This window comes from Streptomyces sp. NRRL S-920, assembly GCF_000717945.1.
Lineage (GTDB): Bacteria > Actinomycetota > Actinomycetes > Streptomycetales > Streptomycetaceae > Streptomyces > Streptomyces alboniger.
The window spans coordinates 57,672-141,548 of sequence record NZ_JODF01000021.1 but is presented as its reverse complement, the minus strand read 5'-3'; the positions used below and the strand labels follow the sequence as shown (position 1 = coordinate 141,548).

The window sequence follows — 83,877 nt, the reverse complement described above, 5'->3', positions numbered from 1 at the left end:
CCTTCAAAGGCCCGTCATCGACCTCCCCCTGCCCACACCTCGCTCCGAGGAGAACGAATGATCAACACCGACTCCCAATCGAGTGAAGTGCAGAGAAGGTTCATCCTGCGGAACAGGGTGATCGCCGCGCTGACCCGAGGGACGGTGGTGGTGGAGGCCGCCTACCGCAGCGGGGCTCTGGCCACCGCCCGCTGCGCCCAGGAGCTGGGCCGCTTCGCCATGGGGGTGCCGGGGCCCGCGACCAGCGGCCTCTCCGCGGGTGTGCACGAACTGCTGCGGGGCGACGGCGTCCTGGTGACCGACGCCGCGGAAGTGGTCGAGCTGGTCGGTGACATGGGTGAGCTGGCCCCCGAGCGGCGGGGGCCCGTCGTGCCGCGTGACCTGCTCGCCCCGGGGGCGGCCCGGGTCCTGGCCGCGCTGCCCGCACGGACGCGGGCGACGGCGCGGGACATCGCCGTCGGCGCGGGGACGACCGAGGACGACGCGGTAGGGCGCCTGTACGAACTTCAGTCGTTGGGGTTCGTCGAACGACACGGCGATGGCTGGCAGTTGACACGCCAGGCGTACCGGGCGGTCTTCGCCGCTGGAGGTGAATCGTGACCGAGCGTGTTGCGCCGGACGGATGACGCCCGACAGCCTTGGGAAATCGCGCAGTTGATACGGCGGCGTCGTCACGCAGTGCGACGATCCCGACTCCGCGGGAGGCCCAGCGGAACGTATCTGCGCACGCGCGACCCCCTAGTCTTCGCACACTGCGACGCTTCAGTCACGCTACGCTCACAAGGATTCCGACGCGGACAGGCAACCAGACGGACAACCTCATTCACTTCACGCACACCCCCCACCGCATGGACGCGAGCGGCACCCGCGAAATCGCCGCATCGCGCGACCTCACCGACCCACACGACCTCACCAATTCACGGCAGAACGGCTCAAGGCGACGCATGACCCAGCACACCTCAGGGTCCGACCGGGCGGCGGTTCCCCCCGCCACCCGTAGCGGCGAGCGGGAGCGGCCTCCCGCCCCCTCGTCGCTGGACGAGTTGTGGCGGTCGTACAAGGCGACGGGCGACGGACGGCTGCGGGAGCAGCTGATCCTGCACTACTCACCCCTGGTGAAGTACGTCGCGGGCCGGGTGAGTGTGGGGCTGCCGCCCAATGTGGAGCAGGCGGACTTCGTCTCGTCCGGGGTGTTCGGGCTGATCGACGCGATCGAGAAGTTCGACATCGAGCGGGAGATCAAGTTCGAGACCTATGCCATCACGCGCATTCGCGGGGCGATGATCGACGAGCTGCGGGCGCTCGACTGGATCCCGCGCTCCGTGCGGCAGAAGGCGCGCAACGTCGAGCGCGCCTACACCACCCTGGAGGCGCAGCTGCGGCGTACTCCCTCGGAGGGCGAGGTCGCCGCCGAGATGGGGATCGCGCTGGAGGAACTGCACGCCGTTTTCAGCCAGTTGTCCCTGGCGAACGTGGTGGCGCTCGAAGAGTTGCTGCACGTCGGCGGTGACGGCGGTGACCGGCTGAGCCTCATGGACACGCTGGAGGACCACGCGGCGGACAACCCCGTGGAGGTTGCCGAGGACCGGGAGCTGCGCAGGCTGCTCGCGCGGGCGATCAACACGCTGCCCGAGCGTGAGAAGACCGTCGTGACGCTCTACTACTACGAGGGACTCACGCTCGCCGAGATCGGCAACGTACTCGGTGTGACCGAGAGCCGGGTGAGTCAGATCCACACGAAGTCGGTGTTGCAGCTGCGGGCGAAGCTGGCCAGTTTTGGCCGCTGACGCCGCGCGTCCGGCCAGCTGAATCGTCCCTGCCCGATGCATATGCGCACGCATATGCGCCCGGCAGTGACTCCCGTGCGGGGCGTCCCGTCCGTAAAGTGGAGCCGTGCCAAGGATTCGAGCGGCCTCTGTGGCCGAGCACCGGTCGATGCAGCGCGGGGCCCTGCTGGACGCCGCGCGGTCCCTGTTGTCCGAAGGCGGCACGGAGGCGTTGACCTTCCCCGCCCTCGCCGAGCGCACCGGGCTCGCCCGGTCGTCCGTGTATGAGTACTTCCGGTCGCGGGCCGCCGTGGTCGAAGAGCTGTGCGAGGTCGACTTTCCCGTCTGGGCCGCGGAGGTCGCGGCGGCGATGCGGGGGGCGCGGTCGCCCGAGGGCCAGGTCGAGGCGTACGTGCGGCGGCAGCTGGCCCTGGTGGGGGACCGGCGTCACCGCGCCGTGGTCGCCATCTCCGCCAGTGAGCTGGACGCGGGGGCCAGAGAGAAGATCCGGGCGGCGCACGGCGGGCTCATCGCGATGATCGTCGAGGCGCTCGAGGCGCTGGGGCACGAGCAGCCCCGGATGGCGGCGATGCTGCTCCAGGGGATCGTGGACGCGGCGGTGCGGCGGATCGAGCTGGGGGCCGCGGAGGATCCCGCCGCCATCACGGAGGCCGCGGTCTCGATGGCTCTGCGCGGGGTGCGCGGCTGAGGTCCGAGGGGCTTTTGGGGTGCCGCTCATGGCGTCGGTGGGGCGGTCAGTGGGAGCAGGCGGGACGGGCCGGGGCGCAGTAGCCACGGTGGCAGCAGGGTCAGGGGGTCCAGATAGGTCCCGGCTCTGCGCAGGCCCCAGTGGAGACAGGCCTCGGGGTCATCGGGGATACCGGGGGCCTCGGGGCAGTGGCCCGTCGGAGCTTCCAGGGTGCCCACCTGCTCGCCCGCGGAGACCCGGGTGCCCTTCTTGAGCGTGGCCCGCACCGGCTCGTACGTCGTGCGCAGCGGGGGGTCCCCGCTCCCGTCCAGCTCCACCGAGACCACGCCTCTGCCCGCCACCCGGCCCGCGAAGGAGACCCGGCCCGGCGCCACCGCCAGCACCGGGCTGCCCGGCGGCGCCGACAGGTCCACGCCCCGGTGGCCCGCGCCGTACGCGGTCGAGGGCGGATCCCAGGCGCGTACGACCGCGGGGCGCTCACCCGCACGGGCGCCCACCGGCCAGGTCGTGGCCACGGGGGTCGGGGGCGGGGGTGGAGCCGGGCTCGGGGGTGGGTTCAGGGCGGTCGCCAGCAGTGCGGCCAGCGTCGTCAGGAGCATTTCCAGGCGCATGGCAGAACCGTCCCGCACCCCGGCGTCCCGTGGGGATCATGGTCCGGATCCGTGGAGTACCGGCCGGTTGTGGACAACGCCGTCACTCTCAGGGGTGGTGGGGCGAGCGGCTCCGTCACCAGGTCACGGGTAGCGGCGTCATCCGGCGCCCCGCGGGTCCCGTACACTTCTTGTGGCGATCCGGGTCACCGGGTCGACTTCGCACGCCCCGACATCTGGCCCTCACAGGCCGGTGTCAGCGCCCCTCGGTCCCTAGGTCTCTAGTGGCAAGGCGCACAGCGGGCGTCAGGCGCGAGTGCCGTCCGGCACACGCGGCACAACCGAGAATCTCAAGGAGAACGGCCATGGCCGTCGTCACGATGCGGGAGCTGCTGGAAAGCGGCGTCCACTTCGGTCACCAGACCCGTCGCTGGAACCCGAAGATGAAGCGCTTCATCTTCACCGAGCGCAACGGCATCTACATCATCGACCTGCTCCAGTCGCTGTCGTACATCGACCGCGCCTACGAGTTCGTCAAGGAGACCGTCGCCCACGGCGGCACGGTCATGTTCGTCGGCACGAAGAAGCAGGCGCAGGAGGCCATCGCCGAGCAGGCGACCCGCGTCGGCATGCCCTACGTGAACCAGCGCTGGCTGGGCGGCATGCTCACCAACTTCTCGACCGTCTACAAGCGTCTCCAGCGCCTCAAGGAGCTGGAGCAGATCGACTTCGAGGACGTCGCCGCCTCCGGTCTCACCAAGAAGGAGCTTCTCGTGCTCTCGCGCGAGAAGGCCAAGCTGGAGAAGACCCTCGGTGGTATCCGCGAGATGTCCAAGGTGCCCAGCGCCGTCTGGATCGTGGACACCAAGAAGGAGCACATCGCGGTCGGTGAGGCCCGGAAGCTCAACATCCCGGTCGTCGCCATCCTCGACACCAACTGCGACCCCGACGAGGTCGACTACAAGATCCCCGGCAACGACGACGCGATCCGCTCCGTCACGCTGCTCACCCGCGTGATCGCCGACGCTGTCGCCGAGGGCCTCATCGCCCGTTCCGGCGTCGCCACCGGTGACTCGAAGCCGGGCGAGAAGGCCGCCGGCGAGCCGCTCGCCGAGTGGGAGCGCGACCTGCTCGAGGGCGACAAGAAGGCCGACGAGCCGAAGGCCGAGGAGCCGAAGGCCGCCGACGCCGAGGCCGAGGCAGAGGTCCAGAAGTCCGCCGAGACGGAGAAGGCCGCCGACGCCGAGCAGGCCGAGGCGCCCGCCGCCGCCGCGGACGCCGAGCAGGCCTGACCTCACAGGTTCGGTAGTTGACGGCGGGGGCCCGATCGGCCCCCGCCGTTCACCCGTAGACCTCCGTAGATCTTTCAGACTTCGAGAGAGAATTTCGATCATGGCGAACTACACCGCCGCTGACGTCAAGAAGCTCCGTGAGCTCACGGGCGCCGGCATGATGGACTGCAAGAAGGCGCTCGACGAGGCCGAGGGCAGCGTCGACAAGGCCGTCGAGGCGCTCCGCATCAAGGGCCAGAAGGGCGTCGCCAAGCGCGAGGGCCGCTCCGCCGAGAACGGCGCCGTGGTCTCCCTCATCGCCGACGACAACACCTCCGGTGTCATCGTCGAGCTGAAGTGCGAGACGGACTTCGTCGCCAAGGGTGAGAAGTTCCAGGCCGTGGCGAACAACCTCGCCGCCCACATCGCCAAGACCTCCCCGGCCGACATCGAGGCGCTGCTCGCCTCCGAGATCGAGGCCGGCAAGACCGTCCAGGCGTACGTCGACGAGGCCAACGCCAACCTCGGCGAGAAGATCGTCCTGGACCGCTTCGCGCAGTTCTCCGGCGCCTACGTCTCCGCGTACATGCACCGCACCATGCCCGACCTGCCCCCGCAGATCGGTGTCCTGGTCGAGCTGGACAAGGCCGACGCCGAGGTCGCCAAGGGCATCGCGCAGCACATCGCCGCCTTCGCGCCGAAGTACCTCTCCCGCGAGGACGTCCCGGCCGAGGTCGTCGAGACCGAGCGTCGCGTCGCCGAGGAGACCACCCGCGCCGAGGGCAAGCCCGAGGCCGCCCTCCCGAAGATCGTCGAGGGTCGCGTCAACGGCTTCTTCAAGGAGGCCACCCTCCTCGGCCAGCCGTACGCGCTGGACAACAAGAAGTCGGTCGAGAAGGTTCTCGCCGAGGCCGGTGTCACCCTGAAGCGCTTCTCGCGCATCAAGGTCGGCATCTGAGTCCGTACCGCGATCGACGGTAGACCCCGCTAGGGTCGACAGCGGTCGCCCGCGTGGGGAGCCCCCGACAGGGAGCCCCCGCGCGACGTACGACCGCAGGATCTGACGAGGAGGCCACTGCCGAGCATGGGATGCGAACAACACCCCACCGGCAGTGGCCTTCTTCGTATGTGTGTCAAGTAAGAGAAGCGAGAACACCATGACCACCAAGGCCGACTCGAAGAGTGACGACGGCAAAGTTGCCGGACGCTTCCTGCTGAAGCTCTCCGGCGAGGCGTTCGCCGGCGGGGGCGGCCTCGGGGTCGACCCCGACGTGGTGCACGCCATCGCGCGCGAGATCGCGGCCGTGGTCCGCGACGGCGCCCAGATCGCCGTCGTCATCGGCGGCGGCAACTTCTTCCGCGGTGCCGAACTCCAGCAGCGCGGCATGGACCGGGCCCGCTCGGACTACATGGGCATGCTCGGCACGGTCATGAACTGCCTGGCCCTCCAGGACTTCCTGGAGAAGGAGGGCATCGACTGCCGCGTCCAGACCGCCATCACCATGGGGCAGGTCGCGGAGCCGTACATCCCGCTGCGCGCCGTGCGCCACCTGGAGAAGGGCCGCGTGGTCATCTTCGGCGCCGGTATGGGCATGCCGTACTTCTCCACCGACACCACCGCCGCGCAGCGCGCCCTGGAGATCGACGCCGAGGCGCTGCTCATGGGCAAGAACGGCGTGGACGGCGTCTATGACTCCGACCCGAAGACCAACCCCGACGCGGTGAAGTTCGACGCCCTCGGCTACGGCGAGGTCATCACGCGCGACCTCAAGGTCGCCGACATGACCGCCATCACGCTGTGCCGGGACAACAAGCTGCCCATCCTCGTCTTCGAGCTGCTCTCCGAAGGCAATATCGCCCGGGCCGTCAAGGGTGAGAAGATCGGCACTCTCGTGGGCGACCAGGGAAGCCGGGCCTGACCCCGAGGACCTGGGCCGCTCTCAAGAGACGGACGCGAGACGTCACTTGAGAGGGATGGACAAAGCCCTGCCGGTCGGACACCGTGCAGGAAAGACACGCGACGCAGCCGGCCGCCCTGTGCTAGCCGGGCCTACTCAAGACACGCAGGAGCAAGTGGTGATCGAAGAGACCCTCCTCGAGGCCGAGGAGAAGATGGAGAAGGCCGTCGTGGTCGCCAAGGAGGACTTCGCCGCGATCCGCACCGGCCGTGCGCACCCGGCGATGTTCAACAAGATCGTGGCGGACTACTACGGTGCACTGACGCCGATCAACCAGCTGGCCTCGTTCTCGGTGCCCGAGCCGCGGATGGCCGTGGTGACCCCGTTCGACAAGAGCGCGCTGCGCAACATCGAACAGGCGATCCGCGACTCCGACCTCGGCGTCAACCCGAGCAACGACGGGAACATCATCCGGGTGACGTTCCCCGAGCTGACGCAGGACCGCCGCAAGGAGTACATCAAGGTCGCCAAGACCAAGGCCGAGGACTCCAAGATCTCGATCCGCTCCATCCGCCGCAAGGCCAAGGAAGCCATCGACAAGGCCGTCAAGGACGGCGACATCGGTGAGGACGAGGGCCGCCGCGCCGAGAAGGAGCTGGACGACACCACGGCGAAGTACGTCACCCAGGTGGACGAGCTGCTCAAGCACAAGGAAGCCGAGCTGCTCGAAGTCTGAGGCTCGAGTCCTAGGAATCAGGAATCCGATCCGTGAACGACTCTTCCTGGGGGGCGCCGCCCAGAGCCGGGTACTGGGGGCCTCCCGACCAGGGATCTGGTCAGGGGGCGCCCCCGGCAGGTCCCGCGTACGATGCGCAGGACGCGCTGCTTCCGCCCGAGACGCAGCCGATGCCCATCGTGCCCGACACCCCCGCGCCCCCGCAGGAGCCCATGCCCAGCGCACCACAGCCCGCCCCGGCAGCGCCGCGCCCTCCGCAGAAGAAGAGCGCGGGTCGTGATCTCGGCGCGGCCATAGGAGTCGGTGTGGGACTCGGCGCGGTCATCATCGCGTCGCTCTTCATCGTCAAGGCCGCCTTCATCGGCGTCATAGCGGTCGCCGTCGTGGTCGGCCTCTGGGAGCTGACCTCCCGGCTCGACGAGCGCAAGGACATCAAGGCCCCGCTGGTGCCGCTCGCGGTGGGCGGCACGGCGATGGTCGTCGCCGGGTACGTCCGGGGGGCCGAGGGCGCGTGGGTGGCGATGGCGCTCACCGCGCTCGCGGTCCTGGTCTGGCGTATGACCGAGCCTCCCGAGGGCTACCTGAAGGACGTCACGGCAGGCGTCTTCGCGGCCTTCTACGTCCCCTTCCTCGCGACGTTCGTGGCGCTGATGCTCACCGCGGACGACGGACCGTGGCGGGTGCTCACGTTCCTGCTGCTGACCGTGGTCAGCGACACCGGGGCGTACGCGATCGGCTGGCGCTTCGGCAAGCACAAGCTGGCGCCGCGCATCAGCCCCGGCAAGACCCGCGAGGGCCTGCTCGGCGCGGTCACGTTCGCGATGGCCGCGGGCGCGCTGTGCATGGAGTTCCTGATCGACGGCGGCACGTGGTGGCAGGGCCTGCTGATCGGTCTCGCGGTCGCGGCGAGCGCCACGCTCGGTGACCTCGGCGAGTCGATGATCAAGCGGGACCTCGGCATCAAGGACATGGGTACGCTGCTGCCGGGCCACGGCGGCATCATGGACCGGCTCGACTCCCTGCTGCCGACGGCGCCGGTGGTCTGGCTTCTGCTCGTGGTCTTCGTCGGGTCCGCCTGACCGACCGCACGGCCCGACCGCACGGCCGTCCGTATGGTCCTTGCTTAACCTTCTGACCTGCGCGTATGTGCGTAAGGGGCTCGTTGTCCACAGGGCGGCGGGCCCCTTGGCGTATGTCTGCGACACTGGAAGGACCATGCCTGTACCCGGAGAACTCACCTTCGTCGCGCCCCGCGGAGCCAAGAAGCCCCCGCGGCATCTCGCCGACCTCACGCCCGCCGAGCGCAAGGAAGCCGTCGCCGCCACCGGCGAGAAGCCGTTCCGCGCCAAGCAGCTCTCGCAGCACTACTTCGCGCGCTACGCCCACGACCCGGCGGAGTGGACCGACATCCCCGCCGGTGCGCGCGACAAGCTCCGGGAAGCGCTGCTGCCCGACCTGATGTCCGTGGTGCGGCACATCAGCTGCGACGACGACACCACGCGCAAGACGCTGTGGCGGCTCTTCGACGGCACGCTCGTCGAGTCGGTGCTCATGCGCTACCCCGACCGGGTCACCATGTGCATCAGCTCCCAGGCGGGCTGCGGCATGAACTGCCCGTTCTGCGCCACGGGCCAGGCCGGCCTCGACCGGAACCTGTCGACGGCCGAGATCGTGCACCAGATCGTCGACGGCATGCGGGCGCTCAGGGACGGCGAGATCCCCGGCGGGCCCGCGCGTCTGTCCAACATCGTCTTCATGGGCATGGGCGAGCCGCTGGCCAACTACAACCGCGTGACCGGCGCCATCCGCCGTCTCACCGACCCGGAGCCGGACGGCCTCGGGCTCTCGCAGCGCGGGATCACGGTGTCGACGGTCGGGCTCGTGCCCGCCATCCACCGGTTCTCCGACGAGGGCTTCAAGTGCCGCCTCGCGATCTCGCTGCACGCCCCGGACGACGACCTGCGCGACACCCTCGTGCCGGTCAACACCAAGTGGAAGGTGCGGGAGGTGCTTGACGCCGGCTGGGAGTACGCGGCCAAGTCCGGGCGCCGCCTCTCCATCGAGTACGCGCTGATCCGCGACATCAACGACCACGCGTGGCGCGGTGACCGCCTCGGCCGGCTGCTCAAGGGCAAGCCGGTGCACGTGAACCTCATTCCGCTGAACCCGACGCCGGGATCGAAGTGGACGGCCTCGCGGCCCGAGGACGAGAAGGCGTTCGTGGAGGCCATCGCCGCCCACGGGGTGCCGGTGACCATCCGGGACACCCGGGGCCAGGAGATCGACGGGGCGTGCGGTCAGCTCGCGGCCGCCGAGAGGTAGTCTGGCGGTCGTGCGCCTCGTACATGCGATCGCGTACTGCTCGTACACACATCTGCATATTCCGACAGGGGAGCGCCACAGCGCTGAGAGTGCGGCACCTTGGACAGGTGGGCCGCAGACCCTCTGAACCTCGCCCAGGTCATTCTGGGTAGGAAGTTCGGGCACGACTCAAGCTGTTGCGCCCTGCTCGCGGGCTTTCGCCGGCGGGCAGGGCCGCGTCTCTTCCTGGTCTCCCAGGAGGACATTCCAGTGAGCACCAAGAAGGTCACGTTCACCGCCGTCGCGGTGGGCATCGGGCTCGTCGCCGTCTCGGCGTGCGGCGGCTCCGACAGCGATTCCACGAAGGACGGCTCCAAGAGCGTCACGCTGATCAGCCACGACTCCTTCAACGTCTCCAAGGACGTACTGAAGGACTTCGAGAAGCGCTCGGGGTACAAGGTCACCGTCCTCAAGGACGGTGACGCGGGCGCCGCCGTGAACAAGGCGGTCCTCTCGAAGTACAACCCGCAGGGCGACGTCTTCTTCGGCGTCGACAACACGCTGCTCTCCCGCGCGCTCGACCACGGGCTCTTCCAGTCGTACGAGGCCAAGGGCTCGGACAGGATCAAGCCCGAGTTCCGCGTCGACGGGGGCAAGCACCGGGTGACGCCCGTGGACAGCGGCGACATCTGCGTGAACTACGACAAGAAGTACTTCGCCGACAAGAAGCTGGCGCCGCCGAAGTCCTTCGACGACCTCCTCAAGCCGCAGTACAAGAACCTGCTGGTCACCGAGAACGCCGCGACCTCGTCGCCCGGACTCGGCTTCCTGCTCGGCACCGCCGCGAAGTACGGCGACAAGGGCTGGGAGAGCTACTGGAAGAAGCTCGACGCCAACGGCGTGAAGGTCGTCGACGGCTGGGAGCAGGCCTACAACGAGGAGTTCTCCGGCTCCGCGGGCGGCAAGAAGGCCAAGGGCGACCGGCCGCTCGTCGTCTCCTACGCCTCCTCCCCGCCGGTCGAGGTGCTCTACGGCAAGCCGCAGCCGAAGCAGGCGCCGACCGGCGTCGCGACCGGCACGTGCTTCCGCCAGGTCGAGTACGCGGGTCTGCTGAGCAACGCCAGGAACCCCGAGGGCGGCAAGGCGCTCCTCGACTTCCTCGCGAGCGCGAAGTTCCAGCAGGACATGCCGCTGAACATGTTCGTGAACCCGGTGCGCGAGGGCGTCGAGCTGCCCGAGCTGTTCACGAAGCACGGGGTGAGGGTCGCCGCGCCCCAGACCATGGCCCCGAAGAAGATCGCCGACAACCGCGAGCCGTGGATCAAGTCGTGGACCTCGCTCGTACGGAAGTGACGAAGTCCCGCTCCCGCGCGGGCTTCGGTCGCGGAAGCGCGGCGCGGCTCGGTCTGATGGCCCTGCCCGTCGCGTTCTTCGCGGTCTTCTTCGCCTACCCGGTCTCGGCGATCGTCGCGCGCGGCCTGCACATCGGCGGGGTCTGGCGGTTCGGGCGGGTCGCGGAGGTGCTCGGGCAGTCCGACATCCGCCATGTCCTGTGGTTCACGACCTGGCAGGCGCTCGCCTCGACCGCGCTCACGCTGCTGATCGCGCTCCCCGGCGCGTATGTCTTCGCGCGCTTCGACTTCCCCGGCAAGCAGGTGCTGAGGGCCGTCGTGACCGTGCCGTTCGTGCTGCCGACGGTCGTCGTCGGCACGGCCTTCCTCGCGCTGATCGGGCGGGGAGGGCTCGTCGACGAGCTGTGGGGCGTGCGCCTGGACACCACCGTGTGGGCGATCCTGCTCGCGCACGTGTTCTTCAACTACGCGGTGGTCGTCCGCACGGTCGGCGGGCTCTGGTCGCAGCTCGACCCGCGGCAGGAGGAGGCCGCGCGGATGCTCGGCGCCTCGCGCTGGACGGCGTGGCGGACCGTGACGCTGCCCGCGCTCGGGCCGGCCGTGGCGGCCGCCGCGCTCATGGTCTTCCTCTTCACCTTCACCTCCTTCGGTGTCGTGCAGATCCTGGGCGGGCCCGCGTACTCGACGCTCGAAGTGGAGATCTACCGGCAGACCGCTCAGCTCCTCGACCTGCCGACGGCCGCCGTGCTGACGGTCGTGCAGTTCGCGGCGGTCGGCCTGATCCTGGCGGTCCACGCGTGGACGGTGCGGCGGCGCGAGAGCGCGCTGAAGCTGGTCGACGCCTCGGCCGTGGCACGCCGCCCGCACGGGGCGGGGCAGTGGTCGCTGCTCGGACTGGTCATGGCCACGGTCGTGCTGCTGATCCTGCTGCCGCTCGGGGTGCTGATCCAGCGTTCCTTCGACGGTCCGGACGGCTTCGGCCTCCTGTACTTCAGAGAGCTGACCTCGGCGGAGGGCGGCGCCTTCCTCGTACCGCCGATCGAGGCGGTCTGGAATTCCCTGCACTACGCGATCGTGGCGACGGCCATCGCGGTCGTCATCGGCGGGCTCGCGGCCGCCGCCCTGACCCGGAGAGCCGGTCATCTCGTACGCGGGTTCGACGCGCTGCTTATGCTGCCGCTCGGGGTGTCGGCGGTGACCGTCGGCTTCGGGTTCCTCATCACGCTGGACGAGCCGCCGCTCGATCTGCGGGCCTCCTGGATCCTGGTGCCGCTCGCCCAGGCGCTGGTCGGCGTGCCCTTCGTCGTACGCACCATGCTGCCCGTCCTGCGCGCTGTCGACGGGCGGCTGCGCGAGGCGGCGGCGGTGCTCGGCGCCTCGCCGCTGCGGGCGTGGCGGGAGGTCGACCTGCCGATGGTGCGGCGGGCGCTGCTGATCGCCGCCGGGTTCGCCTTCGCCGTCTCGCTCGGCGAGTTCGGGGCGACCGTCTTCATCGCGCGGCCCGACAACCCGACCCTGCCGGTCGCCGTGGCGCGGCTGCTCGGACGCGCCGGGGACCTCAACTACGGGCAGGCGATGGCCCTCTCGACGATCCTCATGGTGGTGTGCGCGGTGTCGCTGCTGCTTTTGGAACGCATCCGTACCGACCGCACCTCGGGAGAGTTCTGATGGGCCCGCAGCCAATTCCGGCCGCCTTGCTGCGCCTGCGTGAGGCGACCGTCCGTTTCGGGGCGCGGGCCGTGCTCGACTCCGTGGACCTGGAGGTCGCCGAGCATGAGATCGTCTGTGTGCTCGGGCCGAGCGGCAGCGGCAAGTCGACGCTGCTGCGCGCGGTCGCCGGGCTCCAGTCGCTCGACGCGGGGCGGATCGAACTCGGTGGGCGCGACCAGCGCGGGGTGCCCGCGCACAAGCGGGGCGTCGGCCTGATGTTCCAGGACCACCAGCTCTTCCCGCAGCGCGATGTGGCGGGCAATGTCGCCTTCGGGCTGCGCATGCATGGCGCCTCGCGGAGCGAACAGGCCGACCGGGTCGCCGAGTTGCTCGAACTCGTCGGGCTGCCGAAGGCGCAGCGGCGCGCGGTCGCCTCCCTCTCCGGGGGTGAGCAGCAGCGGGTGGCGCTCGCCCGGGCCCTCGCGCCCCGGCCCCGGCTGCTGATGCTGGACGAGCCGCTCGGCCAGCTCGACCGCTCGCTGCGGGAGCGGCTCGTCGTCGAACTGCGGGAACTCTTCGACGAGCTGGGTACGACCGTGCTCGCCGTCACGCACGACCAGGGCGAGGCCTTCGCGCTCGCCGACCGGGTCGTCGTGATGCGGGACGGGCGGATCGCCCAGTCCGGCACGCCGCTTGAGGTGTGGCAGCGCCCTGTGGACGAGTTCGTCGCGCGGTTCCTCGGCTTCGACAACATCGTCGGGGCGACGGTCACCGGTGAGGCGGCCGACACGGTGTGGGGCAAGATCCCCGTGCCGACGGGTACTCCCGCGGGGCGGTGCGAGGTCCTGGTGCGGCCCGCCGGGGTGCGGCTCGTCACCGCCCAAGAGGGGCTGCCGTGCACGGTGACGGCGCGCACGTTCCGCGGCACCCATGTCGCCGTGCACCTCCAGCCCGAGGACGGACCGCGGCTGGAGGCGGCGTGCGCGCTGCGCCGGGCGCCCGAGGTCGGGGAGACGGTGGGGATCGCCTTCGACGCGGGGGATGTGGTCGTCCTCGGGGAGGCGGGCGGGGCCGCGCCGGAAACGCGGGTGCGGCAGGAGCCCAAGTCGATCTAGCGTTCGGCTCATGACGACCTTGAGCCACGACCGCTACTGCGCCGAAGTCACCACGCAGATCGACCTCTTGAGAGCCACACTGCGCGGAGCGGACCTCTCCGTCACCGTGCCGACCTGCCCCGACTGGACGCTGTCGCAGCTCGCCCGGCACATGGGCGGCGCGGTGCGCTGGAGCGAGCGGCTGGTCGCCACGCGCGCCGAGCGGAACATCCCGGACGAGGACGTCCCGGACGTCCGGGGGCCCGAGAGTGACGACCCTGCCACTCTCGACAGGTGGCTCGCCGACACCGCGGCGCTCGGCGAGCGGACGTTCCGCGCGGCGGGCGCCGACGCCCGGGCGTGGTCGTGGGCGGGTGACCACACCGCCGGTTTCTGGGCCCGCCGCATGACGCACGAGCTGGCGATCCACCGCGCGGACGCCGCGATCGCCGCCGGTGTCGCGTACGAGGTGGCCCCGGACGTCGCCGCCGACGCGATCGACGAATGGCTCGACCTCGTACGGCTGATGCAGCGCACCCGCCCCGAGGACAGCGCGTCGGAACTCAAGGGCGGCGGGCGCTCCCTCCATCTGCACGCGACCGACGCGCCGACCGGGCTGAACGCCGAGTGGCTCATCGAGTTCGGCGAGGACGGCTTCACCTGGCGACGCGGGCACGCCAAGGCGACGGTCGCGCTGCGCGGCCCGCTCACCGAGGTGCTGCTCGCCTTCTACCGGCGGCGATCGCTGGACGCCGGGCGGGTGGAGGTCATGGGGGAGCGGGAGCTGCTGGACTTCTGGCTGGAGCGGGCAACCTTCGGATGACGGGGGCACTCCCGCGTTCAACGCCGAGCTGACGGGCGCACTCCCGGGTTCAACGCCGAGCTGACGCGGGCGCCCTCACGAGCCCCAGCTCGTACGCGAGGATCACCGCCTGCGCCCGGTCGCGCAGCCCCCTCTTCGTGAAGAGGCGGTTGATGTGGGTCTTCACGGTGTGGTCGCTGATCGTGAGGCGGTCGGCGATCTCCGCGTTCGACAGCCCCTGCGCGATGAGGACGAGCACTTCGGCCTCGCGGGCCGTCAGCCCTTCGACGCCGCCCGTCAAAGCGGGCGGCGCGGCGGCCCGCTGACGCGTGAACTCCGCGACGAGCCGCTTGGTGACCTCGGGCGACAGCAGCGCGTTGCCGGCCGCCACGACCCGTACCGCGTGCAGCAGCTCGGGGAACGTGGCGTCCTTGAGCAGGAACCCGGAAACCCCGGCGGTCAGCGCGTCGTACACGTACTCGTCGAGTCCGAACGTCGTCAGCATCAGCGCCTTCGTCGCGCCGCCGGACGCGGCGAGGATCTCGCGGGCCGCGTCGATGCCGTTCTTGTGCGGCATACGAATGTCGAGGAGGACCAGGTCCGGGCGGTGCTCGGCGGCGAGGCGGACGGCCTGGGCGCCGTCCTCCGCCTCGGCGACCACCTGGATGTCGTCCTGGGTGTTCAAAAGGTTCACGAATCCGGTGCGGACGACGGCCTGGTCGTCGGCCACGAGAGTTCTGATCACGCCCGATGCTTCCCTTCCCGGGAGGTCGAGTACCGCTGTGGACAGGAGAGTTCCGCTGTCACCAAGGGAGTTCCGCCTCCACGCGGAAGCCGCCGGTGCGGCCCGCGCCCGCGGTGAGGCTGCCGCCGACCAGGGACGCGCGCTCACGCATGCCGGTGAGGCCGTGGCCGCTCGCGCCGCCGCCGGACGGCGGCGGGCCGGGGCCGTCGTCGCTCACGCGGAGCGCCAACCGGTCCTCGCGGTAGTCCAGCTCGACGGTCGCACGGGCGCCGGGAGCGTGCTTGCGCGCGTTCGTCAGCGACTCCTGCACGATGCGGTACGCCGACAGCTCCCACACCGCGGCCAGCGGCACCCGCTCCCCGCTGACCCGCAGATCCACGCTGCCGCCCACCGCGCGGTGCTGGTCGAGCAGCTCGTCGAGGTGGGCGAGGGTGGGCTGCGGGGCGGTCGCCGCGGCCTCCTCGTGCTGCGGGGTGCGCAGGACGCCGAGGAGGCGGCGCAGTTCGGACATGGAGGCGCGGGCCGTCCCCGCGATCTGCTGGAAGCCCTCGCGGGCCCGCGGGGTCAGATCCGGCGTCGTGTACGTCGCGCTCTCCGCCTGCACGGCGATCATCGACACCGAGTGCGAGACGATGTCGTGCAGCTCGCGGGCGATCGCGGCACGCTCGGCCTCGGCCGCCTGTCTGCGCTCCATGGCGATCAACTGGTCCTGGGCCAGCGCCCGTTCGCGCCGCGTCTCCTCGCGGGCCCGTACCGCGTCCCCCATGCTGACGGCGCCGAGGATCACCGCGCACAGGCCGAATGCCTCGGCGAACAGACCGAGCGAGCCCGCGTTGCCGAGCGGCGGCACATCGGGCAGCCGGTCGTCGCGGGCCCAGCTGAGAATGTGCCAGAGGTTCGCCGCGAGGGCGCCGAGCGCGCCGCCCGCCACCAGCAGCGCCGGGTGCAGCACGCGATGCCGGGCGAGGACGTAACAGCCCACGAGCCCGCTGACCATCACGGCGATGGACAGGGACGTGTCGGCGCCGAAGCTCAGCAGCCCCGCCGCCACGGTCACCAGGGCCACCGGCGGAAAGGTCCGGCGCCACATCAGGGAGGCCGTGGAGACCAGGATCGCGGTCGTGTTGGTCACCGAGCCGTGGAATGCCACGAGTTCGGCGGCCGCGCCCGCGGTCAGAGCGGCACCGGTGACCCACGGGTAGGCGGGGGCGGCCGTCAGGGCGCGCAGGCGGCGGCGCAGGGTGGTCGTGCTCATGCCCCGATTGTCGCGGGCCGCGCGGGGCGGGGGCGTCGGCGTCAGGGTGGAGGCGGAAGCCGCATGTCATGCCACGGGTTGACCCGGCTTTCCGGAGCCCGGGGCGACGCGCCGCACGCCGCGGGTTCCTAGCGTCGGAGCATGCCTCGCACCCTCGTCGTCACCAATGACTTCCCGCCCCGCCAAGGCGGCATCGAGACCTTCGTGGACACCCTCGTCCGGCGCTTCCCGCCCGGCTCGGCCGTCGTGTACACCTCGGCGGAGCCGGGCGACGTGACGTACGACGGGACGTTCCCCCATCCCGTCGTACGCGACCGGGCCCGCACCCTGCTGCCGACGCGGCGCACGGGGGAGCGGGCGGTCGCCCTCGCCCGGCGGTACGGCTGCGACCGCGTCTGGTTCGGGGCCGCCGCCCCGCTCGGGCTGCTCGCCGGGCGGTTGCGGCGGGAGGCGGGCGTGCGCAGGGTCGTCGCCACGACGCACGGCCACGAGGTGTGGTGGGCCCGCACCCCGGGCGCGCGGACGCTGCTGCGCAGGATCGGCGCGGGCGCCGACTGCGTCACCTACCTCGGGCCGAGCACCCGCGACCCCGTCCGCTGGGCCATGGACCCCGGGGTGCGGTTCGCCCGCCTGGTGCCCGGCGTCGACGCCGAGGCGTTCAGGCCGGGCCTCGACGGCCGCCGGGTGCGGGAGCGGTACGGGCTCGCCGACGGCAGGCCGGTCGTCCTGTGCGCGGCGCGCCTCGTGCCGCGCAAGGGGCAGGACACCCTGATCGAGGCATGGCCGATGGTGCGCAGGGCGGTCGCCGACGCCACGCTGCTGCTGGTCGGCTCGGGGCCGCACGAGGCGCGCCTGCGGCAACTCGCCGAGGAGCGGGGCGTCCTTTCCGGCGTCGTTTTCGCGGGCGGGCGGCCGCACCCCGAGATGCCGCTGTTCTACGCCGCCGCCGACGCCTTCGCCATGCCGTGCCGCACGCGCAGGGGCGGCATGGAGGTGGAAGGGCTCGGCATCGTCTTCCTGGAGGCGGCCGCCGCCGGGCTGCCGGTCGTGGCGGGCGTCTCCGGGGGCGCGCCGGACGCCGTGCGGGACGGCGAGAGCGGCTATGTCGTCGACGGCCGCTCCCCGGCGGCCGTCGCCGACCGCCTCGTACGACTGCTGCGGGACCGCGAACTCGCCCACGCCATGGGCGAGAAGGGCCGGGCGTGGGTGCGCGCGGAGTGGGACTGGGGGCGGTCCTACGAGGTGCTCGCGGGGCTGCTGGAGACGTGACCGGGGCCCGACAGGAGGGCGTCGAGCGCCGCGGGGGCCTCCTCGACCCGGTCCACCAGGGCGATCCGCGACGCCATGGACCTGCCGCGGGCCAGTGACTGGAGCAGGGGCCAGACGGGGAGGTGCTCCGTCCAGTGCGCGCGGTCGACCAGGACCATCGGGGTGGGCTCGCCGCGCGACTCGTAGTAGTTGGGGGTGGCGTTGTCGAAGACCTCCTGGACCGTGCCCGCGGCTCCCGGCAGGAAGACGACGCCCGCGTTCGAGCGGGCCAGCAGGCCGTCCTCCCGGGTGGCGTTGGCGAAGTACTTGGCCAGGTGGGACGCGAAGGCGTTCGGCGGCTCGTGGCCGTAGAACCAGGTGGGGATGCCGACCGAGGCGCCCCCCGAGGGCCAGCGCTCGCGGACCGCGAAGGCCGCCCGCGCCCACTCGGTGACGGACGGCTCGAACGAGGGCGCCTTGGCGAGGAGTTCCAGGGCCTCGTCCAGCATGCCGTCGGCGAAGACGGAGGCGTACGCGCCGAGGTTCGCCGCCTCCATCGCGCCCGGACCTCCTCCCGTCGCGACGGTGAAACCGGCGCGGGCCAGAGCGCGGCCGAGACGCGCCGCGCCCGCGTACGCCTCGGTGCCGCGCGCCATCGCGTGGCCACCCATCACGCCCACCACGCCCGCCCCGGCGAGCAGTTCGTCCAGGGCGTCGGAGATCGAGTCGTCGTGTATCGCGCGCAGCATCGACGAGAAGACGTCGCCGTCGGCCTTGGTCCGCTGGAACCAGTCGTACGCGTGGGCGTCCGGCGTCACGTCGTACCCGCCGTCGGCGAGGCCGGCGAACAGGTCGTCGGGGGTGTAGAGCAGCCCGCGGTAGGGGTTGAACGGCAGGCCGGGGACCGGCGGGAAGACCAGCGCCCCCGAGGCCCGCACCTTCGCCGCCGCGTCCTCGCGCATGGGGCAGCCGAGGAAGACGGCGCCCGCGACATGGGCGGTCAGGAGCGCGGAACTGCGCTCGGTCAGGTCGACGGCCTGGACGCGGCAGCCGGCGAGCGCGCCGCGCCCCCAGACCTCGTCGAACTCGGCGAGGGTCTCGATCTCGCGGTCCTCACCGGTCGGACGCGGGTCGGACACGGGTTCGTCAGTCGGCTGCATGGGCCCATCCTAAGAGCCCGTCCCCCACCGGCCCCGAGCGGGAATTCCGTCCCCGGTACAGGCGCCGGGTAACCTACTGCGTATTTTTGTACAGCCGTGGGCAAACGGTGAAGGTTGTGGAAGTCGGTCGGCGGCCCCGCCAACCAGACGCGCGGGAACCGCGCGGGGCGGCCCTTGGGTGCGGTATCTGAGCGAAACGAGGTCGATCATGTCTGAGGCGGCGGTCGAGAAGGGGCGCTCGGTGCCCCGATCGCGGTCCTCTCATGAGGGCGGCGGGGTGGGTGAGCCGGAGCTGCGGCAGTTGCTGGCGGGGCTCACGGCCGTACGGGACGGCGATTTCGGCACGAGGCTGCCGGACGAGGGCGACGGACTGATCGGGGAGATCGCGTCCGTCTTCAACGGCATGGTCGATCAGCTGTCGCTGTTCACGTCCGAGGTGACCCGCGTGGCCCGCGAGGTCGGCACCGAGGGAACCCTGGGCGGGCAGGCCGTCGTACCCGGTGTCTCCGGGACCTGGGCGGACCTCACCGACAACGTGAACGCCATGGCGGGTAATCTGACGACCCAGGTCAGGGACATCGCCCAGGTGGCGACAGCGGTGGCCAAGGGCGACCTGTCGCAGAAGATCGACGTGGACGCCCGTGGTGAGATCCTGGAGTTGAAGGAGACCGTCAACACGATGGTCGACCAGCTCTCCGCGTTCGCCGACGAGGTCACCCGTGTCGCCCGCGAGGTCGGCAGCGAGGGCCGGCTGGGCGGCCAGGCCCAGGTGCCCGGCGTCGGCGGCGTCTGGCGGGACCTGACCGATTCGGTGAACCTGATGGCGGGCAACCTCACCGACCAGGTCCGCAACATCGCCCAGGTCACGACAGCCGTGGCCAAGGGCGACCTGTCGCAGAAGATCAAGGTCAACGCCCGCGGTGAGATCCTGGAGTTGAAGGAGACCATCAACACGATGGTCGACCAGCTCTCGTCCTTCGCCGACGAGGTCACCCGCATGGCGCGTGACGTGGGCACCGAGGGCATCCTGGGAGGCCAGGCCGACGTCAAGGGCGTCTCGGGCACCTGGCGGGACCTGACCGACTCGGTCAACAGCATGGCGGGCAACCTGACGGACCAGGTGCGTTCGATCGCCCAGGTGGCCACCGCGGTGGCCGGGGGCGACCTGTCGCAGAAGATCAAGGTCAATGCCCGCGGTGAGATCCTGGAGTTGAAGGAGACCATCAACACGATGGTCGACCAGCTCTCCGCGTTCGCCGACGAGGTCACCCGCGTCGCCCGCGAGGTCGGCACCGAGGGCAACCTCGGCGGCCAGGCGACCGTCCGCGGGGTCTCCGGCACCTGGAAGGACCTCACCGACAACGTCAACGTGATGGCGTCCAACCTCACGGGCCAGGTGCGCTCCATCGCCCAGGTCGCCACGGCGGTGGCGCGCGGTGACCTCTCGCAGAAGATCACCGTCGAGGCGAAGGGCGAGGTCGCCGCGCTCGCCGGCGGCATCAACACCATGGTCGACACCCTCTCGGCGTTCGCCGACGAGGTCACGCGCGTGGCGCGCGAGGTCGGCACCGAGGGCCAGCTCGGCGGCCAGGCCCGGGTCCCCAATGTGGCGGGCACCTGGAAGGACCTCACCGACAACGTCAACTCGATGGCGAACAACCTCACCAACCAGGTGCGCAACATCGCCCAGGTCACCACCGCGGTGGCCAACGGCGACCTGTCGAAGAAGATCGACGTGGACGCCCGCGGCGAGATCCTGGAGCTGAAGACGACCATCAACACGATGGTCGACCAGCTCTCGGCGTTCGCCGCCGAGGTGACGCGCGTGGCGCGCGAAGTGGGCAGCGAGGGCAGGCTGGGCGGCCAGGCCGAGGTCGAGGGAGTGTCGGGCACCTGGAAGCGCCTGACCGAGAACGTGAACGAACTGGCCGGCAACCTCACCCGGCAGGTACGCGCCATCGCCGAGGTGACGAGCGCGGTGGCCGAGGGCGACCTGACCCGCTCCATCACCGTCGACGCCTCCGGCGAGGTCGCCGAACTCAAGGACAACATCAACGCCATGGTCGAGTCGCTGCGCGAGACGACCCTGGCCAACCAGGAGCAGGACTGGCTCAAGTCCAACATCGCGCGCATCTCCGGCCTGCTCCAGGGCCACCGGGACCTCGCCGTGGTCGCGGAGCTGGTGATGGACGAGCTGACGCCCCTCGTGGGCGCGCAGTACGGAGCCTTCTACCTCGCCGAGGACGCGGACGGGTCCGCCGACCTCACGCTGGTCGGGTCCTACGGCCGCCCCGCGGACCGCGCGGAGGGCGGTCGCTTCCGGCTCGGGGAGTCCCTGGTGGGCCAGGCGGCGCGCAGTCGGCGGCCCATCACCGTCGACCGGCTCCCGGCCGACTACATCATCTCGTCCGGGCTCGGGCAGGCCGCGCCGGGCAGCCTGGTCGTGGTGCCGATCCTCGTCGAGGACCAGGTCCTCGGCGTCATCGAGCTGGCGTCGTTCGAGCAGTTCACCCCGGTCCACCGGGACTTCCTCGAACAGCTGATGGAGACGCTCGGGGTGAACGTCAACACCATCGTCGCCAACGCGCGCACCGACGAACTCCTCGACGAGTCCCAGCGGCTGACGGCCGAACTCCAGGCACGCTCCGCCGAGTTGCAGGTCCAGCAGGACGAACTCCAGCGCTCCAACGCCGAACTGGAGGAGAAGGCGGCCCTGCTGGCGGCCCAGAACCGCGACATCGAGACGAAGAACCTGGAGATCGAGCAGGCCCGCCAGGAACTGGAGGCACGGGCGCAGCAGTTGTCCCTCACCTCCAAGTACAAGTCGGAGTTCCTGGCCAACATGAGCCATGAGCTGCGCACCCCGCTGAACAGCCTGCTCATCCTCGCCCAGCTGCTGGCGCAGAACCCGACCCGCAACCTCACCGCGAAGCAGGTCGAGTACGCGGGCATCATCCACTCGGCGGGATCCGACCTGCTCCAGCTGATCAACGACATCCTCGACCTGTCCAAGGTCGAGGCCGGCAAGATGGACATCAACCCCGAGCGGGTGGCGATGCGGAAGCTCCTGGACTACGTCGAGGCGACCTTCCGGCCCATGACCACCCAGAAGCACCTCGGATTCACCATCAGCACCGCGCCCGACGTGCCGTCCGAGCTGCACACCGACGACTCGCGGCTGCGGCAGGTCCTGCGCAACCTGCTGTCCAACGCGGTCAAGTTCACCGAACGCGGCAGCGTCGAGCTGCGTATCGAGATGGCCGGGGACAGCGAGGTACCCGCGTCCGTCCGGCGCGGCGAGGCCATGCTGGCCTTCCGGGTGAAGGACACCGGCATCGGCATCGCCGAGCACCAGCTCGAAGCGATCTTCGGCGCGTTCCAGCAGGCTGACGGCACCACCAGCCGCAAGTACGGCGGCACCGGCCTCGGTCTGTCCATCAGCCGGGAGATCGCCCACCTCCTGGGCGGCGTGGTCGTCGCCGCGAGCACGCAGGGGCAGGGCAGTACGTTCACCCTCTACCTGCCCGTGGACCGCGCCGAATGGGCGACCACGGCCACCGCGGCGCCGGTCGCCCGGACCGCACCCGCCCGCCCGGTGGGCGATGGCCGGGGCGAGCGCCCGGACCCGGCTCCCCGCCGGAAACGACGGCTGCTCGTCGTGGAGGGGCGGTCGCGCGGCCTGCTCTCCCTGGTCGCGGAGAGCGCCGTCGCCGATCTGTCCGGCAGCCGGGACCTGACCGCGAAGGCGGCGGAGGAGGACATCGAGGTCATCACCGCCGTCGGCCCGGTGGAAGCGGCCGAGAGCCTGGCCGCGGGGGCCTGCCACTGCGTCGTCCTCGAACTCGACATGCCGAAGGACGAGGCGCTCCGGTTCCTCGACGCGATGGACGGCGACACCGCCGCGACCTCGGTCCCCGTCCTCGCGCACAACAGCCGCCGCCTGGACCCGGCGCACGAACAGCAGCTCCAGTCGCGTTCCCGCACGCGTCCCCTGGAGCTGATCTCCAGCCTGGACGAGCTGCGCGAACGCGTCGCGCTGCACCTGTCCGCCGAGCAGCCCGGGGACGTGGTCCCGCTGGTCCGGGGGGAGGAGGCCGGCGAGCAGCAGCTCCCGCAGGTGGTCGGCGGCAGCCTCGCCGGCCGGGTCGTGCTGGTCGTGGACGACGACGCCCGCAACCTGTACGCCATCAGCGGCATCCTGGAGATGCACGGCATCGAGGTGCTGCACGCGGAGAACGGGCGCAAGGGCATCGAGACGCTGCGCGCGCACCCCGAGGTCGATCTGGTCCTGATGGACGTGATGATGCCCGAGATGGACGGCTACGCGGCGACGACGGAGATCAGACAGGATCCGGCCTACGCGACACTGCCCATCGTCGCCGTGACGGCGAAGGCCATGCCGGGCGACCGGGAGAAGAGCCTGGCCTCCGGGGCCAGCGACTACGTCACCAAGCCTGTGGACGCCGACGACCTGATCGCATGCATCGGGCGCTGGCTCAGTGAGGAGCCGGCAGCACAGTGACCACATCGGAACCCCTTCAGGACCCCGTCGACCACGAGGCGCCGCCGCCCTCCGACGCCCCGGCCGGGCCGTCGGCGCCGGCGCTCGCGCCCTCACCGGACCACCACGTACCCGGCGCCCGGACGGAGGCCGAGACCTCCGGCGTGGGCAGGCTGGCCGCGACGGTGGAACGGCTGCGCGGCGAGATCCGCGCCGCACAGGCGGCGGCCGACGGCCGCGCGCTGATCGAACTCGCCAAGGGCGTGCTGATCGAGCGGCTGCGGTGCGGCCCCGCCACGGCCGCGCGGCAACTGGCCTCACTGGCCCAGGAAGCGGGCGTCTCGCAGCTGGAGCTGGCCGCGGACATCGTCAACCAGTCGGCGCAGGACCACCTCGCCGAGGTCGCCAGCGGTTTCGCCAGCCGGGCCATCGGCGAGCCGCCCGCCGAGCGGACCGCCCCCTCCGTCGGCGCGCGCCTGCGTACGGCGGAGAGCGGCGCCCTGGCCGGCGGTGACACCCAGGCCGCCGCCCAGTCGCTGCTGGCGCACGCCCTGGCGCCGCTGGGAGCCTGCGCGGTCGCCGTGTGGAGCGCCGGGTCCGACGCGTCACTGGCCCTCGCCGGGGACGCGGGTTTCGGCCCGGGCGAGGCCGACCGCTGGCGTTACGTGCCGCCGGGCGTGTCCACGCTGGCCCGCCGGGCGCTGACGGAGCGGCAGCCCGTACACATCACGGACATGTCCGAGGAGGGCCTGCCGTCCATCGGCCGGGCGGATCACCCCCGCGGGGGGCGCATCGCGCTCCCCGTGGGCACCGGCGGCCGTGTCAACGGCGTCCTGGAGATCTGCTGGCCGAGCCCGCTGGAACCGCAGCCGCCGCAGATCCTCCGCCAGATCGACGCGCTCGCGGAGCTGTGCGCCCACACCCTGGAGAGCCGCCCGGACCGGCCGGCCCCGCCCCCCGCGGACACCTGGGCGGCCACGCCCGGCCTCTCCGAACTGGTGGAGCTGGCGGACGGCCTGTACGACCCCGTCCTGGTCCTGGTGCCGTACATGAGCCCGGACGGACAGCTCACGGACTTCCGTGTCCACCATGTCAACAGCAGCTTCGTCGACCCCGCGGGCCGGCCGCGCAGCGCCGTGCACGGAGCGCTGCTGCTCGAGGCCTACCCCATGGCCGTCGGCGGCAGCGAGCTGTTCGAGAAGATCGAGCGGGTGTACGCGACCGGCGAGCCGTTCCGCACCCGCCGGATGACCCTCACCGCGCTGGTCGGTCAGGTCTCCCTCGCCGCGGTCGCCGATGTCAGCATCAGCCGCCAAGGCGGCTGCGTACTGCTCATCTGGCGCATCGAGGACGAGGCGGCCCGCCTGGCCCACCTCTTGCAGCACGCCCAGCGCCTGGGCAGGATCGGCGGCTTCGAGGAGAACCTCACCACGGGCGAAGTCACCTGGAACGATCAGTTGTTCGACCTGTACGGGCGTCCGCACGACGCGCCGCCCGTACCCCTGGAAGCGCTGACCTCGTACGCCCACGCCGACGACGCCGCCGCCATCCGCCGCTTCCTGCGCACCGTGCTCCATCACCGCAGGTCGTCCTCGGCCGCCTTCCGCCTCGAACGGCCCGACGGCGTCACCCGCCATATGCGGGTGATCGCCGAACCCGTCCTGGACGCCGACGGCAGGCTGCTGTCCGTGCGCGGCGCCTACCAGGACATCTCCTCCCAGCACTGGACCGAGGTGGCCCTGGCGGCGACCCGCGACCAGCTGGCGCACACCGAACAGCAGGCCGCCGAGAGCAACCGGCTGACCCTGCAACTGCAACACGCGATCATGCCTCCCGCCCAGGCCCCGCTGAGCAGCCCGGGACTCCAGATCGCCGTGCGGTACCGCCCCGCGGAATCGGAATCCATGGTCGGCGGGGACTGGTACGACGCCGTGACCCTGCCTTCGAAACAGATCATGCTGTGCGTGGGGGACGTGGCCGGACACGGCATCGAGGCCGCCACCAGCATGGTCGTCCTGCGCAACGCCATGCGCGGCCTGGCTGTCACCGGGGCCGGTCCCGCGCAACTGCTGTCGTGGCTCAACATCGTGGCCCACCACCTGACCGCCCACGTCACGGCCACCGCCGTCTGCGGCCTGTACGACCCGGAGCGGCACACCTTGCGCTGGGCGCGCGCCGGGCACCTGCCGCCGGTGCTGCTGCGCGGGCAGCAGGCGGCGCCCCTGCCCACGGTCGGCGGCATCCTCCTGGGCGCCCTGGCCGACACCGACTACGAGGAGCGGGAGCTGAGCCTGGAACCGGGCGACACCCTGCTGATGTACACCGACGGACTGGTCGAGCGGCGTGACGAATCGGTGCAGGACTCGTTGGCCCGCTTGCTGACCACGGCGGGACCCCCGGCCGCGGACCTGGAGCAGCAGCTCGACCGACTCCTGACGCACAGCGCCTCCGACACCGACGACGACACCTGCCTCATCGGGGTGCGCGTCACCTGAGCCGTGCGGTACGGGGCCGAGCTTCGTGCCACCCGCTCCTGGTCCAGGCCGGACCATGGATACTGGACGACGACGTCCTGGACGGAAGCGGGAGGACGATGTGAACGACCCGCATGAGGGGCATGCGCGGGCGGACGAGGCGACACCGCGGAATACGCGGCTGAGCATCTGCCCCCTGACGGACCGAGCCGGCGTGGAGGTGGCCGGCGAGATCTGCCTGCCCACGCACGAGGCGTGGGAGCAGGCCTTGGAGCGGGTGGCCCAGCGACAGCACGGCGCGTACTACTTCGAGCTTTCGGCACTGACGTTCATCGACATGGCGGGCGCCACGGCCCTGGCCATGACCGCTCAGGGTCTGCCCGGCGGGCAGCGGTTCGTTCTGGAGTGCCCGCCGCCAGCCCTGTGCCGTCTGCTGGAGTTGTTCTGGCCCGATCTGTCTGTAATCGAGGTGGCCGCTTCATGAGTGCCGTGACCGAGACCGAACCCTTCGTCCACCCGGCCCTGTTCTACCGGGGCGAGCGGGAGTACGTGGCGGGCACCGTACCGTTCCTCGAAGAGGGTCTGGACGCGGGCGAGGCCGTGGCGGTGGCGGTCCCGGGGCCCAACCTGGAACTGATCCGCGGCGAGCTGGGCGCACGCGCCGCGCAGGTGAAGCTCCTCGACATGACGCAGGTGGGGCGCAATCCGGGCCGGATCATCTCGCGGGTGCTCGGCGCCTTCGCCGACGCCCACCCCACCGGGCGCGTGCGGATCATCGGCGAGCCGATCTGGGCCGGGCGCACCCCGACGGAGTACCCCGCCTGCGTACAGCACGAGGCGCTGATCAACCTCGCGTTCCAGGGCCGCGCGGTAACGATTTTGTGTCCCTACGACGTGGTGAGCCTGGAGCAGACGGTCCTCACCGACGCCTACGCCACGCACCCCACGATCATCGAAGGCGGCACGGAGAGCACCAGCGCGGCCTACGCCCCCGAGGCGGTCGTCTCCCGCTACAACCAGCCCCTGACCGCGCCCGGTGACGTGCCGCAGACGCGCTATGACGCGCAGACACTCCCCGACGTACGGCACTTCGCCACCCGTCGCGCGGCCGAGCTGGGCCTGCCCGAGGAGCGCCTGCACGACTTCGCCCTCGCGGTGGCCGAGCTGACCACCAACAGCGTGGTGCACGGGCGGGGCTCCGGCGCGCTGCGGGTCTGGCTCCAGGACGGCCATGTCGTCTGCGAGGTTCGGGACGCGGGGTTCCTCACCGACCCGCTCGCCGGCCGCCGCGCGCAGCCCCCGGGCCGGCGCGGGGGGCGGGGGCTGCTGCTGGTCCACGTGGTCGCCGACCTCGTCCGTATCCACACCGCCCCGGACGAGGGCACGACCATCCACGGCTACTTCCGCTGCTGACCCTGGGAGTGGGCTCGCTCAGCCCTGGACCTCGGAGGGGTCCATCCACATGAACTCCCAGGTGTGGCCGTCCAGGTCGTCGAAGGCGCGGCCGTACATCGTGCCGTAGTCCTGGACCTTGCCGACCGTGGCACCGGCGGCGATCGCCTTGTCGACGATCTCGTCGACCTTCTCGCGGCTCTCGGCGCTCAGACACAGCAGCGCCTCACTGGTCTTCGTGGAGTCCGCGATCTCCTTCTCCGTGAAGTCCGCGTAGCGCTGCTTGCCCAGCATCATCGCGACGATGGTGTCGCTGATGACCACGCACGCGCAGTCGTCCGAAGAGAACTGCGGGTTGAGGGTGTAGCCGAGCGAGGTGAAGAACGCCTTCGTCGCGTCGACGTCGTTCACGGCGAGGTTCACGAAGATCATCTGCTGGTACATGAGTGTCTCTCCCATGGGTGCGGGTGCTGTGCGCGTCTGCCGTACGTGTCTGCTGTACGCGTCTGCCGTTCGGGAGGTTAGACGTGCGTTCGACTCCGAACTCATCGCTCGTCGCGAAGCTTTCTCGTACGAGTTCTCAGCGGCCCAGCGGCAACGCGGCCAGTTCCGCGACGACCCAGGTCAGGGGGGCGAACACGGCGGTGAGCGCGCCCGCCCGCAGCGCCGCGGAGCCGCGCAGCATCGTCGCGGGCGCCCCGAGCCGCAGCAGCGCCGCGGTCGTGTCCGCGCGGGACTGCCTGGCCTCGACGGCGGCCGTAGCGAGCGTCAGCACGGCGCAGCCCGCGACGAGCAGCGCGCCGAGGGCGGTGAGCGGGCCGATGCCGGTACGGGGGCCCGCGTACAGGACGACCGAGGCGTACGCGCCCGACGCCACCGCGCACAGCACGCCGAGCGGCCGTCCGATGCGCCGCGCCTCTTCCTGGAGCACACGCCCCGCGAGCAGCCGCACGGCGCCGGGCCGGGCGGCCTGGAGGAGGCGGCCGCAGAGGTAGGTGAGGCCGGGGCCCGCGAGCGCGAGGCCGAGCGCGGTCAGGGCCCATCCGGCGAGGACGCCCGCGGGGTTGCCGTCGGCCCCTCCCGGTACCGGCAGGCCGCTGCCCCTGCCGCTCGCGTACGTCTCCACGGCGAGGCCCGCCGCGAGCAGCGCGACGCCCCAGGGGAGGCCGCTCGGCGCCGGGGCCGGTGCGGCGGGCTCACCGACGCCGTCCGCCTTGGCCAAGCGCGGCCGCAGCGCCGCGGCGCTCGCGGCGGAGGCGGTGAGCGGGACCACGGTGAGCAGGGTCAGCGCGGCCGCGAGCGGCAACGGCCGTTCGGCGGCGAGCAGTTCGGCCGCCGCGCCGTCGAAGGGCAGGCCCGACAGGTCGCCGCGCAGATGCAGGAAGACGAGCAGCGCCACCAGGGAGCCGAGGGTGCAGGCGAGGGCCGTGGAGATCGCGGCGAGCACCATCAGCCGGGCCGGTCCGAGGCCCACGGCGGAGAGCCCGGCACGCGGCCGGGTGCCGGGGTCGGTACGGGCGACGGCGACGGCGAAGTACACGGTCGCGGCGACCGGCGCGGCGCACCAGGCGAGCCGCAGCACGGAACCGGTTCCCGGGTGCTCCATCGCGTACGCCAGGGTGCACAGCAGCAGGAACCCCGTCCCCGCGGCCGCGGCGGCGACGAGCAGCCGCCGCAACTGGACGAGCGGGTGGGCGCCGCGCGCTAGACGGAGAGCGAGCACGCGGCCCGGCCTTCCGCGTCGGAGACACGGGGGGTGGTGCCGCCCGCCCCGGGGCCGGGGGCGGTGCCCGTGGTGTGGCTGTGGGGGGCGTCTGAGGTGTCTGGGGTTGTTGTTGGGGTGCCGAGGTCGGCGGGGGTGGCGGTGGTCGTGCCGAGGTCGGGGGAGGTGGCAGAGGTGGTTCCTGTGGCGGGAACGGCAACCGGCGCTTCGTCGGCTTCGGAGGCGCTGGGCGCTGCGGCTTGCGGGGCCTGCGTCTGCGGGGCCTGGGCGGTGGTGGTGCCGGGGACGCCAGCGGCCATCGGCTTTTCGCCGGTACCGGACGCCGGGGCCTGGGAGGCCCGCGCCTGCGAGGCCTCGGCGTCCGGGGCCTGGGTGGTGGTGCCGGGGACGCCAGCAGCTACCGGCCCATCGCTGGCGCCGAGCGTCGCGGCCTGCGCGGCCTGCGCGGCCTGCGCCTGCGAAGCCTCGGCCTGCGCCTGCGAGCCCTGGGTGGAGGTGGCGGCGGTGGTGCCCGGGGTGGCAGCGGCGACCGGCCCTTCGCCCGCACCGGGCGCCGCGGCCTGGGAAGCCCGCGCCTCCGAGGCCCCCTCCTGCGAACCCTGCGCCTCCGAGACCCGCGCCTCCGAGACCCGCGTTTCCGAGGCCTGCGCCTGCGAGGCCTGCGCCTGCGAGGCCTGCGCCTCCGAGACGCGCGCCCCCGAGACCCGCCCCTCCGAGACCCGCGCCCGCGAAGCCCCTGTCTCCGGCGCCCGCCTGGGCTCCGGCCTCTTTGAGAGGGTCGGGCCGGGTGGGGTGTCCGTGTCCGGTAGGTGGACGGTTTTGACTCGGCGGCCGTCCAGCAGTGTGACCGTGCGGTCGGCGAGGGGGGCGAGGTCCGGGTCGTGGGTGGCGAGGACGACCGTGATGCCGTGGGAGCGGGCCGCGGTCGTCAGGGTGCGCAGCACGTGGGCGCGGTCGGCGCGGTGCAGGGGCGCGGTCGGCTCGTCGGCGAAGATCACCGTCGGCGTGGTGACCAGCGCGCGGGCGACGGCGACGCGCTGGCGCTCCGCCTGGAGGAGGGCGTGCGGGCGCTTACGGGCGCACCGGCCGATGTCCAGGCGCTCCAGCCACTCCTGGGCGGCGGGCTTGGCGGTGCGGCGCGGGGCACCGCGCAGCATCAGCGGCAGGGCGACGTTCTCCCAGGCGGTGAGTTCGGGCACGAGGTGCGGCTCGGGGTCGATCCAGCCGAAGCGGTCGCGCCGCAGGCGTTCGCGCACGAGCGGGCTCATCGTGTGGACGGGGGCGCTGTTGAACCAGACCTCGCCCTGCTGGGGCAGCAACTGGCCCGAGAGGCACCGCAGGAGAGTCGTTTTGCCGCTGCCGCGCGGGCCGCTGACGGCGAGGATCTCACCCTCGCGGACACCGAGCGAGACGCCGGTGAGGGCGGGGGAGCCGTTGTGTGTGACATGCAGTGCGCGTGCCCACAGCACGTCGTTGTCCGGCGGGGCCACCATGGCGTACACCTCGGTTCAGATCAGTTTGCCTCCCCCGTACGGGGGAACGAAGGCGGGGCCGATCGGTCACTGGGCACGCTAGGGATTCGGGCGGACTTGCCAGGAAAGGACGCGGCCCTGGAGCGCCCGTTCTCACTCGAACGGGCGCCCCAGGGCCGGTACTGATCGGACCATCACGTCAGACGGTCATCGGTCAGAGCTTCGTCCAGGCCTCCGTGAGCACCTGCCGCAGGATGCCCTCGATCTCGTCGAAGGTCTCCTGGGTGGAGATCAGCGGCGGCGCCAGCTGGACGACCGGGTCTCCGCGGTCGTCGGCACGGCAGTACAGGCCGTTGTCGTAGAGCGCCTTGGAGAGGAAGCCGTACAGGACGCGCTCGGTCTCCTCGTCGTTGAACGACTCCTTGGTGTTCTTGTCCTTCACCAGCTCGATGCCGTAGAAGAAGCCGTTGCCGCGGACGTCGCCGACGATCGGCAGGTCGTGCAGCTTGCGCAGGGTCTGGTAGAACGCGTCCTCGTTGTCGAGGACGTGCTGGTTCAGACCCTCCTTCTCGAAGATGTCGAGGTTGGCGATGCCGACCGCGGCCGACACGGGGTGGCCGCCGAAGGTGTAGCCGTGCAGGAAGGTGTTGTCGCCCTTGTAGAACGGCTCGGCCAGCTTGTCCGAGATGATGCAGGCGCCGATCGGGGAGTAGCCCGAGGTCATGCCCTTGGCGCAGGTGATCATGTCCGGGACGTAGCCGAACTTGTCGCAGGCGAACATCGTGCCGAGGCGGCCGAAGGCGCAGATGACCTCGTCCGACACGAGCAGCACGTCGTACTTGTCGCAGATCTCGCGCACCCGCTGGAAGTACCCGGGCGGGGGCGGGAAGCAGCCGCCCGCGTTCTGCACCGGCTCCAGGAAGACGGCCGCGACCGTCTCCGGGCCCTCGAAGAGGATCTCCTGCTCGATCTGGTCGGCGGCCCAGCGGCCGAAGGCCTCGGGGTCGTCGCCGTGGATCGGGGCGCGGTAGATGTTGGTGTTCGGCACCTTGTGCGCGCCGGGCACCAGCGGCTCGAAGGGGGCCTTGAGGGCCGGCAGGCCGGTGATGGACAGGGCGCCCTGCGGGGTGCCGTGGTAGGCGACCGCGCGGGAGATGACCTTGTACTTCGTGTGGTTGCCGGTGAGCTTGTGGTACTGCTTCGCCAGCTTCCACGCGGTCTCGACGGCCTCGCCGCCACCGGTGGTGAAGAAGACCTTGTTGAGGTCGCCCGGCGCGTAGTTCGCGAGGCGCTCGGCCAGCTCGACGGCCTTCGGGTGGGCGTAGCTCCACACCGGGAAGAAGGCCAGCTCCTGCGCCTGCTTGTAGGCGGTCTCGGCCAGCTCGTGACGGCCGTGTCCTGCGTTGACGACGAAGAGGCCGGAGAGGCCGTCCAGGTACTTCTTGCCCTTGTCGTCGAAGATGTAGGTGCCCTCGCCACGCACGATGGTGGGAACGGGCGCGTTCTCGTACGACGACATGCGGGTGAAGTGCATCCACAGGTGGTCGTAGGCGGTTTGGCTGAGGTCCTTGCTCACGGCTATCGGGTTCCCCACATATAGGTCTGCTTCTTGAGCTTGAGGTAGACGAAGCTCTCGGTGGAGCGCACGCCGGGGAGGGCGCGGATGCGCTTGTTGATGACTTCGAGCAGGTGGTCGTCGTCTTCGCAGACGATCTCCACGAGGAGGTCGTGCGAGCCCGCGGTCATCACCACGTACTCCGCCTCCGGCATGGCGGCCACGGCGTCCGCGACCGGGTCCACATCGCCCTCGACATTGATGCCGACCATCGCCTGCCTGCGGAAGCCCACGGTGAGCGGGTCCGTGACGGCGACGATCTGCATCACGCCCTGGTCGAGCAGCTTCTGGACGCGCTGGCGCACGGCCGCCTCGGACAGGCCCACGGCCTTGCCGATGGCGGCGTACGGACGGCGTCCGTCCTCCTGAAGCTGCTCGATGATCGCCAGAGAGACGGCGTCCACGGGCGGGGTGCCGTTCCCGCCGGCGCTTCCGCCCGGATTTCCGGTGCGGGAGCCGCGGGGGCTGCTGGGGTCTGCGCTGCGACTGGCCACGACCTCACTCTGCACGACGTCTCGTCACTTCCGCAAGGCCAGATCGATGAATTTCGTTGTCTGAGACTTCAATCGTCACGGATTCCGCAGTTCTGGGGTGCTGGGTATGTTGAAAGCGTCGGTAGAGCGACTAGTGTGGGTGTCTCATCCACTGGACATCTGACTGGAGGGCCGGAAGTGAGCACCGAGCTGCGCCGTCTGCGCAACTACATCAACGGAGAATTCCGGGACGCGGCCGACGGACGGACCACCGAGGTGATCAATCCGGCGACCGGCGAGGCCTACGCCACCGCGCCGCTGTCGGGCCAGGCCGACGTCGACGCCGCGATGAAGGCCGCCGCCGACGCGTTCCCCGCCTGGCGCGACCTGACGCCCGCCGAGCGGCAGAAGGCCCTGCTGAAGATCGCTGACGCGTTCGAGGAGCGGGCCGAGGAACTGATCGCCGCCGAGGTCGAGAACACGGGCAAGCCGATCGGACTCACGCGGTCCGAGGAGATCCCGCCCATGGTCGACCAGATCCGCTTCTTCGCGGGTGCGGCCCGGATGCTGGAGGGGCGCGCCGCGGGCGAGTACATGGAGGGCCTGACCTCCATCATCCGCCGCGAGCCGATCGGCGTCTGCGCGCAGGTCGCGCCGTGGAACTACCCCATGATGATGGGCGTATGGAAGTTCGCCCCGGCGCTCGCGGCCGGTAACACGGTCGTGCTGAAGCCGTCCGACACCACGCCCGCCTCGACCGTCCTGATGGCCGAGATCATCGGCTCCATCGTGCCGCCCGGCGTCTTCAACGTCGTCACCGGCGACCGCGACACCGGCCGTCTGATGGTCGAGCACAAGACCCCCGCGATGGCCTCCATCACCGGTTCCGTGCGCGCCGGCATGCAGGTCGCCGAGTCCGCCTCCAAGGACCTCAAGCGGGTCCACCTGGAGCTGGGCGGCAAGGCGCCGGTGGTGGTGTTCGAGGACACCGACATCGCCAAGGCCGTCGAGGACATCTCGATGGCGGGCTTCTTCAACGCGGGCCAGGACTGTACGGCCGCCACGCGCGTGCTCGTCCACGAGTCCATCCACGACGAGTTCGTGACGGCGCTCGCCAAGGCCGCCGCCGACACGAAGACCGGCCAGCCGGACGACGAGGACGTGCTCTACGGCCCCCTCAACAACGCCAACCAGCTGAAGCAGGTGTCCGGCTTCATCGAGCGGCTGCCCGCGCACGCGCGCGTGGAGGCCGGTGGCCAGCGCGTCGGCGAGAAGGGCTACTTCTTCGCGCCGACCGTCGTCTCCGGCCTCAAGCAGGACGACGAGATCATCCAGAACGAGGTCTTCGGCCCCGTCATCACCGTGCAGTCCTTCACGGACGAGGCGCAGGCCGTGGAGTACGCGAACGGCGTCGAGTACGCGCTCGCGTCCTCCGTGTGGACCAAGGACCACGCCCGCGCGATGCGGATGTCCAAGGTGCTCGACTTCGGCTGCGTCTGGATCAACACGCATATTCCTCTCGTTGCCGAGATGCCTCACGGTGGGTTCAAGAAGTCGGGCTACGGCAAGGATCTCTCGGCTTACGGGTTCGATGACTACACCCGCATCAAGCACGTGATGACGTCCATCGAGGGTTAGTCCCCTGCGGGGGCGCCCCCGACGCTAATTGGGATGCCCGGCCTCTCCGCCCCCGCGTACCGTTGGCTACGCGGGGGCGGCTCCGTGGTGTGCTTCCTTCTTTCTTCTTATGTAAAAAGATCCGTAGCGCACCCACTCCCCGCCCCCGCCTTTCCGTTTCCCGGGGGTGGGACCTGATGACGACGACCGATGACCTCGCCGGGCTGCTGCTGCGCCGTCGGCAGAGTGTGTACGTGCCTTCCGGCGCCGGACGGTCCGCCGAGACCGACGCCGCGGTCGTCGTCCTCGAAGCCGAACTCGCCGACCGCGGGCACCTGTTGACCGCCCCGCTGCGCCGCGCGCTGACCGCGCTGTCCATCGGTGACCTCGCCGAGACCGGGCGGAAGCTGATCGCCGACGTCGACGCCCTGATGGGCTCCGACCGCCGCCACGCCCCGTTGTTGGCGCGCTTCCCCGACGAGGTCCCGTACCAGCACGCGTACGACCGCTTCACCTCCGTCGTCGCCGCGCACCTCGCCGCCCAGCCGCACCAGCCCTGCATGAACTGCGCGGGCACCACAGCGCGGGTGCGTGCGCTCATGCCCTGCGCGCACCTGCTGTGCGACGACTGCCACCGCAAGGAGAAGGACTGGGGCTGCTGCGACGACTGCTGCGTCTGGTACGCCTGCCAGATCTGCGAGCGGCGTTACGAGACCGACGGCCCCCTCGACCCCTGGCTCGACACCGGCGCCGGCCTCGGCGGTGACGGGGGCGAGGTCCTGCGCGCCCTGCGCCTCGCCGCACCCGGCGACGCCACCGCCGAACTCGCCGCCCTGCTCGCCCGCCGTACGCCGTTGAACCCGCAGGACCACGACGACCTGGTGCTGCTCCTCGGACACGCGGACCCGGCCGAGGCCGCCGACTGGCTGCCCGCGTCGATACCGCTGCGCGAGAGCAAGGCCCTCGCCCTCGCCCCACTGCTCGACCTCCCCCAGGCGCGCTCGCTCGTCGGGACGTACGCGGACACCGCCACCGACGTGCTACGGATCCTCGTCGTACGCTCCGGGGGCGACCCCGACCTGCTCGAACCGCCGCGCCTGCGCGGCCTCTCCCGCCCCGTGCGACGCGAACTCCTCGCGCTGCTCGACGGGTTCGGCTTCCCGCGCCTCGCCGAGGACATGGCCCGCCACCCGCGCGCGTGGCAGCGGGCCGGTGAACTCCTGCACCCCTTCGAGGCCGCCGGCCGCCACGCGCGCGTGGCGCTCGCCTTCGCCGTACTGCGCGGGACCCGCCTCGACGACAGCGCGCTCGGCGAGGTGCTGCTCACCGAGGCCGCCCGGCACGACAGCGTCCGCCTCGTCGGTGACCGGCTGCGCGTCGTCACCTGGCAGAGCCGTGTCGAGGAGGCCCTCGGCCGCTGGGACGTCACGGCCGCCGCCGGCCTGCTCCGCGAGCGCCCCGGCGAACTCCTGCGCCGCCTCGGCCTGTTGCTGGACCGCTCCGGCGCGGCCACCCTCCCGGAGCCGGTCGGTGAGGCCCTCGCACACGCCCTGCCGCGCACCGCACCCGGCCCGCTGCTCGGGGCGTACGGACAGCTGAAGATCCGTACCGCGCCCGGGCACCGCCGGGTGTTCTTCCCGCGCGGACGGGTCACCAAGGCCTTCGCCGTCGAGGACCACCGCCCGCCGCTGCCCGCCCGCGTCGCGGGCCGCGCCGGTGAGCTGATCGAGGCCGAGGCGGTACGGCGCCTCGCCGCGCGCGAGGGGGAGCGGTACGACGTGGCCGTCCTGGACGCCTCCCTCGCCGACCTGCCCGTGCCGTTCGCCGAGCGCGCCTCGGCGGCCTCCCTGGTCGCGGTGCCCCGCGGCAGCTCGCTGCCCATGCCTACGGACAGCGAGCGGGTGCGGCTCTTCCTGCACTGGCTCCAGCCCAAGGGCACGCGCGTCGACCTGGACCTGTCCGTCGCGCTCTACGACGACCTGTGGCGGTTCGTCGGCCTGTGCGACTACACCCACCTGGAGTACGCGCGCGGCGCCGCCCGGCACTCCGGGGACCTGACCTCGGCGCCCGCCCCGCACGGCGCCACCGAGTACCTCGACCTCGATCTGCCGTGGCTCGCGAACACCGGGGTGCGGTTCGTCGTCCCCGCCGTCCTCTCGTACAACGACGTGCCCTTCGACGAACTCCCGGACGCCTTCGCGGGGTTCATGGCCGTCGAGGCCGGGGCGCGGGCCGTGTACGACCCGCGGACCGTGCGGCAGCGCTTCGACCTCGCGGGCGACGCGAAGCTGCGCGTCCCGATGATCGTCGATCTGCGGACGCGCCGCGCCTGGTGGGCGGATGTCACCCTCGCCACGACCGGTACCGACCACGACGTGTGGCGCCACCGCGAGCAGATCCGGCGCATGGGCAACGACCTGCTCGACACCTTCGAGCCGCGCGGCCGGGCCACCCTGTGGGACCTGGCCTGCTGGACGGCCGCGGCCCGCACCGACGGCGACGTGTACGTGCGCGGGCGCGGCCACGTCCTGTGGGGCTACCGGCGGGCCGCGGACGAGCCGCGCGCCGACTTCGCCCTGCGCGTCCGGGAGGGCTGGGAGCCGGACGCGCTGTGCGCGGAGCCGGACCTCGGCGGACGCAGGGCCCTTCTCGCGCTGCTGCACGGCGAGTTGGCGACGACCGGCGAGGCCGCTTCCGGCACGGTGTACCGCCTCTACCCGGGCCCGGTCGACGCCGCGCCGCTGGAGCGGATCACGGCGGGGGGCCTGGCGGCGTGGCTCGCGCCCGCGGCGTGAGCGCACGCGTGATCGACAGGGTGTCGGTTCCACGGGGCGGCGCTCGACGCTGCGTCCATTGCCGCGCCGCCGCGCGAAGGCGCATGCTGCCGGGGTGCGAGCGAACCCCATAGCCCCCTCGGCCCGTCCGGTGCACCGCCGGTCCCTGCTCCGCGCCCTCGGCGGGGGCGCGGCCGCCGGCGCGCTCGCGGGGTGCGGTGTGCCCGCCGCCTACATCGCGCCGGACGAGCGCTCCGCGGGCGACCGCTCGGCAAAGGACAGGGCGCTGACCTTCGCGAACTGGCCGCTGTACATCGACACGGACGACAAGGACAAGACGCGGCGCCCCTCGCTGGCCGCCTTCGAGAAGCGGACCGGGATCGACGTCCGCTACACGGAGGAGATCAACGACAACGACGAGTTCTTCGGCAAGATCAGCCCGTCCCTGATGAACCATCAGGAGACCGGCCGGGACCTCATCGTCATCAGCGACTGGATGTGCGCCCGCTTCGTGCGGCTCGGCTGGGTGCAGGAGATGGACCGCTCGCGCCAGCCCAACGTCACCAAGTACCTGGACCCGCTGCTGCGTTCGCCGCATTTCGACCCGGGACGGAAGTTCACCGTCCCCTGGCAGTCGGGCATCACCGGCATCGCCTACAACAAGCGCAGGCTCGGCCGCGAGATCAGGCACGTCTCCGACCTGTGGGCCGAGGATCTCAAGGGCCGCGTCACGCTGCTGTCCGGGCTCGACGAGGCGTTCGCGCTGCTGCTCCAGGGGGACGGCGTCGACGTCACCCGGTGGAAGGCGGACGACTTCCACCGGATGTGCGACAGGATCGAGAAGCTGGTGAACTCCCACCACATCCGGCGCTTCACGGGCAACGACTACATCAAGGACCTCTCCAGCGGCGACGTCCTGGCCTGCCAGGCCTACAGCGGAGACGTCATCCAGCTCCAGGCGGACGACCCGGACATCGAGTTCGTCGTCCCCGAGGAGGGCGCCGAGCTGTGGGCCGAGTCGTTGATGATCCCCAACCTGGCCCGCCACAAGCGCAACGCCGAGCGGCTCGCCGACTACTACTACGACCCCGCGGTGGCGGCGGAACTCGCCGCCTGGGTCAACTACGTCTGCCCGGTCCCCGCCGCCCGCGACATCCTCGCCTCCGCCAAGGACAAGGAGCTGGCGGCGCTCGGCCGAAAGCCCAAGTACGCCCAGTACGAGGGCTTCCGGCCGCCACGCCGAGAGCACGCACCGGACGCCGCGACGCCCGCCCTGCGGGCGAACGACGCGACTTCGCGGACACGCCCTAGAGGTTTCTGGGCCCTCGGCCCGCACGGTTTTGGCCGAGTTGCCCGGCCCCCTGGGCGGCCCCCGCGTCGGCGTGCGGTCCGCCCACCGGGCCGCGAGGTGTCCGGATCAAGGAATGGGGCCCCGGGCCGACTGGCGTGAATGCGGGTGGCCGTCGGGACCGGCTCGGTAAGCGGGTTGACACGCATATTCAGCCGATCCTAGAGTCAAAAATCTGTGCATGCCTCAATCAAGTCATTTTTGGTATTGCGGGCCGGTGGGGTACGGCCATGCCTGAAATAGGCTGTCCATAAAGCAGCGCATTTTCGTGGCGACAGGGGTCGGCAGATGAAAAGAGTGCTTCTCGCGACCGCTCCGATAGAGGCTCTGGTAGAGCCCGACGGGATCGGTGGGAACTGGTACGACAGAACCGATACCTATATGGCGTGGACCTGTGCGGTGGACCTTGAGGACCGGCTCTCCGTCACCTGTCCACCGACCGGGCTCCGTTTCATCAAGCACAATGTACCGGACGTCGAAATTCTGGAGTACCCGACCTGGGACGAGTATCTCGCCGCCCTGCGCGCCGAGAAGTGGGACATGGTCGGCCTCAGCTTCTACACCTGGTCGACGCCTGTCGCGATCGAGATGGCGAAGGCGGCACGCGAGGCCGGCGTACCGGAGATATGGGCCGGCAACTACGGCGTTCTCTCCCCGGGCATCGACCCCTACTTCACGAAGAAGGTGAAGGGCGCGGGCGAGGCGCCGATCCACGAATACGTCTACGGTACACCGCTGCCCCGCGTGCGGCACCCGGCCATGCTGGGGGAGAGCGGATTTCGCGGGCTGAAATCCCCGGTCGGGTATTTATATTCGAAGCGCGGATGCAACATCGGCTGCACCTTCTGTTCGACGCCGATCTTCAATCCCAAAGAAGAAGCCATCTTCATGGAGGACACGTACGCGGCGCTCGACGCGTACCGGGACGCCGACGTCGCCCACGTCATCATCTACGACGAGAGCTTCTTCCTCACCAACACCCTGGCCGAACAGGTGGTGGACGCGCTCGCGGAGCGCGAACTGCCCTGGATCTGCCTCACCCGTGCCGATCTGATCCGGGGAAGAATTCCCGAGCTGACCGACCGCTACATGGACGGGGCGATCGTCGGCATCGAGTCCTACCGGGACAAGAACGTCGCCGACGTGAAGAAGCGCGACGACGTCTACAACGTACGGCAGACGGTCCGGGAACTGATCGACAACGGCCGCCGGGCTCTTGGCACCTTCATGGTCGGATTCGCCGAGGACAGCATCGACGACATGCGGTTCGACATCGAGCAGCTGAGCGAGGAAGGGTTGTTCGCCTGCCAGCTGACCCTGCTCACCCCGTTCCACGGCACCCGCCTCTACCGCCAGATGGAACACCTGGTCGACGAACCCGACCTCAGCAAGCACGACCTGTACAACCTGGTGTGGAAGCACCCGAAGATGAGCCGCAGCGAGGCCCGTGACCTGCTCGCCTGGGCACAGCGCAAGGTCAACGACCCCGACCGCATCGCCGCCAGGCTCAAGCAGGAGATGAAGGCGAAGGTGCGCCAGGAGTTCGCGCGCCGCCACCGCACGACGCCGCTCAGCCCCTCGGGGTCCCCGTCATGACGAACCTGCGCATCCTCTGCGTCCAACTGGGTTTCCACGAGGCGTATCCCGACGCCTCCACACTGGCGACGACGTACAACGACGGTATCTATTACGTCGCGTCGTTCGTCCAGCAGGAATTCCCGGACGCGCGGGTGGAGATGTGCCAGATGTTCTGGGGGGAGAAGCCGGAGGACTTCCCCCTCGCCGCGTACGACTACATCCTGATCTCGGCGCTGGCCACCCACTTCTGGTCGAACATCGAGACGATCGAGCTGATCCAGCGCGACAAACGCCCCGGCTGCGTGGTCATCATGGGCGGTCCCCACGCCGCGTTCGCTCCCTACGAGGCACTGCGCTACGCCGATTACGCGGTGATCGCCGAGGGCGAGATCCCCGCCGTCCAGCTGATCAACGCGCTGGAGAACGGCGAACCCCTCACCGAGGTCGACAACCTGGCCTATATCGGGGCCGGCGGCGATCTCGTCGTGAACAAGATCGCCCGCTATGGGAACATCGCCACCGCGATCAACCCGAAATTCCTCGCGGGCGCGCCGAAACTGCACTGGGCCACGGTCTCGATGTCACGCGGCTGCCCGTTCGCCTGCTCCTTCTGCTATGCCATCCGCCTCCTCGGACGGCGCTTTCGCACCAAGACGGCAAAAGACGTCCGCAGCGAGCTGGACGCCATCTACGCGCAGACCGGATGCAACCGCTTCTACGTCACGGACCTCAACTTCACGACCCGCAAGGACTACTGCCGGGAGATCGCCGAGACGTTCCGGGACCGCGACTACAAGTTCATCGCCATGAGCCGGGTCAATCACGCCGACGACCTGGATCTGGTCCTCGACCTCAAACGGTCGGGATTCGACGAGTACTGCCTGGGAGTGGAATCGGAGGACCCGAGTGTCCTCCAGGCGTTCAACAAACGGGTCGACCCCTCCGAACAGACCCGCCGCCTGCTGCGCTTCGCCGAGAACGACATCGCCATCCACTCCGCGATCATCTTCGGACTCGACGTCCAGGACCGCCCGGCGATCGAGGCCACCGCGCGGTGGTGCGCGGAGGCCCGCATCATGCACCCGGTATTCGTGTGCCTCGCGGAATACCCCTTCCAGAACCTGCTGTACGGGGCGCGGCAGGACGTCGAGGACCACCGGATCATCATGGAGGTTCCGACCTATCAGCACTATTCGTTCGTCGGCATCTTCCCGCGCGAGATGCGCCCCAGCGAACTCCAGCGGGGCATCCTCGACAGCTACGACATCTTCTTCCAGCGGGCGTTCGAGATCGAGACGCGGCCCCAGCGGCGGGCACGCCTCAAGGCGTACTCCCGCAGCGTCGACCGGGGCCGCGAGGGAATGCGGCAGCACATCCACTTCCTCGAACAGCTGGAGAAGCCGTACTACACCGCGGCCGGGACCCTGCGGGAGGATCTGCTGAAGGCGGACTTCGACGCGCGGCACGGAGAGCTGCGCGAGTGGCTGGCGCGCTCGTCCAAGTCCACCGACGTGGAATTCGTGAAGCGATACGCCCGATGACCGGGGAGCACCGGGCACAGACCGTCGTCGGCGCGTTGCTCGAACAGGCCGCCGACACCCCCGACCGGACGGCGTTCCATGTGATCGAGAGGTCCGAGGAGGAGTTCGCGCTCACCTACGCGGACGTCTGCCGCCTCGTCGGCGGGGCCGCGGCGGGCCTGCGGGCGCACGGCATCGGGGAGGGGGAGCGGGTCCTCGTCGTCCTGCCCACCTCGCGGGACTTCCTCGCGGTCTACCTGGGCTGCCTGTACGCGGGTGTCGTGCCGGTCATCGCGGCGGAACCGACCGGCGCCCACCCGCACTACGCGGCCCACCTGCGCGGCCTCGTCGAACAGGCAGGGGCCACCAGGGTCATCGCCGCCCCGGACCTCGCGGGCTCGCTCGCCGCGTTCCTGCCGGGCGCGGTCACGGTGACGACGCCCGAGGCGCTGCGCGGGCCGCCCCTCACCCTCGACGACCCACGGGCCACGCCCGCCTCACTCGCCCATCTCCAGGCGACCTCCGGCTCGACGGGCGCCCCCAAGCTGGCCCTGGTCCGGCACGGCAACATCACCGCCAACGTCCGGGCGATAGCCGAGGCGATCCGGGCGGAACCGGAAGACTCGCTGGTGAGCTGGCTTCCGCTGTTCCACGACATGGGCCTCATCGGCATCTCGTACGCGCTCCACGCCCGCATCCCGATGGTGCTGGCCGATCCGGTCAACTTCCTGCGGAACCCGATGGCATGGCTGCGCTGGATCAGCCGCCACCGGGGCACCCTGTCGCCCGCGCCCAGCTCCGCGTTCCACATCTGCGCGCGGGTGGCCAAGCGGCGGCCCCCCGACGATCTCGACCTGTCGTCCTGGCGGGTGGCGCTGTGCGGCGCGGAACCGGTGCACGAGGCCACCCTGCGCGAATTCCAGGCGGCGTTCGGCCCGTTCGGGCTCCGTGATACGACGCTGCGGCCCGTGTACGGACTCGCGGAGACGACGCTGGCGGCGACCATCTCGGACGTCGACCGCCCCTTCTCCGTCGACCGGGTGGACGCCGAGGCCGTCTCCGCGCGGGGGCGCGCCGAGCCCCGGCCGGCCGGTGATCCGCGCAGCATGAGCATGATGTGCGTGGGCCCCGCGGTGCCCGGCCACCGGCTGAGGGTGGTGGACCCGGACGGAACGCCGCTGCCCGACCGCATGATCGGCGAGATAGAGGTGGCCGGCCCCAGCCTCATCGACGGCTACCTCCCGGAGCGGGGCGCCGCCCAGGGCGCGTCGAATGCCGCGTCCGCGGACGAGCGGCTCAAGCGGCCGGACGGCTATCTTCGCACCGGTGACCTCGGCTATCAGCTGGACGGCGAGCTGTACGTCACCGGTCGCCGCAAGGAGATCGTGATCATCTCCGGCCGCAACTACATCCCCGACCAGATCGAGCGGTTCGTAGAGGCCGTCGTCAAAAGCCCGCGCACCCCCTCGGTCGTCGCGGTCGGCGTCCCCGATCCGATGCTGCTCACCGAGCAGTTGCATCTCCTTCTCGACGAACGCATCGGTGACGGCCGCGACCGGCAGGCCGTCACCGACGAGGTGCGCGGCGCACTGGCCGAGGCGTTCGGGATCGGCGGCGTCACCTTCCACTGGATCCGCCGGGCACAGCTGCCCCGGACCACCAGCGGCAAGATCCAGCGCCATCTCTGCCGGCGGATGATCGAGGAACGCCCGCCGTTCCGACGTACCGACGTACCGACGCGTGTGACCTCGGGAGGGGCACCTGATGCAGGATGAGAAGCGGGACCAGGAGCTTTTCGACAGGATCGTCAAGCACATCGGGGAGTTCGTCGAGACCGACGTGTCCCATCTGACCCCGGAGTCGCACATCGGCAACTCCATCGAGGGCATGAGTTCGCTCAAGATGGTCGAGCTGCTTCTCTTCCTGGAGGACTGCTTCGGCGTCGACTTCGACGAATCCGTCATGGACGAGTTGCAGACCATGCGGGATCTGGAGCACTACATACGGCGGACGCTGGACGCGTCGGAGCAGCGGGCCTGACCCGGAGCGGGACATGCCGCGACACCGCGTGGTGGTCACCGGGGCGGGTGTGCTGTGCCCGCTCGGCTCAACGGTCGAGGAGTTGTGGCGGGGCCTTGTCGCCGGACGTTCGGGGATCGCCCCGCTGACCCGCTTCGACGCGGGCCGGTTCCACAGCCGGTACGCCGGGCAGGTCGACGACTCCGTCGTCACGTTCGCCCCCGGTCCGCTCCAGTTCGAGACGAAGCGTATGAGCGCGTTCGCGCGGTACGCGCTGTTCGCCGCCGACCGGGCGCTGGACGACAGCGGTCTGGGCGGGCCCGCGCGAACCGGGGCGGACGTACGCCGGTATCCGCCGGGGGGCGGCGTCTACCTCGGCGTGGCCATGGGAGGGCTGCCCAGCATCGAGGAGGGCGTACTGCGGCAGGAGAGGCGGGGAGTGCGCAGGACCAGCCCGTTCCTGATCCCCTCCCTCATCCCCAACATGGCGGCGAGCGTGATCGCCCTGCGCCACGGCATCGAGGAGGAGCAGGTCACCGTCGCCGGTGCCTGCGCGAGCGGCAGCCAGGCGATCGGGCAGGCGATGCGCGCGATCCGGTCCGGCGCCCGCACCTGGGCCGTCGCCGGCGGGGCGGAGGCGGTCATCACGCCGATCACGTACTCCGGATTCCAGGCGATGCGGGTGCTCAGCCGGCACGACGACCCAAAGACCACCCCCCGCCCCTTCGACCGCTCGCGGGACGGCATCGTGGTCGGCGAGGGGGCCGCCGTCTTCGTACTGGAGGAGCGTGCGCACGCCGAGGCGCGCGGTGCGGTGATCCACGGCGAGCTGACCGGCTTCGACACCACCAGCGGGGGTGACGACCTCACCGGCATCTCGTCCCGCCATGTCACCCGCTGCCTGAGCGGCGCCCTCGCCGACGCCGGGCTGGAACCCGACGCCGTCGACTGCGTGTTCGCCCAGGCGTCTGGCATGGTGCAGGGCGACGCCGCCGAACTGGAGGCGTTGGACGCGCTCACCGCCGATACCGATCACAAGCCGGTCGTCACGTCGATCAAGGGGCACCTGGGATACACGTTCGCCGCGAACGGCCCGCTGAATCTCGCCGCCGCCCTCATGGCGCTCCGCCACCAGGCCGTCCCGCCCACGCTGAACCTGAAGGAGACCGACGCCCGGTTCGTCAAGACCGACCTCGCCCGTGAGGTCCGGGAGAGGGAGATGCGCCGCTGCCTGGTCAACGCGTTCGGGTTCGGCGGGATCAACGCCGGCCTCGTCGTGTCCCTCGCCGAGCCCCGCTCCCGCTCCCTCGCCTAGTCCCGCCGCCGCTGCCCACAGAGGAGTACCGTGTCCACGCACTTCGAGAAGCTCACCCGCTGCTGCATGAACTGCAAGATCTCCCGATTCCTCGACAAGACCATCGAGATCGAGGAGGCGGGGCGCGCGCGGGTGGCCATTCCGTTCCACAGCGACCTCACGCAGAACGCGGACTTCCTGCACGCCGCCCTGATGTTCGAGGTCGGGGACACGGCCGGTTTCGTGGCGGCCAACTCGATGGAGGAGACCTTCAGCGTCCTGACGGTCGACTACCACATCAACCTGATCCGGCCCGTCCAGAAGGAGGGCATCCACGCCGTCGGCCACGTGGTGACCGCGGGCAAGACGCTCTACGTCGCGCGCAGCGACATCTACAGCGAGAGCGGCAAACTGGTGGCGGCCGGGCAGGGCACGTACACGGTGTCGCGGATCCCGCTCACCGACCTCGAAGGCTACGCGGACTGACCGGGCCGGGGAGCGACGAGTGATCGACGTAGCCGACCACGAGGGCATCGCGCTGCTGACGCTGGACCACGGGCCCGTCAACGCACTGGACCGGGAACTGCTCACGGGCCTCGCCGAGACGCTGGAGGCGGTCGCCGACGCCCGCGCGGTGGTGCTGACCGGCAGCGGACGGTCCTTCTCGGCGGGGGTGGACCTCAAGCGGGTGATCGAGGGCGGGGCGGCGTACGCCGAGGCCTTCCTGCCCGCTCTGCACCGCGCGACCCTCGCCCTGTTCGACCATCCGAGGCCGGTGGTCGGGGCGCTCAACGGGCACGCCCTGGCGGGCGGTTGCGTGCTGGCCGCCGCCTGCGATGTGCGGCTGATGTCCGGCGGCTCCATCGGCCTCACCGAACTCGCCGCCGGGGTGCCCTTCCCCGCGGTGTGCCTGGAGGTCGTACGCCATGCCGTCGGGCCGGCGCTCGACGCGATGGTGCTCGGGGCCGGCCGCTTGACGCCCCAACAGGCCCTGGCCATCGGCCTGGTGCACGAGCTGGTCGAGCCGGAGGAGCTGCTCGCCGCCGCGCTGCTGCGGGCGAACGAGCTGTGCCGTGCGCCGTCGGACGTCTACGCCCTCGCCAAGCGCCAGCTCCACCGGCCCACCCACCAACGCATCGGCGCCGCGCGGCCGTTGGACGACGGCGAGGTGCTGAAGCTGTGGAGCGCCGAGCGCACCGGCCGGACGCTGCGGGAGTACCTGGCGTCCCTGCGCCGAGGCTGACCGGGGCGCCGGGCCGGGCACCGTCGGGGCGGACGCCCGCCTCAGGTCTGCTCGGCCCGGAACCCGGCCGGTGTCACCCCGGTCCGCTGCTGGAAGAACTTCGAGAAGTTCGCCGAGTCCGCGAAGCCGACCGCCGCTCCGATGCGGCCCGCCGGCAGGTCGGTGTGGGCGAGCAGGCGCTTGGCCTCCAGGATCACGCGGCGGTCGATGAAGTCCTTCGGGGTCTGGCCGGTGGCGGCACGCACCGCGCGGACGAGCGTGCGGCGGGAGTAGCCGAGCTGGTCGGCGTACGCGCTGACGCTGTGGTTGGTCGTGAAGCCCTGCTCGACCGCCCCGCGGAACCGGGAGAACGCCGAGTCCGGCAGAGGCCTGCACTCGTCCGCCGCCGCCTGCGCCGACACATGCGCCACCCGCAGCATGAAGGCGGTCAGGGAGTGCCGCAGCACCGACGTGTGCAGGCTCAGCGGCAGCGTCGCCGTGTCCAGGTACTCGCGCTGGAGCTGCGCCAAGGAGGTGTCCAGAGCGGCCAGTTGGGCCTCGTCGGGGTGCAGGAGCGGCGGCCGGTCGTAGCGGTAGAGGCCTGTCGCCTCCACGGTCGCGCGCGGCAGGAAGCCGGGCTGCATCGTGAGCGCGGTGCCGGTGTAGGTGTCGGTCGCCGAGAAGCTGTGCACCTGCCCGGGGCGGATCCACAGGACGTCCCCGGCGCCCGCCTCGTACTCGGTGAAGTCGACCGTGTGGCGGACCGGGCCCGCGCGGAAGAAGAGGAGTACGTGGAAGTCGATGCGGTGCACGCGCCGGGCGAGACCGACGCCGCCCGCCCAGGGGCCCTCCGTGCCCATCGGGCCGACCTGCATCCCGACCCCCGAGACGCTCGCGCTCGGGTCGAAGGGGTAGGTACGGATGTGCTCCGCGGCGCCCATGTGCGCGCTCGGATGGGCGCCGGTCTGCTCCGTCATGCGTTCTTCCCTGCGCTTTCTCGGCCCGGACCGCCTCCGTCCGCCACGGCTGTCCCATTTTCACCGGACGGTGACACGGGCGCACCTTCCTCGTAAAAAGTATGACCTTTAAGTTCGTAGGTGGCTGGACCAGGGTCTTTGGGCCCGGACCGCCGGTGCCCCACGGCACCACCGAAGCACCACGGATGCGAAGGAAGTCATACAGATGAGCACGCAGACACCGGACGGCCTCGACCCCTTCGAGCGGCCCTTCGAGTGGACCGGACTCGACCGGCGTGCCGTCGACACCGCCCGCCTCCTGGCGGCCGATGCCGTGCAGAAGGTCGGGAACGGACACCCCGGCACGGCGATGAGCCTGGCGCCGGCCGCGTACACCCTCTTCCAGAAGGTCATGCGGCACGACCCGGCCGACCCGGAGTGGACCGGCCGCGACCGCTTCGTCCTGTCGCCCGGCCACACCAGCCTCACTCTCTACACGCAGCTCTTCCTCGCCGGGTACGAGCTGGACCTGGACGACCTGAAGGCGTTCCGCACGCAGGGCTCCAAGACCCCGGGCCACCCCGAGTACGGGCACACGGCGGGTGTGGAGACGACCACCGGGCCGCTCGGCCAGGGCGTCGCCAACGCCGTCGGCATGGCCATGGCCGCCCGCTACGAGCGCGGCCTCTTCGACCCCGAGGCCCCCGAGGGCACCAGCCCCTTCGACCACACCGTCTGGGCGATCGTCTCCGACGGCGACCTGGAGGAGGGCGTCTCCGCCGAGGCCTCCTCGATGGCCGGGCACCAGAAGCTCGGCAACCTCGTCCTCCTCTACGACGACAACCACATCTCCATCGAGGGCGACACGGACACCGCCTTCTCGGAGGACGTCGCCAAGCGCTACGAGGCGTACGGCTGGCACGTGCAGCGTGTCGCGCCCAAGGCCGATGGCGACATCGACACGCAGGCGCTGTACGAGGCGCTCGCCGCCGCCAAGGCCGAGACCGGACGGCCGTCCCTCGTCGTGATGCGCACGATCATCGCCTGGCCCGCCCCCAAGGCCCAGAACACCGCGGGCGCCCACGGCTCCGCGCTCGGCGCCGACGAGATCGCCGCCACCAAGCGCGTCCTCGGCTTCGACCCCGAGCAGTCGTTCACCGTCGAGGACGACGTCATCGCCCACACCCGCAAGGCCCTCGACCGGGGCGCCGAGGCACACGCCGCCTGGGACAAGCGGCTCGACGAGTGGCGTGCCGCCGACCCCGAGCGCTCCAAGCTGCTCGACCGGGTCGTCGCCGGCCGCCTCCCCGAGGGCTGGGAGCAGGCGCTGCCCGCCTTCGAGGCCGGTACGAAGCTCGCCACGCGGGCCGCGTCCGGCAAGGTCCTCCAGGCCCTCGGCCCGGTCATCCCCGAGCTGTGGGGCGGCTCCGCCGACCTCGCGGGGTCGAACAACACGACGATCGACAAGACGTCGTCGTTCCTGCCGAAGGGCAACCCGCTGCCCGAGGCCGACCCCTACGGGCGCACGATCCACTTCGGCATCCGCGAGTTCTCGATGGCCGCGGAGATGAACGGCATCGCGCTGCACGGCAACACCCGTATCTACGGCGGCACCTTCCTGGTGTTCTCCGACTACATGCGCAACGCCGTACGGATGTCGGCCCTCATGCAGCTGCCCGTCACCTACGTGTGGACGCACGACTCGATCGGCCTGGGCGAGGACGGCCCGACCCACCAGCCCGTCGAACACCTGGCCTCGCTGCGCGCCATCCCCGGCCTGAACGTCGTCCGCCCCGCCGACGCCAACGAGACCGCCATCGCCTGGCGCGAGATCCTGCGCCGCGGCTCGGACAGGCCGGCCCCGCACGGCCTGGCGCTGACCCGGCAGGGCGTGCCGACGTACGAGGCCAACGAACTGGCCGCGAAGGGCGGCTACGTTTTGGCGGAGGCGTCCACGGGCACCCCGGACGTCGTGCTGATCGCCACCGGCTCCGAAGTACACCTCGCCGTCGAGGCCCGCGAGCGGCTGGAGGCCGAGGGCGTCGCCACGCGCGTCGTGTCGATGCCGTCCGTCGAGTGGTTCGAGGAGCAGCCGCGGGAGTACCGCGACAGCGTCCTGCCGCCCGCCGTCAGGGCCCGCGTCGCCGTCGAGGCCGGCATCGGCCTGACCTGGTACCGCTACGTCGGGGACGCCGGACGCATCGTCTCCCTGGAGCACTTCGGCGCGTCCGCGGACGCCGCCGTGCTGTTCGCCGAGTTCGGCTTCACGGCCGAGAACGTCGCCGCCAAGGCGCGTGAATCCCTCGCCGCGGCCCGCGCCTGACCCCTGCCGGCCACCCGCACCCGACCTCCCGCAAGACCCGAAAGAAGATGAAGCACATGACCAGCGCCCCCTCCTCCTCGCCTCTCAGGGCCCTCTCCGACGAAGGCGTGTCCATCTGGCTGGACGACCTCTCCCGCACCCGCATCGAGTCCGGCAACCTCGCCGAGCTGATCGAGAAGAGCCACGTCGTGGGCGTCACCACGAACCCCTCGATCTTCCAGGCGGCCATCGGCTCCGGTGCGGGCTACGAGGAGCAGCTCACCGACCTGGCCGCCCGCGAGGTCACCGTCGACGAGGCCGTCCGCATGATGACCACCGCCGACGTGCGTGCCGCCGCCGACGTGCTGCGTCCCGTGTACGAGACGACCGGTGGCCGTGACGGCCGCGTGTCGATCGAGGTCGACCCGCGCCTCGCCCACGCGACCGAGGCCACCATCGCCGAGGCCAAGCAGCTCGCCTGGCTCGTCGACCGCCCGAACGTCATGATCAAGATCCCGGCGACCGAGGCGGGCCTGCCGGCCATCACCGAGGTCATCGGCCTCGGCATCAGCGTCAACGTCACGCTGATCTTCTCCCTGGACCGCTACAAGGCCGTCATGGACGCCTACCTCGCGGGCCTGGAGAAGGCGCACGAGCGCGGCATCGACCTGTCGACCATCCACTCCGTGGCCTCCTTCTTCGTCTCGCGCGTCGACGCCGAGATCGACAAGCGCCTCGACAAGGTCGGCACGGACGAGGCCACGGCGCTCAAGGGCAAGGCCGCCCTCGCCAACGCGCGCCTCGCCTACGAGGCGTACGAGCAGGCCTTCGCCACCGACCGCGCCGCCCGCCTCGCGGCCGCGGGCGCCCACAAGCAGCGTCCGCTGTGGGCCTCGACGGGCGTCAAGGACCCGGCGTACAAGGACACCCTGTACGTCGACGAACTGGCCGCGCCCGGCACCGTGAACACCATGCCGGAGGCCACCCTCAGGGCCACCGCCGACCACGGCGACATCCACGGCGACGCCGTCACCGGCACCTACGACGCCTCCCGCGCCGAGCTGGCCGCCGTCGAGCGGCTCGGCGTCTCCTACGACGAGGTCGTGCGGCAGCTGGAGGACGAGGCCGTCGCCAAGTTCGAGGCCGCCTGGACCGACCTGCTCGGCACGGTGGCGAACCGCCTCGCGGACAAGGAGGCGGACACCAAGTGAGCGTCACCGCCTGGCAGAACCCCCTGAGGGACGCCCGCGACCGGCGCCTGCCGCGCATCGCGGGCCCCTCCGGGCTCGTCATTTTCGGCGTCACCGGCGATCTGTCCCGCAAGAAGCTGATGCCGGCCGTCTACGACCTCGCCAACCGCGGTCTGCTCCCGCCGGGCTTCTCGCTCCTCGGGTTCGCCCGCCGCGAGTGGGAGGACCAGGACTTCGCGCAGGTCGTCCACGACTCGGTGCGCGAGCACGCCCGCACCCCCTTCCGCGAGGAGGTCTGGCAGCAGCTCGCCGACGGCATGCGCTTCATCCCGGGCGACTTCGACGACGACACCGCGTTCCGGCAGCTGCGGGACGCGGTCGAGGAGCTGGACGAGAAGCGCGGGACGAGCGGCAACTACGCCTTCTACCTCTCCGTACCGCCGAAGTTCTTCCCCAAGGTCGTCCAGCAGCTCAAGAAGCACGGTCTCGCGGACGCCCCCGAGGGCTCCTGGCGCCGCGCCGTCATCGAGAAGCCGTTCGGGCACGACCTCGCGTCGGCCAAGGACCTGAACGCGATCGTCCACGAGGTGTTCGCCCCCGACCAGGTCTTCCGGATCGACCACTACCTCGGCAAGGAGACCGTCCAGAACATCCTGGCGCTCCGCTTCGCCAACCAGATGTACGAACCCATCTGGAATCGCAGCTATGTCGACCACGTGCAGATCACGATGGCCGAGGACATCGGCATCGGCGGTCGCGCCGGCTACTACGACGGCATCGGCGCCGCCCGCGACGTCATCCAGAACCACCTCCTCCAGCTGATGGCCCTCACCGCCATGGAGGAGCCGGCCGCGTTCGACGCCGAGTCGCTCGTGATGGAGAAGCTGAAGGTCCTCAGGTCGGTGCGCCTGCCCGACGACCTGTCGGCGTCCACGGTCCGCGCGCAGTACGCGGAGGGCTGGCAGGGCGGCGAGAAGGTCAAGGGATACCTCCAGGAAGAGGGCATCGACCGCAAGTCGACGACCGACACCTACGCCGCCGTCAAGCTGGAGGTCGACAACCGCCGCTGGGCGGGCGTCCCCTTCTACCTGCGCACCGGCAAGCGCCTGGGCCGCCGCGTCACCGAGATCGCGGTCGTCTTCCAGCGCGCCCCGCACTCGCCGTTCGACTCCACCGCCACCGAGGAGCTGGGGCAGAACGCCATCGTCGTCCGCGTCCAGCCCGACGAGGGCATGACCGTGCGCTTCGGCTCGAAGGTGCCGGGTACGTCGATGGAGATCCGCGACGTGTCCATGGACTTCGCGTACGGCGAGTCCTTCACCGAGTCCAGCCCGGAAGCGTACGAACGGCTGATCCTGGACGTACTGCTGGGCGACGCCAACCTCTTCCCGCGCACGGAGGAGGTCGAGGAGTCCTGGCGCATCCTCGACCCCGTCGAGGCGCACTGGGACACCCACGGCAAGCCCGCCCGGTACGCCTCGGGCAGCTGGGGCCCGAAGGAAGCGGACGAGATGCTCGCACGAGACGGACGGAGCTGGCGCAGGCCATGAAGATCGATCTGACCGACACCACGGCAAGCAAGATCAATAAGGCGCTCGTGCAAGGACGCCGGGCCATCGGGACGCCCGCCGTGGGCGTGGTCCTGACGATGGTCATCGTCACCGACGAGGAGAACGCCTACGACTCGGTGAAGGCGGCCGAGGAGGCCTCCCGCGAGCACCCCTCGCGCACCCTCGTCGTCATCCGGCGCACCGCCCGCTCCCCGCGCGACCGGCAGGGCAACCGGCTGGACGCCGAGGTGCGGGTCGGCTCCGAGGCGGGCACCGGCGAGACCGTGTTCCTGCGCCTGTACGGCGAGGTCGGCCAGCACGCCGACTCAGTCGTCCTGCCGCTGCTCCTGCCCGACGCCCCCGTCGTCGTCTGGTGGCCGGTCGACGCGCCGGAGAACCCCGCCAAGGACCCGCTGGGCGCGCTCGCCGCCCGCCGCATCACCGACGCGTACGCCGTCGAGGACCCCCTCGCGGCCCTCGAAGCCCGCGCCACGTCCTACGCCCCCGGCGACACCGACCTCGCCTGGACCCGCCTCACGCCCTGGCGCTCCATGCTGGCCGCCGCCCTCGACCAGGCCCGCGTCGACGTCGTCTCGGCCGCCGTCGAGTCCGAGGCCGACAACCCCAGCGCCGAACTGCTCGCCCGCTGGCTGGGTGCCCGGCTCGGCGTCGCGGTCGAGCGCGTCACGACCGCCGGGCCCGTCGTCACCGCGGTCCGCCTCGGCACGGCCGACGGCGAGATCCGCATCGACCGCCCCGAGGGCCCCCTCGCCACCCTGTCCCTGCCCGGCCAGCCCGCGCGCACCCTCGCCCTGAAGGTGCGCTCGACCGCCGAGCTGATCGCCGAAGAGCTGCGCCGCCTCGACGCCGACGAGATGTACGCCGTCGCGCTGCACGGCGACGCCTCCGGCACGAAGGAGTCCGTACGACATGACTGACAGCAAGCCCCTTCTGACGCGCCGCCCGCAGTGGACCGCCCTGGAGGACCACCGCGCCACGTTCAACGGCACGCACCTGCGCGACCTGTTCGCCGCCGACCCGGCACGCGCCGAGCGCTACACCGTCCAGGTCGGCGACCTGCACATCGACTACAGCAAGCACGTCGTCACCGACGAGACGCTCGCCCTCCTCCAGGAGCTGGCCGCCGCCACCGACGTGTTCGGGCAGCGCGACGCCATGTTCCGCGGCGAGAAGATCAACACGACGGAGGGGCGCGCGGTCCTGCACACGGCCCTGCGGGCGCCCGCCGACGCCGTGATCGAGGTCGACGGCGAGAACGTCGTGCCGAAGGTGCACGCCGTCCTCGACAAGATGGCCGCCTTCGCGGAGAAGATCCGTACGGGGGAGTGGACCGGCCACACCGGCAAGCGCGTCCGCAACATCGTCAACGTCGGCATCGGCGGCTCCGACCTCGGCCCCGCGATGGCCTACGACGCGCTGCGCCCGTACACCGCACGGGACCTGACGTTCCGCTTCGTCTCGAACGTCGACGGCGCCGACCTCCACGAGGCCGTCCGCGACCTCGACCCCGCCGAGACGCTGTTCATCATCGCCTCGAAGACGTTCACCACGATTGAGACGATCACCAACGCCAAGGCCGCGCGCTCCTGGCTGCTGGCGTCCCTCGGTGACGAGGCGGCCGTCGCCAAGCACTTCGTCGCCCTGTCGACCAACGCCGAGAAGGTCGCCGACTTCGGCATCGACACGGCGAACATGTTCGAGTTCTGGGACTGGGTCGGCGGCCGCTACTCCTTCGACTCGGCCATCGGCCTGTCCCTGATGATCGCCATCGGCCCGGACGCCTTCCGCGAGCTGCTGGACGGCTTCCGCGTCGTCGACGAGCACTTCCGCACGGCACCGGCCGAGGCCAACGCCCCCTTGCTGATGGGTCTGCTGGGTATCTGGTACGGCAACTTCCACGACGCCCAGGCGCACGCGGTGCTGCCGTACTCGCACTACCTCTCCAGGTTCACCGCCTACCTCCAGCAGCTCGACATGGAGTCCAACGGCAAGTCCGTGGACCGCGAGGGCCGCCCGGTCCAGTGGCAGACGGGCCCCGTCGTCTGGGGCACCCCCGGCACCAACGGCCAGCACGCGTACTACCAACTCATCCACCAGGGCACCAAGTTGATCCCGGCGGACCTCATCGGCTTCGCGAAGCCGGTCGACGAGCTGGGCTCCGAACTCGCCGCGCAGCACGACCTGCTGATGGCGAACCTCTTCGCGCAGGGCCAGGCGCTCGCCTTCGGCAAGACGCCCGACGAGGTGCGCGCCGAGGGCGTGGCGGAGGAACTGGTCCCGCACAAGACGTTCAAGGGCAACCACCCGACGACGACGATCCTCGCGCGCGAACTCACCCCCTCGGTCCTCGGCCAGCTCATCGCCCTCTACGAGCAGAAGGTGTTCGTCCAGGGCGCGGTCTGGAACATCGACTCCTTCGACCAGTGGGGCGTCGAACTCGGCAAGGTCCTCGCCAAGCGCGTCGAGCCCGCCCTCACCGAAGGCGCCGAGGTCCCCGGCCTCGACGCCTCCACGCGGTCCCTCGTCGCCACCTACCGCGCCCTGCGCGGCCGTACCTCCTGACCCCACCGACCCCTCCGCTGACCTCCTGGAAAGAGAGCAACTGATATGCAGCTCGGACTCATCGGCCTCGGCAAGATGGGCGGCAACATGCGCGAGCGCATCCGCCGCGCCGGCCACACCGTCATCGGCTACGACCGCAACCCCGACGTCTCCGACGTCGCCTCCCTCGCCGAACTCGTCGACAAGCTCGAAGGCCCGCGCGTCGTCTGGGTGATGGTCCCCGCGGGCGCCGCCACCCAGTCGACCGTCGACGAGCTGAAGGACCTCCTCTCCGAGGGCGACATCGTCGTCGACGGCGGCAACTCCCGCTGGACGGACGACGAGAAGCACGCCGAGGAGCTGAGGGCCAAGGGCATCGGCTTCGTCGACTGCGGTGTCTCCGGCGGCGTCTGGGGACTGGAGAACGGCTACGCCCTCATGGTCGGCGGCGACGACGAGCACGTGGCGCGCGTCAAGCCCGTCTTCGACGCCCTCAAGCCGGAGGGCGACTTCGGGTACGTCCACGCGGGCAAGGTCGGCGCCGGCCACTTCTCCAAGATGGTCCACAACGGCATCGAGTACGCGATGATGCAGGCCTACGCCGAGGGCTGGGAGCTGCTGGAGGCCGCCGACTCGGTGACCGACGTCCGTGAGGTCTTCCGCTCCTGGCAGCAGGGCACGGTCATCCGCTCCTGGCTGCTCGACCTGGCCGTCAACGCCCTGGACGACGACGAGCACCTGGAGAAGCTGCGGGGCTTCGCCGCCGACTCCGGAGAGGGCCGCTGGACCGTCGAGGCGGCCATCGACAACGCCGTGCCGCTGCCGGCGATCACCGCGTCGCTCTTCGCCCGCTTCGCCTCGCGGCAGGACGACTCGCCGCAGATGAAGATGATCGCCGCGCTGCGCAACCAGTTCGGCGGCCACGCGGTCGAGTCCGCCAAGTAACGCCTCCGGGCAAGCAACGTATCCAGAACCACAACGCATCCAGAACCACTTCGAAGGGGGGCGTTCGCCATGGGTGACCTCCTGCTGGTCCGGCACGGCGAGACCGAGTGGAGCCTGACCGGACAGCACACCAGCTGGACGGACAAGCCCCTCACCCACCACGGCGAGGAACAGGCCAAGTCCCTCGCCCCGTTCTTCGCCGGCCGGTCCTTCGCCCTCGCCCTCACCAGCCCGCTGGACCGCGCGGTCCGCACCGCCGATCTGGCGGGCCTGGCGGGGGCCACCCCGTACGACGATCTCCACGAGTGGGACTACGGGGCGTACGAAGGCATCACCACCCGCGAGATCCACCGCACCCGGCCCACCTGGGACCTCTGGACCGACGGCGTGCCGCCCGGCCCCGAAGGGCACCCGGGGGAGTCACCGGCCGAGGTCGGCGCGCGTGCCGACCGCGTCCTGTCCCGCGTGGACGCGGCGCTCGCGGCCGACGAGGGAGACGTCGTCCTGGTCGCGCACGCGCACTTCCTGCGCGTGGTCACCGCCCGCCGCCTCGGCCTCCCACCCGCCGAGGGCCGCCTGTTCCAGCTGGGCACGGGCACGGTGAGCCGCCTCTCGACGGAGCACGACCGCCCGGTCGTCGCGGCCTGGAACGTACGTCCGCGCGACTGATCCCGCAAGGCCGTGCGGCTGACCTCGCAAGGCCGTGCGTCTGATCCCGCAGGACCCGTGCGGCGCCGCGTCAGGAACGCCGGCGCCGCACGGCGTTCCACGCGTCCTCGGCGGCGTACGTGACGCGCAGCCGCCAGGCGTCCAGCTTGTCCGCCACGGCCGTACGCACCATCTGCCACTTGAACCACGGCGGCAGCTCGCCGTCGAGCCGGGCCGCGGTGCCCGCTGTGGTGAAGGCGAAGCCCCGCCGCTCGGGGTCAAGTAGCCGATGTGCCACGGGAGTTGCCGGGGTTGTCCAGGGTCTCCCAGTCGAAGAGGGTCGCCGGATCGGACGGGGACGACGAGGCGTCCGCGAGTGTCGGGCCGCCCGACGGCCCCGTGCCGATGAGCCGGCTCATCGACTCCGCCGCCCGGACCGCCGCGTCCGCGCAGCAGTTGTTGAACAGGACGTGGACCTCGTCGGCACGCTCGGCCAGGGAGCGTACGCGCGGGAGCCACTCGGCGAGTTCCGCCTCCGTGTACGTGTGGCGGAACTTGTCCTCCTTGGAACCGGCGCCCCACGCCGCGCTGCGCCCGTGGAAGCGGACCACCGCGTGCCGCGGCGCGGCGACGGGGGCCACGGGAGGCATGGACCCCGGCAGCCCCTGCGCCGTGTCCACCGCGACCGCGGCCATGTCCAGCCCCGTCAGCAGCGCCTCGCTGCGGGCACGCCGGTCCTCCTGCCACCACGCGGGATGCCGGAACTCCACGGCCACCGGCCAGCCCGCGGCCCGTTCGGCACACTCGCTCAGCACCTTCTCCGACCGGGGCCCCGGGGCGAACCACGGCGGGAACTGGAACAGCAGCGTGCCCAGCCGGCCCGCCCGGCGAAGCGGTTCGAGCGCGCCGCTGAAGCGCTGCCACACGGTGTCGAGGAGCCAGGGGCCCGCCGGTTCGCCCCGCAGGTCGGCCGGGAGGGAGGCCTGCCGGGTCGGGTGCCCGGTGAGCAGGGAGAACGCCTTCACGTCGAAGCGGAACCCGTCCGGCGTGCGGTCCGCCCACAACCGGCAGGTCTCCTCGCGGGGGAGCGCGTAGTAGCTCGCGTCCACCTCCACCACGGGGAAACGGCCGGCATAGTGGCGCAGCCGCCCCTCGGCGTCCCGTCGGCCCCGCGGATACCAGCCGCTGGCCAGCAGCGCGCGGTCCGTCCACGAACAGGTGCCCACCAGAATCTCGCTCATCCGGTCCGGGTACCCCGAAGCGTCAGGAGGTGCGCAGCGCCTCCAGGAGGCCGACGCGGTTGGTGGTGATCGCGTCGACGCCCGCGTCGATCAGCCGGCGCATCGAGCGGCGGGTGTCGGGGGTCCACGCCGAGACGAGGAAGCCGTCGCGGTGCACCTGGAAGACCAGTTCGCGGTCGACCAGCGGGAAGCGGTAGTTGAGCCAGCGGGGCTTCACCGCGTCGAGCAGGACACGGCGGGGCGGGGCCAGTGTCGTCCAGGTCAGTGCGATCTCCGCGGCCGGATCGGCGTCGCGCACGGCGAGCATCGTCTCCCCGCCCGCGCAGTAGTGGACGCGGTCCGCGGCCCCGCACTCCGCGACGACCCCGACGATCGTCCGCACGGCGTCGTGCGTCGCCCCTGGCAGATCGATCATCACCCGGTGCCCCGCCGTGGCCGCGAGGGCCGCTTCGAGGGTCGGCACACCGCCCTCGGTGAGGCCGTCCACCTCGGCGGAGGACAGCACGCCGAGCGGACGGTCGTACCCCCACAGGCGTTTGAGCGTCGCGTCGTGCAGCAGTACGGGTACGCCGTCGCCGCACAGGCGTACGTCGATCTCCACCGCGTCCGCGCCCTGTTCGAACGCGGAGCGCAGGGACGGGAGGGTGTTCTCGCGGACGCGGTAGGGATCGCCTCGGTGGGCCACGGCTGTCACAGTGCGCATGGCCCCATTGTGGTGCCGGGTCAGGATGCCAGCCACGTCTCCGTGTACGTGTCGATCTCGGCGGCGATCCTGGCCTTGCCCGCGGGGTCGAGGAAGGACGCCTCCACGGCGTTCTTCGCGAGGGCCGCGACGCCGCGTTCGTCCAGGCCGAGGAGGCGGGCCGCGACGGCGTACTCGTTGTTCAGGTCGGTGCCGAACATGGGCGGGTCGTCGGAGTTGACCGTCACGGTCACCCCGGCCTCGACGAACTGCCTGATCGGGTGCTCGTCGAGGGTGCGCACGGCGCGCGTCGCGATGTTCGAGGTCGGGCAGACCTCCAGCGGGATGCGGCGCTCGGCGAGGTGGGCGAGGAGCTTCGGGTCCTGCGCGGAGGTGGTGCCGTGGCCGATGCGCTCGGCGCCCAGGTGGATCAGGGCGTCCCAGACGGTCTCGGGCCCGGTCGTCTCGCCCGCGTGCGGCACCGAGTGCAGACCGGCCGCGATGGCCTGGTCGAAGTAGGGCTTGAACTGCGGACGGGGCACACCGATCTCGGGCCCGCCGAGCCCGAAGGAGACCAGGCCCTCGGGGCGCAGCTTGTCGGTGGTGGCGAGCCGCGTCGTCTCCTCGGCGGCAAGGAGCCCGGCCTCGCCGGGGATGTCGAAGCACCAGCGCAGTACGGTGCCGAACTCCGTCTCGGCGGCCTTGCGGGCGTCCTCGATGGCGTCCATGAAGGCGCGGTCGTCGATGCCGCGGCGGACGGAGGAGTACGGGGTGATGGTCAGCTCGGCGTAACGCACGTTCTGCCGGGCCATGTCCCGGGCCACCTCGTAGGTGAGCAGGCGCACGTCCTCGGGGGTGCGGATCAGGTCCACCACGGAGAGGTAGACCTGGATGAAGTGCGCGAAGTCCGTGAACGTGAAGTAGTCGGCGAGCGCCTCGGGGTCGGTCGGCACCGCGGAGTCGGGGTGCCGGGCGGCCAGCTCGGAGACGATGCGCGGGGAAGCCGAACCGACGTGGTGCACGTGCAGCTCCGCCTTGGGCAGCCCGGCGATGAAGGCGTGCGGGACGAGCGGGTCGTACGGGTCTCGCGCGGTGGCGGCTGCGCTCTGCTGCTCGGTCACGGTTCCTCCCCAGGAACGGGCTTGATCGGCTGATCGATGGGTCGGGGATCATCGTAGGCGGGGGTCTTCGCGGGCGAAGCGGGGGCCGTAGCATGACGGAACGTATGAAAGAGGTGACCGCCATGCCGGACGGCGCGGAGGGCGCGGACGGCGCGGGTGCGCCGGGGGAGCGGGATCCTTGGGCTCCGCCCGCGGAGGACGTGAAGGACGCGGGGGCGCCGCGGGGAGTGCCGGGCCCGGCCGGGCCGCCCGCGGCTCAGGTCCGGTGGGCGGGGACGCCGATGCCGGGGGCCGCGGTGCCCCCGCCCCCGCCGACCGGGGGGCCGGGAGAACCGGTGCCGCCGCCTCCGATATCACCGGACGGGCCGGGGCAGGCGGCGTACGGGTACCCGGGGCAGGGGCCTGCCGGTTTCCAGGGGTACGAGGGTCAGGCGGGGCCCGCCGGTCAGCAGGGTTACCCGGGCTCTCCCGGATACGCCGGATACGCGGGATACCAGGGCGGTCCGCCCGGATACGGCTGGCCCTCCCTGCCGATGGCGCCCGCGAACGGCATGGGCGTGGCCGCACTCGTGCTCGGCATCATCGCCACGGTCTGCTTCTGTCTGGGCCCGCTGGCGGTCGTCCTCGGCGTCCTCGCGGTGGTCTTCGGCGCGGTGGGGCGCGGGAAGGCGCGGCGGGGAGAGGCGACGAACGGCGGCCAGGCGCTGGCGGGGATCATCTGCGGGTCGGTCGGCATCGTGCTGGGGGCGGCCTTCTTGGTGATCCTGATGACAATGCCGGAGGAGCCCGCGACGGACGCCTTGCGCTATGCCTCCACGGTGATCACAGCCAGGTCCTAGGGCGCGGACACGTCCTGGGCCCCCCGGCCGGTTCACCCCGCGTCGCACCGCGAGGACAGGAGCGCCCGCGCTTCCATGAGCGCGAATCCGAGGAGGTTCGGCCCCCGCCACCGCGCCGGGTCCCGGATCAGGGGGTCGTCCGCCGCGAGGCCCACCCCCCACACGCGGTCCAGCGGGCTCGCCTCCACCAGCACCTGCCGGCCCGTCCCCGTGAGGAACTCCCTCAGTGCCGGGTCCGACGTGAACTTGTGGACGCTGCCCCGCACCACGATCTCGAACCGCTCCCGGGCCCAGGCCGCCTCGTCGAAGCCCCGCACGCCCCGCCCCGCCTTCTTCGCTTCGGCGGGCGTCCGTGCCGCGAGGATCGCCCGCTCGGCGTCCGCGTCGGCGAAGAGGCGGGCCTTGCCCGCCATCATCCAGTGCTCCGCCGACGCGTAGGTGACGCCGTCCACGGTGAAGGGCGAGGGCCACCACTGGCTGAGGCAGCTGCGGCCGAGGGAGCCGTCCCGTTTCGGGGTGTGGCCCCAGAAGTACAGGTACTCCACCGGCTCGCCCTCGCTCACCGCGCGGACCAGCGCGTCCACCGAGCGCACCGATTCGATCTTCGTCATGCACGCGAGTCTGGCACGCACCACTGACACACCGTCCTGGGTTTTCCGGGACGACTCGACACCTGGTCGACAGATTCCGTCGCGTAACCAAAAGGCAACAACGGAATCACTTGTTGGACTATCCCTGCTCTGCCAGGATCGGCACTCAAATCGATCTGGAGCTACGCCGACCCCTGTGGGACGGGGAGGGCGGCGGAGGAGAGCGTCATGCACAACTTCCAGGCGCGGGACCATTTCGCGGACGGCGCGCAGTACATCGCCGGGCGGCTGACCAAGGGCACCTCGGGCCGGACCCACGCGGTCGTGGACCCGGCCACCGCCGAGGAGGTCTACTCGTACGAGCTGGCCGGAAGAGACGACGTCGACGCCGCCGTCGCCGCGGCGGCCGAGGCGTTCCCCGGCTGGGCGGGCGCCACTCCGGGCGAGCGCTCGGACGCCATGCACCGTTTCGCGGGCGTGCTCGCGGACCGCGCCGAGGAGTTCGCGCAGGCCGAGTCGTTGCAGTGCGGCAAGCCGATCAAGCTGAGCCGCGAGTTCGACGTCCCCGGCACCGTCGACAACACCGCCTTCTTCGCGGGCGCGGCCCGCCACCTCCAGGGCCAGTCGGCCGGCGAGTACACCGGGGACCACACCTCGTACGTACGCCGGGAGCCCATCGGTGTCGTCGGCTCCATCGCCCCCTGGAACTACCCGCTCCAGATGGCCGCCTGGAAGGTCCTCCCGGCGATCGCGGCCGGCAACACCATCGTCCTGAAGCCCGCCGAGCTGACCCCCTTCACCTCGCTCCTGTTCGCGCAGGCCGCCACCGAGGCCGGCGTCCCGGACGGTGTCGTCAACATCGTCACGGGGGCCGGAAAGGACGCCGGTGAGCACCTCGTCGGGCACCCCGACGTCGCCATGACGTCCTTCACCGGGTCCACCGGCGTCGGCAAGCGCGTCGCCGAGATCGCCACCGCCACCGTCAAGCGGCTGCACCTGGAGCTGGGCGGCAAGGCGCCCTTCGTGGTGTTCGACGACGCCGACCTCGACGCCGCCGTGCACGGCGCGGTCGCCGGAGCACTCATCAACTCCGGACAGGACTGCACGGCCGCCACGCGCGCGTACGTCCAGCGTCCGCTCTACGACGCGTTCGTGGCGGGCGTCGCCGACCTCATGGCAAGTGTGCGGCTCGGCGATCCCTTCGACCCGAGCACCGACATGGGCCCGCTCATCTCGCACGCGCACCGCGACCGCGTCGCCGGATTCGTCGACCGCGCCCGCTCCTACGCGCGCGTGGTGACCGGCGGCGAGGCGCTCCAGCACCCCGGCGCGTACTACAAGCCCACCCTCATCACCGACGCCGCGCAGGACAGCGAGATCGTCCAGTCCGAGATATTCGGACCTGTGCTCGTCGTACTGCCCTTCGACAGCGACGACGAGGGCATCCGCCTCGCCAACGACACCCCCTACGGCCTCGCCGCCTCCGCCTGGAGCCGCGACGTGTACCGCGCGGGCCGCGCCACCCGCGAGATCAAGGCGGGCTGCGTCTGGGTCAACGACCACATCCCGATCCTCAGCGAGATGCCGCACGGCGGCTACAAGGCCTCGGGCTACGGCAAGGACATGTCCGCGTACTCATTCGAGGAGTACACGCAGGTAAAGCACGTCATGTTCGACAACACGGCGGTGGTCCGCAAGGACTGGCACCGCACGATCTTCGGGGACCGATAGCCAACAGGCCGCATGACCGGCGGCCGCCTTCCTCCCGAAAGGGCATCCACGCGCATGGAGCAGTACGAGCCCAATTGCCTCTCCCCGGCCCAGCTGGCCGCCATGCACCGCAGCCTGCGGAACGGCCGGGGTTCCCTGACCCGCCGTTCCCTGCTGCGCGCCGCCACGGGCGGCGCGCTCGCCGCCGGTGGACTCGGCGCGCTGAGTGCCTGCGGGATCCCCGCCGCGGGCAAAAGCCAGGGTGAGGTCTCGTCCGAGGACCACTCGGCCACGGAGAAGCGGCTCACCTTCTCCAACTGGACCGAGTACATGGACGTCGACGAGAAGGACAAGAACCGGCGGCCCACCCTGGCGGCGTTCACGAAACGCACCGGGATCGAGGTCAAGTACACCGAGGACATCAACGACAACGTCGAGTTCTTCGGGAAGATCAAGCCGCAGCTCGCCGCGGGCCAGGACACCGGCCGCGACCTCATCTGCGTCACGGACTGGCTCGCGGCACGGCTCATCCGTTTCGGGTGGGTCCAGAAACTGGACGCGGCCAACCTGCCGCACGCGTACGCCAACCTGTCGTCCCAGTTCCGCGACCCCGACTGGGACCCGGGCCGGGCCTACTCGTATCCCTGGACCGGCATCTCCGCCGTCATCGCGTACAACAAGAAGGCGACCGGCGGGAAGAAGGTCACCTCGGTATCGCAGCTGCTCGACGACCCCAAGCTCAAGGGGCGCGTCGGATTCCTCTCCGAGATGCGCGACACCGTCGGCATGACGCTCCTCGACATGGGCAAGGACCCGGGGGACTTCAGCGACGACGACTACGACGCGGCCATCGCCCGCCTCCAGAAGGCCGTCGACAAGAGGCAGATCCGCCGCTTCACCGGCAACGACTACACCTCGGACCTCGCCAAGGGCGACATCGCCGCCTGCGTCGGCTGGGCCGGTGACATCGTGCAGCTCAAGGCCGACAACCCGGACATCGACTTCCACATCCCGGACGCGGGTTACATCACGTCCACGGACAACCTCCTCGTCCCGAACAAGTCACGCCACAAGCGCAACGCCGAGCGGCTCATCGACTACTACTACGAGCCGGAGCCGGCGGCGCGCCTCGCGGCGTACATCAACTACGTGTGTCCGGTGGACGGGGTCCAGGGCGCGCTCGCGAAGATCGACGCGGACGCGGCGTCGAATCCGCTGATCATTCCTGACAAGGAGATGAAGGAGAAGTCGCGGGCGTTCCGGTCGCTCACGTCCAAAGAAGAGACCGCCTACGAAGAGAAATTCGCGAGGTTGACCGGCGTGTGACGCCGCGTGGGCTGTGGCCGCCTGAACCTGCGGACCCGTTGTGGCTGGTCGCGCAGTTCCCCGCGCCCCTGAAGGGGCGCCTCCGTTGCCCCTCTACTCTCCCCTGGACCCCCTCATGACGACTGCTCAAGAACACGGCGGCGACGTCCGTCTCACCGGGATCAGCAAGACGTACGGCTCCTTCACCGCCGTGCACCCGCTCGACCTCACCGTGCCGCAAGGCTCCTTCTTCGCGCTGCTCGGCGCGTCCGGCTGCGGCAAGACCACCACACTCCGCATGATCGCCGGCCTGGAGGAGCCCAGTTCGGGCACCGTCCACCTCGGCGACCAGGACGTCACGGCTCTGCCGCCGTACAAGCGGCCCGTGAACACCGTCTTCCAGTCGTACGCGCTCTTCCCGCACCTCGACATCTTCGAGAACGTCGCCTTCGGCCTGCGCCGCCGCGGCATCAAGTCCGTGAAGAAGCAGGTCGGCGAGATGCTCGACCTCGTCCAGCTCGGCGAGCAGGCCCGCAAGAAGCCGCACCAGCTCTCCGGCGGCCAGCAGCAGCGCGTCGCCGTCGCCCGCGCGCTCATCAACCACCCCAAGGTGCTCCTGCTCGACGAGCCCCTCGGCGCCCTCGACCTGAAGCTGCGCCGCCAGATGCAGCTGGAGCTGAAGCGCATCCAGACCGAGGTCGGCATCACCTTCGTGCACGTCACGCACGACCAGGAGGAGGCCATGACGATGGCCGACTCCGTGGCCGTGATGAACGGCGGCCGCGTCGAACAGCTCGGCGCCCCCGCCGACCTCTACGAGAACCCGCGCACCACCTTCGTCGCCAACTTCCTCGGCACCTCCAACTTCATCGAGGCGGAGGTCGCCGCGCAGAGCGGCGACGACCTGGTCGTGAAGGCGGGCGACTGCAAGCTGACGCTGCCCACCGCCCGGTGCAGCGGCCCCACCACGACAGGCGGCAAGGTCCTGGTCGGCATCCGCCCCGAGAAGATCTCCCTCACCCACGCCGACGACGCGGGGCGCATCCCCGAGGGCCGCAACCGCATCACCGGGCGCATCGCCGACAGCAGCTTCATCGGCGTATCGACGCAGTACGTCGTGCACAGCCCGGTCTGCCCCTCCTTCGAGGTGTACGCGCAGAACATCGAGCGCGACGGCCGCCTCACCCCGGGCGCCGAGGTCGTCCTGCACTGGAACCCCGCGCACACCTTCGGCCTCGACGCCGCCCAGGATGTCGAGGCGGGCGTCGAGAAGGTCGAGGAGGACGCCACCGCATGACGACGACCCTCACCGAAGCGCCACCGGCGAAGGACCCCGAAGACCCGGCTCCCGCACCGCGCGGGCCCCGTCGGCGCGGCCGACTCACCCCCTACTGGCTGCTGCTTCCCGGCATCCTCTGGCTCATCGTCTTCTTCGCGCTGCCGCTGGTCTACCAGGCGTCGACATCGGTACAGACCGGCTCGCTCGAAGAGGGCTTCAAGGTCACCTGGCACTTCGCCACCTACTGGGACGCGGCCGCCGACTACTGGCCGCAGTTCCTGCGCTCGGTGCTCTACGCGGGCTCCGCCACGGTGCTGTGCCTGCTGCTCGGCTATCCGCTCGCCTATCTGATCGCGTTCCGCGCGGGCCGCTGGCGCAACCTCATCCTCGTGCTGGTCATCGCGCCGTTCTTCACCAGCTTCCTGATCCGTACGCTGGCCTGGAAGACGATCCTCGCGGACGGCGGCCCCCTCGTGGGCGCCCTCAACTCCCTGCACGTCCTGGACGTCACCAGCTGGCTGGGCGTCACCGACGGCGACCGGGTCCTCGCCACACCGCTCGCGGTGATCTGCGGACTCACGTACAACTTCCTACCGTTCATGATCCTGCCGCTCTACACCTCGCTGGAGCGCATCGACGGACGTCTGCACGAGGCGGCCGGTGATCTCTACGCCAAGCCGTCCACGACCTTCCGCAAGGTGACGTTCCCGCTCTCCATGCCGGGCGTCGTCTCCGGAACGCTGCTGACCTTCATCCCGGCGACGGGCGACTACGTGAACGCGGATCTGCTCGGATCGACCGACACCCGCATGGTCGGAAACGTCATCCAGACGCAGTTCCTGCGCGTTCTGGACTATCCGACCGCGGCAGCCCTGTCCTTCATCCTCATGGCCGCCATTCTCCTCATGGTGACCTTCTACATCCGCAAGTCGGGGACGGAGGATCTCGTCTGATGGCCATTCTTCGCCGGCTGCGGCGCAATCTCGTCGTCATCGCGGGCCTGTGCACGCTCGCCTATCTGCTCCTGCCGAATGTCGTCGTCACGGTCTTCTCCTTCAACAAACCGAAGGGCCGCTTCAATTACTCCTGGCAGGAGTTCTCCACCGACGCCTGGCAGAATCCGTGCGATGTCGCCGATATGTGCGGCTCGCTCTCCCTGAGCCTCCAGATCGCCACCTGGGCCACGATCGGCGCGACCGCGCTCGGCACGATGATCGCCTTCGCCCTCGTGCGCTACCGCTTCCGGGCCCGCGGCGCCATCAACTCCCTGATCTTCCTGCCGATGGCGATGCCCGAGGTCGTCATGGCCGCCTCGCTGCTCACGCTCTTCCTCAACATGGGCGCCCAGCTCGGCTTCTGGACGGTCCTCATCGCCCACATCATGTTCTGCCTCAGCTTCGTGGTGACCGCCGTCAAGGCGCGGGTCATGTCGATGGACCCCCGTCTGGAACAGGCCGCGCAGGACCTCTACGCGGGCCCCGTGCAGACCTTCCTGAGGGTCACGCTGCCGATCGCCGCCCCCGGCATCGCGGCGGGCGCGCTGCTCGCCTTCGCGCTCTCCTTCGACGACTTCATCATCACGAACTTCAACGCGGGCTCGACCGTGACATTCCCCATGTTCGTCTGGGGATCCGCACAGCGTGGCACGCCCGTTCAGATCAATGTGATCGGTACGGCGATGTTCCTCGTCGCCGTGCTCCTGGTGCTCGCCGGAATGCTGATCGGCAAGCGCCGCAACAAGCAGTCCCGGTAATTCCCGCCGTTTCAGAAGGAGTGGAAATCATGGCCCCAAGCGCCATGACCCGTTGGACCAAGTCCCTCTCCGACGCCCAGCCGGTCTCGTACTGGCTGGACGACCCCGGCAAGCCCGCCCCCGAGCCCGCCCTCACCGGCGACGAACGAGGCGACCTCCTCGTCGTCGGCGGCGGCTACAGCGGACTGTGGACCGCCCTCAACGCCAAGGAGCGCGACCCGCACCGCGATGTCGTCCTCGTCGAGGGCCGCGAAGCGGGCTGGGCCGCCTCGGGCCGCAACGGCGGCTTCTGCGCCGCCTCCCTCACCCACGGCGTCGCCAACGGCCTGTCCCGCTGGCCCGGTGAGATCGAGAAGCTGGAGGAGCTGGGCGCCCGCAACCTCGACGAGATCGAGGCGGCCGTCAAGCGCTACTCCATCGCCTGCGACTTCGAGCGCACCGGCGAGATCGACGTCGCCACCGAGCCGCACCAGGTGGCCGAACTCCACGAGATGTACGAGGAGATGGCCGCCCACGGCCTGGCGGGCGGCGCCGAACTGCTCGACGCGGACGCCGTGCGCGCGCAGGTCGACTCGCCGACCTTCCTCGGCGGCCTGTGGGACCGCGACGGCGTCGCCATGCTGCACCCGGCGAGGCTCGCGTGGGGCCTGAAGCGGGCCTGCCTGGAGAAGGGCGTACGCGTCTACGAGCACACGCCCGCCCTGGAACTGGCCCGGACCGGCGCGGGGATGGCGGTCCGCACCCCGTACGGCAGGGTCTTCGCCCGCCAGGTGGCGCTCGCCACGAACATCTTCCCCTCGCTGGTCAAGCGCGTCCGCGCGTACACCGTGCCGGTCTACGACTACGCGCTGATGACCGAGCCGCTGACCGAGGGCCAGCTGGCCGCGATCGGCTGGCGCAACCGGCAGGGACTCGGCGACAGCGCCAACCAGTTCCACTACTTCCGGCTCTCCGCCGACAACCGCATCCTGTGGGGCGGCTACGACGCGATCTATCCGTACGGCGGGAAGGTGCGCGCCGAGTACGACCACCGCCCCGAGACGTACGCGAAGCTCGCCGGGCACTTCTTCACCTGCTTCCCGCAGCTTGAGGGGGTTCGCTTCACGCACGCGTGGGGCGGCGCGATCGACACGTGCTCGCGCTTCTCGGCGTTCTTCGGCACGGCCCACCAGGGCCGCGTCGCGTACGCGGCGGGCTATACCGGCCTCGGCGTCGGGGCCACCCGGTTCGGCGCCGACGTCATGCTCGACCTGCTCTCCGGTGAGCGCACGGAACGCACGAGCCTGGAGATGGTCCGCACGAAGCCGCTGCCGTTCCCGCCCGAGCCGTTCGCCTGGACGGGCGTCGCGCTGACCAAGTGGTCGCTCGCCCGCTCCGACGCCAACGGCGGCAAGCGGAACCTCTGGCTCAAGACGATGGACAAGCTGGGGCTCGGCTTCGACAGCTGAAGCGGCGCAGGTGCCGGCTGAACCGGCGTACGCCCCACCGCCGCGGCGCGAGCCGCCTCACTACCAACAAGTAGCCGAACCCGCGTAATGCCCGGCTCCCGGGCCCCTCTCACCAGTGACACGCACAGCCGTCACCGGGAAACAGGGAGGTCCAGCCATGACTGGCTCGGGAGCGAGGTCGGCGCTCGAATGGCTCGTATCGGTGGCACCGGATCCGGACGCCTGCCGATGGGAATGGGAGCGCAACCCGTACGGCGTCGCGCTCCTGCCCGCCGGCAGGCGCTGGGACGTGCTGATTCTCCCCGGCGAGCTGGGCCACCCCACGCTCGACGTGCTGACCTGCTGCACCGACCGCCCGGGGCCGGTGCTCGCCGACTTCGGCGACGCGCGCATGGGCTTCTTCGTGCCGGCGGGCACGGTCGCCCACTGGCTCGGCACGGGGGTGCGCGGCGCGGGCCGCGGCACCTGGATCGTCGTGCCCTACCCCGGGCGGGTGACGGGCGGCGTCCGCTGGCTGGTCCCCCCGGACGGATCCGGCACGCTGACGGACCCCGCGCTGCTCGAACTGGCGATGCACGAGGCGGCCGCGGGCCTCGCCCGGGAGACCCGGGACGAGGAGGCGTGACCGCCGTACCGCCCGACCACCGCCACCAGCACGCGCAGCAGCATCCCGCACAGCAGCCACGAGGCCACCACGTCGAGCGGCCAGTGATATCCCCGCCGCACGAGACCGAAGCCGACGGCGACGTTCAGCACCGCGCAGCCGACGAGCAGCGCGCGACGGCCGTACGAGCCGCGCAGCAGGGGGAGCAGGAGCAGCGCCGCCGCTCCATAGGCGACGGCGGCCGTCGCGGCGTGGCCCGAGGGGTAGAAGCCGTCGTGGCCCGCCATGCCCGGCGGCCCCGGCCGGCCGATGGCCGCCTTGAGCGGCACGACGAGCGCGGGCACCGCGGCCATGGCGAGGGCGGCGGCCACCGCGGGCAGCCACCAGCGGACCGTACCGGCGCGATGGCCGCGCCAGGCGGTGCAGACGAGGACGGCGAGGAGGACCGGCACCGCGACCGTGAGATTGCCGAGGTCGGCGAGGAACTCCGCGGCGCGCCCCGGCAGGCGGCTGCCGCTCAGGGCCCGCCCCGCGCGCTCGTCGGCCCGGCGCAGCGGCCCTTCGGCGACGACCTGCCAGGTGAGCAGCGCGAACACGAGCGCGCACAGGCTGAGGAAGAGGGGCGGCCGCCCCGGCACAGGGGGGGTTGTCCCGAGGCGGCCGGAAGGACCGGGGTGCCGCGCGCCCCGGGGGGTCTGGGGCGTGCGGTCATCCGATCGGTGAGGAGTTCCGGAGCCAGCGGCTCCGGGTGCGTGCGCGAGGGCACGACCGGGACGGGCCCGGGGAGGCTCCGACCTGGTGTCGCCCACAGTCCCCTGTGGGCGGGGTGTCTCTCTCATCCGGAGAAACCGTACGGCAGAAACGTACGACAGAGGCGTGCGGCCCGACAGGCGGTTCGGCAACCTGTCATGGGGCCCGCACACCTTCTTCACACGCCCCGACGCTCCCTTGGACTCAGACGCCGGCGAAGGCGTTCTCGATGATGTCCAGGCCCTCGTTGAGCAGGTCGTCGCCGATGACCAGCGGCGGCAGGAAGCGCAGGACGTTGCCGTAGGTGCCGCAGGTCAGGACCAGCAGGCCCTCCGCGTGGCAGGCCTTGGCCAGGGCCGCGGTGGCCGCCGGGTGGGGCTCCTTGGTCGTCCGGTCCTTGACCAGCTCGATGGCGATCATCGCGCCGCGGCCGCGGATGTCGCCGATGATGTCGAACTTCTCGGCCATCGCCGTGAGGCGGGCCTTCATCGTCGACTCGATCGCCTTCGCCTTGGCGTTGAGGTCCAGCTCCTTCATCGTCTCGATGGCGCCGAGCGCACCGGCGCAGGCCACCGGGTTGCCGCCGTAGGTGCCGCCGAGGCCGCCCGCGTGCGGGGCGTCCATGATCTCGGCGCGGCCCGTGACGGCGGCGAGCGGCAGACCGCCCGCGATGCCCTTGGCCGTGGTGATCAGGTCGGGGACGATGCCCTCGTCCTCGCAGGCGAACCACTGGCCGGTGCGGCAGAAGCCGGACTGGATCTCGTCCGCGACGAAGACGATGCCGTTGTCGTTGGCGAACTTCACGATCTCGGGCAGGAAGCCCTTCGCGGGCTCGATGAAGCCGCCCTCGCCGAGCACGGGCTCGATGATGATCGCGGCGACGTTCTCCGCGCCGACCTGCTTGGTGATCTGGTCGATGGCCTGCTTGGCGGCCTCGGGTCCGGCGTTCTCGGCGCCGGTCGGCCAGCGGTAGCCGTAGGCGACCGGGACGCGGTAGACCTCGGGGGCGAACGGGCCGAAGCCGTGCTTGTACGGCATGTTCTTGGCGGTCAGCGCCATCGTGAGGTTCGTACGGCCGTGGTAGCCGTGGTCGAAGACGACGACGGCCTGGCGCTTGGTGTACGCACGGGCGATCTTGACGGCGTTCTCGACGGCCTCGGCGCCGGAGTTGAACAGCGCCGACTTCTTCTCGTGGTCGCCCGGCGTCAGCTCGGCGAGCGCCTCGGCGACCGCCACGTACCCCTCGTACGGCGTGACCATGAAACAGGTGTGCGTGAAGTCCTGGAGCTGGGCGGAGGCCCGGCGCACCACGGCCTCGGCGGAGGCACCGACGGAGGTCACGGCGATGCCGGAACCGAAGTCGATCAGACGGTTGCCGTCGACGTCCTCGATGATGCCGCCGTCCGCGCGGGCGGTGAAGACGGGCAGCACGGAGCCCACGCCACCGGCGACCACGGCGGTACGGCGGGCCTGAAGCTCCTGCGACTTCGGGCCGGGGATGGCGGTGACGACGCGGCGCTCCTGCGGGATGTCGCTCATGCGGGGCTCCTGTTTCTGGGGGGTTGGACGGCTACGCCGGACGCTGGCTGACGGTTTCGCCCTGGGCCGGCCTTCGCCTGGTTCGACGGGGGGTTTCTCGCAGATTAGGGGCGGGGCGGGGGGACGGTCATGCTCCATCGGGGTGGGGTCGCGCGGCACGGTTGTCCGACTTGGACACATGCCGTGTTCCAGCACTCCGGGCGGACCGGGCGCGTAACCGGTGAACTCCCCTCGCGCTGCCACTAGATTGAGCGCGGATCGACGGACGGACCGGCAGGTCAGGGGGCAAGGCCGATGGACACCGAGGGCACGCACGGGGCACGCGACGGGCAGCGGGCCGCACCGGTGCCGCGCCCGGCGACGCCGACCGCTCCCGCCGCGCCCCCGATGCCCCGGCAGCCGCCGGGCGCCGAAGGCCCCGCCTCCGTCGCCGACTGGCTGGCCACGCCCCGCCCCGAGGCGGCCCCGGGCATCTGGCGCTACGGCTACCGGCCCCCCGAGCCCGAGGCCGAGACCGAGGGCGCCGGCCGGCGCCTGGTCGTCGGCATGGTGATCTCCGCCGTGCTCGGCCTGCTCTTCTGGTCGCTGTGGCGGCAGGGCAACATCCCCTACCAGTGGGCGCCGCTGAAGCTGTTCACGCCGGGGGACTGGTGGTGGGCCGGGAGCACCCAGCCCAAGGGACTGGAGGGCATCGACGCGCGGATCGTCTACGACGGGGTGGTCTTCGGCGCGCTGGTGTACACCGTCGGACGGCTCGGCGCGTGGCCCGACGCGATCCGGCACTTCGTGGTCCGGCGCCCGCAGCCGTCCCGCGCGGTGCTCGCCTCCGTCGCCGCCGTGGGCGCCCTGATCTTCGTCTGGCCGAGCGCCCTCGGGCTCGACACCCGGCCACTGCCCGTGGCCGACCCCGTCTTCTCCCTGGTCGCGCTCGTCACCGGCGACCCCGACGTCTTCGCCTCGCCCGCGGTCATCGACACCCTGTACGTCCTGATCACCCTCGCCGTGCTGTGGCCCTTCGCCCGCATCGGCGGCTGGTGGCAGGCGGTCCGCGAGGCCAGGGGCGCCACCGTGCGGCGGCCCGCCACCCCGCCCCGCCCGGCCGACGCGCCCCCGCGCGCCCACTGGCCCGAGCTGCGCGCCGCGGGCCAGGACAAGGCCGCGGACCTCCTCTCCGCCGAACTGCTCAGCGGGCGCATGACCGACGTCGACTGCGCCCGCGTCGCCCACGCCTGGCGCACGGCGGCCCCCGACCCGGCCGCTCCCGACCCCACCGCCCTGGCCACCTTCGTGGACACGGTCGCCCGGCACGGCGCCGCCGCCTGGACCCACCCCTCGGGCCACCGCGACCTGCCGGCCCGCACCGCCGTCCACGACCCGCTCGTCGGCCAGGTCAGGATCGGCCGCTTCGCGCGGGACGACCGCAACCCGTACGCCGTACGCGGCGCGGGCGCGGCCCTCGACCCCGCCGTGCTCGGCACCTCACTGCTCGCCGTCGGCCCCTCCGGCGCGGGCAAGACGGGACGGCTGATGCGCCCCGTCGCCGAGTCGCTCGCCCTCGGCGCCCTCGCCGGGCGGTGCGCGGTCGTCGTCGTGTGCGCGGCGGGCACGGCGCTCGGCGCCGACGACGCGTACGACGTCGTGGTCAGGCCGGGCGACCCGGCCTCCGTGCACGACATCGACCTGTACGCGGACTGCGCCGACGCGGACGAGGCCGCGGCCTTCCTCGCCGAGGGACTCGTCGGCGACCTGGAAGCCGTCGACACACGGCGTGCCGCCACCACCCTCGCCCAACTGCTCGGCCCCTACCACGCCCTCCACGGGCGCTTCCCGTCCGTGCCCGTCCTGCGGGAGCTGCTCGAAGGGGACCCCGCGGGCCTCACCGCCCTCCAGTCGGGGCTCGCCGCGGGCGAGCACACCGCCATGCGCCGCGAACTGGACGCCCGTATGCGCCAGTCAGGCTCCCCCAACGACCCGGGCCCCGCGCTCGCCGACCGGCTCGCGCTGCTCGACCGGCCCGCTTTCGCCGATTTCTTCGACCCCGGCGGCGACGGCCACCCCTTCTCGATGCGGGCGGTCGTCCACCATCCGCTGCGGGTCAGGGTGGATCTGCCCGAGCACGGCCACGAGGAGGCGTCGCGGCTGCTGGCCCGGCTGCTCCTCGCCCAGTTCACGTACGTCGTGCGCAGCCGTGCCCGGCGGCCGCACTTCGCCTGTCTGATCCTGGACGACGCCTCGCGCACGCTCACCGCCGAGAGCGTGCGCGCCATCCAGCGGCTGCGGTCGCTGAACGCGGGCGTCGTCCTCGGTCTTCGCACCATAGGAGAGGTGCCGGAGTCCCTCCAGGGCCCCCTGTACGCGGCGGTCGGCTGCCGGATGGCCTTCTCCGGGGTGACGACCTGGGACGGACGGCGGTTCACCGAGGCCTGGGGCACCGAATGGATCGAGACGAAGGAAGTCGCCCAGCACACCGTCTTCGCCGACCAGCCCGTCACGCGCGCGCTGCACTCGCTGCGCAAGCTCGTCACCGGCAAGGCGGTTACCACCGACGCGGTCACCGTGCGCAAGGTCGAGCGTGAACGCTGGTCCGCCTCGGACCTCGCCCACTCGCTGCCCCCCGGCCACGCCGTGCTCTCGCTCGCCACGGTGGCGGGCGGACACGCGCCTCCCCTGCTGGTGGACCTCCGGGGGTAGTCCCGGGGGTGGGCCGGCGGGTGGATGGACGGGGTCCGGTCGGCGCCCGTGGTTACCCGTCAGTCCGTCTTGTCCCTACCGTACGGTGAGGCAGAATCGACACAGGTCGTTCATACGGACCGGCCAAAAGATCCGCAGACCTGAAGGTCCCATGCCGCCCACCCTCGCCTCGCTCGTCCACCACTCCGCGCTCAAGCTGACCGTGCGCGCGGGCGAGGAGCGCCTGGACACCCCCGTGCGCTGGGCCCACGCCAGCGAACTCGCCGATCCCGTGCCCTACATGGAGGGCGGCGAGCTGCTCCTGATCACCGCGCTCAAGCTGGACGCGGAGGACCCGGAGGCGATGCGGCGGTATGTGAAGCGCCTCGCGGGCGCCGGGGTCGTCGGCCTCGGCTTCGCCGTCGGCGTGCACTACCCGGACATTCCGAAGGCCCTGCTCGACGCCGCCACCGAAGCGGACCTGCCGCTCATCGAGGTGCCGCGGCGCACGCCGTTCATCGCCATCAGCAAGGCCGTCTCCGCCGCCATCGCGGAGGAGCAGTACCGCGCGGTCACCGCGGGCTTCGCCGCCCAGCGCGAACTGACCCGGCAGACGCTGAGCGACGGCCCCGAAGGGCTGCTCCTCGCGCTCGCCGGGCAGGTCGACGGCTGGGCCGCCCTGTACGACGCCTCGGGCGCCGCCGTCGCCGTCGCACCGGACTGGGCCGCGCGGCGGGCCGCCCGCCTCACCACCGACGTCGAACGCCTGCGGGAGCGGCCCGCTCCCGCGAGCCTCGTCGTCGCGGGCGCCGAGGACCGCGTGGAGCTGCACTCGCTCGGCACGGGACGCAGGCCGCGGGCCGCTCTCGCCGTCGGCACGGCATCCACCCTCGGCACCGCCGAGCGGTACGCGGTGCACTCCGCGATCGCGCTCCTGACCCTGACCACCGAGCGCTCGCGGTCGCTGCACGCGGCCGAACAGCGCATCGGCGCCGCCGTGCTGCGGATGCTGCTTGCGGGCGAGCCCGACCACGCGCGGACCGTCGCGGGTGACCTCTACGGCGGCCTGCTGGACGCGCCCTTCCGGCTCGTCGTCGCCGAGGTGGCGTCCGCGTCGGCGGCACGCGTGCGCGCGGGCGCGGGGACGGGCACGAGCCCGGCCACCGGGACGGAGGAGAGCGGCGAGGGCGCCGGGGAGCCCGCCGCCCCGGCCTCACCCGCGGTCCTCGCCGCGGTGGCCGACGCCGCGGCGAGCGGCGATCCGCTCGCCGCGCTCGTCGACGTCGTCGAGGCCGCGGCCGCCCGCTCCGGAGAGGCACTGCTCGTCGTGCCCTACGGAGAGCGGCTGGTGCTGCTCGTCGTGGACGGCGGGGCGGGGGTGCGGGCCTGCGCGCAGTACGCGGCGGCGCTGGAGGCCGGGCGGGGCACCGCCGGGCGCGAGGCCACGGCGTCCGGCGAGGAGGCCGAGCTGGTCATGGGCCTCTCCGCGCCGACAGGGCCGATCGCCGCGGCCACCGCGTACAAGCAGGCCGAACAGGCGCTGTCCGTCGCGCGGCGGCGCGGCCGGGCCCTCGTCGAGCACGAGGAACTGGCCGCGGGGTCCGTGCTCCCGCTGCTCGCGGACGACGCGGTACGCGCCTTCGCCGACGGCCTCCTGCGGGCCCTGCACGAACACGACGCGACGGGCCGCGGCGACCTCGTCGCCTCGCTGCGGGCGTGGCTCTCCCGGCACGGGCAGTGGGACGCGGCGGCGGCCGACCTCGGCGTCCACCGGCACACCCTGCGGTACCGCATGCGCCGCGTCGAGGAGATCCTGGGCCGCTCCCTGGACGACCCGGACGTCCGCATGGAGCTGTGGCTGTCCCTGAAGGCGACCTCGGTGGGATCCGAGTGACGGCGGCAGCGTCGGCAGTACAAGGCGCACGGCAGCGCCGGCCAGTACAAACAGGCGCGAGGCCCCCGGCCAGTACTCCGCGTCGGACAAACGTCTAAGGCTTTGGCTGCCCCTACGGTGAGGGACGTACCCCCAGACACACCTCCGCGGAAGGGCCGGGAAACACATGACTTCCATCCACGCCTTCTGGCTCGCCGGTCGCCAGACCACCGGCGAGACCACGCTCGACGTCACCTCGCCCTGGGACGGGCGGCTCGTCGCCAAGGCGGCCGTCCCGACCGACGCCCAGGTCGAGGAGGCCGTGGCCGCCGCGTACGCCGTGCGCGACGAGTTCGCCGCGACCCCGGCCCACGTCCGCGCCGCCGCCCTCGACCACGTGAGCCGCAGGCTCGTCGAGCGCACCGAGGAGATCGCGCAGCTCATCTCCGCCGAGAACGGCAAGCCGATCAAGTGGGCCCGCGGCGAGGTCGGCCGCGCCGTCTCCGTCTTCCGCTTCGCCGCGGAGGAGGCCCGCCGCTTCAACGGCGGCGAGGCCCAGCGCCTGGACACCGACGCCGGCGGCCAGGGCCGCCTCGCCCTGACGCGCCGCTTCCCCAAGGGCGTCGTCCTCGGCATCGCGCCGTTCAACTTCCCGCTGAACCTCTGCGCCCACAAGATCGCCCCGGCCATCGCCGTCGGCGCGCCGATCATCCTGAAGCCCGCCCCCGCGACCCCGCTGTCCGGCCTCGTCCTCGGCGAGCTGCTCGCCGAGACCGAGCTGCCCGCGGGCTCCTGGTCGGTCCTGCCGGTCGCCAACGACAAGATGCCCGCCCTCGTCCAGGACGAGCGCATGCCGGTCATCTCCTTCACCGGCTCCGACAAGGTCGGCTACGCGATCATGGACTCGGTGCCGCGCAAGCACTGCACCCTGGAGCTGGGCGGCAACGGCGCGGCCGTCGTCCTCGCCGACTTCTCCTCGGACGAGGACCTGGACTGGGCCGCCTCGCGCATCGCGACCTTCTCCAACTACCAGGGCGGCCAGTCCTGCATCTCCGTGCAGCGGGTCATCGCCGACGCCTCCGTCTACGACCGGCTCGTGCCGCGCGTCGTCAAGGCCGTCGAGGCCCAGGTCACCGGCGACCCGTCCGACCCGAGGACCGAGGTCGGCCCGCTGGTCAACGAGGACGCCGCCAAGCGCGTGGAGTCCTGGGTCGACGAGGCCGTCGGGGCGGGCGCGCGGCTGCTCGCCGGCGGCAAGCGCGACGGCGCCACGTACGCGCCGACCGTCCTCGCCGACGTACCGGCCGATGTGACCATCGCCTGCGAGGAGGTCTTCGGACCGGTCCTCACCCTCAAGAAGGTGGACGGCGAGGCGGAGGCGTTCGCCGCCGTCAACGACTCCAAGTACGGCCTCCAGGCAGGCGTGTTCACGCACGACCTCCAGACCGCCTTCCGCGCCCACCGCGCCCTTGAGGTCGGCGGCGTGGTCATCGGCGACGCCCCCTCCTACCGCGCCGACCAGATGCCGTACGGCGGCGTCAAGCAGTCCGGCGTCGGCCGCGAAGGCGTCCGCTTCGCGATGGAGGACTACACCTACGAGCGGGTCATGGTGCTCACGGGCCTCGCCCTGTAAGCGGCCCCATCCCCGAGGCCGACGGCCGGAGCCCACTGTGCGGGGGCTCCGGCCGTTGTCGTACGAACGCTGCGCGAGGACTGGTGGGATCGGGACGAATGGGGTACCAACGATCCAGTAGCACTCGTCAGTAACCGATTCCTCTGCGCGGCGAGGTGAGCCCTCATGACCGCACCAACCCCCAAACCGTCCGTGAGCGAACGCGAGGCCCGGCAGGTCGCCGAGGCCGCCCGCGAGCAGGACTGGCGCAAACCCAGCTTCGCCAAGGAACTCTTCCTCGGCCGCTTCCGGCTGGATCTGATCCACCCGCACCCCATGCCGCCGGACGAGGACGCGCGGCGCGGCGAGGAGTTCCTCGCCAAGCTCCGCGACTTCTGCGAGACGAAGATCGACTCGGCCCGCATCGAGCGCGAGGCGCGCATCCCCGACGAGACCATCAAGGGCCTCAAGGAACTCGGCGCGCTCGGCATGAAGATCGACACCAAGTACGGTGGGCTCGGCCTCACGCAGGTCTACTACAACAAGGCCCTCGCCCTCGCCGGTTCCGCGAGCCCCGCGATCGGCGCGCTGCTCTCCGCGCACCAGTCGATCGGTGTACCGCAGCCCTTGAAGATCTTCGGTACGCAGGAGCAGAAGGACGCCTTCCTGCCGCGCTGCGCCCGCACCGACATCACGGCGTTCCTGCTGACCGAGCCGGACGTCGGCTCGGACCCGGCACGCCTGGCCACCACGGCCGTGCCCGAGGGCGACGACTACATCCTGGACGGCGTGAAGCTGTGGACGACCAACGGCGTCGTCGCGGACCTGCTCGTCGTCATGGCGAGGGTGCCGAAGTCCGAGGGCCACAAGGGCGGCATCACGGCGTTCGTCGTCGAGGCGGGCTCCGAGGGCGTCACCGTGGAGAACCGCAACGCGTTCATGGGCCTGCGCGGCTTGGAGAACGGCGTGACCCGCTTCCACCAGGTACGCGTCCCGGCTGCGAACCGCATCGGCCCGGAGGGCGCGGGCCTGAAGATCGCCCTCACCACCCTCAACACCGGGCGGCTCTCGCTGCCCGCGATGTGCGTCGGCGCGGGGAAGTGGTGTCTGAAGATCGCCCGCGAGTGGTCCGGCGCCCGTGAGCAGTGGGGCAAGCCCGTGGCGTTCCACGAGGCGGTCGGCGCGAAGATCTCCTTCATCGCGGCGACGACCTTCGCGCTCGAAGCCGTCCTCGACCTCTCCTCGCAGGTGGCCGACGAGGACCGCAACGACATCCGCATCGAGGCGGCCCTCGCCAAGCTGTACGGCTCCGAGATGGCCTGGCTGATGGCCGACGAGCTGGTCCAGATCCGCGGCGGCCGCGGCTTCGAGACCGCCGAGTCCCTCGCGGCCCGCGGCGAGCGCGCCGTCCCCGCCGAGCAGATCCTGCGCGACCTGCGCATCAACCGCATCTTCGAGGGCTCCACGGAGATCATGCACCTGCTGATCGCCCGCGAGGCCGTGGACGCCCACCTGAAAGTCGCGGGCGACCTCATCGACCCCGACAAGACCCTCTCCGACAAGGCGCGGGCGGGCGCGCGGGCGGGCGGCTTCTACGCGCGCTGGCTGCCGAAACTGGTCACGGGCCCCGGCCAGCTCCCACGCTCGTACGCCGAGTTCCACCCGCCCGGCCACGTCGACCTCTCCGGCCATCTGCGCTACGTCGAACGCGGCGCCCGGAAGCTGGCCCGCTCCACCTTCTACGCCATGTCCCGCTGGCAGGGAAAGATGGAGACCAAGCAGGGCTTCCTCGGCCGGATCGTCGACATCGGAGCCGAACTGTTCGCGATGAGCGCGGCCTGCGTACGCGCCGAACTCCTGCGCACCACCGAGGACTACGGCCGCGAGGCCTATCAACTGGCCGACGCCTTCTGCCGCCAGTCCCGCATTCGCGTCGAGGAACTCTTCGACCGCCTGTGGACCAACACCGACGAACTCGACCACAAAGTCGTCAAGGGCGTCCTCTCGGGCACCTACACCTGGCTCGAATCAGGAATCATCGACCCCTCCGGAGACGGCCCGTGGATCGCTGAAGCGGCCCCCGGCCCCTCCAAACACGAGAACGTCCATCGCCCCATTCGCTAGCGTCGCCGCACGTGACACGTACGCCATGTACGCCACATAGGGGCCCGCGCGGTCCTGCCGGACAGGTCTTGCGGCCACAATGGGGGGATGAGCGACAGCCCATCCCCCCTCGCCGACCCGCATCTCGTCTTCGACCCCGTCTCCATCACGGACGGGGCAGGCCCGCGGGACATCGTCATCCTCGGCTCCACGGGCTCGATCGGCACCCAGGCCATCGATCTCGTCCTGCGCAACCCCGACCGCTTCCGCGTCACGGCGCTCTCCGCCGCGGGCGGCCGCGTCGGCCTCCTCGCCGAGCAGGCGCGGCGGCTGCGGGTCAAGACCGTCGCGGTCGCCCGCGAGGACGTCGTACCGGCGCTGCGGGAGGCGCTCCAGGGGCAGTACGACACGGGGGAGCCGCTCCCCGAGATCCTGGCCGGACCGGACGCCGCCACCCAGCTCGCCGCCTCCCCCTGCCACACGGTCCTCAACGGCATCACCGGCTCCATCGGTCTCGCGCCGACGCTCGCCGCCCTCGAAGCGGGCCGCACCCTCGCGCTCGCCAACAAGGAATCCCTCATCGTCGGCGGCCCGCTCGTCAAGGCGGTCGCCAAGCCCGGCCAGATCATCCCGGTCGACTCCGAGCACGCGGCCCTCTTCCAGGCGCTCGCCGCAGGCACCCGCGCGGACGTACGCAAACTCGTCGTCACCGCGTCCGGCGGCCCCTTCCGAGGACGTACGAAGGCCGATCTCGCGCACGTCACCCCCGAGGACGCGCTCGCGCACCCCACCTGGGCCATGGGGCCGGTCATCACCGTCAACTCCGCGACCCTGGTCAACAAGGGCCTGGAGGTCATCGAGGCGCACCTCCTCTACGACATCCCCTTCGACCGCATCGAGGTCGTCGTCCACCCCCAGTCCTACGTGCACTCCATGGTGGAGTTCACCGACGGCTCGACCCTCGCCCAGGCCACCCCGCCCGATATGCGCGGCCCCATCGCCATCGGCATCGGCTGGCCCGAGCGGGTGCCCGACGCGGCGCCCGCCTTCGACTGGACCAAGGCGTCGAGCTGGGAGTTCTTCCCCCTCGACAACGACGCGTTCCCGTCGGTCGGACTCGCCCGGCACGTCGGGCAGCTCGCGGGCACGGCCCCGGCGGTGTTCAATGCCGCCAACGAGGAATGCGTGGACGCGTTCCTCAAGGGCGCGCTGCCCTTCAACGGCATCATGGAGACCGTGACGAGGGTCGTGGAGGAGCACGGCACCCCCGTCACCGCTGGGCCGGGAACCTCCCTGACCGTGGCGGACGTCCTCGAAGCGGAGACCTGGGCGCGCGCTCGGGCCCGCGAACTGGCAGCCAAGACGACCGCGGAGGCTCGTGCATGACGACCTTGATGATGATCCTCGGCATAGTCGTCTTCGTGATCGGGCTGCTCTTCTCGATCGCCTGGCACGAGCTGGGGCACCTCTCGACGGCCAAGATGTTCGGCATCCGCGTGCCGCAGTACATGGTGGGCTTCGGCCCGACCCTCTTCTCGCGCACGAAGGGCGACACCGAGTACGGCGTCAAGGCCATCCCCCTCGGCGGCTACATCCGCATGATCGGCATGTTCCCGCCGGGCCCCGACGGCCGCATAGAGGCCCGCTCCACCTCGCCCTGGCGCGGCATGATCGAGGACGCCCGCTCGGCGGCCTTCGAGGAGCTGAAGCCCGGCGACGAGACCCGCCTCTTCTACACGCGCAAGCCGTGGAAGCGCGTGATCGTGATGTTCGCGGGCCCCTTCATGAACCTGATCCTCGCCGTGGCGATCTTCCTCGGCGTGATGATGACGTTCGGCATCAGCTCCCAGACGACCCAGGTGAGCAAGGTCTCGGACTGCGTCATCCAGCAGAGCGAGAACCGCGCCAAGTGCGAGAAGGGCGACAAGCCCGCCCCCGCCAAGGCGGCCGGCCTCAAGCCCGCCGACAAGATCGTCGCCTTCCAGGGGCAGCCCGTCGACGACTGGTCCACGCTCCAGTCGAAGATCCGCGAGACCATCGGCCCCGCCACCATCACCGTCGAGCGCGACGGCAAGCGGCTGGACCTGCACGCGAACCTCATCAAGAACCAGGTCACCAAGACCGACGGCGAGGGGGCCTACGTCGAGGGCAAGTACGTCTACGCGGGCTTCCTCGGCTTCACCCCGGCCACCGGCATCGTCCAGCAGTCCTTCGGCGACTCCGTGGAGCGCATGGGCGACATGATGGAGAGCGGCGTCGAGTCGCTCATCGCCCTGCCGTCCAAGATCCCGGACCTGTGGGACGCGGCGTTCGGCGACGGCGAGCGCAAGCAGGACTCGCCGATGGGCGTGGTCGGCGCGGCCCGCGTGGGCGGCGATGTGTTCACCCTGGACATCCCGCCGCAGAACCAGATCGCGATGATGCTGTTCCTCATCGCGGGCTTCAACCTCTCGCTGTTCCTCTTCAACATGCTGCCGCTGCTCCCGCTGGACGGCGGCCACATCGCCGGCGCCCTGTGGGAGTCCGTGCGCCGCAACGTGGCGAAGGTCCTGCGCCGTCCCGATCCGGGCCCGTTCGACGTCGCCAAGCTGATGCCGGTCGCCTATGTGGTGGCGGGGATCTTCATCTGCTTCACGATCCTGGTGCTCATCGCCGACGTGGTGAATCCGGTGAGAATCTCCTAGTTGCGCGAAGTTTGCGGCGGCCCGGCGTTCTATGTGCCGGGCCGCCCACCATTGGGTGGACTTCTGGGCGTGATGTGCCCGGGCCCGGCGGGGTGCCGTAATCTCGAAGCCTGGAGCCCGCCGATCTCGGGACCTTGATCCACACTGTGATCCACACTCTTGGGGATGCTCGCCAGATGACAGCCGTATCGCTCGGAATCCCGTCCGTTCCGACCAAGCTCGCCGACCGAAGGGTCAGCCGCAAGATCCAGGTCGGTTCGGTGGCCGTGGGCGGCGACGCGCCGGTCTCCGTGCAGTCGATGACGACGACGCGTACGTCGGACATCGGCGCCACGCTCCAGCAGATCGCGGAGCTGACCGCGTCCGGCTGCCAGATCGTCCGGGTCGCCTGCCCCACGCAGGACGACGCCGACGCGCTGGCGACCATCGCGCGGAAGTCCCAGATCCCGGTCATCGCGGACATCCACTTCCAGCCGAAGTACGTCTTCGCGGCGATCGACGCGGGCTGTGCGGCGGTGCGCGTGAACCCGGGCAACATCAAGCAGTTCGACGACAAGGTCAAGGAGATCGCGCGCGCCGCCAAGGACGCGGGCACGCCGATCCGCATCGGCGTCAACGCGGGCTCGCTGGACGCCCGCCTCCTGAAGAAGTACGGCAAGGCGACCCCCGAGGCGCTGGTCGAGTCGGCCCTGTGGGAGGCGTCCCTCTTCGAGGAGCACGACTTCCGGGACATCAAGATCTCGGTGAAGCACAACGACCCCGTGGTCATGGTCAACGCCTACCGCCAGCTGGCGGCCCAGTGCGACTACCCCCTGCACCTCGGCGTCACCGAGGCGGGCCCGGCCTTCCAGGGCACGATCAAGTCGGCCGTCGCCTTCGGCGCGCTGCTCTCCGAGGGCATCGGCGACACGATCCGGGTCTCGCTGTCCGCGCCCCCCGCGGAGGAGATCAAGGTCGGCATCCAGATCCTGGAGTCCCTGAACCTCCGCCAGCGCCGCCTGGAGATCGTCTCCTGCCCGTCGTGCGGCCGCGCCCAGGTGGACGTCTACAAACTGGCCGAGGAGGTCACGGCGGGCCTCGACGGCATGGAGGTCCCGCTCCGCGTGGCCGTCATGGGCTGCGTGGTGAACGGCCCCGGCGAGGCCCGCGAGGCAGACCTCGGCGTCGCCTCCGGCAACGGCAAGGGCCAGATCTTCGTCAAGGGCGAGGTCATCAAGACCGTCCCCGAGTCGAAGATCGTGGAGACGCTCATCGAAGAGGCGATGAAGATCGCCGAACAGATGGAGAAGGACGGCGTCGCCTCCGGTGAACCCACCATCTCCGTAGCGGGCTGACCCCCTCATAGCTTCTGTGCCACTGCCCCGCCGCTCCAGGAGCGGCGGGGCAGTGGCGTGCCCGGCGGCGCCCGGAGCGGCGCCGGGGCGTACGCGAGTCCCGCGCGGCCTGCGCGCCTGACCAGGGCGGACGAAGGCACCCCCGCACAAGGCGCCCCCGCCAGGTACAGTGCGGAGATCAGCAAACCGTATGGTGAGGCCCCCGCACGTGTTGACTCAGACCACCACCAGGGTCCTCGACCCGAGTGACCTGGACGCCGCGCTCGCCGTGCTCGACCGCGAGCCGGTCGCGAACGCCTTCGTGACCGCCCGCGTCCAGGTGGCCGGCCTCGACCCCTGGCGCCTCGGCGGCGAGATGTGGGGCTGGTACGAGGACGGCATGCTCGCGTCCCTCTGCTACGCGGGCGCCAACCTCGTCCCGATCTGCGCGACCCCGCGAGCCGTCCGCGGCTTCGCCGACCGCGCCCGCAGGGCAGGACGCCGCTGCTCCTCCATCGTCGGCCCCGCCACCGCCACCGCCCAGCTGTGGCGGCTCCTCGAACCGTCCTGGGGCCCCGCCCGCGAGGTCCGCACCCGCCAGCCCCTCATGGTCACCGACAGGCTCCCGGACGACATCACCCCCGATCCGTACGTCCGCCGCGTCCGCAAGGACGAGATGGACACGATCATGCCGGCGTGCGTGGCGATGTTCACCGAGGAGGTCGGCGTATCGCCGATGGCCGGGGACGGCGGGCTCCTCTACCAGGCCCGCGTCGCCGAACTCGTCGGCTCCGGCCGCTCCTTCGCCCGCATCGACCAGGACGGCAAGGTCGTCTTCAAGGCCGAGATCGGCGCCGCCACGCCCCACGCCTGCCAGGTCCAGGGCGTCTGGGTGGCGCCCGAGTACCGCGGCCGCGGCCTCGCGGCCCCCGGCATGGCGGCCGTCCTGCGCTACGCCCTGGAGGACGTCGCCCCCGTCGTCAGCCTGTACGTCAACGACTTCAACACC

Annotated in this window: 64 protein-coding genes, 4 pseudogenes and 1 riboswitch (1 of these 69 cut by a window edge); of the genes and pseudogenes, 51 read left to right on the top strand and 17 right to left on the bottom strand. The window is 71.1% G+C overall.

Annotation, left to right across the window (positions count from 1 at the left end; genetic code table 11):
- The 3 genes from IG54_RS0117885 to IG54_RS0117875 all read left to right on the top strand — a co-directional run.
- Positions 1–600, top strand: a 600-nt coding sequence (locus IG54_RS0117885) for a DNA-processing protein DprA (RefSeq protein WP_199809550.1), incomplete at its 5' end; no start/stop codon positions are given.
- A 344-nt stretch (positions 601–944) separates the two neighbouring features.
- A complete protein-coding gene (whiG, locus tag IG54_RS0117880) occupies positions 945–1,787 on the top strand; it encodes an RNA polymerase sigma factor WhiG (RefSeq protein ID WP_030784668.1) in 843 nt (280 codons plus the stop codon).
- Between the two features lie 130 nt (positions 1,788–1,917).
- Complete coding sequence (locus IG54_RS0117875; RefSeq protein ID WP_030784663.1) at positions 1,918–2,475, top strand: TetR/AcrR family transcriptional regulator; 558 nt, start codon at positions 1,918–1,920, stop codon at positions 2,473–2,475.
- A 26-nt stretch (positions 2,476–2,501) separates the two neighbouring features.
- Here IG54_RS0117875 and IG54_RS0117870 read toward each other — a convergent pair whose 3' ends face one another.
- The gene (locus IG54_RS0117870) at positions 2,502–3,086 is read right to left on the bottom strand and encodes a M23 family metallopeptidase (RefSeq protein WP_051819601.1); all 585 of its coding nucleotides are present in this window, start codon (positions 3,084–3,086) and stop codon (positions 2,502–2,504) included.
- Between the two features lie 344 nt (positions 3,087–3,430).
- Here IG54_RS0117870 and rpsB point away from each other — a divergent pair, with 344 nt between their 5' ends.
- The 10 genes from rpsB to IG54_RS0117820 all read left to right on the top strand — a co-directional run bounded on the left by rpsB (position 3,431) and on the right by IG54_RS0117820 (position 14,190).
- Positions 3,431–4,357, top strand: coding sequence for a 30S ribosomal protein S2 (gene rpsB / locus IG54_RS0117865; protein ID WP_030784656.1), 927 nt, complete (start codon positions 3,431–3,433; stop codon positions 4,355–4,357).
- 100 nt (positions 4,358–4,457) lie between these two features.
- The gene (tsf, locus tag IG54_RS0117860; RefSeq protein WP_030784653.1) at positions 4,458–5,294 is read left to right on the top strand and encodes a translation elongation factor Ts; all 837 of its coding nucleotides are present in this window, start codon (positions 4,458–4,460) and stop codon (positions 5,292–5,294) included.
- 199 nt (positions 5,295–5,493) lie between these two features.
- Complete coding sequence (gene pyrH / locus IG54_RS0117855) at positions 5,494–6,255, top strand: UMP kinase (RefSeq protein WP_030784645.1); 762 nt, start codon at positions 5,494–5,496, stop codon at positions 6,253–6,255.
- Between the two features lie 157 nt (positions 6,256–6,412).
- Complete coding sequence (gene frr, locus IG54_RS0117850; RefSeq protein WP_030784640.1) at positions 6,413–6,970, top strand: ribosome recycling factor; 558 nt, start codon at positions 6,413–6,415, stop codon at positions 6,968–6,970.
- 32 nt (positions 6,971–7,002) lie between these two features.
- Positions 7,003–8,049 carry a phosphatidate cytidylyltransferase gene (locus tag IG54_RS0117845; protein WP_078594214.1) on the top strand — a complete coding sequence of 349 codons (1,047 nt, stop codon included), beginning with the start codon at positions 7,003–7,005 and terminating at the stop codon, positions 8,047–8,049.
- A 136-nt stretch (positions 8,050–8,185) separates the two neighbouring features.
- On the top strand, positions 8,186–9,292 hold the full coding sequence (rlmN, locus tag IG54_RS0117840) for a 23S rRNA (adenine(2503)-C(2))-methyltransferase RlmN (RefSeq protein WP_030784635.1): 1,107 nt from the start codon (positions 8,186–8,188) through the stop codon (positions 9,290–9,292).
- Between the two features lie 56 nt (positions 9,293–9,348).
- A riboswitch (TPP riboswitch) is annotated at positions 9,349–9,465 on the top strand.
- A 76-nt stretch (positions 9,466–9,541) separates the two neighbouring features.
- Positions 9,542–10,624 (top strand): thiamine ABC transporter substrate-binding protein, encoded by a 1,083-nt coding sequence (locus tag IG54_RS0117835; protein ID WP_030784634.1) that lies wholly within the window; start codon positions 9,542–9,544, stop codon positions 10,622–10,624.
- Positions 10,600–12,291, top strand: coding sequence for an ABC transporter permease (locus IG54_RS0117830; RefSeq protein ID WP_078594213.1), 1,692 nt, complete (start codon positions 10,600–10,602; stop codon positions 12,289–12,291). The genes IG54_RS0117835 and IG54_RS0117830 overlap by 25 nt, the downstream gene beginning before the upstream one ends.
- Before the next feature lie 14 nt (positions 12,292–12,305).
- A complete protein-coding gene (locus tag IG54_RS0117825; RefSeq protein WP_106977031.1) occupies positions 12,306–13,388 on the top strand; it encodes an ABC transporter ATP-binding protein in 1,083 nt (360 codons plus the stop codon).
- Between the two features lie 10 nt (positions 13,389–13,398).
- Positions 13,399–14,190 carry a maleylpyruvate isomerase family mycothiol-dependent enzyme gene (locus IG54_RS0117820; protein ID WP_030784622.1) on the top strand — a complete coding sequence of 264 codons (792 nt, stop codon included), beginning with the start codon at positions 13,399–13,401 and terminating at the stop codon, positions 14,188–14,190.
- A gap of 49 nt (positions 14,191–14,239) precedes the next feature.
- Here the strand turns inward: IG54_RS0117820 and IG54_RS0117815 are convergent, their stop codons facing one another.
- Both IG54_RS0117815 and IG54_RS0117810 read right to left on the bottom strand, forming a co-directional pair.
- The gene (locus IG54_RS0117815; RefSeq protein WP_030784619.1) at positions 14,240–14,914 is read right to left on the bottom strand and encodes a response regulator; all 675 of its coding nucleotides are present in this window, start codon (positions 14,912–14,914) and stop codon (positions 14,240–14,242) included.
- Positions 14,915–14,972: 58 nt separating this feature from the next.
- Entirely contained in the window at positions 14,973–16,169 is a 1,197-nt protein-coding gene (locus IG54_RS0117810) for a sensor histidine kinase (protein ID WP_030784616.1), read from the bottom strand.
- Positions 16,170–16,310: 141 nt separating this feature from the next.
- Between IG54_RS0117810 and IG54_RS0117805 the strand changes: the two genes are divergently transcribed.
- Positions 16,311–17,438, top strand: coding sequence for a glycosyltransferase family 4 protein (locus IG54_RS0117805; RefSeq protein ID WP_030784614.1), 1,128 nt, complete (start codon positions 16,311–16,313; stop codon positions 17,436–17,438).
- Here IG54_RS0117805 and IG54_RS0117800 read toward each other — a convergent pair.
- Positions 17,405–18,577: an LOG family protein gene (locus tag IG54_RS0117800; RefSeq protein WP_051819597.1), complete on the bottom strand. Its 1,173-nt coding sequence runs from the start codon at positions 18,575–18,577 to the stop codon at positions 17,405–17,407. The two genes, IG54_RS0117805 and IG54_RS0117800, sit on opposite strands and share 34 nt — an antisense overlap.
- Before the next feature lie 208 nt (positions 18,578–18,785).
- On the opposite strand from IG54_RS0117800, the gene IG54_RS0117795 reads away from it, so the two are divergent.
- The 4 genes from IG54_RS0117795 (at position 18,786) to IG54_RS0117780 (ending at position 26,965) form a co-directional block, all read left to right on the top strand.
- Entirely contained in the window at positions 18,786–23,099 is a 4,314-nt protein-coding gene (locus tag IG54_RS0117795; RefSeq protein WP_030784608.1) for a HAMP domain-containing protein, read from the top strand.
- Positions 23,096–25,573 carry a SpoIIE family protein phosphatase gene (locus IG54_RS0117790; RefSeq protein ID WP_030784605.1) on the top strand — a complete coding sequence of 826 codons (2,478 nt, stop codon included), beginning with the start codon at positions 23,096–23,098 and terminating at the stop codon, positions 25,571–25,573. The genes IG54_RS0117795 and IG54_RS0117790 overlap by 4 nt, the downstream gene beginning before the upstream one ends.
- A 100-nt stretch (positions 25,574–25,673) precedes the next feature.
- On the top strand, positions 25,674–26,036 hold the full coding sequence (locus IG54_RS0117785; protein ID WP_234336226.1) for an STAS domain-containing protein: 363 nt from the start codon (positions 25,674–25,676) through the stop codon (positions 26,034–26,036).
- Entirely contained in the window at positions 26,033–26,965 is a 933-nt protein-coding gene (locus IG54_RS0117780) for a sensor histidine kinase (protein ID WP_030784599.1), read from the top strand. The genes IG54_RS0117785 and IG54_RS0117780 overlap by 4 nt, the downstream gene beginning before the upstream one ends.
- Before the next feature lie 18 nt (positions 26,966–26,983).
- Here IG54_RS0117780 and IG54_RS0117775 read toward each other — a convergent pair whose 3' ends face one another.
- The 5 genes and pseudogenes from IG54_RS0117775 to IG54_RS0117755 all read right to left on the bottom strand — a co-directional run bounded on the left by IG54_RS0117775 (position 26,984) and on the right by IG54_RS0117755 (position 32,263).
- Positions 26,984–27,388, bottom strand: coding sequence for a VOC family protein (locus IG54_RS0117775; RefSeq protein ID WP_030784596.1), 405 nt, complete (start codon positions 27,386–27,388; stop codon positions 26,984–26,986).
- Between the two features lie 136 nt (positions 27,389–27,524).
- A complete protein-coding gene (locus tag IG54_RS0117770; RefSeq protein ID WP_030784592.1) occupies positions 27,525–28,667 on the bottom strand; it encodes a hypothetical protein in 1,143 nt (380 codons plus the stop codon).
- 803 nt (positions 28,668–29,470) lie between these two features.
- Positions 29,471–30,160 (bottom strand): annotated as a pseudogene (locus IG54_RS0117765) (ABC transporter ATP-binding protein); the annotation flags it as partial.
- Positions 30,161–30,353: 193 nt separating this feature from the next.
- A complete protein-coding gene (locus IG54_RS0117760; RefSeq protein WP_030784586.1) occupies positions 30,354–31,733 on the bottom strand; it encodes an aspartate aminotransferase family protein in 1,380 nt (459 codons plus the stop codon).
- Positions 31,718–32,263, bottom strand: coding sequence for an Lrp/AsnC family transcriptional regulator (locus IG54_RS0117755; RefSeq protein ID WP_078594210.1), 546 nt, complete (start codon positions 32,261–32,263; stop codon positions 31,718–31,720). Before IG54_RS0117755 ends, IG54_RS0117760 begins: the two co-directional genes overlap by 16 nt.
- Before the next feature lie 162 nt (positions 32,264–32,425).
- Between IG54_RS0117755 and IG54_RS0117750 the strand changes: the two genes are divergently transcribed.
- The 10 genes from IG54_RS0117750 (at position 32,426) to IG54_RS0117705 (ending at position 45,620) form a co-directional block, all read left to right on the top strand.
- The gene (locus tag IG54_RS0117750; RefSeq protein WP_030784580.1) at positions 32,426–33,865 is read left to right on the top strand and encodes a gamma-aminobutyraldehyde dehydrogenase; all 1,440 of its coding nucleotides are present in this window, start codon (positions 32,426–32,428) and stop codon (positions 33,863–33,865) included.
- A gap of 176 nt (positions 33,866–34,041) precedes the next feature.
- Positions 34,042–36,639 carry an MXAN_6230/SCO0854 family RING domain-containing protein gene (locus IG54_RS0117745; protein WP_030784578.1) on the top strand — a complete coding sequence of 866 codons (2,598 nt, stop codon included), beginning with the start codon at positions 34,042–34,044 and terminating at the stop codon, positions 36,637–36,639.
- 94 nt (positions 36,640–36,733) lie between these two features.
- Positions 36,734–38,068: a polyamine ABC transporter substrate-binding protein gene (locus IG54_RS0117740; protein ID WP_234336225.1), complete on the top strand. Its 1,335-nt coding sequence runs from the start codon at positions 36,734–36,736 to the stop codon at positions 38,066–38,068.
- A gap of 279 nt (positions 38,069–38,347) precedes the next feature.
- A complete protein-coding gene (locus tag IG54_RS0117735) occupies positions 38,348–39,562 on the top strand; it encodes a B12-binding domain-containing radical SAM protein (RefSeq protein WP_234336223.1) in 1,215 nt (404 codons plus the stop codon).
- The gene (locus IG54_RS0117730; protein ID WP_030784569.1) at positions 39,559–41,085 is read left to right on the top strand and encodes a B12-binding domain-containing radical SAM protein; all 1,527 of its coding nucleotides are present in this window, start codon (positions 39,559–39,561) and stop codon (positions 41,083–41,085) included. Before IG54_RS0117735 ends, IG54_RS0117730 begins: the two co-directional genes overlap by 4 nt.
- Positions 41,082–42,839, top strand: coding sequence for a fatty acyl-AMP ligase (locus tag IG54_RS0117725; RefSeq protein ID WP_051819592.1), 1,758 nt, complete (start codon positions 41,082–41,084; stop codon positions 42,837–42,839). Before IG54_RS0117730 ends, IG54_RS0117725 begins: the two co-directional genes overlap by 4 nt.
- Positions 42,829–43,104 (top strand): acyl carrier protein, encoded by a 276-nt coding sequence (locus IG54_RS0117720; RefSeq protein ID WP_030784563.1) that lies wholly within the window; start codon positions 42,829–42,831, stop codon positions 43,102–43,104. The genes IG54_RS0117725 and IG54_RS0117720 overlap by 11 nt, the downstream gene beginning before the upstream one ends.
- Before the next feature lie 13 nt (positions 43,105–43,117).
- Positions 43,118–44,398 (top strand): beta-ketoacyl-[acyl-carrier-protein] synthase family protein, encoded by a 1,281-nt coding sequence (locus tag IG54_RS0117715; protein ID WP_030784558.1) that lies wholly within the window; start codon positions 43,118–43,120, stop codon positions 44,396–44,398.
- Between the two features lie 30 nt (positions 44,399–44,428).
- Positions 44,429–44,863 (top strand): PaaI family thioesterase, encoded by a 435-nt coding sequence (locus IG54_RS0117710; protein WP_051819590.1) that lies wholly within the window; start codon positions 44,429–44,431, stop codon positions 44,861–44,863.
- 19 nt (positions 44,864–44,882) lie between these two features.
- The gene (locus IG54_RS0117705; RefSeq protein WP_030784553.1) at positions 44,883–45,620 is read left to right on the top strand and encodes an enoyl-CoA hydratase/isomerase family protein; all 738 of its coding nucleotides are present in this window, start codon (positions 44,883–44,885) and stop codon (positions 45,618–45,620) included.
- A gap of 41 nt (positions 45,621–45,661) precedes the next feature.
- Here the strand turns inward: IG54_RS0117705 and IG54_RS0117700 are convergent, their stop codons facing one another.
- Positions 45,662–46,576: a helix-turn-helix domain-containing protein gene (locus IG54_RS0117700; RefSeq protein ID WP_030784550.1), complete on the bottom strand. Its 915-nt coding sequence runs from the start codon at positions 46,574–46,576 to the stop codon at positions 45,662–45,664.
- Positions 46,577–46,781: 205 nt separating this feature from the next.
- On the opposite strand from IG54_RS0117700, the gene tkt reads away from it, so the two are divergent.
- The 7 genes and pseudogenes from tkt to IG54_RS0117665 all read left to right on the top strand — a co-directional run bounded on the left by tkt (position 46,782) and on the right by IG54_RS0117665 (position 55,773).
- Positions 46,782–48,878: a transketolase gene (tkt, locus tag IG54_RS0117695; protein WP_030784547.1), complete on the top strand. Its 2,097-nt coding sequence runs from the start codon at positions 46,782–46,784 to the stop codon at positions 48,876–48,878.
- Positions 48,879–48,934: 56 nt separating this feature from the next.
- Positions 48,935–50,068, top strand: a complete 1,134-nt coding sequence (gene tal / locus IG54_RS0117690) for a transaldolase (RefSeq protein WP_037897316.1) — start codon at positions 48,935–48,937, stop codon at positions 50,066–50,068.
- The gene (zwf, locus tag IG54_RS0117685; RefSeq protein WP_030784539.1) at positions 50,065–51,597 is read left to right on the top strand and encodes a glucose-6-phosphate dehydrogenase; all 1,533 of its coding nucleotides are present in this window, start codon (positions 50,065–50,067) and stop codon (positions 51,595–51,597) included. Before tal ends, zwf begins: the two co-directional genes overlap by 4 nt.
- Complete coding sequence (gene opcA, locus IG54_RS0117680) at positions 51,594–52,535, top strand: glucose-6-phosphate dehydrogenase assembly protein OpcA (RefSeq protein WP_030784536.1); 942 nt, start codon at positions 51,594–51,596, stop codon at positions 52,533–52,535. Before zwf ends, opcA begins: the two co-directional genes overlap by 4 nt.
- On the top strand, positions 52,528–54,180 hold the full coding sequence (gene pgi, locus IG54_RS0117675; protein ID WP_030784534.1) for a glucose-6-phosphate isomerase: 1,653 nt from the start codon (positions 52,528–52,530) through the stop codon (positions 54,178–54,180). Before opcA ends, pgi begins: the two co-directional genes overlap by 8 nt.
- Before the next feature lie 39 nt (positions 54,181–54,219).
- A pseudogene (gene gnd, locus IG54_RS0117670) lies at positions 54,220–55,104 on the top strand (phosphogluconate dehydrogenase (NAD(+)-dependent, decarboxylating)); the annotation flags it as partial.
- A 69-nt stretch (positions 55,105–55,173) separates the two neighbouring features.
- On the top strand, positions 55,174–55,773 hold the full coding sequence (locus tag IG54_RS0117665) for a histidine phosphatase family protein (RefSeq protein WP_030784529.1): 600 nt from the start codon (positions 55,174–55,176) through the stop codon (positions 55,771–55,773).
- A gap of 70 nt (positions 55,774–55,843) precedes the next feature.
- Here the strand turns inward: IG54_RS0117665 and IG54_RS0117660 are convergent, their stop codons facing one another.
- The 4 genes and pseudogenes from IG54_RS0117660 to IG54_RS0117645 all read right to left on the bottom strand — a co-directional run bounded on the left by IG54_RS0117660 (position 55,844) and on the right by IG54_RS0117645 (position 58,834).
- The gene (locus tag IG54_RS0117660) at positions 55,844–56,050 is read right to left on the bottom strand and encodes a hypothetical protein (protein ID WP_051819588.1); all 207 of its coding nucleotides are present in this window, start codon (positions 56,048–56,050) and stop codon (positions 55,844–55,846) included.
- Complete coding sequence (locus IG54_RS0117655) at positions 56,031–56,993, bottom strand: DUF72 domain-containing protein (RefSeq protein ID WP_078594207.1); 963 nt, start codon at positions 56,991–56,993, stop codon at positions 56,031–56,033. The genes IG54_RS0117660 and IG54_RS0117655 overlap by 20 nt, the downstream gene beginning before the upstream one ends.
- A gap of 22 nt (positions 56,994–57,015) precedes the next feature.
- Positions 57,016–57,696, bottom strand: coding sequence for a glycerophosphodiester phosphodiesterase (locus tag IG54_RS0117650; RefSeq protein WP_030784521.1), 681 nt, complete (start codon positions 57,694–57,696; stop codon positions 57,016–57,018).
- Positions 57,697–57,716: 20 nt separating this feature from the next.
- Positions 57,717–58,834: pseudogene (locus IG54_RS0117645) on the bottom strand (adenosine deaminase).
- A gap of 54 nt (positions 58,835–58,888) precedes the next feature.
- Between IG54_RS0117645 and IG54_RS0117640 the strand changes: the two are divergent.
- The gene (locus IG54_RS0117640) at positions 58,889–59,635 is read left to right on the top strand and encodes a DUF4190 domain-containing protein (RefSeq protein ID WP_234336221.1); all 747 of its coding nucleotides are present in this window, start codon (positions 58,889–58,891) and stop codon (positions 59,633–59,635) included.
- 32 nt (positions 59,636–59,667) lie between these two features.
- Here the strand turns inward: IG54_RS0117640 and IG54_RS0117635 are convergent, their stop codons facing one another.
- Positions 59,668–60,246, bottom strand: a complete 579-nt coding sequence (locus IG54_RS0117635) for an NADAR family protein (protein WP_078594205.1) — start codon at positions 60,244–60,246, stop codon at positions 59,668–59,670.
- Positions 60,247–60,453: 207 nt separating this feature from the next.
- Here IG54_RS0117635 and IG54_RS0117630 point away from each other — a divergent pair, with 207 nt between their 5' ends.
- The 7 genes from IG54_RS0117630 to IG54_RS41330 all read left to right on the top strand — a co-directional run bounded on the left by IG54_RS0117630 (position 60,454) and on the right by IG54_RS41330 (position 68,345).
- Entirely contained in the window at positions 60,454–61,956 is a 1,503-nt protein-coding gene (locus tag IG54_RS0117630; protein WP_030784508.1) for a gamma-aminobutyraldehyde dehydrogenase, read from the top strand.
- A gap of 54 nt (positions 61,957–62,010) precedes the next feature.
- A complete protein-coding gene (locus IG54_RS0117625; RefSeq protein ID WP_030784506.1) occupies positions 62,011–63,261 on the top strand; it encodes an ABC transporter substrate-binding protein in 1,251 nt (416 codons plus the stop codon).
- Positions 63,262–63,376: 115 nt separating this feature from the next.
- Positions 63,377–64,537: an ABC transporter ATP-binding protein gene (locus IG54_RS0117620; protein ID WP_030784502.1), complete on the top strand. Its 1,161-nt coding sequence runs from the start codon at positions 63,377–63,379 to the stop codon at positions 64,535–64,537.
- A complete protein-coding gene (locus IG54_RS0117615; RefSeq protein WP_030784498.1) occupies positions 64,534–65,472 on the top strand; it encodes an ABC transporter permease in 939 nt (312 codons plus the stop codon). The genes IG54_RS0117620 and IG54_RS0117615 overlap by 4 nt, the downstream gene beginning before the upstream one ends.
- Positions 65,472–66,272, top strand: coding sequence for an ABC transporter permease (locus IG54_RS0117610; RefSeq protein ID WP_030784495.1), 801 nt, complete (start codon positions 65,472–65,474; stop codon positions 66,270–66,272). Before IG54_RS0117615 ends, IG54_RS0117610 begins: the two co-directional genes overlap by 1 nt.
- 29 nt (positions 66,273–66,301) lie before the next feature.
- A complete protein-coding gene (locus IG54_RS0117605) occupies positions 66,302–67,720 on the top strand; it encodes an NAD(P)/FAD-dependent oxidoreductase (protein ID WP_030784493.1) in 1,419 nt (472 codons plus the stop codon).
- Between the two features lie 157 nt (positions 67,721–67,877).
- Positions 67,878–68,345 (top strand): hypothetical protein, encoded by a 468-nt coding sequence (locus IG54_RS41330; RefSeq protein WP_234336219.1) that lies wholly within the window; start codon positions 67,878–67,880, stop codon positions 68,343–68,345.
- A gap of 23 nt (positions 68,346–68,368) precedes the next feature.
- Here IG54_RS41330 and IG54_RS38010 read toward each other — a convergent pair.
- Both IG54_RS38010 and gabT read right to left on the bottom strand, forming a co-directional pair.
- Positions 68,369–69,163, bottom strand: a pseudogene (locus tag IG54_RS38010) (phosphatase PAP2 family protein); the annotation flags it as partial.
- Positions 69,164–69,278: 115 nt separating this feature from the next.
- Positions 69,279–70,613 (bottom strand): 4-aminobutyrate--2-oxoglutarate transaminase, encoded by a 1,335-nt coding sequence (gabT, locus tag IG54_RS0117595; protein ID WP_030784487.1) that lies wholly within the window; start codon positions 70,611–70,613, stop codon positions 69,279–69,281.
- Between the two features lie 294 nt (positions 70,614–70,907).
- Here gabT and IG54_RS0117590 point away from each other — a divergent pair, with 294 nt between their 5' ends.
- The 8 genes from IG54_RS0117590 to IG54_RS0117555 all read left to right on the top strand — a co-directional run.
- Positions 70,908–73,304: an ATP/GTP-binding protein gene (locus tag IG54_RS0117590; RefSeq protein ID WP_030784484.1), complete on the top strand. Its 2,397-nt coding sequence runs from the start codon at positions 70,908–70,910 to the stop codon at positions 73,302–73,304.
- A gap of 151 nt (positions 73,305–73,455) precedes the next feature.
- Positions 73,456–75,177, top strand: a complete 1,722-nt coding sequence (locus IG54_RS0117585; protein WP_030784481.1) for a PucR family transcriptional regulator — start codon at positions 73,456–73,458, stop codon at positions 75,175–75,177.
- A 166-nt stretch (positions 75,178–75,343) separates the two neighbouring features.
- Positions 75,344–76,789, top strand: a complete 1,446-nt coding sequence (locus tag IG54_RS0117580; protein WP_030784478.1) for an aldehyde dehydrogenase family protein — start codon at positions 75,344–75,346, stop codon at positions 76,787–76,789.
- A gap of 165 nt (positions 76,790–76,954) precedes the next feature.
- Positions 76,955–78,892 (top strand): acyl-CoA dehydrogenase family protein, encoded by a 1,938-nt coding sequence (locus IG54_RS0117575; RefSeq protein WP_030784475.1) that lies wholly within the window; start codon positions 76,955–76,957, stop codon positions 78,890–78,892.
- Between the two features lie 87 nt (positions 78,893–78,979).
- Positions 78,980–80,257 carry a 1-deoxy-D-xylulose-5-phosphate reductoisomerase gene (gene dxr, locus IG54_RS0117570; RefSeq protein WP_030784471.1) on the top strand — a complete coding sequence of 426 codons (1,278 nt, stop codon included), beginning with the start codon at positions 78,980–78,982 and terminating at the stop codon, positions 80,255–80,257.
- The gene (locus IG54_RS0117565) at positions 80,254–81,555 is read left to right on the top strand and encodes a M50 family metallopeptidase (protein ID WP_030784468.1); all 1,302 of its coding nucleotides are present in this window, start codon (positions 80,254–80,256) and stop codon (positions 81,553–81,555) included. The genes dxr and IG54_RS0117565 overlap by 4 nt, the downstream gene beginning before the upstream one ends.
- 176 nt (positions 81,556–81,731) lie before the next feature.
- Complete coding sequence (ispG, locus tag IG54_RS0117560; protein ID WP_030784465.1) at positions 81,732–82,889, top strand: flavodoxin-dependent (E)-4-hydroxy-3-methylbut-2-enyl-diphosphate synthase; 1,158 nt, start codon at positions 81,732–81,734, stop codon at positions 82,887–82,889.
- A 208-nt stretch (positions 82,890–83,097) separates the two neighbouring features.
- Positions 83,098–83,877: the 5' portion of a GNAT family N-acetyltransferase gene (locus tag IG54_RS0117555; RefSeq protein WP_030784462.1), read on the top strand. It continues 69 nt past the right edge of the window; only the first 780 of its 849 coding nucleotides appear in the window; it begins with the start codon at positions 83,098–83,100; its stop codon lies beyond the right edge, outside the window.

Excerpts from the sequence above, each read along its gene's own strand:
- whiG (WP_030784668.1), top strand. The coding sequence starts at position 945 with ATGACCCAGCACACCTCAGGGTCCGACCGGGCGGCGGTTCCCCCCGCC.
- IG54_RS0117870 (WP_051819601.1), bottom strand. The coding sequence starts at position 3,086 with ATGCGCCTGGAAATGCTCCTGACGACGCTGGCCGCACTGCTGGCGACC.
- rpsB (WP_030784656.1), top strand. The coding sequence starts at position 3,431 with ATGGCCGTCGTCACGATGCGGGAGCTGCTGGAAAGCGGCGTCCACTTC.
- tsf (WP_030784653.1), top strand. The coding sequence starts at position 4,458 with ATGGCGAACTACACCGCCGCTGACGTCAAGAAGCTCCGTGAGCTCACG.
- pyrH (WP_030784645.1), top strand. The coding sequence starts at position 5,494 with ATGACCACCAAGGCCGACTCGAAGAGTGACGACGGCAAAGTTGCCGGA.
- rlmN (WP_030784635.1), top strand. The coding sequence starts at position 8,186 with ATGCCTGTACCCGGAGAACTCACCTTCGTCGCGCCCCGCGGAGCCAAG.
- IG54_RS0117820 (WP_030784622.1), top strand. The coding sequence starts at position 13,399 with ATGACGACCTTGAGCCACGACCGCTACTGCGCCGAAGTCACCACGCAG.
- IG54_RS0117810 (WP_030784616.1), bottom strand. The coding sequence starts at position 16,169 with ATGAGCACGACCACCCTGCGCCGCCGCCTGCGCGCCCTGACGGCCGCC.
- IG54_RS0117805 (WP_030784614.1), top strand. The coding sequence starts at position 16,311 with ATGCCTCGCACCCTCGTCGTCACCAATGACTTCCCGCCCCGCCAAGGC.
- IG54_RS0117800 (WP_051819597.1), bottom strand. The coding sequence starts at position 18,577 with ATGCAGCCGACTGACGAACCCGTGTCCGACCCGCGTCCGACCGGTGAG.
- IG54_RS0117795 (WP_030784608.1), top strand. The coding sequence starts at position 18,786 with ATGTCTGAGGCGGCGGTCGAGAAGGGGCGCTCGGTGCCCCGATCGCGG.
- IG54_RS0117780 (WP_030784599.1), top strand. The coding sequence starts at position 26,033 with ATGAGTGCCGTGACCGAGACCGAACCCTTCGTCCACCCGGCCCTGTTC.
- IG54_RS0117775 (WP_030784596.1), bottom strand. The coding sequence starts at position 27,388 with ATGTACCAGCAGATGATCTTCGTGAACCTCGCCGTGAACGACGTCGAC.
- IG54_RS0117745 (WP_030784578.1), top strand. The coding sequence starts at position 34,042 with ATGACGACGACCGATGACCTCGCCGGGCTGCTGCTGCGCCGTCGGCAG.
- IG54_RS0117735 (WP_234336223.1), top strand. The coding sequence starts at position 38,348 with ATGGCGTGGACCTGTGCGGTGGACCTTGAGGACCGGCTCTCCGTCACC.
- IG54_RS0117730 (WP_030784569.1), top strand. The coding sequence starts at position 39,559 with ATGACGAACCTGCGCATCCTCTGCGTCCAACTGGGTTTCCACGAGGCG.
- IG54_RS0117725 (WP_051819592.1), top strand. The coding sequence starts at position 41,082 with ATGACCGGGGAGCACCGGGCACAGACCGTCGTCGGCGCGTTGCTCGAA.
- IG54_RS0117720 (WP_030784563.1), top strand. The coding sequence starts at position 42,829 with ATGCAGGATGAGAAGCGGGACCAGGAGCTTTTCGACAGGATCGTCAAG.
- IG54_RS0117715 (WP_030784558.1), top strand. The coding sequence starts at position 43,118 with ATGCCGCGACACCGCGTGGTGGTCACCGGGGCGGGTGTGCTGTGCCCG.
- IG54_RS0117700 (WP_030784550.1), bottom strand. The coding sequence starts at position 46,576 with ATGACGGAGCAGACCGGCGCCCATCCGAGCGCGCACATGGGCGCCGCG.
- tkt (WP_030784547.1), top strand. The coding sequence starts at position 46,782 with ATGAGCACGCAGACACCGGACGGCCTCGACCCCTTCGAGCGGCCCTTC.
- tal (WP_037897316.1), top strand. The coding sequence starts at position 48,935 with ATGACCAGCGCCCCCTCCTCCTCGCCTCTCAGGGCCCTCTCCGACGAA.
- opcA (WP_030784536.1), top strand. The coding sequence starts at position 51,594 with ATGAAGATCGATCTGACCGACACCACGGCAAGCAAGATCAATAAGGCG.
- pgi (WP_030784534.1), top strand. The coding sequence starts at position 52,528 with ATGACTGACAGCAAGCCCCTTCTGACGCGCCGCCCGCAGTGGACCGCC.
- IG54_RS0117665 (WP_030784529.1), top strand. The coding sequence starts at position 55,174 with ATGGGTGACCTCCTGCTGGTCCGGCACGGCGAGACCGAGTGGAGCCTG.
- IG54_RS0117655 (WP_078594207.1), bottom strand. The coding sequence starts at position 56,993 with ATGAGCGAGATTCTGGTGGGCACCTGTTCGTGGACGGACCGCGCGCTG.
- IG54_RS0117650 (WP_030784521.1), bottom strand. The coding sequence starts at position 57,696 with ATGCGCACTGTGACAGCCGTGGCCCACCGAGGCGATCCCTACCGCGTC.
- IG54_RS0117640 (WP_234336221.1), top strand. The coding sequence starts at position 58,889 with ATGACGGAACGTATGAAAGAGGTGACCGCCATGCCGGACGGCGCGGAG.
- IG54_RS0117635 (WP_078594205.1), bottom strand. The coding sequence starts at position 60,246 with ATGACGAAGATCGAATCGGTGCGCTCGGTGGACGCGCTGGTCCGCGCG.
- IG54_RS0117630 (WP_030784508.1), top strand. The coding sequence starts at position 60,454 with ATGCACAACTTCCAGGCGCGGGACCATTTCGCGGACGGCGCGCAGTAC.
- IG54_RS0117625 (WP_030784506.1), top strand. The coding sequence starts at position 62,011 with ATGGAGCAGTACGAGCCCAATTGCCTCTCCCCGGCCCAGCTGGCCGCC.
- IG54_RS0117620 (WP_030784502.1), top strand. The coding sequence starts at position 63,377 with ATGACGACTGCTCAAGAACACGGCGGCGACGTCCGTCTCACCGGGATC.
- IG54_RS0117615 (WP_030784498.1), top strand. The coding sequence starts at position 64,534 with ATGACGACGACCCTCACCGAAGCGCCACCGGCGAAGGACCCCGAAGAC.
- IG54_RS0117610 (WP_030784495.1), top strand. The coding sequence starts at position 65,472 with ATGGCCATTCTTCGCCGGCTGCGGCGCAATCTCGTCGTCATCGCGGGC.
- IG54_RS0117605 (WP_030784493.1), top strand. The coding sequence starts at position 66,302 with ATGGCCCCAAGCGCCATGACCCGTTGGACCAAGTCCCTCTCCGACGCC.
- IG54_RS41330 (WP_234336219.1), top strand. The coding sequence starts at position 67,878 with ATGACTGGCTCGGGAGCGAGGTCGGCGCTCGAATGGCTCGTATCGGTG.
- gabT (WP_030784487.1), bottom strand. The coding sequence starts at position 70,613 with ATGAGCGACATCCCGCAGGAGCGCCGCGTCGTCACCGCCATCCCCGGC.
- IG54_RS0117590 (WP_030784484.1), top strand. The coding sequence starts at position 70,908 with ATGGACACCGAGGGCACGCACGGGGCACGCGACGGGCAGCGGGCCGCA.
- IG54_RS0117585 (WP_030784481.1), top strand. The coding sequence starts at position 73,456 with ATGCCGCCCACCCTCGCCTCGCTCGTCCACCACTCCGCGCTCAAGCTG.
- IG54_RS0117580 (WP_030784478.1), top strand. The coding sequence starts at position 75,344 with ATGACTTCCATCCACGCCTTCTGGCTCGCCGGTCGCCAGACCACCGGC.
- IG54_RS0117575 (WP_030784475.1), top strand. The coding sequence starts at position 76,955 with ATGACCGCACCAACCCCCAAACCGTCCGTGAGCGAACGCGAGGCCCGG.
- dxr (WP_030784471.1), top strand. The coding sequence starts at position 78,980 with ATGAGCGACAGCCCATCCCCCCTCGCCGACCCGCATCTCGTCTTCGAC.
- IG54_RS0117565 (WP_030784468.1), top strand. The coding sequence starts at position 80,254 with ATGACGACCTTGATGATGATCCTCGGCATAGTCGTCTTCGTGATCGGG.
- ispG (WP_030784465.1), top strand. The coding sequence starts at position 81,732 with ATGACAGCCGTATCGCTCGGAATCCCGTCCGTTCCGACCAAGCTCGCC.